The organism is Streptomyces sp. NPDC029122 (genome assembly GCF_055569445.1).
On the sequence record NZ_JBVHWK010000003.1, the window covers coordinates 136,530 to 250,219 of the forward strand.

A 113,690-nucleotide genomic window follows, 5' to 3' on the forward strand; every position below is an offset into this window, starting at 1 on the left:
GAGCCGTCAAGCTGGGCACATGGATGACCGACGCACCGTGAAGGTGTCCAGATACGTCTCGAAACACCTGCGCCACCAGCCGGAACGGATCGGACTGGTGCTCGACCCCCAGGGCTGGGTGGAGATCGACGATCTCCTGCGGGCCGCCGCGGAACACGGATTCCCCTTCAGCAGGGCCGAGCTCGACCACGTCGTCGCCGCCAACGACAAGCAGCGGTTCGCCGTCGACGGCACCCGCATCCGGGCCAGCCAGGGGCACACCGTCGCGGTGGACCTGGGCCTGCCCGAGGCCGAACCGCCCGGGTACCTCTACCACGGCACCGTCGCCGCCGCCCTGGACTCGATCCGCGCCGAGGGCCTGCGCCCCATGGCCCGCCACCACGTGCACCTCTCGCCCGACCGCGAGACGGCGACCCGGGTCGGCGCGCGCCGGGGCCGGCCGGTGGTCCTCGCCGTGGACGCCGGGGCGATGCGGGCGGCCGGGCACGTGTTCCGGATCAGCGCCAACGGGGTGTGGCTGGCGGAGGCCGTCCCGCCGGAATTCCTCCGCTTCCCCTGACGGGCCGGGGGCCACGGGGGAACCACCCGGCCGGAGCGGAATTCACGGAGTGATTGTCGGATCGTCCACCTACTCTGTTCCTCGTTCCGGCATCAGTGAGGGGGGTACCTCGCGATCGCCGACCACCACGCGAGCAAGCGAGCTGATGCCCGATGACATCCGTGTCTCCTTCCCCGTCCGAATTCCCCGCCGGTTCACCGGCCGAGGGCGCCGTCAACAACTTCCAGGTCGACCTGCGCGGCCTGGTCGACCTGCTCTCCCACCACCTCTATTCCAGCCCCCGCGTCTACGTGCGCGAACTCCTCCAGAACGCCGTCGACGCCGTGACCGCCCGTCACGCGCTCGAACCGGGCGCGGAGGTCCGCATCCACCTGTCCGCCACCGCCGGCCGCATCACCATCGAGGACTCCGGCATCGGCCTGACCGCCGCCGAGGCCCACTCCCTCCTCGCCACCATCGGCCGCAGCTCCAAGCGCGGCGGCGACGGTGCCTCCGCCGCCGAACTGCAGGGCCTGGAGACCACCCGCCAGCAGTTCCTGGGCCAGTTCGGCATCGGCCTGCTCGCCTGCTTCGTCGTCGCCCGGCAGATCCGTGTCGTCACCCGGTCCGCCCGCGACCCCCGGGCGGCGCCCGTCGAGTGGCTGGCCACCGACGACGGCTCCTACACCGTGCGCGAACTGCCCCACAACGCCCGCCCCGAGCCCGGCACCACCGTCCACCTGGAAGCCCGCCCGGGTGCCGAGGAGTGGACCGAACCCGCCCGGGTCGAACGGCTCGCCCGCGACTACGGCTCCCTGCTCCCCCACCCGATCACCTTCGACGACGGCACCGGCAGCGCCCCCCGGCCCGTCACCGACCGGCCCCCCGTATGGGACCGCGCCCACCCCACCCCGGCCGCCCGGCGCGTCGCACTCGCCGGGCACTGCGCGCAGCTCTTCGGCTTCACCCCGCTCGACAGCATCGACCTCGACCTGCCGGTGGCCGGAGTACGCGGAGTCGCGTACGTACTGCCCGAACCGACCAGCCCCGCCCACCGGGCCGGCCATCGCGTCCACCTCAAGGGCATGCTGCTCACCGACCAGGCCGACAACCTGCTGCCCGACTGGGCCTTCTTCGTCCGCGCGGTCCTCGACACCGACACCCTGCGTCCCACGGCCTCCCGCGAGAACCTCTACGACGACGAGACCCTCGCCGCCGTGCGCGAAGCCCTCGGCGCCCGCATCCGCTCCTGGCTGGCCGAGCTCGCCGCGACCGAACCGGAGCGTCTGGCCGCCTTCCTGAGCGTCCACCACCTCGGTGTGAAGTCCCTCGCCCGGCACGACGCCGAACTGCTCGGGCTGATGCTGCCGTGGCTGCCGTTCGAGACCAGCGACGGATCGATGAACCTGGAGGAGTTCACGGCGGCCCACTCCGAGATCCACTTCACGCGGACCGTCGAGGAGTTCCGCCAGATCGCCCCGATCGCCGCGGCGCACGGCCTCGGCGTCGTCAACGCCGGCTACACCTACGACGCCGACCTGCTCGCGCTGCTGCCCTCCGTACGCCCCGACCTGAAGGTCACCGAGCTGGACGCGGGGGCCGTCACCGACCGCCTCGACCCGGTCCCCACCGCCGCCGAGCTGTCCCTCGCCTCCTTCCTCTCCACCGCCCGCACCCGCCTGGAACCCCAGAGCTGCGACGTGGTGCTGCGCGCCTTCCAGCCCGTGGCCGTACCCGCCCTCTACCTCGACGACCGCCAGGCGCGTCAGGAACGGGACCGGACCACCGCCCTGGAGTCCGCCGACTCCCTGTGGAGCGGAATCCTCGGCTCGCTGCGCGGCTCCGGCCCGCGCGCCCGCCTCGTCCTGAACCACAACAACCCCCTGGTCCGGCGCATCGCGGGGCTCGCCGACCCCACGCTCGCCGGCACCGCCGTCGAATCGCTGTACGGCCAGGCGCTGCTGATGTCCCAGCGGCCACTGCGCCCGGCCGATTCGGCGCTGCTCAACCGGGCCTTCATCGGGCTCCTGGAATGGGCGACCCACTCCCCCGACACCCCGGCCGGCAAGTCCCAGGAGGACGAGAAGTGAGCACCCTGACCCCTGAGGAGATCCGGCGCGCCCTGCGCGAGAACCGCGGCCTGCCCCACGGCGCCGCGCGCAACGCCCAGGCCGAGGCACTGACCGCTGCCGCCGAGGTGTGCGGTGACACCGAGGTGTTCCGGATCGCGCTGATCAACCAGATCGACTCCTACGAGTACAGCGCCGAGCGGAGCCGGATGGTGGTCCCCTTCGCCCGCCTGCTCCAGGAGTACGACCGCGACCCGTCGGCGTTCACCCCGGACGACGCCCACTCCCTCTTCTGGCGCTTCAAGTGGGTCTCGGGCCAGATCATCAGCTCCCCCGACGTACCGGTCTCCTCCGTCACCGGCTACCTCGACGACATGGAGAAGCGCTACCGGATCGCCGGCTACAGCGAGCGGGCGGTACGCCAGTCCGAGTACTTCCTCGCGGACGCCATCGGCGACGACGAGCGCGCGGAGCGGGCCATGGCCCGGTGGCGGGCGGCCGACCGCGACGCGATGAGCGACTGCCACGCCTGTGAGACGAACTCCCAGGGCGTGTTCTGGGCGACGAAGGGCGAGCACGCCAGGGCGATCGAGGTCTGGGGCCCCGTACTGAACGGCGAGCAGACCTGCATGGAGGAGCCGCACCGGGTCCTCGCCCGGTCGCTGCTGCCCCTGCTGCGCCTCGGCCGCACCGACGAGGCCCGCTCGCACCACCTGCGCGGCTACCGGATGGCACGCGGCAAGGAGAGCCTGCTGCGCGCGATCGGCCAGCACATCGAGTTCTGCGCCCTCACCGGCAACGAGGCACGCGGCGTGGAGATCCTCGCCGAGCACGGCGCGCACCTGCGGCCGCTCGTGGACGTCAGGACGCAGATGGACTTCTACGCCGGAGTCGTCGTCCTCCTGCGGCGGCTCGTCGACCTCGGCCACGCAGCCGACCCGACGGTGCCGTACGAGGGCTCCGCGCGCACCGTCGGCGAGCTGCACGGCATCCTCCGCGAGGAGGCCCTCGGCATCGCCGGGCGGTTCGACGTGCGCAACGGCACCACCCGGGTCTCCGAACGGCTGCTGGAACGGCTCTCGCAGGCACCGCTGGCCGACGTACTGCCCCTGGGCGTGCGCAGTGCCGCGCTGCCGCGGCCGACGGCGGCGACGCCGGCACCGGCCGCCGCGGACGTGCCCGTGAGCACCGCCGAGTTCGCCGGGCTCGTCGAGCGGGCCCGCGACGGCCGCGACGCGGGCCACCCGGACGCGGACCGACTGTGGGCGGAGGTGGCGGTACGGGTCTCCGCGCTGCCGGAACCGGAGGTGGACCCGCTGCTGCGCGCCGAGGTGGCCGACCACCGGGCCCTGACGGCCGCGCGGGCCGGAGCACCCGACGCGGCGGACCTGCTGACGGCCGTCCGCGACGGATACCGGGCGCTGGGGCAGGCCGAACGCGCCGCGGTAGCCGAGTTGCGGCTGGCGAGCGCGGCCGCGCAGGCCGGGGCCGCGCCGGAGGAGGTCCGCGCGCTGCTGGCGGCGGGACTGCGCGCCGCCGAGGCGCTGGACGCGGCGGAACCGCTGCGGGCCCGCAGGATCGCTGTCGCGGAACTGTCCGCGCTGCGGCTGGAGCCGTACCTGCGTTCGGCCGAGGCCGCCCGGGAGCACGCCGATGAGCACGGGGACGACCACGGGCACGACCACGGGGACGGGGACGGTCACGACCACGGCCACGAGCTGCTGACGGCTGAACTCGCCGCCTTCCTCTCCTCCTACGGGCAGGCCCTCCCGGACCTGGCGGCCGAGGCCGAGGAGATGCTGGGCCGTCTGTCCCTCTCCCAGGGCGACACCGACCGGGCCCTGGAGCTGCTGGCCTCCGCCGCGGACCGGTCCGTCGGGGCCGGCCGGCCGTGGCAGGCGGTGGATCCCCTCGTACTGCGGGCCGGGGTGCTGCTCTCGCTGGGACGGCCCGAGGAGGCCGAGGCGGCCGCGCGGTCCGGCCTGGAGCACTCGGCCGAGGAGACCGACCCCGAGCAGCAGGGCCTCGTACGCCTCACCCTCGCGGACGTCCTGCTGCGCGGGCGGGACACGGTGGCGGAGGCCGCCGAGCACGCCCTCGCGGCGGCGCACTGGTTCGACCAGGCCGGTCTGGCCGCCGACGGCGGGGCCCAGGCGCGGCGGATGCTGGCCCAGGCCTACGCCCGGGACGGCCGGACCGCCGACGCGGCGGAGGTGCTCCAGTCGGCGCTGCCCGACCTGCTGGAACACGGCGAGGGACAGGCCGTCTCCGCCCGGGACTTCCTGGGGAACCTGCTGCGCGACCTGCGCGAGTCCCGGGATGCCGCGGAGCAGTTCCTGCAGGCCGCCGAACTGGTTAAGGACTGGGAGGACCCGCGGCCGCAGGCACGGTTCGCTCAGGCGGCCGCCGACTGCCTCTCCGACGCCGGCCTGGACGAGGAGGCCGTCGCCGCGTACCGGCGCGCCCTGGAACTGCGCCGGCTGACCGGGGACGCGGTGGTCTCCGAGGTCCGGATCCTGCGCTCGCTGGCCTGGCTGGGGATGCGCGAGGAGGTCACCGAGGAGACGGCGGCAGCCGCCCGGGCCCTGATGGACGAGGCCGCCGAAATCCTGGAGAAGGCCCTGGCGGCCGATGGCTCCCGGGATCCGGAACTGCTCTCCGAACTCGCGCAGACCTGGCACCAGCTGGCGCAGGTACTGGACCGGCTGGTGAGCGCCCTGCAACCGGAGGCGGCGGGGGAGCCCCCGGCCGGGAACGCCCTGAGCCCGGCGGCTGTCGAAGCCCTGCGGCTGGAGGAGATCCGGTTGTGGGAACGTGCGGCCGAGCTGTACGCGCAGCTCGGGCTGGAGAACCTCCGGGACCGCTTCCAGTGCCTGAACAACGCCGCCTGGACCCATCACGAGCTGGGTCGTCCCGCCGTGGGCGCCGCCCTCATCACGGCCCTGCTGGAGGAGGTCGAAACCCTTCCCGAGGGCATGGCTCCGGAATGGGTGGGCCCCCAGGCCCGGCGGATCATCGCGCAGCTGACGGCCTGAGCCCCTGCCCGGCCCGGCCGGGGCCTGTCGCGCGACGGGGCCCGGCCGGGGCCGGTGGGGTGCCTCAGCCGTCCAGCTGGGCGAGCCCCTCGGTGGCGATCCGCTCGAAGACGGCCTCGTCGGCGGCGAAGTCGGACTCCGGGATCGGCGCGTGGATGACCAGCTCGGTGAAACCCAACGCGCGGTGGCGGCCCGCGAAGTCGACGAACGCGTCCACCGACTCCAGCATGGTGCTGCGCTCCGGGGTGAAGCCGGTCAGCAGCACCTTCTCGATGGAGTCCGAGTCCCGTCCGATCTCCGCCAGGGCCTTCTCAAGACGCCCGTGCTGGACGCGCAGGGCCTCCAGCGACTGGTCGGGCGTGCCCTCGAAGACCTTCGGGTCGCCGGCGGTCACCCAGGCCTGGCCGTGGCTCGCCGCGAGCTTCACACCGCGCGGACCGGTGGCCGCGACGGCGAACGGCAGGCGCGGGCGCTGGACGCACCCGGGAATGTTGCGTGCCTCGTGGGCGGAGTAGAAGGTGCCGTGATGGGTGATCGCCGGCTCGGTCAGCAGCCGGTCGAGCAGCGGTACGAACTCCGCGAAGCGGTCCGCCCGCTCGCGCGGGCTCCACTCCTCCTGTCCCAGCGCGGTCGCGTCGAAGCCGTTGCCGCCCGCGCCGATGCCGAGGGTGATGCGCCCACCCGAGATGTCGTCCAGCGACATCAGGTCCTTGGCCAGGGTGACCGGGTGGCGGAAGTTCGGCGAGGTGACAAGGGTGCCCAGGCGGATCCGCTCGGTGACGGAGGCGGCAGCGGTCAGGGTGGGCACCGCGCCGTACCAGGGGCCGTCGCGGAAGGTCCGCCAGCTGAGGTGGTCATAGGTGTAGGCGGTGTGGAACCCGAGGCTCTCGGCCCGCTCCCACTGGTCTCGGCCTCCCTCGTGCCACGGACGTACCGGCAGGATCACAGTGCTCAGGCGCAGAGTCATGCCTGCGAGCGTACGGTGGTCCGTGGCGCGTACACCAACCACTCCTCGATCATCAGGGGGCCCCGGGCGTTCGTCGCGGACGCCTGTTCCACGTGAAACATCTGCCGGAGCAGCACGAGCCCGGGCATGTTTCACGTGAAACATGTGCTGGAGCCGCCCAGCCCGAGCGTGTTTCACGTGAAACACCTGCGGGCCCCACGGTTTCACCCTCGGTACTCCGCGGTGGAGGCCGGGGGAGCGACCTCTCTTCCCGATCATGGTCCGGCGGCAGGGGCCCATGGGCGAAGATGGAGCGGTGACCTCGGCTTCCCAGCGCCCGGACGGGCCCACCCCCGTACCCCGGCTCATCGCCACCGATCTCGACGGCACCCTGCTGCGCGACGACAAGTCCGTCTCGCTCCGCACGGTCGCCGCGCTCGCCGCTGCCGAGGAGGCCGGGATCGAGGTCTTCTTCGTCACCGGCCGCCCGGCCCGCTGGATGGACGTGGTCAGCGACCACGTCCACGGACACGGCCTGGCGATCTGCGCGAACGGCGCCGCCGTCGTGGACCTCCACGCCGGACGGGAGTTCGTGCAGGTCAGGGCCCTGCCCCGGGCCACCGCCCGCACGGTCGTGACCACCCTTCGGGAGGCTGCTCCCGGCACTTCCTTCGCGGTCGAGATGACCACCGGCATCAACTACGAGCCGGGCTACCCGCCGTTCTTCCAGGACCCCGGGGCCACCGTCGCCACCGCCGAGAAGCTGCTCCACGAGGAGCCGGAGGACCGTGCGGCGCCCGTGCTGAAGCTGCTCGCGCACCACGCGGATCTGGCCCCGGACGAGTTCCTCTCCCTGGCCCGGTCCGCCGCCGGCGCCTACGCCTCGATCACCCGCTCCAGCCCGACCGCCCTGCTGGAGATCAGCGGGCTCGGCGTGTCCAAGGCCAGCACGCTGGAGCTGTGCTGCGCCGAGCGCGGCATTTCCCCCGCCGAGGTCGTCGCCTTCGGGGACATGCCGAACGACGTGGAGATGCTCCGCTGGGCCGGAACCTCGTACGCGATGGGCAACGCCCATCCGGATGTGATCGCGGCCGCGTCCGGCCGTACGGTCGCCAACAACGAGGACGGGGTCGCCGTCGTCATCGAACAGATCCTGGCCGCACAGGCCGCACGCGGCTGAGCCGCCTCGCCCGGCCGCCCGCCAGGGCTCACAGCGGGGCCTCCCACACCAGGGTGGTCCCGCCACCGTCCTCCCCGACGCCCGGTCCGTACCAGCTGGACCCGCCGAGCGACTCCGCCCGGCGGCGCAGGTTCCGCAGCCCGCTGCGGCGGCCGCCCTCCGGCATGCCCACCCCGTCGTCCGCGACCTCCAGCCGTACCCCGGGCCGGCCCTCGGGCAGGCTGACGGTGGAGTCGACCAGCACCTCGATCCGGGACGCGCCCGCGTGCCGGAACGCGTTCGACAGGGCCTCGCGCAGGGCGGCGATCAGGTTCTTGCCGACCAGCTCGCCGACGGCCGTGTCGACCGGGCCGACGAAGCGGTGCGCGGGCTTGAAGCCCAGCGGCACGGCCGCCATGTTGATCTCCCGCAGCACCCGGGTGCGCAGACCCGACGGCGCCTCCGCGGGGCCCTGCTGGAGCGCGAAGATCGCGGTGCGGATCTCCTGGATCGTCACGTCCAGCTCGTCCACGGCCTTGCCCACCCCGTCACGGACCTCCGGGACGACGGAGCGGCGCTGCGCGCCCTCCAGCATCATCCCGGTGGCGAACAGCCGCTGGATGACCAGGTCGTGCAGGTCCCGGGCGATCCGGTCGCGGTCCTCGAACACCGCGAGCCGCTCGCGGTCGCGCTGCGCCTCGGCCATCATCAGCGCCAGGGCCGCCTGGGAGGCGAACTGCGTGGCCAGGGTCCGCTCCGCCTCGGTGAAGGGCCTCTCGCCCCGGGACCGCGGGGTGACCAGCGCACCCAGCACACGCCCGCCACTGTGCAGTGGCAGCATCATGCAGGGTCCGTACTGGCTGGTCAGCCTGCTGACCGTGCGCGGATCGGCGGCGGCGTCCTCCACGAAGACCGGCTCACCCCGCAGCAGCTCCTCCACCACCGGGCTCTCCGCGGGAACGACCACGCCGAGCGAGGTGGCCGGGTCGTCCGCGGAGACCGCGACGATCTCCATGCCGCCCTCCTCGGCCGGCAGCATCACGATCCCCGCGGCGGAGTCGGCCAGACGGCGGGCCTGTTCGGCCACCACCGCGAGGGCGTCGTCGGCGTCCCCGCCGGACAGCAGGGCGGTGGTGACGGCGACCGAGCCGTCGATCCAGCGTTCGCGCTGGGTGGCGGCCTCGTACAGCCGGGCGTTGCCGATGGCAATGCCCGCCTCGGTGGCCAGCACCCGGACCATGTGGACGTCGTAGTCGCTGAACTCGACGCCGCCGTTCTTCTCGGCGAGGTAGAGGTTCCCGAAGATCTCCCCCTGCACCCGGATCGGGACGCCGAGGAAGGTCTTCATGGGCGGATGGTGCGCGGGAAACCCCGCCGACCGGGGGTCCTTCGTCAGATCGGTGAGCAGCACGGTGTCGGAATGGGAGATGAGCGCGCCGAGCAGGCCGCGCCTGCCGTCCGGACGGTGCCCGATCCGGTCTGCCAGCTCCCCGCTGACGCCGAAGGTGACGAAGTCCGAGAGCCCCGGTCCGTCCGTGTCGACGACCCCGATCGCCGCGTAGCGGGCGTCCGCGAGTTCGGCGGCCGTCTCGCAGATGCGGTCGAGGGTGGAGTGCAGTTCGAGGCCGGTACCGACCGAGCGCATGGCCTCCAGCAGCTGCGGGACGCGCGCGGTCAGCTCGGTGGACAGCCCGTGCAGGCTGCGCGTGGCCTGGGCGGCGGCCTCCAGGGGACCCGGTGCGCCCCCACCGGATTCCGGTGATTCCTGCGACTCCTGCACTGACATGCTCTTGACCCTAGTTAGTCCCGTTTAGGAGGGAAAGTCAGCCCCCAGTACGGGCGAGGGACCGATCCGCCTCCCGTTCCCGCTCCAGGAGGCGCCGCAGCGGTCCCTCGACCGCCGCCAGCTCGGCGTAGCCGCCCCGCTGTACGACTTCTCCCCGGTCCAGTACGAGTACCTCGTCCACCGCCGTCAGCCCTGCGAGCCGGTGGGTGATCAGTACGGTGGTCCGGCCCTCGGTGGCCGCCAGCAGATCCGCCGTCAGGGCGTCCGCGGTCGCCAGGTCCAGGTGCTCGGCCGGCTCGTCCAGGACGAGGACGGGGAAGTCCGCGAGCAGTGCCCGCGCCAGGGCCAGCCGCTGGCGCTGCCCGCCGGAGATCCGCTCCCCGTGTTCCCCGACCAAGGTGTCCAGCCCGTCCGGAAGGCCGTCGGCCCACTCCAGCAGCCGGGCCGCGGCGAGCGCCTCGCGCAGCTGCTCCTCGCTCGCGTCCGTACGGGCCAGCCGCAGGTTCTCGCGCACCGAGCTGTCGAAGAGGTGCGCGTCCTGGGCACACAGGCCCACGATCCGGCGTACGTCGTCGCCGTCGAGCGCGCGCACGTCGGTCCCGCCCACCGTGTACGTGCCTTCGCGCGGGTCCAGGAACCGCAGCAGGACCTGCGCCAGCGTGGTCTTGCCCGACCCCGACGGCCCGACGACGGCGATGCGCCGGCCGGCCTCCAGGGTCAGGTCCAGCCCGTGCAGCGCGTCCCGCTCCTGCCCGGCGTGCCGGGCGGCGAGCCCCGTCAGCCGCAGCGGGAACGGTGAGGCCGGCAGCACCCCGGGCTCGGCCGGCTCCGCGACGGGCACCGGAGCGTCGATGACCTCGTACACCCGCTCGGCACTGCGCCGTACCCGCTGGCGGTACTGGACGGCCAGCGGGAGCCCGCTGACGGCCTCGAAGGCGGCGAGCGGGGTCAGCACCACCACCGCCATGGCCACCCCGGACAGCCTGCCGTCCGCGACCGCCTCCGCACCGGCGAGCGCGGCGCACACCACCGTGAGCCCGCACACCAGGGCGGACAACCCGCTCCCCAGCCCGGTGGCCGCGGCCCCGCGCGAGGCGATCCGCGTCAGCACGCCGTCGCTCTCCCGCGCCCGCTCCTTCCGGCCGGTCAACGCCCCCGCCACCGTCAGTTCGGCGGTACCGGTCAGCAGGTCGGTGACCCGGGTGGCGAGTTCCCCGCGAGCGGGAGCCAGCCGCCGCTCGGCACGCCGCGCGCAGGCCCCGCTGAGCAGCGGCACCCCGACCCCGGCCGCGAGGAGCCCCGCCGCGAGCGCGGCCCCCGCCTCCGGCAGCATCCAGGCGGTGAACGCCACCGACCCGGCGCCGACGAGCACCGCGGTGCCGACGGGGAGGAGCCAGCGCAGCCAGTAGTCCTGGAGCGCGTCGGCATCGGCCACCAGCCGCGACAGCAGGTCCCCGCGCCGCTGCTCGCGCAGTCCGGCGGGGGCGATCCGCTCCAGCCGCCGGTACACCGAGACCCTCAGGTCGGCGAGCATCCGCAGGACGGCGTCGTGCGACACGAGCCGCTCGGCGTAGCGGAAGACGGCCCGTCCGATGCCGAAGGCCCGCGTCGCCGTGACGGCCACCATCAGGTACAGCACCGGCGGCTGTTCGGAGGCCCTGGAGATCAGCCACCCGGAGACGGCCATCAGCCCGACGCTGCTGCCCACGGCCAGCGCCCCGAGGAGCAGCCCCAGCCGGAACCGGCCCTGCCAGGCCGCGGCCACGGCCCGCACCCGCCGCAGCGGGTCACCGCCCGAGCCGGCCCCGCCGGCGTTCCCGCCGCCCCGGCCGCCCTCGGTCCCTTCGGGTGCGGCTCCGAGGATCCACTCCCCGGGGCCGGAGTTCGCCGCCGCCCCGCGCGCAGCCGTCCCGGTGGCGGCGTCGTGGGCAGCACCGGTGGCAGCTCCCGCAGCCGAGTCCGCCGCAGGGCCCGCAGCCGCGTCCGCCGCGGCATCCCGGGCCGTCTCCGCCGCGGCGCCGGATGCCGCGACCGGCCGGGCGGGGGCGCCCTCGCCCACCGCCACCACCCGGTCCGCCACCGCCAGGAGCGCCGGCCGGTGCACCACGAGCAGCACGGTCCGCCCGGCCGCGAGTCGGCGTACGGCATCCACGACGGCGGCCTCGGTCTCCCCGTCCAGGGCTGCGGTCGGCTCGTCCAGCAGCAGCACCGGCCGGTCCGCGAGGAACGCCCGGGCCAGGGCGAGGCGCTGGCGCTGCCCGGCGGACAGCCCGGCCCCGCCCTCTCCGAGCAAGGTCCGCGCCCCGGCCGGCAGGGCCGAGACGAACTCCCACGCCCCGGCATCGCGCAGGGCCGTCTCCACCGCTTCGTCAGCGGCCCCGGGCCGGGCCAGGCGGACGTTCTCGGCGATGGTGCCCGCGAACAGGTGCGGCCGCTGCGGCACCCACGCGATCCGCTCCCGCCACTGTCCGAGGGAGAGTTCCGCCAGGTCCGTGTCCCCGACGCGCACCCGCCCGGCCGTCGGGGTGACGAAGCCCAGCAGGACGTTCAGCAGCGTGGACTTGCCCGCTCCGCTCGGCCCGGTGAGTGCCACGCACTCGCCGGGTCCGACGACGAGCGAGACGGGGCCGGGCGAACTCGCGCCCCGTCCCTCGTACCGGACCTCGACCCCGTCGAGCGAGATCCTCAGTCCCGTGGCCGGCACGCCCGCGCCGCCGCCCGGTGCCGGAACGGAGGTCTTCAGGACCTCGAAGATCTCCTCCGCGGCGGCCAGCCCCTCGGCGGCCGCGTGGTACTGCGCCCCGACCTGCCGCAGCGGCAGATAGGCCTCCGGCGCGAGGATCAGGATGACCAGCCCGGTGTAAAGGTCCAGTTCCCCGTGGACGAGCCGCATGCCGATGGTCACCGCGACGAGCGCCACCGACAGCGTGGCGAGCAGTTCCAGCGCGAAGGAGGAGAGGAAGGCGATGCGCAGGGTACGCATCGTGGCCTGGCGGTAGTCGTCGGTGATCTTTCGGATCGACTCCGCCTGCGCCTTGGCCCGTCCGAACACCTTCAGTGTCGGAAGGCCCGCCACCACATCGAGGAAGTGCCCCGACAGCCGCGACAGCAGCCGCCACTGGCGGTCCATCCGGCTCTGAGTGGCCATGCCGATGAGGATCATGAACAGCGGGATCAGCGGCAGGGTGACCACGATGATGGCCGCCGACACCCAGTCCTCGGTGACGATCCGCGCGAGGATCGCCACCGGTACCACCACGGCGAGCCCCAGCTGGGGCAGGTAGCGGGAGAAGTAGTCGTCGAGCGCGTCGACACCGCGGGTGGCCAGGGACACCAGGGATCCCGTGCGCTGTCCGCTGAGCCAGCCGGGCCCCAGTCCGGTGGCCCGGTCCAGCAGCCTGCCCCGCAGCTCGGATTTCACGGCCGCGCTCGCCCGGTGCGCGGCCAGCTCGGTGAGCCAGGCGACCAGCCCGCGCCCCAGCGCCACCGCCGCGAGCAGCAGCAGTGGCGTCCGGAGCGCGGCACCGTCGAGTCCCCGCTCGAAGGCTCCGACCACGATCTCGGCGACGAGCATCGCCTGACCGACGACCAGCCCCGCCCCGGCCAGTCCGAGGGCCACCACCGCCCCCAGGAAGAGGCGGGTGGAACGGGCGTACCGGAGCAGGCGCGGGTCGATCGGTTTCACGTGGAACATCCCCTCGGCAGGGTCGGGCAGGAGTGACGCGCGGGGCTCAGTGCGCGTCGGCGATGTGCTGCGTGCCGATCCGCTTGCGGAACACCCAGTACGTCCAGCCCTGGTAGAGCAGGACCAGGGGCGTGGCCACGGCGGCGCACCAGGTCATGATCTTCAGGGTGTACGGGGTGGACGAGGCGTTGGTGACCGTGAGGCTCCAGGCATCGTCCAGCGAGGACGGCATGACGTTCGGGAACAGCGTCAGGAAGAGCATCGCGACGGCTGCCGCGATCGTGATCCCGGACAGGGCGAACGCCCAGCCCTCCCGGCCCGCAAGGTTGAACCCGAGGGCCGCGACCAGCGCGAGTACGGCGACGGCCATCGCGACCAGGCTCCAGGCGTCCCCGCGCGAGGCCTGCGTCCAGCTGAGGAAGACCAGGGCCAGCACCGCCGTCACCACACCCAGCCGGGTCGCCAGCGCACGTGCCCGCCGGCGGATGTCCCCGACGGTCTTCAGCGCGGCGAAGACGGCGCCGTGGAAGGTGAACAGAGTGAGGGTGACCAGGCCGCCCAGGACCGAGTAGACGTTGAGCAGGTCGAGGACGTTCCCGACGTACTCCATGTCCCGGTCGATCTTCACGCCCCGCGCGATGTTGGCGAAGGCCACGCCCCACAGGAAGGCGGGGATCAGCGAGGTCCAGAAGATCGCGTGCTCCCAGTTGGCCTGCCACCGCTCCTCGGACCGCTTGTGGCGGTACTCGAAGGCGACGCCCCGGACGATGAGGCAGCCCAGGATGAGCAGGAGCGGCAGGTAGAAGCCGGAGAAGAGGGTCGCGTACCACTCCGGGAAGGCGGCGAAGGTGGCACCGCCCGCGGTGAGCAGCCAGACCTCGTTGCCGTCCCAGACGGGGCCGATCGTGTTGATCAGGACCCGCTTCTCCGTGCGGTCCCGGGCGAGGAGCTTGGTCAGGACACCGATGCCGAAGTCGAAGCCCTCCAGGAAGAAGTAGCCGGTCCACAGGACGGCGATCAGTACGAACCAGACGTCGTGAAGTTCCATGGTGCGGTCTCCTCAGCCTCAGTACGAGAAGGCCATCGGCCGGTCGGGGTTCTTGTCGTCCCCGCCGATCCTGGTGGGCGGGTTGAGATCGGCCTCGGTCAGCTCGGGCGGTCCGGCCTTGACGTACTTCACCAGGAGCCGGACCTCGATCACCGCGAGCACCGCGTAGAGCAGCGTGAAGCCGATCATCGACGTGAGCACCTCGCCCTGCGAGACGTTCGGCGAGACCGCGTCCCTGGTGCGCAGCACTCCGTAGACCACCCAGGGCTGGCGGCCCATCTCGGTGAAGATCCAGCCCCACGAGTTGGCGATCAGCGGGAAGAGCATGGTCCAGAGCGCGACGATCCAGTACAGCCGGGAGAACCGGGGACCGAGCGGCTTCTTGAAGAGGACGAGACGGGGGACCTCGTCCTCACCGGTGTGCAGCGCCGGCGGCAGCAGGAACCGCTTGCGGGTCAGCCACAGCCCGAGCATGCCGATCCCCAGCGAGGCCATGCCAAAACCGATCATCCAGCGGAAGCCCCAGTACGCGACGGGAATGTTCGGGCGGTAGTCGCCGGGGCCGAACTTCTCCTGCTCGGCCTTGTTGACGTCGTTGATGCCGGGGACGAAGGAGCTGAAGTCGCCGTTGGCGAGGAAGGACAGCACGCCGGGGATTTCGACGGCCACCTTGTTGTGGCCCTTCTCCACGTCTCCGTAGGCGAAGACGGAGAAGGGAGCCGGGGCCTCGCCGTCCCAGAGGGCCTCGGCGGCGGCCATCTTCATCGGCTGCTGCTTGAACATCACCTTGGCGAGCAGGTCACCGCTGATCGCGGTGCCCATACCGGCGATGATCATGACGACCAGGCCGAGCCGCAGCGAGCTGCGCATCACCGGGACGTGCTTCTTGCGCGCGAGGTGGAAGGCGGCGATGCCGACCATGAACGCGCCGCCGACGAGGAACGCGGCCGTGATGGTGTGGAAGAACTGGGTGAGCGCCGTGTCCTGGGTGAGGACCGCCCAGAAGTCGGTGAGCTCGGCCCGGCCCCGCTCCCCGTTGAGGCGGTACCCCACCGGGTGCTGCATCCAGGAGTTGGCCGCCAGGATGAAGTAGGCGGACAGGACGGTGCCGAGGGAGACCATCCAGATGCAGGCCAGGTGGATCTTCTTCGGCAGCTTGTCCCAGCCGAAGATCCACAGGCCGATGAAGGTCGACTCGAAGAAGAAGGCGATCAAGGCCTCGAACGCCAGCGGGGCGCCGAAGACGTCCCCCACGAATCGTGAGTAGTCGGACCAGTTCATGCCGAACTGGAACTCCTGGACGATGCCGGTGACGACACCCATCGCGATATTGATCAAGAAAAGCTTGCCCCAGAACTTGGTGGCCCTGAGGTATTTCTCCTTCTCGGTCCGGACCCACGCGGTCTGCAGGCCGGCGGTCAGCGCGGCGAGCGAGATCGTGAGCGGCACGAAGAGGAAGTGGTAGACGGTGGTAATGCCGAACTGCCAGCGAGCCAATGTCTCAGGCGCCAAAGCTAGGTCCACGTCGTCTTCTCCTTGTCGTCGCCGTGGTCACAGCGGGCAGTCTGCCTGGCGGGTTCCCTCCCATACCGGGAGGAAGCAGGACACGCTTGTGAACGCGTTCACATTCACAAGCATTATGACGCACCGCCTGCGGCCGGAATCAGCCGGGGTCCCCTACCGGCCACTAGCCAAGGATTTCAACAGATTGTTGAATGTGGCCATGCAGATTCGAATCTCCTGGCCCGCGGGCCTGCTCACCGCGACCCTCGACGACACCCCGACCAGCAAGGCGCTGGCCGCGGCGCTGCCGATCTCCGCCTCCGCCAACACCTGGGGCGAGGAGGTCTACTTCGACACCGGGGTCTCCGTGGCCTTGGAGGACGACGCCCGGCAGGTCGTCGAGCCGGGCACGGTCGCCTTCTGGACCGAGGGCGACGCGCTCGCCCTGCCCTACGGCCCCACGCCCATCTCGCGCGGGGGCGAGAGCCGCCTGGCGAGCCCCTGCAACGTGCTCGGCTCGTTCGACGGCGACCCCCGCCTCCTGGCCACCATCCGCGACGGCGACCCCGTCCGCGTGGAGCTGGTCTGACGACCGGCCCTGACTACAGCTCTTTGAAGAACGCCTCCGCCGCGTGCAGGAAGAGGTCGTTCGCCTCGGTCTCACCGATCGTGACCCGCAGGCCTTCGCCCGCGAAGGGCCGGACCACCACACCGGCCTTCTCGCAGGCCGCCGCGAAGTCGGCGGTCCGCTCCCCCAGCCGCATCCACACGAAGTTGGCCTGGGTGTCCGGAACCGTCCAGCCCTGCGCGAGCAGCGTCTCGTGCACCCGGTTGCGCTCGCACACCAGCGCCCCGACCCGGCCCATCAGCTCGTCCTCGGCCCGCAGCGACGCGACCGCCGCGTCCTGGGCGAGCTGGCTGACGCCGAAGGGCACCGCCGTCTTCCGCAGCGCCGCGGCCACCGGCTCGTGCGCCACCGCGAAACCGACGCGCAGGCCGGCCAGCCCGTACGCCTTGGAGAACGTCCGCAGCACGGCCACGTTGGGGCGGTCGCGGTAGAGCTCGATGCCGTCCGGAACGTCCGTGTCGCGCACGAACTCCCGGTACGCCTCGTCCAGCACCACCAAGACGTCCGACGGCACCCGGTCCAGGAACCGCTCCAGCTCGGCGCGGCGCACGGCGGTGCCGGTCGGGTTGTTGGGGTTGCAAACGAAGATCAGGCGGGTCCGGTCGGTGATCGCGGCCGCCATCGCGTCGAGGTCGTGGACGTCCCCTTCGGTCAGCGGCACCTGCACCGACTTCGCGCCGGAGATCTGCGTGATGATCGGGTAGGCCTCGAAGGACCGCCAGGCGTAGATGACCTCGTCACCCGGGCCGGCCGTCGACTGGATCAGCGACTGGGCAACCCCCACCGAGCCGGTGCCCGTGGCGATGTGCTCGACCGGTACCCCGAAGCGCTCCGCCAGCTCGTTCACGAGACCCGTGCACGCCATGTCGGGGTAGCGGTTGAACCGGCCGGCGGCCGCGACCGCGGTCTCCAGGACCCCGGGCAGCGGCGGATACGGGTTCTCGTTCGAGGACAGCTTGAACGCGACGGCCCCGCCCGCGGCCGCGGGCTTGCCGGGCTTGTAGGTGGGGATGCCGTCCAGCTCGGCGCGCAGCTTCGGGCTCTTCTCGCTCACCGCAGGTCCTCCTCGACCGTCCCGTCGACGTCTCCGTCGACTCAATACTGCTCACCTTATGAGGATTCCGCCGATCCGAGAATGGCGGGCGCCCGGAACACAGGGGGAGCGCACGCATATATGCGCGCGCCGGTGGCCTGCGCCGTGGCGCGCGTCCCTCGTGCAGGTGAGTTGAGAGCGGCCCTGGACGGCTCCGTTTTGGCATGCTCGTACCCGTCCACAAGCCCCACCCTCAGGACAGAGCGGTAAATTCCTTCAATTCCAAGGTCATTGGGGGTGGCGAACCAAGCAGAATCGTGCCTGTCAACGCGTGCATATGCACCTGAACCACCCTGCCCCGCGAGCCCTACTATCGGCTCGCCATGACAGCAGCAGGGAAGCATCAGGTGAGCCGGACCGAGACCACCCGGCGGGTCGGCGGCCGACAGAGCCGGGCCGGAATCAGGGACGTGGCCGCCGCGGCGGGCGTGTCCATCACAACCGTCTCCGACGCGCTCAATGGCAAGGGGAGGTTGCCGGACGCCACCCGCCGCCACGTTCGCGAAGTCGCCGACCGGCTGGGGTACCGCCCCTCCGCCGCGGCACGCACCCTCCGTACCGGCAAGTCGGGCCTCATCGGCCTGACCGTGACCACGTACGGGGATGAACCTTTCACCTTCACCGAATTCGCGTACTTCGCCGAGATGGCGCGGGCCGCCACCTCCGCCGCGCTCGCCCGCGGCTACGCCCTCGTCATCCTGCCCGCCACCTCACGACACGACGTCTGGTCCAACGTGGCCCTCGACGGCACCGTCGTCATCGACCCCTCCGACCACGACCCGGTCGTCAGCGAGCTGGTCCGCCAGGGCCTGCCCGTGGTCTCCGACGGCAGGCCGGCGGGCACCCTCCCCGTCACCGCCTGGGTGGACAACGACCACGAGGCCGCCGTACTGGGCCTCCTCGACCACCTCGCCGCCGCCGGCGCCCGCCGCATCGGGCTGCTGACCGGAACCACCACCGACACCTACACCCGGCTCTCCACGACCGCCTACCTCAACTGGTGCGAACGCGTCGGCCAGGACCCTGTCTACGAGTCCTACCCCGCCCACGACCCGTGCGCCGGCGCCGTCGCCGCCGACCGGCTCCTCGCCCGCCCCGACCGGCCGGACGCCGTCTACGGGCTCTTCGACCCCAACGGCACCGACCTCCTCGCCGCCGCCCGGCGCTACGGGCTGCGGGTCCCCGAAGACCTGCTCCTCGTCTGCTGCAGCGAATCCACCGTCTACGCCAACACCGAACCGCCCATCACCACACTCTCCCTCAAACCCCGCCGCATCGGAACCGCCGTCGTGCAGCTGTTGATCGACGCGATCGAGGGAGTGGACACCGGACGCCCCGTCGAGCAGGTCGTGCCCACCGAGCTGATCATCCGTACCTCCTCGCAGCGCAGAACGCCCCGGACGACCGTCAGCCCGCCGCGCACACCGGCCCAGGACTGACCTCCGCATCCTCACATCGGCGGGGCCGTCGGCCCCGCCGAGGATTTCAACAACACTGAAATCGGGAGAAAAGGGCAGGAAGGAACGGCTCCGGCCAGGATTCACTACCCCTGGTGCGTCACAGAGCGCGAGCCGCATTCCTATGATGGGCGCACGACATCACGGACCCTCCGCCCAGGAGGTGAGGGGGTCCGCAGGTGTACGGCAGCGCGACGGTGGTGGAGGGGTCGATGACTCAGGGGGCCGGTCAGGGACCCGCGATGCGGACGGACACGCTGCGGGACTTCCGGGTGCCGGTCTCCGAACCCGCGCCGTACACCGCGCCGGCCGCGCTGTCCGGCGAGCCCCCCGTGTACGGCGAGTACCCCGCGTACTACGAGGAGAGCGCGCCCCCCGCGCCCCCTCGGCCCGGGTATTCCCCCGCGCGGCCCGCCATGGCTCCCCACGCCCGCCCCGGCACGGACACCGTCCCGCAGCAGCGCGCCGCGGGCGACGTCGAGTACGAGGACGCCGACGGCGCTGACGACGGCTACACGCCCACGCAGCGCGACCTCCCCGTCATCGGCCGCGGCGCGGCGAGCGGGCCCGGCCACACGGTGCAGGTCCAGTACGTCCCCCAGGAGGTCCCGGGCTCCGGTCCCGGCCCCCTCTACGTCGTCGGTGACGTCCACGGATACCTGGACGAGCTGATCAGCGAACTCCAGGCGCAGCACCTCATCGACGCCGAGTGCCGCTGGTCCGCCGGCAACGCCCGGCTCTGGTTCCTCGGCGACTTCACCGACCGGGGCCCCGACGGCATCGGCGTCATCGACCTCGTCATGCGGCTCTCCGCCGAGGCGGCCGCCGCCGGCGGCTACTGCAAGGCCCTGATGGGCAACCACGAGCTGCTCCTCATCGGCGCCAAGCGCTTCGGCGACACCCCCGTGTCCTCCGGCGCCGGCACCGCCACCTTCCAGGCCGCCTGGCTGCTCAACGGCGGCCAGCGCGCCGACATGGAGCGCCTGGAGGACGTCCACCTCCAGTGGATGTCCCGCCTCGACGCGGCCACCCTGCAGGACGGCCACCTGCTCCTGCACTCCGACACCACCGCGTACCTCGACTACGGCGACTCCATCGAGGACGTCAACGACACCATCCACGAGCTGCTCAACCGCAACGACGCCGACATCACCTGGGACCTCTTCCGCAAGTTCACCAAGCGGTTCGCCTTCCGCGACGAGGAGACCGGCCCCCAGGCCGTACGGGAACTCCTGGCCACCTACGGCGGCGGCCGCGTCGTCCATGGCCACAGCCCCATCCCCTACCTGCTCGGCGAGGTCGGCACCGAGGACGGCGACGACTCCCACGGCCCCGAGGCCGTGGACGGGCCGCACGTGTACGCCGACGGGCTGGCCATCGCCATGGACGGCGGCGTGACGATGGCGGGCAAGCTGCTCGTCGTTCAACTACCTCTGCGCGACTGAGCGTTCTCGGAGCGGGGTATTTCAGCAAAGCCCTTGTCACGGCGTGGCAGGGGCGCTCTACCATCGCTCTATCCGTAGCAGGCTCTCCTCCGTTTACGCCGGATCCCCGGATCTACGCGGGCATACCGGCACGTACGGAGCATCGGGGGATGCACATGACCAGCGCTCCGCACCTGCTCACCGAAGACCGACCGGAGTTCGATCGGCTCCTCGACGAGGCGCTGCGCACCGCGGACCAACGGCCCGAACTCGCCACTCTGGGCGAACGGCTGAACGCCGAACAGCTGCGCACCATGGCCCAGGCCGCCACCACACTGCTGACCGCCGCCGCGGCCGCCGAGTACGACCACTACGTGAAAGTGCGGGAGCAACTGCGCGACGCGGTCCTGTCCGCCCCGGGGACGAGCGCCGAGGACGGCGCCGAGGACCAGGACGACGGGGCCGGCGTGAGCGCGGTGGTCGGCGTACTGGCACCGGTGCTGGCGGGCACCGCGATGCTGATCTTCCTGCTGGTGGGCTACGGCCTCAAGATGATCGAGCCCGCTCCGGCCTTCGCCGAGACGATGCTGACGGCGGGCTGGCTCTTCGGCGGGCTCACCGTGGCCGCCCTGCTCTTCGCGGTGATCGCGCTGCTCGTGACGGCCCTGCGCAACAGCTCCACGGAGGTGGCGGCGGAGGAGAGCGTGTCGATACCCGACGAGCTCTCCCGCGCCCGGGAAGCCTGGCGCAACGCGCTGCTGGAGCGCGGCATCGTGCCCTTCCTGCGCGACGCCCTGGCCGACCCGACCGCCGGACCGGGCTACCCCGTGCCGCGCACCCCGGGCGCCGGGCGCATCCCCAGCCTGGGCTACACCCCGCCGGACTTCACCAGTCCCGGCCGGTCCTCCGAGGGACCCCGCCCCGGCTACAGCTCGCCGGATTTCACCAGCCCGGACTTCGGCGGCACGGGCCACGAACGGGAGTGAGGCCGTCCTCCACCGGGAGGCCGGGCCCGTTTCACGTGAAACATCCACCCGTGTTCACCGGTTGTCCCGGCTCGGCGGGGGGCTGACCGACGACTCCCCCCGGAATCCCGTCGGTCAGCCCTTCCCACACGGATCAGTCGGCCAGCGGCAGGTAGACCCGGTTGCCGGAGGCCGCGAACTCGGCGGACTTCTCCGCCATGCCCGCCTCGATCTCATCGGCCTTCAGGTCACCGCCGTGCTCACGGCGGATGTCCTGCGAGATCTTCATCGAACAGAACTTCGGACCGCACATGGAGCAGAAGTGCGCGGTCTTGGCCGGTTCGGCCGGGAGCGTCTCGTCGTGGAACTCACGGGCGGTGTCCGGGTCGAGGGCCAGGTTGAACTGGTCCTCCCACCGGAACTCGAACCGCGCGTCCGACAGGGCGTCGTCCCACTCCTGGGCACCCGGGTGGCCCTTGGCCAGGTCCGCCGCGTGGGCGGCGATCTTGTACGTGATGACCCCGGTCTTCACGTCGTCCCGGTTGGGCAGGCCCAGGTGCTCCTTGGGCGTCACGTAGCAGAGCATCGCGGTGCCCCACCAGGCGATCATCGCGGCGCCGATGCCCGAGGTGATGTGGTCGTACGCGGGCGCCACGTCCGTGGTCAGCGGGCCGAGCGTGTAGAACGGCGCCTCCTCGCAGATCTCCTGCTGGAGGTCGATGTTCTCCTTGATCTTGTGCATCGGGACGTGGCCCGGGCCCTCGATCATCGTCTGGACGTTGTGCCGCTTGGCGATGGTGTTCAGCTCGCCCAGCGTCTTCAGCTCCGCGAACTGCGCGGCGTCGTTGGCGTCCGCGATCGATCCGGGACGCAGGCCGTCACCCAGCGAGTAGGTGACGTCGTACGTCGCGAGGATCTCGCAGAGCTCCTCGAAGTTCGTGTAGAGGAAGTTCTCCTTGTGGTGCGCCAGGCACCACGCGGCCATGATCGAGCCGCCGCGGGAGACGATGCCGGTCTTGCGACGGGCGGTCAGCGGCACGTACGGCAGCAGCACGCCGGCGTGGACCGTCATGTAGTCGACGCCCTGCTCGGCCTGCTCGATGACCGTGTCCTTGTAGATCTCCCAGGTCAGGTCCTCGGCCCTGCCGTCGACCTTCTCCAGTGCCTGGTAGAGCGGCACGGTGCCGATCGGGACGGGAGAGTTGCGCAGCACCCACTCGCGGGTGGTGTGGATGTTGCGGCCGGTGGAGAGGTCCATGACCGTGTCGGCGCCCCAGCGGGTCGCCCAGGTCATCTTCTCCACCTCCTCCTCGATCGAGGAGGTGACGGCGGAGTTGCCGATGTTGGCGTTGACCTTCACCAGGAACCTCTTGCCGATGATCATCGGCTCGATCTCCGGGTGGTTCACGTTGGCCGGAAGCACCGCGCGGCCCGCGGCGATCTCCTCACGGACGACCTCGGGGGAGACGTTCTCGCGGATCGCGACGTACTCCATCTCCGGGGTGACCTCGCCCCGGCGGGCGTACGCGAGCTGCGTGACGGCGGCGCCGCCGCGGCCCCGGCGGGGCTGGCGCGGGCGGCCCGGGAAGACCGCGTCCAGGTTCTTGAGGCCCCCGCGCGGAGAGGTGTGCTTGATGCCGTCGTCCTCGGGACGGACGGGGCGCCCCGCGTACTCCTCCGTGTCGCCCCGGCCGATGATCCAGTGCTCACGCAGCGGGGGCAGGCCCCGGCGCACGTCGGTCTCGATCTGCGGGTCGGTGTACGGCCCGGACGTGTCGTAGAGCGTCACGTCCTTGCCGTTGGTGAGGTGGACCTGGCGGACCGGCACCCGGATGTCCGGGCGGGAGCCCGCCAGGTATCCCTTGTGCCAGCCGGGCTGGCGCTCGGTCTGGCCGTCGGCGTTCTGGCTGACGGCAGGCGTGCGTGCGTCCTGAATGGTCATGAGACCTGATCTCCCTACGCCGGCATTACCCGGTAACAGGTTCGGCGGTCGGCGCAGCCTCCTCCCGTACGCATTCTCATGCGCGTACGGTGATCAGCGCCCTCTCAGCCCGGTGCTCCGAGCTCCCGCGTTGTGCAAAGTAGCCCCCACGTTAGCGTCGTGTGTGGCGTGCTGAACAGTGGGCCCCCTCATCTCTTGCGATGATCTGCCGGTGACGTCCTCGCCGCAGCCCCCCCACGAACCCACAGAGCCCATGGGCCACACCGGCCCCGAGCACGCGTCCCACGGGGATGCGGCCGCGCCCTCCCTCGGGCACTCCTCCGGCCACAGCCACGGGCACGGACACAGCCACGGCCACGGGCCGGCGGCTCCGGTCTCCAAGCACCTGCGCAAGGTGATCGCCGCCGTCCTGATCCCCTTCGCCACCGCCGTCTTCATCGGCATGGCCGTGCTCTGGCCCGGCGGCGCACCCGCGCACGAACGCACCGGTGTGGGCTTCGACCGCCAGACCGAACAGGGCAAGGTCGTCGCTCTCGCGAAGGTGGACTGCAAATCGGTCAACGCCTCGCAGGTCCCTCCCACGGGCGACACCTCCACCCCCGAGGGGCGCGAGGCGCAGGCCGCCAGGACCGGCGAGTGCAAGAAGGCCACCATCGAGGTGACCAGCGGCCCGGAACGGGGCCGGGCGTTCTTCGAGATCGTCCAGCCCGGTGCGCCACGGCAGTTGGAGAAGGGCCAGGAGGTGGTGGTGGCGTACGCGCCGGACGCGCCCCGGGATCTCCAGTACTCGGTGATCGACCTGAACCGGAAGTTCCCGATGGCGCTGCTGGCCGGCATCTTCGCCGTCGCGGTCGTCGTGGTGGGCCGGATGCGCGGCCTGTTCGCCCTCATCGCGCTCGTGGTCAGCTTCGGGGTACTGACGCTCTTCATCCTCCCGGCGATCCTGCAGGGCTCGAACCCGCTGCTCGTCGCGGTCATTGGAGCCAGCGCGATCATGCTGATCGCCCTCTACATGTGCCACGGGCTGACGGCTCGGACCTCGGTAGCCGTCCTCGGCACGCTGGTCTCGCTCCTGCTGATCGGCCTGCTGGGCTCGCTGTTCATCGGCTGGGCGTTCCTGAGCGGCAACACGGACGACAACACCGGGCTGATCCACGGGCTTTACCCGAGCATCGACATGAGCGGCTTGCTGCTCGCGGGCGTGATCATCGGATCGCTCGGTGTGCTCGACGACGTGACCGTCACTCAGACGTCGGCCGTCTGGGAACTCCACCAGGCGGACCCGGCGATGGGCCCGCGGGCCCTGTACCGGGCCGCCATCCGGATCGGCCGCGACCACATCGCGTCGGTGGTGAACACCCTCGTGCTGGCGTACGCCGGCGCCGCGCTGCCGCTCCTGCTGCTGTTCTCGATCGCCAACAGCAGCATGGGGACGGTGGCCAACAGCGAGCTGGTCGCCGAGGAGATCGTACGGACCCTCGTCGGTTCCATCGGGCTCGTGGCCTCGGTGCCCGTGACCACCGCCCTGGCGGCGCTGGTGGTCTCCGCCGACCGGCCGGGGGCCGCGGGCGGCGTGGCCGCGGGACCGGCCGCCGGACCGGCCCGCGGCGGCCGGGGCCGGCGGCGGCGCAAGCGCTGAAGGACTCGACGGGGCGGGACCGTTGCGGCTCCGCCCCTCAGCCGGCCTTCCGCTCGTCCTGCTGCGACTCGGAGAGGATCTTGCCGAGCGCCTGGTCGAGGCTCTCCTCGAAGTCGCCCAGACTGCGCTCCTGACCGAGCGGAACGAGCCGGTCGGTCCGGTCGAGGAAGGCGACGAGGGGCCCCGCGCCCGCGCGGAAGAGGGCCCGGTCGCCGCCGACCTGGAGACGGATGTGGACGTCGGACAGCTCCTCCGGGTCGGTGGGCGCGATGTGCACGTCACCGTCACCGCTCGGCTTGTTGATGCCGTCGAGAAGCAGCTCCCGGCCGAACGCCCAGGTCACGGGCGCGTCTCCGGGAAGGTGGAAGGTGAGGCGTACCGCGTAGGGGTCACGGGCGTCGTACCGCAGCTCCACCGGGATCCGGAACGCGAGTTCCTCGGAAACGAGGAAGCTCATCATGACCTCTGCCTGTACCGAATCGCGCATTGCCTACCCCTGTAGTGGAAGTGGCCAGGAATGATCCCCCAGGGCCTCTTGACAAGGGTGGTGGAAGCGGCAGCAGATCACAAGGAGTGAGTTTTCAGATACTGATAGAGAAGGAGAGGGTGCTGAACAGCGCGCCTACTTCACTCCGTAGTCGATCGACAGCGGAGAGCAACCGGTCTTCTTGGTGCAGGGGGAGAGAAATGGCCACGGTTGCGGCGATATCGCCGACGGTGAGCGGGATCGCCGCGCACACCGTGCCCAGGGCGTACTCCTGACGCTCGATCACGGGCTGCATCCGCTCCCGGGAGCCGATCCGCTGCTCCAGGGCGTGCGCGTCCCGCACGGTGTAGGGCGTGATGCTCTCGACCGGGTGCCGTTCGTAGTAGTCCTTGCGCGTCTTCTCGTCGAGCTGGCCCAACAGGCACTGGCCGATGGCGTGGGCGTGGCCGGTCGCGCGGACGTCGGCCCATTCCTCGCAGACGGGGTTGGCCGGAGTGTCCGAGACACCCACGATCTCGATCTCACCCTCGCGGAACACCGCGAAGTAGACGGGGGCCCCGACCGTGTCGCGGAAGTGCGCGAGCGAGTCGAGGATCATGCTGCGACGTTTCTGCTGAAGCCCGCCACCCGCCAGCCGGCCGGCCGCGTCGCCGAGCACGAACACCCCGCTCTGCCGGCGCAGATAGCCCTCGTGCGTCAGCGTGCGCAGCAGGTGGTACGCGGTGGGGAGCGGGAGCCCGGCCTCGCGCGCCAGCTGTTTCGCCGGGGCTCCCCCGCTATGCGACCCCGCCGCTTCCAGCAGCCGCAACGCCCGCTGCACCGAACCGATCAGGGTCGGCACACCGGGATTGTGAACCGAAGACAAAGCTCACCCCCAGGCGTGGCAGCGGGCCTCGGGGTGGCCCGCCCTGCGGGGGCCGCCCCCGCGTGTGCCGCGGCTCCTGGGGGTCGTGCTCAGTTGTTGCCCCGACGCGACCGCCCGTTCCGAGCGGAGGTATCGGCGCCCAGGGAACGGCACAGATTGCCACTGTATCCACCGGTTCCCGGCGTGTGGGCGGTTTGGCCGGTCCCGTTCCCCCGCCTGGGTTAATCCCCTGACCCGTTGGGGGCGGGGCGGGCCTGGTGCTACCAGTCGCTGGAGGAGGCCTTCGGCCCACTGCCGGTGAACTTCTTGACCACGAACACCAGGCCGCCGACGAGGGCGACGAAGAGCAGCAGCTTGAAGGCGAACGAGATCAGCGTGCCGAGGATGGAGGTGATCACTCCGCCGAAGACGAAGAGTGCCAGCAGCGGAACGGCGACCCACTTCACCCACCAGGGCATACCCGCGAACATCGCTCGGATCCCGTCCATGTTCCTACCTCTTCCTCGTCCGTGACCCGTGACCCGCGGCCCGTGAGTCCGCGGCTTCGTGAGCCGGTGATCTCGTGGGTCCGTCGGTCTCCGCCGGTCCGTTTCTTTCCTCGCTCTCGATGCTAGGAGCCGGCCGCGCCGCACAGGGGTCCACGAGCCCCCGGAACCCCCTGACCCGCCCCCTAGGGGGATCAGGGGCACGACCCTCAGTCCGACGGCCGCCCGACCCGTGCTCAGCCCTCCGGCGGGGAGAAGACCACCATCACCTTCAAGGGCTCGGTGATGTGGTGGAACTTGTGCGGTACCCCCGCGGGGACGTAGACGACGCTGCCGTTCGCCACCACCGTCGTCTCCTCCCCGACCGTGATCGAGGCCCTGCCGCTCACCACGAAGTACACCTCGTCCTGACGGTGCGGCTGCTGCGGGTCGCTCTGCCCGGCATCGAGCGCGTACAGCCCGACCGACATGTTCCGTTCCCGGAGGAACTGCAGATAGGCGCCGTCGTTGGCGGCCCGCTCCGCCTCGAGCTCGTCCAGCCGGAAGGCCTTCATCTTTCGCTGTGCCCCTTGCTCTTGCCCGGTGGTGCCCCGGGATCCGCCGATCTGCCGATGCCCGGCCCGGATCTTCTCTGCCACGATCAGACACATGACGAATTTCGTAGTCAAGACGCTCGCCAACGCGGCGGCTCTGGCCGTCGCCATCTGGCTGCCCGGGATCACCCTCGACGACGGCAGCAGCCTGGGCCGCCGCGCGCTGACTCTGATCCTGGTCGCGCTGGTCTTCGGGCTGGTCAACCTCATCGTCAAGCCGGTGGTGAAGCTGCTCTCGTTCCCGCTGTTCATCCTCACGCTCGGTCTGTTCACCCTGGTCGTGAACGCCCTGATGCTGCTGCTCACCTCCTGGCTGGCCGAGCAGTTCGACCTCAGCTTCCACGTGGACGGCTTCTGGACCGCCGTACTCGGCGGCCTGATCATCTCCGTCGTCTCCTGGGCCGTGAACCTGGCCCTGCCCGACAAGCACTGAACGGGCCCGCCGAGCACCGGTCCGCCGGCCGCCGTACGCACCGCCGTGAAGGAGCACACCACGTGAACGAGCACACCCCCGGCGGGACCGCCGGAGCAGCGGCCGCGCCCGGCCCGTACGGCGACGGCACGCGCGCCGTGCGCGCCGGGCTGCCCGAGCCCGTCAAGAACGAACCGCCGCTGCCCGGCCCGGTGTTCGCCGCCCACTTCCACCTCCCGGGCGAGGTCTCGGGCCCGTACACCTACGGCCGCGACACGAACCCCACCTGGACCCTGCTGGAACGGGCCATCGGGGAACTGGAGGCACCGGACGGGGAAGGGGCGGAGACCGTCGTCTTCGCCTCCGGAATGGCGGCCGTCTCCGCCGTCCTGCTCTCACAGGCCCGCACCGGCGACACCGTCGTCCTGCCCTCCGACGGCTATCAGGCGCTGCCCCTGGTCCGCGAACAGCTCGAGGCGTACGGAGTCCACGTGCGCACCGCGCCGACCGGCCAGGACGCGCAGCTCGCCGCCCTCGACGGGGCCCGGCTGCTGTGGATCGAGACCCCGTCCAACCCGGGCCTCGACGTGTGCGACGTACGCCGCCTCGTGCGGGCCGCGCACACGGCGGGCGCCCTGGTCGCCGTCGACAACACCCTGGCGACCCCGCTCGGACAGCGGCCCCTGGAACTGGGAGCGGACTTCTCCGTCGCCAGCGGCACCAAGGGGCTCACCGGCCACGGGGACCTGCTGCTCGGCTACGTCGTCTGCCGCGACCCGGAACTGGCCGCGGGCATCCGCCGCTGGCGCAAGATCGTCGGAGCGATCCCGGGCCCCATGGAGGCCTGGCTGGCCCATCGCTCCCTGTCCACCCTCCAGCTGCGGGCCGGACGCCAGTGGGGCAACGCGCTGGCAGTGGCCGAGGTGCTGGCCGACCGGCCCGAGGTGAGCGGGGTCCGCTACCCGGGCCTCGCCTCGGACCCCTCCCACAAGACGGCCTCCCGGCAGATGCGCGGCTTCGGCTCGGTGGTCTCGTTCGTCCTCCCGGACCGCGCGCACGCGGAGCGCTTCATGACCGCTCTGCACCTGGTCGAGGACGCCACGAGCTTCGGCGGAGTCCGGTCCACCGCGGAGCGGCGCGGACGCTGGGGCGGCGACGCCGTGCCGGAGGGCTTCATCCGTTTCTCCGCCGGGGCCGAGGACCCCGAGGACCTGGTCGCGGACGTGCTCCGGGCCCTCGACTCGGCGGCCGCCGGGGCCTGAGCGGCGGAGGAAGAAGGAAAGCGGTCCGAGCCTCCCCCCTGGTGGCTCGGACCGCGCCGGGTTCCCCGCGAGAAGAACCACGTTGACAAGGCTAGTTGACTCAGCGTCAGAGTCCAATCACGGTAACGACAGGGGCCTATCGGCATATTTATAGTTGAAGGCCCCCACCGAGAGGGGCCGCCATGGACCTGGCCCTGCTGCGCACCTTCGTCGCCGTGCACCGGGCAGGCTCGTTCACCCGGGCCGCCACGCTCCTCGGGCTGTCACAGCCCGCTGTCACCTCGCAGATCCGCACCCTGGAACGGCAGCTCGGCCGGCCCCTGTTCCACCGGCGTGCCCGGGGCGTCACCCCCACGGCCGTCGGCGACGAGCTGGCCCACAAGGCCGCCCCTCACCTCGACGCGCTGCTCCGGATCGCCGAGACCGAACGGGAGGCCGCCGGAGCCCTGCGGACCCTGCACCTCGCCGGGCCCCCGGAATTCCTCTGCCTGCGCGTACTGCCCGCGCTCGCACCCCTGGTCGGCCAGGGCCAGACCCTGCGCACCGCCCTGGTGCCCGGCGCCGAGGAGAACCTCGCCGGGCTGGCCGCCGGGCAGCACGACCTGGTCGTCACCACCTCCCGTCCACGCGGCGGCCCCTTCACCGCGAGCGTCCTCTGCGACGAGGAACAGGTGCTGGTGGCCGCGCCCTACTGGGCCGCCCTGGCCGACCCCGCCGCACTGAGCGCTTCGGGCCCCGCGGCGCTCGACGGGATCCCGGTCGTCGAGGTCCACGAGAGCCTGCCGCTGGTCACCCGCTACTGGGCCACCGTCTTCGACTCCGCACCCGACACCGCCGCCAGGGTGGTGGCCCCCGACCTGCGGGCGGTCCTGGAATGCGTCCTGGCCGGCGCCGGACTCGCCGTCCTGCCCCGCTACCTGTGCCAGGAGGCCCTCGACCGCGGTGAGGTCGTCTCCCTGCTGGATCCCGCCGTCCCGCCGCTGCGCACCTGGTTCCTCGTCGTCCGGGCGGGCAGCCTGGCGCTCGCCCACCTGGCCCGGGCCCACGATCGGCTGTTGCGCGCCGCCGCGCACTGGTGAGCCCCTCGTTTCCGGCCGCTGACGCGTTTCAGACGGGCGGGCGCGGGCCACTCTTCTCCCATGACCGAACGTCCCGTGGTCAAACGCACCGCCCGCGCGATCCTGCTCGACGGTGACGACCTGATCCTCATCAAGCGCACCAAGCCAGGCGTCGACCCGTACTGGCTCACGCCGGGCGGTGGCGTGGAGGCCTCGGACCACACCGTCGTCGACGCCCTCCACCGAGAGCTCCACGAGGAACTCGGCGCCAAGGTCACCGATGTGGTGCCGTGTTTCGTCGACACCGTCGAGCACATCACCGACGGGGGAGTGACCGGGGTGAAGGTCCAGCACTTCTTCGTCTGCCGTCTCGAATCGATGGACCCCGGCCAGCGGCACGGCCCGGAAGTCGACGATCCCCAGGGCGAGTACGAGATCGTCCGCGTGCCCTTCAGCCGTGTCGGCATCGCCGCCGTCCACCTGGTTCCGCTCTCACTGCGCCACTACCTCGACGGCAACATCGAGGGGGTCCGCGCCATGCACGCCCCCGACCTGGGCTGACGCCTCCGGGGAGCGGGCGGCTCCGTACCGTCTCAGCCGGCCACGCCCGCCAGCTCCTCGAGGGCGTCGTAGCGGATGCGCTCTCCGGGGATCCCGATCCGCTTGAGCGCGTCCACACCGTTGCGGATCATCGCGGGCGGCCCCGAGATGAAGGCGTCGTACGAGCTCCAGGGCCCGTGCTCACCGACCGCCTGCGGCAGCTGTCCGGCCAGCCCCTCGCCGACCACCGGGCGCACCGACAGCCACGGGTGGGAGCGCTGCAACCCGAGCAGGGTGTCCTTGTCGTAGAGGTCGTGATCGCTGCGCGCCCCGAAGAAGACCTCCATCGGGCGCCGCTCACCGTGCTCGGCGACGTCCTCGATCAGTGCCTTGATCGGGGCGATGCCGGTACCGCCGCCCAGGCACAGCATCCCGTTGTCGGTGCTGTGGTCCACCACCATCGAACCGGCCGGCGGGCCCAGCCGCAGGACGTCGCCCGGCCGGGCGTGCCGTACCAGGGCATTGGACACCCAGCCCGCCGGGACCGCCTTCACGTGGAAGGACAGCAGCCCGTCCGCGCGGGGCGCCGAGGCGAAGGAGTAGTGCCGCCAGACCCGCGGCCACCACGGGGTCTCCAGACTGGTGTACTGGCCGGCGAGGAAGGGGTACGGCTGGTCGGGGCGGACCGTCAGCACGGCGATGTCCGAGGTGCGCAGGTCGTGCGAGACCACCTCGGCGTGCCACCAGGCCGGTGCCCTGGCCTCGTCCTCCGCCGCCGCGTCGATCATCGTCTGCGAGATGGCGGTGTACGCGCGCACCCATGCCGCCTCGGTCTCCGGCCCCCAGGTGACCTCCGCGTACCGGGCCAGCGCGCCGAGCAGCGCTTCTCCGACCACCGGGTAGTGGGTGGGCACGGTGCCGTACTTGCGGTGGCCTGCGCCGAGCCGCTGGAGGTACGGGGTCAGTACGGCCGGGTCGTCGATGTGGTCGGCGGCGGTCAGCAGGGCCTTCAGCAGCCGGTCACGCTGGACGTCCATGGCCGCGGGGAACAACTCCCGGACCTCGGGGTGGCGCGTGAAGACCAGCGCATAGAAGTACGAGGTCACCTTGTCCGCGACGGGTGCGATCTCGGCAAGGGTACGGCGGATGAGAACGGCGTCCGGGGAGGGCTCCATCGCACCGCCCCCGGAGGGTATCCAGCCCCTCGGTCTGGCCGGTCTGGTGGGCGGAGCGTCCATGCGGTGCCTCGCTTCGAGCATCTCGGTCGGGTCTCACACGCCACGGCCTCGAATCCGTGGTTCCGGGATTAATAGCGTGCCAGCCGACGGGGAACGCGGCGGGCGAATGGAAAAAACGGTGTTTCGAACCCCCTTTTCCCCTTAAGATGCCTTGACTTCCGGGCGTGCCGTGCCCAGGAGCTGGTATGCCTCCCGGAGGTCACGGCCCTCGTAGACATGGGTGGCCCGCTCCGCCAGGTACGGGCGCGCGTTCACCGCCACCGAGCGCGGCACCACCTCGAAGAGCACCGCGTCGGTCATGGAGTCCCCGTACGCGACACAGTCGGTGCGGCCCACCCCGAACCGCGCGCACAGCTGGTCCGCGACCTCCACCTTGCGCTCCGGCGTCAGGATCCCGGTCACGTCGACGGGCCGGGTGAAGGGCACCTCGGGAAAGACCGAGCCGTGAGCGGCGTGCGCGCCCCACTCCAGCAGCAGTTCCACGAAGAACGAGGGGGACAGCGAGATCACCGCGCAGTAGTCACCGCGGCCCCGGATCTCCGTCCAGACCTCCTGGATCCCCGCCAGCCACGGTGCCCCGTCGAAGGCCGCCCGGACGTGCGCCGGCGTCAGATCCGCCCACAGCTCCCGGGCCGCCACCGAGAAATCGTGCGGGCCGATCTCCCGCGCGCTGAAGGCCCGCTCCAGCGCGGCGATCTCGGTGTCCACCCCGAGCTGCCGGGAGATCTCCACCGGCGCGGCCGAGCCGTACATCAGGGTCCCGTCGAGATCGAACAGGTGCAGCGAAGTCATAACCGCCGAGGCTAGCGGGTCCGTTGCGCCGGGGGCACTCCCCTCGGCGGCAGCCGGCGAAAAGGGCGGCCCCTGGGGCGCGGCCGACGCGGTGACCCAGCCATGTTTCACGTGAAACAGGCCATGTGCGACACGAGCCGAGGCGGGCAACACCCCATGCGCGAGACGGGCCGGGTGTGAAACGAGCCGGTGTTTCACGTGAAACATCGGCTGACGGATCCCCGAATTCCCTGGACTCCTCCCAAGCCGGTGATCCACTCTGGGCCGGTGACACCACCACAGCTCATCGACCTGCCGATCCGCGCACTGACCATGGCAGATCTCCGGCACTGCGCCGACCTGTCCGAGGACCGCGGCTGGCCGCGCGAGGACCACAAGTGGGGGCTGCTCCTCACCGCCGGCGACGGCTACGGCATCGACGCACCCGACGGCCAGGGGCTCGCAGCCGCCTGTGTCGTCACCCGGTACGGAGACACCGGCGCGAAGCCCGACCTCGCCGCCATCGGGATGGTCCTCGTCGCCGACCGGTACGCCCGCAAGGGTCTGGGCCGGCGCCTCATGCGGCACGTGTGCGACGACCTGCTCGCCGGCGTCCCGCTCACCCTGCACTCCACCCCTTACGGGCGCCCGCTCTACGAGGAGCTCGGCTTCGGCGCCACGGGCCGCGCGGAGATGCTCCGGGGCGCCTTCCGCCCCGGACCGGACGGCCCGGCCGACGGCCCTGCCGGCGTCCACGTCCGGCCGGCCGCCGCCGAGGACCTCCAGGGAATCGTCCGGCTGGACACGGAGGTGTTCGGAACCGACCGGACCCACCTCATCACGCGACTGCCGGCATTCACCGACAGGCTGCTCGTCGCCGAGGACCCCTCCGGTGCCCTCATCGGCTACGCCGCGATCTGGCCCAACATGGACACCCATGTCGTCGGCCCCCTGATCGCCCGCGACACCGCCGTCGCCAAGGCCCTGGTCTCCGCATTGGCCGCGGGCACCGAACGGGACCTGCGCACCGATGTGGACGTGCGCCACGAGGAACTCCTCGCGTGGCTCAAGGCGCGCGGCCTGGAGTCCGTGGCCTTCAACGCCGTCATGACCCGAGACATCCCAGGCCTGCCCGGCGACTGGTCCCGCCGCTGGGCGCCGCTCACCGTCGCCGCCGGCTGAAACGAGGACACCCGCCCATGACCGAAGCACCCGAGCCGGCCATCCGCCCGGCCACGGAGGGCGACCTTCCCGAGATCGTCGCCATGCTCGCCGACGACCCGCTCGGCGCCACCCGTGAGTCACCCGACGACCTGACCCCGTACATCGCGGCCCTGAAGCGGCTGGCCGACGACCCCCACCAGCACCTCGTCGTCGCGGTACGCGGCGACCGCGTGGTGGGGACGCTCCAGCTCACGATCGTTCCCGGGCTGTCCCGCAAGGGCGCCACCCGTTCCATCATCGAGGGCGTCCGGGTCCACGCCGAGGAACGCGGCGGCGGCCTGGGGACCCGGTTCATCGAATGGGCCGTCGAGCGGTCCCGGCAGGAGAACTGCCAACTGGTCCAGCTCACCTCGGACGTGACCCGTACCGACGCCCACCGGTTCTACGAGCGGCTCGGTTTCACCGCCTCCCATGTGGGGTTCAAGCTCCAGCTCTGAGCAGCCCCGGCACGGGCCGGGCCGCTGTCCGTGGCCCGGCCTACGATCGGGAGGATGAGCCGCAGCCTCCCCCTCATCACCACCGCCGAGCGTCGCCACCGTTTGGGCCGGCGGCACCGTCTCGCTCCCTCCGCCCGTGCCCGCACCACCAGCCAGGTCGCGGACGCCGTCGTCGCCCTGCACGCCACGGACGCCGCGACCGTCTACCTGTCCGTCCGGGCCCGGCTCGCCGAGGGCGGGCCCGACGCGATCGAGCATGCCCTGTACGAGGACGTCAGCGTGGTCCGCATGCTCAGCATGCGCAACACCCTCTTCGCCGTCTCGGCCGGACTCGCCCCGTACGTGGACGCGTCCACCGCCCGGGGAATCGCGGTGAAGGAACGCAGGACCCTCCTCAAGCACCTGGAAGAGGACGGCCGGGGCCTCGACGCCGACTGGCTGGCGCACGCCGAGGCCGCCGCCCTCGAGGCACTCGACGCCCGGGGCGCTTCGACGGGCAGCCAGCTCTCCGCGGCGGTACCCGCCCTGCGGCAGAAGATCACCATCGCGCGGGGCAAGAAGTACGAGGCGGAGACCGGCGTGGCCACCCGCGTCATCCGCCTCCTGGCCGCCGACGGCCGCATCCGACGGGACCGGCCGCGCGGAACCTGGACCTCCAGCCAGTTCCGCTGGGTCCACACCCAGCCCTGGCCCTCCGTGCCCGCCGCCGAGGCCCGCGCGGAGGTCGCCCGCCGCTGGCTCCACGCCTACGGCCCGGCCACCGAGGCGGACCTCAAGTGGTGGACCGGCTGGAGCCTCACCGACGTACGCGCGGCGCTGGCCGCCGTGGGCCCCGAGCAGGTCCGCCTCGACAACGGCGGAACGGGGCTCGTCTGCCCGGGTGACACCGGGCCCGAGCCGGCCCCTGAACCGTGGGCCGCACTACTGCCCGGCCTCGACCCCAGCGCTATGGGCTGGGCCGACCGGGGCTTCCACCTCGACCCCGCCCACCGTCCCGCCCTGTTCGACTACGCGGGCAACATCGGGCCGACCGTGTGGTGGAACGGCGAGATCGTCGGTGGCTGGGCCCAGCGTCCTGGCGGGGAGATCGTCTGGCGGCTGCTGGGCAACCCCGGCGGGGCCGCCGAGGAGGCGGTCGCGACGGAGGCCGCCCGGCTCGCCGACTGGGTGGGCGACGCCCGTGTCACCCCCCGCTTCCGCACCCCGCTGGAGCGCGAACTGGCCGCCTGAACGCCGCGGCCGAAGGGGCACGGCCCGGGAGGCGTCAGCCGATGCCCCGCCAGCCCCGCGGGTCCACTCCGCCGGGCACCGGGGCGCCGGGGTCGTAGGGCTCGCGGGTGAAGACGAACGAGGCGAGGTCGAGGTGGCTCACGGAGCCGTCCTCACGCCTGACCGCCCGCAGCGTCTCGCCCGCGTAATACCCCGTCAGACCGGTCCAGGTGCCGTCCGGTCCGGCGCGGAAACGGGCAGGCCGGCCGGTGGACCCGACCGGGCTCAGTTCCAGGGACCCGTCCGCGTTCAGCCGGAGGACCTGTGCCGAAGTACCCCAGTACCAGGGGCCGCACAGTTCCAGCGGAACCTGGTCGTCCTCCTTGAACGGACGCCACGGCTCGGGGATGCGCGGCTCCGCCTCCGCGACGATCGCGATCAGATCGGTGGCCACCGCCGAGGCCGGCAGGCCCGACGTGCAGTTCGACAGTACGACCGCGGCCACGTCGTCCGCCTCGCTGAACCAGAGTCCCGCGACGAACCCGGGCAGCGAACCGCCGTGCCCGGCGAGCCGGCGCCCGCCCTGGTCCGCCGTCTGGAGGCCGAGCCCGTATCCGAGTTCGGCCGAGCCGGGCTCCGGAGGAGCCGCAGGGGCGCGCATTTCCCGTGCGCTCTCCGCGCTCAGCACCCGGTCGTCGCCCCGCATCAGCAGCTGCGCGAACCTGGCCAGGTCACCGGTGGTGGACCACAGCTGACCGGCCGCGGCCATCAGCCCCAGGTCCTCGGACGGCTCAGGCATCATCACGTCCGCCCACGGGTGCACCGCCCAGCCGCCCGCGTGCGGGGCCTGCGGCAGCGCGCTCGTACGGTTCAGGCCCAGCGGCTCCAGCACCTCGGCGCGCAGCACCTCCTCCCACGGCTTCCCGCGGAGCGCCTCGACGAGCGAACCGAGCAGGGTGTAACCGGGGTTGGAGTAGTGGTGGCGGGTCCCCGGCACGTGCTTGAACGGCTCGGCCCCGAGCACGTCGGCGAGCTCCGGCCGCAATGCGGCCGACGAGCGCTCCCACCACTCACCCGGAGTCTCCGCCCCGAGACCGGAGGTGTGCGCCAGCAGCTGGCCGATGGTCACCTCGTCCGCACCGCTGCCGGGGAGGTGCTTGCCCAGCGGGTCCGACAGGTCCAGCAGGCCTTCGTCCCGCAGCCGCATCACCAGGACGGCGGTGAAGGTCTTGGTGATCGATCCGATCCGGTACTGCACGTTCCCGTCCGGCCCGTGGCCCTCGACGGAAGTCCGGGAGCCCTCCCAGACCACCTCCCCGCCGCGTACGACGGTCGCCACCAGCGAAGGGGTCCGACCCTCGCGCTGGGCGACGGCGATCCGGTGCCGGAGGGCACGCCGGGTCGCGGGGAGCAGTTCCAGGTCTTCAGAGAGCGCGTCCATGATCGGATGCTACGTGTTGGCCATGTCCACGAACCGCGAATAATGGCCCTGGAAGGCGACCGTGATGGTGGCCGTCGGACCGTTTCGGTGCTTGGCGACGATCAGGTCCGCCTCGCCGGCACGGGGCGATTCCTTCTCGTACGCGTCCTCGCGGTGCAGCAGGATCACCATGTCGGCGTCCTGTTCGATCGAGCCGGATTCACGCAGGTCGGAGACCATCGGCTTCTTGTCGGTGCGCTGCTCGGGACCACGGTTCAGCTGGGAGAGCGCGATCACCGGCACCTCGAGCTCCTTGGCCAGCAGCTTGAGGTTTCGGGACATGTCGGAGACCTCCTGCTGGCGGCTCTCGGGACGGCGCGAGCCGCCCGACTGCATGAGCTGCAGGTAGTCGATGACGACGAGCGAGAGGTCGTTGCGCTGCTTGAGCCGACGGCACTTGGCCCGGATCTCCATCATCGACAGGTTGGGGGAGTCGTCGATGTACAGCGGGGCGGCCGAGACGTCCGGCATCCGGCGGGCGAGCCGCGTCCAGTCGTCGTCGGTCATGGTGCCCGAGCGCATGTGGTGGAGCGCCACCCTGGCCTCCGCCGAGAGCAGACGCATGGCGATCTCGTTGCGGCCCATTTCGAGGGAGAAGATGACGCTCGGCAGGTTGCTCTTGATGGAGCAGGCGCGGGCGAAGTCCAGCGCGAGCGTCGACTTGCCCATGGCGGGTCGGGCGGCGATGACGATCATCTGGCCGGGGTGCAGGCCGTTGGTCAGGGAGTCCAGGTCGGTGAACCCGGTCGGGACGCCCGACATCTGGCCGGAGCGCGAGCCGATCGCCTCGATCTCGTCGAGCGCGCCCTCCATGATGTCGCCGAGCGGCAGGTAGTCCTCGGAGGTCCGCTGCTCGGTGACGGCGTAGATCTCGGCCTGGGCGCTGTTGACGATCTCGTCGACGTCTCCGTCCGCCGCGTAGCCCATCTGAGTGATCTTCGTACCGGCCGCGACGAGGCGGCGCAGGACGGCCCGCTCGTGGACGATCTCCGCGTAGTACTCGGCGTTCGCAGCGGTCGGTACGGACTGCACCAGGGTGTGCAGGTACGAGGCGCCGCCGACCTTGCTGATCTCGCCACGGCGGGTCAGCTCGGCGCCGACCGTGATCGGGTCGGCGGGCTCGCCCTTCGCGTACAGGTCGAGAATGGCCTGGTAGATCGTCTCGTGCGAGGGCCGGTAGAAGTCGTGCCCCTTGAGGACCTCGACCACGTCGGCGATCGCGTCCTTGGACAGCAGCATGCCGCCGAGCACCGACTGCTCGGCGTCCAGGTCCTGCGGCGGGACGCGCTCGAAGCCGCCCCCTCCGCCGTCCCAGGAGCCGCTTTCGCGGCCCCGGTCCTGCTGGTCGTCCCCCCGGCCGCGGCCGTCGCCGCTGCGGCGCGGACGGGCGGGCAGACGGTCACTAGGACCACTGTCGGCCCAGGGGTCGTCCATGGGCTCGGGCATGCTCACCGGGCCGCCTCCTCCGTCCGCGAACGCGGACCTTCGCCGTGGCACTCTTTCTACGCCACGGCTCTGACATTTGGGACACCCGAAGCGGCTCTGGCCGCGTCGGGCAACGCACAACGGTAGGGCCGCGAGCGGCGTCAGCCAATCTTGTTATCCACAGGCTGTGTGGATGAGATGTGGACGACGGAGCCAATGCTGTGGGTAAGTCGCCCGAAGCTGTGCACAGACCGGGGGACGACGCTGTGGACAAAATCACCTGACCTACCCTCGCACCCCGTTTGACCTGCACTTTCCCGGTCGGTAGAGGACGGGAGAGAAAATTCTTGGCCACTGTCTCAAGATCGCCACCAACGGGCCGGAAGGAACGCCCAAGTCAGCGGCTTAGTAAGGGTCCTAGCATCCTTGCATCCATTACCTGTGGAAGATTAGATTGAGCACATGACACAGGCCCCCACCACCACGAAGACGACCAGGAAACGGTACGACCGAGAGATCCTCGCGCTCGCCGTGCCGGCCTTCGGCGCACTCGTGGCCGAGCCGCTCTTCGTGATGGCCGACAGCGCCATCGTGGGGCACCTCGGGACCCCCCAGCTGGCCGGCCTCGGCATCGCGGCGGCACTGCTCACCACCGCCGTGAGCGTCTTCGTCTTCCTCGCCTACGCCACCACCGCCGCCGTGGCCCGGCGCGTCGGCGCGGGCGACCTCCCGGCAGCCATCCGGCAGGGCATGGACGGCATCTGGCTCGCCCTGCTGCTCGGCACCGCCGTCCTCATCGCCGTTCTGCCCACGGCCCACGGTCTGGTCTCCCTCTTCGGGGCTTCGGACACCGCCGCCCCCTACGCCGTCACATACCTGCGGATCTCGGCGCTCGGCATCCCCGCGATGCTCGTGGTCCTGGCCGCCACCGGCGTCATCCGCGGCCTCCAGGACACCCGCACCCCGCTCTACGTGGCCATCGGCGGCTTCGCCCTCAACGGCGCCCTCAACGTGGCCCTGGTCTACGGCGCGGGTTTCGGCATCGCGGGATCCGCCTGGGGCACGGTCATCGCCCAGTGGGCCATGGCCGGCGCGTACCTCTTCGTGGTCGTCCGGGGCGCCCGGCACCACGGCGCCTCCCTGCGGCCCGACGCGGCGGGTATCCGCGCCTGCGCCCAGGCGGGAGTGCCGCTGCTGGTCCGCACCCTGTCCCTGCGCGCCATTCTGATGATCGCGACCGCCGTGGCGGCCCGGCTGGGAGACGCCGACATCGCCGCCCACCAGATCCTGCTGTCCCTCTGGAGCCTGCTCGCCTTCGCTCTGGACGCGATCGCCATCGCCGGCCAGGCCATCATCGGCCGCCACCTGGGTGCCGGTGACACCGAGGGGGCCCGGGCCGTGTGCCGCCGGATGCTGATGTGGGGCGTCGTCACCGGCGTCGTGCTGGGCCTGCTGGTCGTCGTGGCCCGTCCGGTGTTCATCCCGCTGTTCACCAGCGACCCCGTGGTGGAGGACACCCTGCTGCCCGCCCTGCTGGTCGTGGCCCTGAGCCAGCCCGTCTGCGGAGTCGTCTTCGTCCTCGACGGAGTGCTGATGGGGGCCGGTGACGGTCGGTACCTGGCATGGGCGATGCTGCTGACCCTGGCCGTCTTCGCGCCGGCCGCGCTCCTGGTCCCGGCCCTCGGCGGCGGTCTGACCGCGCTCTGGTGGGCGATGACCCTGATGATGCTGGTCCGGATGGTCACCCTCCAGCTCCGTGCGCGTTCGGGCCGCTGGCTGGTCGCGGGAGCGACCCGATGACGGCCGAGGGATGTTTCACGTGAAACAGGGGGCCTTTTCACAGTGGACAGCAGGCCGTTTCACGTGAAACAGCGCTTCCCGGGAACGACGAAGGGCCGCACCCCGGAGGGTGCGGCCCTTCATGCGCTGCCCTTAGGCGGCGACGACCTCGATGCCCACGTTCGCGACGACCTCGGCGTGCAGACGCACGGAGACCTGGTACGAACCGAGGGTCTTGATCGGGGAGCCCAGCTCCACGCGACGCTTGTCGACCTTCGGGCCACCGGACGCCTCGACCGCGGAAGCGATGTCGGCCGGGGTGACGGAACCGAAGAGGCGACCGGCGTCACCCGCGCGGGTGGCCAGACGGACCTTCACGCCCTCGAGCTTGGCCTTGACCTCGTTGGCCTGCTCGATGGTCGCGATCTCGTGGATCTTGCGGGCGCGGCGGATCTGCGCCACGTCCTTCTCGCCACCCTTGGTCCAGCGGATCGCGAAACCACGCGGGACCAGGTAGTTGCGAGCGTAACCGTCCTTGACGTCGACGACATCGCCGGCGGTGCCGAGGCCAGAGACCTCGTGGGTCAGGATGATCTTCATTAGTCGGTCACCCTTTCCTTATCGCGCGGTGGACGTGTAGGGCAGCAGCGCCATCTCACGGCTGTTCTTGACGGCCGTGGCGACGTCACGCTGGTGCTGCGTGCAGTTGCCGGTAACGCGGCGGGCACGGATCTTGCCACGGTCGGAAATGAACTTCCGCAGCATGTTCGTGTCCTTGTAGTCCACGTACGCGGTCTTGTCCTTGCAGAACGCGCAGACCTTCTTCTTAGGCTTGCGCACAGGCGGCTTCGCCATTGTGTCTCTCCTGTGTGATCAAGAAGTTTGGAAGGAGCTGCCCTAGAAGGGCGGCTCGTCCGAGTAGCCACCGCCGGAGCCGCCGGAGCTTCCGCCCCAGCCGCCCCCGCCGCCGCCCTGCTGGCCGCCGGCCGGCGCACTGGACGCCCACGGGTCGTCGGAGGGAGCTCCGCCGCCCTGGGGACCAGCGCTGGGGGCTCCGCCCCAGCTGCCGCCGCCCTGCTGCTGACCGCCGCCGCCGTATCCACCCTGGCCACCGCGACCGGTGGTCTTGGCGACCTTGGCCGTGGCGTTCTTGAGGCTGGGGCCGACTTCCTCGACGTCCAGCTCGTAGACCGTGCGCTTGACACCCTCACGGTCCTCGTAGGACCGCTGCTTCAGCCGGCCCTGCACGATGACGCGCATGCCCCGCTGAAGGGACTCGGCGACGTTCTCCGCCGCCTGACGCCAGACCGAGCAGGTCAGGAACAGGCCTTCGCCGTCCTTCCACTCATTGGTCTGCTTGTCGAAGATGCGGGGAGTGGACGCGACACGGAACTTCGCGACCGCCGCACCCGAGGGGGTGAAGCGCAGCTCGGGGTCGTCGACGAGATTGCCGACGACCGTGATGACGGTCTCGCCTGCCATGGATGGAAACCTCTCGGCGGGGATTGCTGCTGGGCTGCTGTGCTACTCGGCCCGATTACCGCTGAACCTGAGTTCAGTGGGTCTCGGGGCGAAGGACCTTGGTCCGGAGAACCGACTCGTTCAGGTTCATCTGGCGGTCGAGCTCCTTGACGACCGCAGGCTCGGCCTGCAGGTCGATGACCGAGTAGATGCCCTCGGGCTTCTTCTTGATCTCGTAAGCGAGACGACGACGGCCCCAGGTGTCGACCTTCTCGACCTTTCCGTTGCCCTCACGGACGACGGAGAGGAAGTTCTCGATCAGCGGGGAGACAGCGCGCTCCTCGAGATCGGGGTCGAGGATGACCATCACTTCGTAGTGACGCATGTGGAACCCACCTCCTTTGGACTCAGCGGCCACGGTCGTTCCGTGGCAGGAGGGTCGTGATGCGTGCCGCACGGCGTCCGAGAGCAGACACCGCGCAGACCGTACAGACTACCTGCTCGCTTCCTTCCGGTTGAAATCCGGCCGGAGGAGGCCACACTCTGTATGCGTCGGGTGTGCTCGGTGCCACGCCCCCGCCCCAGGTCGGAGGCGCGCCGCGCACCGCTCTGCGTCAGCCAGGAGGTGCCTTCCGATGGCACAGGCCATGCATCGCCAGTCCTCGCCCCCGCCGATCTCGCTCTTCTCCACCGACGGCAAGTCCCATCCGGTCCAGGACACCCTGATGGTGGTCACCCTGGTCCTCGGCGCCGTGGCGTTCGTCACTGCGTTCTTCCACGATCTGCACCTGCTCAGCTCCTGGGCCGGGCTGATCGGGATCGGGACCGGGCTGTACGGACAGTTCATCTCCGCCACCACCCGCGAGCGCTTCGTGCTGATCATCGGCCTAGGCGCGTCTGCCATCGGCTTCATGCTCGGAATGGCGCACGGCGGCCTCTTCGGCGGCTGGCTGGGCTGACCGGGGGACCTCCGCGACGGGGCGCCGTCCTTCCTCCGGCCCAGGCACCGGCCCGTACCGGCCTGTCCCCCAGATGGGTGGCGCCACCGTCGCAGTAGGCTTCGCGCCATAGCAGCGAAGCCGCCGGAGGAGACACCCCGCATGAGCCTGTCCCTGAGCACCATCAGCCGCGAGCAGCATCTGGCGTACCTCCAGAGCCTGCCTTCGGCTAGCCACTGCCAGGTCCCGGCATGGGCCGACGTCAAGAACGAGTGGCGTTCGGAGAACCTCGGCTGGTTCGACAAGAACGGCGAACTCGTCGGCGCCGCGCTCGTGTTGTACCGCCAGCTGCCCAAGGTGAAGCGCTACCTCGCGTACCTCCCCGAGGGCCCCGTCATCAACTGGTACGCCCCCAACCTCGAGGAGTGGCTCCAGCCGATGCTGGCCCACCTCAAGCAGCAGGGCGCCTTCACCGTGAAGATGGGCCCGCCCGTCGTCATCCGCCGCTGGAACTCGGCCGCCATCAAGGCCGGCATCCAGGACCCCGAGGTCAAGCGCCTGCGCGATGTCGAGGCCTCGTACATCGAGCCCCGCGCCTTCGAGGTGTCCGACAAGCTGCGCCGCATGGGCTGGCAGCAGGGCGAGGACGGCGGCGCCGGTTTCGGCGACGTGCAGCCCCGCTACGTGTTCCAGGTCCCGCTGGCCAACCGCTCCCTGGACGACGTCCTCAAGGGCTTCAACCAGCTGTGGCGCCGCAACATCAAGAAGGCCGAGAAGGCCGGCGTCGAGGTCGTCCAGGGCGGCTACGAGGACCTGCCGACCTGGCAGTACCTCTACGAGATCACGGCCGAGCGCGACAAGTTCCGTCCGCGCCCGCTCAGTTACTTCCAGCGCCAGTGGACGGCCCTCAACTCCGAGGACCCCAACCGCATGCGGCTGTACATCGCCAAGCACGAGGGGGAGCCGCTGGCCGCCGCCACGATGCTCACCGTCGGCCAGCACGTCTGGTACTCGTACGGCGCCTCCGCCAACCACAAGCGCGAGGTCCGTCCCTCGAACGCGATGCAGTGGCGCATGCTGCGCGATTCGTACGCGCTGGGTGCCAGCGTCTACGACCTGCGCGGCATCTCTGACACGCTGGACGAGAACGACCACCTGTTCGGCCTGATCCAGTTCAAGGTCGGTACGGGCGGCGAGGCCGTCGAGTACGTCGGCGAGTGGGACTTCCCGCTCAACAAGGTGCTCCACAAGGCGCTCGACATCTACATGTCGCGCCGCTGACCCAGCTGTTTTTCGAGAGAGGTTCCGGACGGGCATGGCGCTCACGCTCTACGTCGACACCGCGCGCTGGCGTGCGCACCAGAAGCAGATCACGGACCAGTTCCCCGGTCTGATCCCGGTCTGCAAGGGCAACGGCTACGGCTTCGGCCACGAGCGGCTGTGTGAGGAGGCGACCCGGATGGGCGCCGACATCCTGGCCGTCGGGACGACGTACGAGGCCGCGAGCATCAAGGACCACTTCGGTGGCGACCTGCTCGTCCTCACCCCCTTCCGGCGGGGTGAGGAGCCGGTGCCGCTTCCGGACCGGGTGATCCGCTCGGTGTCCTCGGTGGACGGGGTCCGCGGACTGGTCGGGGCCCGCGTGGTCATCGAGTGCATGAGCTCGATGCGCCGCCACGGCATCTCCGAGCAGGACCTGGGCCTGCTCCAGTCGGCGATCGAGGACGTCCGGCTGGAGGGCTTCGCCCTGCACCTGCCGCTGGACCGCCCCGACGGCTCGGACGCCGTCGAGGAGGTCATCGGCTGGATGGACCGGCTGCGCGCGGCCCGGCTGCCGCTGCACACCATGTTCGTCAGCCACCTGCGGGCCGAGGAGCTGGCACGGCTCCAGCAGCAGTTCCCGCAGACCCGGTTCCGGGCGCGCATCGGCACCCGGCTGTGGCTGGGCGACCACGACGCCACCCAGTACCGGGGCTCGGTCCTGGACGTCACCCGGGTCGCCAAGGGCGACCGCTTCGGCTACCGCCAGCAGAAGGCCGCCTCCGACGGCTGGCTGGTCGTGGTCGCGGGCGGCACCTCGCACGGAGTGGGCCTGGAGGCCCCCAAGGCCCTCCACGGGGTCATGCCGCGCGCCAAGGGCGTCGCACGGGCCGGTCTGGCCACCGTCAACCGGAACCTGTCGCCCTTCGTCTGGGCCGGCAAGCAGCGCTGGTTCGCGGAGCCGCCGCACATGCAGGTGTCGATCCTGTTCGTGCCCTCGGACGCGACCGAGCCGAGGGTGGGCGACGAGCTGGTGGCCCACCTGCGCCACACCACGACGCAGTTCGACCGGGTGCTCGACGCCTGAGCCGGCGGGGAGTGACCGGGCCGGCGGCCCGGTCACTCCTTGACGTCCACGCCCCAGGCGACCCGCTGTCCTTCCGAAGGCGCCGCGTACCGCGGCGCCTTCGCCTTGTCCGAGAGGGTGAAGACGTCCTCGGCCCCGTCCAGGACACCGCCGGAGGGATCGTCGGAGCCGTCGCGGCGGACGACGTCGCGCTCGGGCAGCAGGACGTCCCGTACGACGACGGCGCAGAGGTACAGGGTGGCCAGCAGGTGGGCGGCGATGGCCAGCTGGTAGCCCTCCACGGGCAGGCCCTGGTGCTTGTCCCCGCTGCTCGTGTAGGCGAGGTAGAACCAGATCCCCAGGAAGTACGCGACCTCGCCCGCCTGCCAGATCAGGAAGTCACGCCAGCGGGGCCGGGCCAGGGCGGCGAGCGGGATGAGCCACAGCACGTACTGGGGTGAGTACACCTTGTTGGCCAGGATGAAGGCGGCGACGACCAGGAAGGCGAGCTGGGCGAAGCGCGGGCGCCTGGGGGCCGTCAGCGTGAGCAGTCCGATGGCGAGGCAGAGCAGCAGGGTCAGCCCGGTCGCGTAGGTGTTGGCCCCTTCGAGGGGATTGCCGGTGCGCTGGGAGATCAGCAGCCAGACGGAGCCGAAGTCGATGGGCCGCTCCTGGCTGAACTGGTAGAACCGCTTCCAGCCGTCCCAGGCGACGTACATGACCGGGCCGTTCACGAGGAGCCAGGAGACGGCCGCGCCGAGGACGGCGGCGCCGTACGCCCGCCACTTCCCGGCCCGCCAGCAGAGCACGAAGAGCACCCCGAGCAGCAGGACCGGGTAGAGCTTGGCCGCGGTCGCCAGGCCGATGAGCACGCCGGCGAGCAGGGGCCGGCTGCGCGACCACATCAGGATCGCCGCGGCGGTGAGGGCCACGGCCGGCAGGTCCCAGTTGATGGTGGCCGTGAGCGCGAAGGCCGGTGCGAGGGCGAGGAGCAGGGCGTCCCACGGCCTGCGGCGATGGGTGCGGGCGACACAGACGGCGATGACGGCGGCGCAGGCCATGAGCATGCCCGCGTTGACCATCCAGTACATCTGCTCGCGGTGCTGGATGGAGCCGGAGGTGGGCGTCATCCAGGACGCGACCTGCATGAAGGCCCCGGTGAGCACCGGGTACTCGAGGTACTGCATGCCGCCGTACTTCGGGTCGGTCACGATGTCGGGGAACTTGTCGCGGTACGGCACCATGCCCTCGGCGAAGCCGCGGGCGGAGTACAGGTGCGGGATGTCGGAGTAGCAGGCGTGGGTGTACTGCGAGGCCGCTCCCCGGAACCAGGCCCAGTCGTAGCAGGGCACCTTCTGCACCATGCCCAGTGCGAACATGCCGAGGGCCACGAGGACCACGACGCGGACCGGGTTCAGCCAGTGCCCGCCCAGCCGGGCGTGGCGGCCGGCCGGTCCCCCGATGAACTCGCTGCCGGCGGTGGCGACCTCGTCCTGCTGCGTGGGCGGTACGGGCCGGTCCTCGTGCACCTTGGTCATGGCGCCCATCCTGCCGTACCGCGCCGCGCACGGGGGAGGGCCGCCGCACGGTGTGCGACGGCCCTCCGGGTGGGACGGCTGCGGGATCAGCCGGAGGCGCCCATGATGCTTCCCCAGTTGCTCGACCCGCCCGGCCGGCCGGGGCGGGGGGTGGTCGGGGACGGCATCGTGCTGGTGCCGCCGTCCGGGAAGCCGCCGGAGGTGGTTCCGCCGTCGGTTCCGGCGTTCTGACCGCCGGTGACCGTCGGGTCGCAGTTCAGGTTCCAGGGCCTCGGCTTGCAGGACGGCTTGCCGTGGCCGGACGGCGACGGGGACACCGACGGAGAGGGGCTGGGCGAGGGCGACACCGAGACGGAGGGCGACGGTACGGCCGAGGGCGTGGGCTGCGGGGCTCCGGCCGCGTCCGCGATGACGCCGGTGTCCTCGGCCTCGGGGAAGTCCTTGACCGGGGTGCCCTTGAGCGCCTCGCGCATGTACTCGGTCCAGATGGCCGCCGGAATGTCACCACCGTGGATGGAGTCGACCCCGCCCACGTGGTTCATGGACATGAGCTCCTTGTTCTTGGAGGTCGGGTCGTTGCGGAAGAGGGTGACCGAGGTGGACAGCTCGGGGGTGTAGCCGACGAACCAGGCCGACTTGTTCTGGTCGGTGGTGCCCGTCTTGCCGGCCGCGGGCCGTCCCAGCTTCTTCGCCTTGGTTCCGGTGCCGTTCTCGACGACGTTGCGCAGCACCTTGGTGATGTTGTCCGCGATGGAGTCGTCCATGGCGCGGGACTCCTTGGGCGGCTCGAAGCCGGGCACCGCCTTGCCGTCCTTGACGACCTTCTTCACGGAGAAGGGCTCGCGGTGGGTGCCGGAGGCGGCGAAGGTGGCGTAGGAGTCGGCCATGCGGATGGCGCTGGGAGTCGAGGTGCCAAGGGCGAAGGAGGCGTTGTTGTTCTTGTCCATCGACTCCTCGAGGATGCCGGTGGACTTGGCGACCTCGCGGACCTTGCCGTGGCCGACGTCGAAGACGAGCTGGGCGAACGGCACGTTGATGGACTTCTCCATCGCCTCGTTGAGGGTCACGTAGCCGTAGGGGTACTCGCTCTCGTTCTTCTGCCGGAACGGCGTCCCGTCGTTGGCGAGCAGCGGCTTGCCTTCCCGGTTGTTGATCACGGTGAGGTCGTTGGCGTTGTACTTGCTGTCGACCGAGATGCCCGAGCCCTTGGAGTTCTGCGTGCCGTACTGCATGGCGGCCGCGAGGACGTACGGCTTCCAGGTCGAGCCGACGGGGACGCCGGAGGTGTTGGCGTTGTTGGCGAAGTACTTGTGGTCCCAGCCGGGGCCGCCGTACAGGGCGACGATCGCGCCGGTCTTCACGTCCACGGAGGCGGCTCCGACCTGCACGAAGGTGTCGTACTGGGGCCGCTTCTTCTCGTCGAGGAAGTCGTTGCGCGTGTCCTCGACCGCCTTGACCAGGGCGTCCACCCTGGGCTTCTCGAACGTGGTGGTGATCGTGTAGCCGCCGAGCGCCATCTTCTCGGCGGTGATGCCGGTGGTCTTCATGACGTACTGCTTGGCCACCTCGACCAGGTAGCCGGTCTGGCCGGACATGCCGCGGGCCTGCTCGGAGTCCACCCGGGCGGGGAACTCCCGGTACTTGTCCCGCTCGGACTGCTCCATGCGCCCCACCGCGACCTCGCGGTCGAGCACCCACGCCCAGCGGAGCCGGGCGCGCTTCTCGTTGGCCTCCGGGGTGGCGGCCGGGCCGATGCCGCCGTCGGGGTTGTAGAGGTTGGGGCCCTTGAGCATGGCGGCGAGGAAGGCGCTCTCGGACGGGTTGAGGTCCTTGGCGTCCTTGCCGAAGTAGGCGCGGGCGGCGGCCTGGATGCCGTAGGCGTCGCGGCCGTAGTAGGCGGTGTTGAGGTAGCCGGCGAGGACGACGTCCTTCTCCTCGGTGACGCCCAGCTTGATCGCGATGAAGAGCTCGGTGATCTTGCGCTTGAGCGTCTGCTCGGAGTCGAGGTACGTGTTCTTGACGTACTGCTGGGTGATGGTCGAGCCGCCCTGGGTGGAACCGCCCGTGGCCATGTTCACCACGGCGCGTGCGATACCCATCGGGTCGACGCCCTTGTCCGTCTCGAACGACTCGTTCTCCGCCGCGATCACCGCATTCCGCATGGATAGGGGAATCTGGTCGATCGGGACGATCTGCCGGTTCGTGGTACCGCCGGTGGCGACCATCTGGGTGCCGTCCGCCCACTGGAAGACGTTGTTCTGCGCCTTCGCGGCCTTGTTCGCGTCCGGGGTGCCCACGCTGGCGATACCGATGCCGGCGCCCGCGAAGATCACTGCGAAGAAGCCCAGGAAGGTCCCGGAGACCAGCTTCCAGGACGGTACGAAACGCTTCCAGCCGACCTTGCCCGCGCGCGGGTAGTCGATGAACCGGCTGCGCCCCTTTCCGCCACTGCCCCCCTTCCCACCTGCGCGTCCGTGTCCGGCGGCGCCCCGCTGGGCGGCTCGGCGGGCATCGGAACGGCCTCCGTGCGCACCGTGCTCCGCGTACGGTCCGCCGGGCGGTGACGCGGGGGCGCCATGACCGGGGCCGGCGCCCCTGCCGGGGCGCTGTGGTGCGGCTCTGCGGGACGCGGCGCGGCCGCCGCCCTGGGGCTGCGGCGGTTTACGGCGGTGCTCGCTCATCGAACGACTACTCCTCGGGCAGGCGAGTGGCCTGGAAGCGGCAGGTGATTCCGGTTCCCCCCGGTGGTCCTCCCGCACAGCCTACGCACGGCCAAAACCCAACCAGTGCCGAAGTTCACCCCAAATCAGGCAACTTGCGTCGTACGAATCAGTGATGTGACGCCGGTCACCACGTCACCGCTTGTCGCTGGGAGCGACCCGTTCTATCGTCTGGATGTATCGAGCCGATACATCAGCTCGACATAAACTCCGGGGCAGAGAGGGGCAGGCGGATGAGCAGGCGCTCAGGCATCCTCGAGTTCGCCGTCCTCGGCCTGCTCCGTGAATCCCCCATGCACGGTTACGAGCTCCGCAAGCGGCTCAACACCTCGCTGGGAGTGTTCAGGGCGTTCAGCTACGGGACTCTCTACCCCTGCCTCAAGACTCTGGTCGCAAACGGCTGGTTGATCGAAGAACCGGGGAACGCCCCGGAAGACGCTCTCGCCGCTTCACTCGCAGGGCGCCGCGCCAAGATCGTCTACCGGTTGACGGCAGCAGGTAAGGAGCGCTTCGAAGAGCTCCTGTCCCACACCGGCCCAGACACCTGGGAGGACGAGTCCTTCGCCGCCCGCTTCGCCTTCTTCGGCCAGACCGAACGAGACGTGCGCATGCGGGTGCTGGAGGGCCGCCGCAGCCGGCTGGAGGAGCGCCTGGAGAAGATGCGCGCCTCGCTCGCCCGTACACGGGAGCGCCTGGACGACTACACGCTCGAACTGCAGCGGCACGGAATGGAATCCGTCGAGCGTGAAGTGCGCTGGCTCAACGAGCTCATCGAGAGCGAGCGGGCGGGACGGGATCGGCGACGATCCGGACCGCCCGACGAAACTGCAAAGTGAGGCCTGTATTTCGCAGGCCTCGTTCCGAGAACAAACAGGGAGCAACCGGAATGGGTTCGGTTCGCGTAGCCATCGTAGGCGTGGGCAACTGCGCCGCCTCGCTGGTGCAGGGCGTCGAGTACTACAAGGACGCCGACCCGGCGTCGAAGGTCCCCGGTCTGATGCACGTCCAGTTCGGCGACTACCACGTGCGTGACATCGAGTTCGTCGCCGCGTTCGACGTCGACGCGAAGAAGGTCGGCCTCGACCTCTCGGACGCCATCGGCGCCAGCGAGAACAACACCATCAAGATCTGCGACGTCCCGAACTCGGGCGTGACCGTCCAGCGCGGCCACACCCTGGACGGCCTGGGCAAGTACTACCGCCAGACCATCGAGGAGTCCGCCGAGGCTCCGGTCGACGTGGTCCAGATCCTCAAGGACCGCCAGGTCGACGTCCTGATCTGCTACCTCCCGGTCGGTTCCGAAGAGGCCGCGAAGTTCTACGCCCAGTGCGCCATCGACGCCAAGGTCGCCTTCGTCAACGCCCTCCCGGTCTTCATCGCCGGTACCAAGGAGTGGGCCGACAAGTTCACCGAGGCCGGTGTCCCGATCGTCGGCGACGACATCAAGTCCCAGGTCGGCGCCACCATCACGCACCGTGTGATGGCGAAGCTGTTCGAGGACCGCGGTGTCCGTCTCGAGCGCACCATGCAGCTCAACGTCGGCGGCAACATGGACTTCAAGAACATGCTCGAGCGTGACCGCCTCGAGTCGAAGAAGATCTCCAAGACGCAGGCCGTCACCTCGCAGATCCCCGACCGTGAGCTCGGCGAGAAGAACGTCCACATCGGCCCGTCCGACTACGTCGCGTGGCTCGACGACCGCAAGTGGGCCTACGTCCGCCTCGAGGGTCGTGCCTTCGGCGACGTCCCGCTGAACCTCGAGTACAAGCTCGAGGTGTGGGACTCCCCGAACTCCGCCGGTGTCATCATCGACGCCCTGCGCGCCGCGAAGATCGCCAAGGACCGCGGCATCGGCGGCCCGATCCTCTCGGCCTCCAGCTACTTCATGAAGTCCCCGCCGGTCCAGTACTTCGACGACGAGGCCTACGCGAACGTCGAGAAGTTCATCAAGGGCGAGGTCGAGCGCTAGTCGCCACAAGGGGTCGCCCCAAGGGTCCTCCGGACACCTGGTCTTCGACCGCTCTTCCACCGAGGGTCCCCGGACGAAGTGTCCGGGGACCCTCGGTGTGTGTGACCCTTGCCCTCATGCCCGTCGTAGGTGATCTGCGCATACTCCTGCGCCTGAGGGACTTCCGGAACCTGCTCGCCGTACGGCTGTTCTCCCAGGCCGCCGACGGCGTCTACCAGGTCGCGCTCGCCACCTACGTGGTCTTCTCCCCCGAGAAGCAGACCTCTCCCGCGGCCATCGCCTCGGCCATGGCGGTACTGCTGCTGCCCTATTCGGCGATCGGACCCTTCGCCGGGGTGCTGCTGGACCGGTGGCGCCGGCGTCAGGTCTTCCTCTACGGCAACCTGCTGCGGGCCCTGCTCGCCGGTGTGACCGCGCTGCTGGTAGTCGTCCAGGTCCCCGAGTGGCTCTTCTACGCCTCGGCCCTGTCCGTGACCGCGGTCAACCGCTTCGTACTGGCCGGGCTCGCCGCGTCCCTGCCCCATGTCGTCCGCGCCGACCAGCTGGTCACCGCCAACGCGCTCTCGCCCACCGCCGGAACGCTCGCGGCGGTCGCCGGCGGGGGCCTGGCCTTCCTCGTCCGGATCCTGGCCTCGGGGTCCAACGCCCTCGTCGTCCTGCTCGGCGCCGCCCTCTACCTGTGCGCGGGCCTGGTCGCGCTGCGCCTGGCCATCGGGCTCCTCGGGCCCGACCACCGGAGCGGGCCCGACCATCCCTCGCTCGCCGAAGGGATCGCCCTGACCGTGCGCGGCATGGCCGAGGGCCTCCGGCACCTGGCCGGCCGCCGGGAAGCCGCGCGGGCGCTGACCGCGATGACCCTGATGCGGTTCTGCTACGGCGCGCTGACGGTGATGCTGCTGATGCTCTGCCGCTATTCCTGGTCGGACAACGAGTCCGACGGGCTGGCCCTCCTCGGAATCGCCGTCGGGGTCTCCGGGGCCGGGTTCTTCGCGGCGGCCGTCGTCACGCCCTGGCTGGTGAACCGGCTCGGACCGCTGGGCTGGATCGTCGTCTGCTCGGCGGCCTCGGCCGTGCTGGTGCCCGCGCTCGGGCTCTTCTTCGCGCCCGAGCCCATGCTCGCCGCCGCCTTCGTCCTCGGACTCGCCACCCAGGGGGCCAAGATCTCCACGGACACCGTCCTGCAGTCCCGGGTGGACGACGATTTCCGGGGCCGGGTCTTCTCCGTCTATGACGTGCTCTTCAACGTCGCCTTCGTCGGGGCGGCCGCGGTGGCGTCCCTCATGCTGCCCGCCGACGGCCGGTCCGTCGCCCTGCTCATCAGCGTGGCCCTGATCTACGCGGCCACGGCCGGAATCCTGCGGCGGGGTGGTGTTTCACGTGAAACGCCACCCCACTGACAGCCATGGGAGAGCCCGCGTCCACGCGAAGCAGCGGTGTTTCACGTGAAACACCGCTGCGGTGGATCACACGTCAGGCCTGCGGAGCCTGATCCGCCCACCATTCCTTGAGGGCCGCGACCGCCTCCTCGCGGTCCATCGGCCCGTTCTCCAGCCTCAGCTCCAGCAGGTGGGCGTACGCCTTGCCGACCATCGGGCCCGGGCCGATCTCCAGGATCTGCTGGATCTCGTTCCCGTTGAGGTCGGGCCGGATCGCGTCCAGCTCCTCCTGCTCCTGGAGCTGAGCGATCCGCTCCTCCAGGCCGTCATAGGTCCGGGAGAGCGCATTGGCCTTGCGCTTGTTGCGCGTGGTGCAGTCCGACCGGGTCAGCTTGTGCAGCCGGTCCAGCAGCGGACCCGCGTCACGGACGTAGCGCCGGACGGCCGAGTCGGTCCACTCCCCGTCGCCGTAGCCGTGGAACCGCAGGTGCAGCTCCACCAGCCGGGACACGTCCCTGACCATGTCGTTGGAGTACTTCAGCGCCGTCATGCGCTTCTTGGTCATCTTCGCGCCCACCACCTCGTGGTGGTGGAAGGAAACGCGGCCGTCGCTCTCGAAGCGCCGGGTGCGGGGCTTGCCGATGTCATGCAGCAGGGCCGCCAGACGCAGCACCAGGTCCGGGCCGTCCTCCTCGAGGTCGATGGCCTGCTCCAGGACGATCAGGGAGTGGTCGTAGACGTCCTTGTGCCGGTGGTGCTCGTCGCGCTCCAGCCGCAGGGCCGGCAGCTCCGGCAGGATCCGGTCGGCGAGGCCGGTGTCCACCAGCAGTCCCAGGCCCTTGCGGGGGTGCGCGGACAGCAGCAGCTTGTTCAGCTCGCCCTGCACGCGCTCGGCCGAGACGATCTCGATCCGGTCGGACATCGCCTTCATGGCCGACACGACCTCGGGAGCGACCTCGAAGTCCAGCTGCGCGGCGAACCGGGCGGCGCGCAGCATGCGCAGCGGATCGTCGGAGAAGGAGTCCTCCGGCGTGCCGGGCGTCCGCAGCACACCGGCGGCCAGGTCCTCCAGGCCGCCGTGCGGGTCGACGAACTCCTGCTCCGGAAGAGCGAGGGCCATGGCGTTGACGGTGAAGTCCCGTCGGACCAGGTCTTCCTCGATCGAGTCGCCGTAGGAGACCTCGGGCTTGCGCGAGGTGCGGTCGTACGCCTCGGAGCGGTAGGTCGTCACCTCGATCTGGAACCCGTCGCGCTGGGCCCCGACGGTGCCGAAGGCGATGCCGACGTCCCAGAGCGAGTCCGCCCAGGGCCGCATGATCTTCAGGACGGCTTCGGGACGCGCGTCGGTGGTGAAGTCGAGGTCGTTGCCGAGACGCCCGAGCAGCGCGTCGCGGACGGACCCGCCGACCAGGGCGAGGCGGAAACCCGCCTCCTGGAACCGGCGGCCGAGCTCGTCGGCGACAGGAGCGACCCGCAGCAGTTCACTGACCGCGCGGCGCTGCACCTGACTCAGGGCACTGGGGTTGTCTTCATTGGCGTTCGGCACAACAGAAAAGGGTACGTGGCCCGCCCGGCGCGGGCTCCCCCGTTTCACCGGCACCCCGCCGAGGGCCGCCCCGAAGCGGAACCGATCATGTGGAGCAAGGCGCGGCACTCGCGCACAGCGCTCCTCGTTACCATGCGTGGACGCAGAACCGACGACCACTGACACTTCGAGGGACGGGCGAACGCGTGGCCGAGGCGGCAGACATCCAGGGGACGGCCTCCGTCCCTGCCCGGCGCCGCTGGCTGCGGCGGGCAGTCGTCCTGCTCAGCGGGACGCCGGTGCTGGCCGCCCTGGTCTACGCCCCCGCACCGCCCGCCCAGGCGGCCGAGGCCTCGGTCGACGTCCAGCTCACGGAGGTGTCGCCGAGCGCTCCGATCAAAAGCGACACGCTCACGATCACCGGCACCGTGGTCAACAACGGCTCGGAGACGATCAAGAACGCCCACGTGGGACTGCGGGTCGGGCCGAGGCTGGGGGACCGGTCGGCGATCGGCGAGGTGGCGGACCGCAAGGGCTTCCGGCCCGGTGTGGACCCCGGGGAGATCGACTCGGCCTTCGCCGTGAAGATCGACTCGCTGACCTCCAAGGTGGGCCGGCAGTTCACGATCAAGGTGCCGGTCAACAAGCTGGACTTGGGCGCGGACGGGGTGTACCAGCTCGGCGTGTCCCTGTCCGGGTCGACCGACGGCCGCCCCTACGAGCAGGTTCTGGGCATCCAGCGGACCTTCCTGCCCTGGCAGCCGGACCCGGCCGCCAAGCGGTCCTCCCTGACCTACGTGTGGCCGCTGATCTCCACCACGCACGTCACGGCGGAGACCGGCTCGGACGAGCTCCAGACCCCCGTCTTCCTCGACGATTCCCTCGCGGACGAGCTGCGGCCGGGCGGCCGGCTGGAGCGGATGGTCGCGCTCGGCAAGGACCTGCCGGTCACCTGGGTCATCGACCCCGATCTGCTCACCGCGGTCGACGCCATGACCAAGGGCTACCGCGTCCGCAGCCCCGACCCGAACGGCAAGCCCGTACAGGGCCGGAACAAGGCCGTCGCCGAGCAGTGGCTGAGCGCCCTCGAGACGGCCGTACAGGGCAAGAAGGTCGTCGCGCTGCCCTTCGCCGACCCCGACATCGCCTCCCTCGCCCACCGCGGCAAGGACGTCTCGGGCACGCTGGGCCAGCTGCGGCCGGCCACGGACAAGGCGAAGCAGGCCGTCGAGACGGTGCTGCACGTCACCCCGTCCACCGACTTCTCCTGGCCGGTGGACGGTGCCATCGACCCGTCGATCGTCAACGTCGCCACCTCGGCCGGCGCGCACCACGTCCTCGCCCGCAGTGACAGCCTCCAAGAGACCGGCGCCCTCGGCTACACCCCGTCGGCCGCCCGTCCCATCGGGGCGGGCACCACCGCCGTGGTGGCCGACGCGGAGCTCTCCACCGCCTTCGAGGGCGATATGGCCACCGCCGGGAACTCCACGCTCGCCGTCCAGCGGTTCCTGGCCCACAGCCTCGCCCTGAACCTGCCGAACAGCGACGAGCAGCGCAGCTACGTGGTCGCGCCCCAGCGCCGGCCGACCGCCAGCCAGGCGGATTCGATGGCCGTCGCCCTGCGCGGGCTCCAGGCGGCCCGCTGGACCCAGCCCTCCGACCTGGAGGCGGCGGCCGCGGCCAAGCCCGACCCGGGCGCCGCGACCCAGGTACCGGGCGCGGGCCAGTACCCGGAAGCCCTGAGCCAGCAGGAGCTTCCGGTGTCCGCCTTCGAGAAGATCCGCACCACGCAGACGACGCTCGACCACTTCAAGGTCATCCTCTCGGCGCCGGACCGCGTCGAGATCCCCTTCGGCAACACCATGAACCGGGAGATGTCCACCTCCTGGCGCGGCCGCCCCGAGGAGGCCGCCGCCTACCGCGAGCAGGTCCAGTCGTACCTGGTCGGGCTGACCGACAAGGTCAAGGTCATCCCCAAGTCCAACGCCACCCTGTCCGGCCACAGCGCGACCATCCCGGTCAGCGTCCAGAACAGCCTCGTCCAGGACGTCCAGAACCTCGTGCTGCGGGTGAAGTCCGCCAACCCCACCCGTCTGATGTTCGGCGACAGTGGCGAAACGGAAGAGGAAGTCACCGTTCAGGGCGGACACAGCCAGACGGTAAAGTTCACCGCCAACGCCACCGCGAGTGGTCCGGTCGAGGTCACAGCACGCCTTTTCACCAAGGACGGCGTGCCGTACGGCAAGGAACGCAAGTTCACGGTCGAGGCCACCGAGATCACTCCCACCGTCATGCTCGTCATCGCCGGCGGTGTGCTCCTCCTCGTTCTGGCGGGCATCAAGATGTACGCCAGCCGCAAGCGCGTCGCCGCGCGCGCGGCCGCGGAGGAGAGCACGCAGCCGAGTGACGAGTCCACGGACACCGGACCGCAAAGCGCTGAGGGGTCCGGCACGGGTGAGACAGTGGACCGTTGAGCGATGCCGTGGCCGGTCGGCCTGGGGACGATGAGGTGGGGTTGCGATGAACGCGCCGTACGACGGTGACCGCGCGCAGGGCACTGGTGGGCCCAGGCCCTCCCAGGGCACTGCCCCGGGCGCTCCGGTGCCCGGACAGGTTCCGGCGCCCGCGCCCGCGCCGGACCACGACCCGTACGTTCAGGACGCCTACGACTACGACCCCTACCGGTCGCAGGACCTGTCGGCCCAGGACCCCGTGGCCGAGGCCCTCTACGACCGGGCCTCGCACCCCCCGCCGCCGCCGGGCACCTACCAGGAGCCCGGTCCGCTCTACGCGGCCCCGCAGGCACCCTCGCACGGCCCCGACCCGCGCGTCTGGGCCCAGACCCCGCCGCCCGAGCCGGACGGCCCCTCCCGCCACCTGCCCTACGGCGACCACGCGACGACGACGCAGTTCGTCGGAGTGGACTCGCTCGTGACCAGCGCGTCGGAGGAGGACCCCGAGACCGACGCCTTCACGCACCTCTACCGGGACCAGCAGGCGGTCCCCGGCGCCACCGTCGAGGAGGCCCCGGTCGCGGCCCCCGCGCCGAGCAAGCCCGCGGGCAAGGCCGCCGGCCTCCTGAAGTCGAGCGCCCTGATGGCGGCCGGCACGATCGTCTCCCGCATCACCGGCTTCGCGCGCACCCTGGTGATCGCCGGCGCCATCGGCGTCGCGTCCCTCAACGACTCCTACCAGGTCGCCAACACCCTGCCGACGATGATCTACGTCCTCGTCGGCGGCGGCGCCCTCAACGCGGTCTTCATCCCTCAGCTCGTCCGGGCCATGAAGAACGACGCCGACGGTGGCGAGGCCTACGCCAACCGCCTGCTGACCCTCGTGGTGGTCCTGCTGGGCGCGGTCACCACCCTCTGCGTGTTCGCGGCCCCGCTCTTCATCGGCATGATGTCGCAGAAGATCGCCGACAACCCGCAGCGCATGGACATCGCGGTGGCCTTCGCGCAGTACTGCCTGCCCACCATGTTCTTCATGGGCGTGCACGTGGTCCTCGGTCAGATCCTCAACGCCCGGGGCCGGTTCGGCGCGATGATGTGGACCCCGGTCCTCAACAACATCGTGGTCATCGCCACCTTCGGCGCCTTCATCTGGGCCTTCGGCGGCTTCACCGCCACCGGGGTCTCCGAGGCGACGATCACCCCCGAGGGCGTCCGCCTGCTGGGCATCGGCACCCTGCTGGGCCTCGTCGTCCAGTCCTTGGCGATGCTGCCCTACCTGCGCGACGCCGGCTTCAAGATGCGGCTGCGCTTCGACTGGAAGGGACACGGCCTGGGCAAGGCCGCGGGTCTGGCCAAGTGGACGTTCTTCTTCGTCCTCGCCAACCAGCTCGGCCTGGTCGTCGTGACCCAGCTCGCCACCTGGGCCGGTGAGATCGCCGACAAGCAGGGCCACGGCGGTACCGGCATCACCGGCTACAACTACGCCCTGCTGCTCTGGCAGATGCCGCAGGCCATCATCACCGTCTCCGTCATGACGGCCGTGCTGCCCCGCATTTCGCGCTCGGCCCACGACGGCGACGCCGCAGCCGTCCGCGACGACATCTCCTACGGCCTGCGCACCTCGGCCGTCGCGATCGTGCCCTGCGCCTTCGCCTTCCTCGCACTCGGCGTGCCGATGGCGACGCTGCTCTACGCCAGCACGGGCGCCGACGACGCCACCAACATCGGTTTCATCCTCATGGCCTTCGGCCTCGGCCTGATCCCGTACTCCGTCCAGTACGTGGTCCTGCGCGGTTTCTACGCCTACGAGGACACCCGGACCCCCTTCTACAACACGGTCATCGTGGCCGCCGTCAACGCGGGCGTCTCCGCCCTGGCCTTCTTCGTCCTGCCGGCGCGCTGGGCCGTCGTCGGCATGGCCGCCGCCTACGGCCTGGGCTATGCCGTCGGTGTCGGCGTGGCCTGGCGCCGCCTGAAGGCCCGCCTCGGCGGAGACCTCGACGGCGCCCACGTGATGCGTACGTACACCCGTCTGATCGGCGCGTGCGTCCCGGCCGCCGCCGTGGCGGGCGCCGCCGCCTACGGGGTCACCCGGTGGCTGGGCAACGGAGCCCTCGGTTCCCTCGCCGCCCTGGTCGCGGGTGTCATCGCCCTCGGCGCCGTGTTCCTCCTCGCCGCCAAGCGGATGCGGATCGAAGAGCTCAACTCCATGGTCGGAATGGTCCGCGGACGTCTGGGGCGCTGATGCGCACAACCGTCACCCCCCTTCGTGTGTCGTGCATAGCGGCGGACTGTGGGCACAATTGGCATGGCTTCGCAGACTGGCCGACAGCGCGCAACGGATGGGGAGGCAGGGACGACGGTGGCGGAACGTAGCACGGCTGCCGTCGACGTGGCCGACAACAGCGGCGAGCAGCCGCTGGCCGCAGATGCGGCCAAGGCCACGGCCGACGGGGTGGACGCCCAGAACGGAAAAGCCTCGGACGGACCCATGCCCGAGAAGGACGGCGAACGCAGAAGCGCGGCGCCCACGGCCGCGCCGGAACTCCACAGCGGGCACAAGCTCGCGCGGCGCTACCGGCTGGAGGAGTGCGTCACCCGTTTGGACGGGTTCAGCAGCTGGCGGGCCATGGACGAGAAGCTGCGCCGCGCGGTGGGCGTCCACCTGCTGCCCGCCGACCACCCCCGGGCCCGCAGCGTCCTGGCCGCCGCCCGCTCCTCCGCCCTGCTCGGTGACCCCCGCTTCGTCCAGGTCCTCGACGCCGTGGAGGAGAACGACCTCGTCTACGTCGTCCACGAGTGGCTGCCCGACGCCACCGAACTGACCTCCGTCCTCGCCGACGGCACCCTCGAACCCCACGAGGCGTACCAGCTGGTCAGCCAGGTCTCCCAGGCCATGGCCGCCGCCCACCGCGAGGGCCTGGCCCACCTGCGCCTGACGCCCAGCGCGATACTGCGCACCTCCTCGGGCCAGTACCGCATCCGCGGCCTCGCCGTGAACGCCGCCCTGCGCGGCATCACGAGCGACACCCCGCAGCGGGCCGACACCGAGGCCATCGGCGCCCTGCTGTACGCCGCCCTCACCCAGCGCTGGCCGTACGAGAACGACGCCTACGGCCTGCGCGGCCTGCCCAAGGGCGTCGGCCTGCTCGCCCCCGACCAGGTCCGGGCCGGCGTTCACCGGGGCCTCGGCGAGCTCGCCATGCGCGCCCTCGCCAACGACGGGGCCACCGCCTCCCGGCAGGAGCCCCCCTGCACCAGCCCGGAGGAGCTGGCCAAGGCCGTCGCCGCGATGCCCCGCATCCGCCCGCCCGAGCCCGTCTTCACCGCGCCCCCGGAGTACCAGCACACCACCTACCAGCAGGGCACCTACGGAAGGCCCGTCTCCGCCGGCCTGCCCTCCACACAGGCGGTCTCCTCCGTCCCCCCGCCGCCGCTGCAGAGCCGCACCGGCCGTGCCCTGAAGTGGGGCGTCGCCGCCCTGCTGATCGTCGCTCTGGGGCTCGGCAGCTGGCAGCTCGCCGACACCCTCCTCCGCGGCAAACCGGACGGCGGTGAGAACACCCAGACCCAGCAGCAGGGCCCCAACGACACGGCGCAGAAGAAGGAGCCCGCTCCGCTCTCCATCAGGGGCGCCAAGGAGTACGCGCCGGACGGCACCCCGCAGAACGCCAACAGCGTCGGCATGACGTACGACGGGGACGGTGCCAGCTACTGGCGGACCAAGAGCTTCTCCGACGGCCCCGAGTTCAAGATCAAGGACGGCGTCGGGATCGTCTACGACCTGGGTTCCGAGCAGGACGTGAGCGAGGCGTCGATAGCGCTGAAGTACCAGGGCGATCGCAACACCCTGGCCCTGTACGCCACCGACGCCCTCAACCCCCAGGGCAAGGTCGGCTCGATGAAGAAGATCGCGGGCACGACCACCAAGAGCAACAACGTGAAGCTGACCGCTGAGAAGCCGGTCAAGACGCGCTACGTCCTCCTGTGGATCACCGCCATGCCCTACGCCCCCGACGAGGACTACAGCAAGGCCGGCTACAAGCAGGGCATCACGGACGTGAAGTTCAAGGGCTGACGCGAGGCAGGGAGGGGGCTCACCGTTGGACGACTCCGCGACCGGCGAGCGCAGCGACCAGGATCTCCTGGCCCTGCACGTCGCGGGCGATCCCGACGCCTTCGGCGAGCTCGTACGGCGCCACCGCGACCGGCTCTGGGCCGTCGCGCTGCGCACGCTCGGCGACCGCGAGGAGGCCGCCGACGCCGTCCAGGACGCCCTGGTCTCCGCCTACCGGGCCGCCCACACCTTCCGGGGCGACTCCGCCGTCACCACCTGGCTGCACCGGATCACCGTCAACGCCTGCCTCGACCGGGCCCGCAAGGCCGCCTCCCGCCGGACCGCGCCCCTCGACGACACGGACCGCCTGGAGCGGCTCCTGGAGCCCCACGAGTCCGCCGAGGCCCCCGCGGAGCGCCAGGACCTCCACCGCCAGCTCCTGGCCGCCCTGGCCACCCTCCCCGCGGAGCAGCGGGCCGCCCTCGTCCTGGTCGACATGCAGGGATACCCCGTCGCCGAAGCCGCCCGCGTCCTCGACGTCCCCACCGGCACCGTGAAGAGCCGGTGCGCCCGCGGCCGGGCCAAACTCCTCCCGATGCTCACTCATCTGCGCGCGAATGCCGGGGATAACAGCACCTCGGAGCGGGGAAGGAACCGGACGCCGGGGACAGCCGTCCCACCTGCGGCAGACCCCAGGAATCCCCAACCGGATCCAGACGCTGTGAAGGGCGGAGGTGGACGACCGTGAGCCCCACGACCGGCACGACCGGCACTGCCGGCACGACCTGGCACCCGGAGGTCTCGGAGATCTCCGACCTCACCGAAGGGCTGCTGCCCCCCTCCCGCACCGCCGAGGTGCGCAGCCATCTCGGCGACTGCGCCCTGTGCGCCGACGTCCTCGCCTCCCTGGAGGAGATCCGGTCCCTCCTCGGCACCCTGCCGGGGCCGCCGCGCATGCCGTCCGCCATCGCCGGCCGGATCGACGCGGCCCTCGCCGCCGAGGCACTCCTCGACTCGACGGCCTCCCGGCCCGAGGCGGCCACCCCCGGCCCGCACCCCGTCGACGATGTTTCACGTGAAACGGCGTCGGCCGCCGCCGGCCGCTCCGGCCGGACCGAGGCGCACCGGCCCACTGGTCACCCGTCCGGCCCAACCGGTCCGGGCCGTCGCCGCGCCCGGCGCCGCATCGCCGTCCTCAGCGGCCTGGCCGGGGCGGCCGCCTGCGCGCTCGGCGTCTTCCTGTTCACCGGCCTGGGCGGTACCGGCTCGCACGACACCGCCACGCGCAACGACACCGCGAGGGCCTCCGCAGGCGCCTCCACTCCCGGTCAGTACACGGCTCAGGGACTCCGCCAGAGCGTTCGGCAGCTTCTCGCCGGGGAAGCCGCGGCAAATGCCCCGAAGACCGCGCCGGGCGAGACCAACAGGTCCCTGGGGATGCAAGACACCTCCCCCGGCCTGGCCCCCGACGACCGGCTGGCCTCGCCGCAGTCCGAGCCGGACCGGACACCGGTCCCGCCCTGCGTCCAGCGGGGAACCGGCCGAACCGATGCCCCGGTCGCCGCTGAACGCGGCAGTTACCAGGGCACTCCCGTCTACCTCGTCGTACTGCCCCACCCGGGCGACCCCGCCCGGGTGGACGCCTACCTCGTGCCCGCGGGCTGCGCGGACAATGCGGCGCCGACCCCGGACAAGCCCCTGCTGACCAGCACCTATCCCCGCAACTGACGGGCTCGCGGGGTGGTGACCCGCGCGTTGGGGGACTGGAGGGGACAAGCGGGGAATGTGCGCGCCGTAGGATCCGTTGGGTGGGGTGAGAGTCCGCACCGGCCCCCGGTAGGCAGCACGAAGTCCGCAGAGACGAGGAAAGAACCCGTGAGCGACGTACGAAACGTGATCATCATCGGCTCCGGGCCGGCCGGTTACACGGCCGCCCTGTACACCGCACGCGCTTCGCTCAACCCCCTGGTCTTCGAAGGTGCCGTCACCGCCGGCGGCGCACTCATGAACACCACCGAGGTCGAGAACTTCCCCGGCTTCCGGGACGGAATCATGGGTCCGGACCTCATGGACAACATGCGCGACCAGGCCGAGCGCTTCGGTGCCGAACTCGTCCCGGACGACGTCGTCGCCGTGGACCTGACCGGTGAGATCAAGACCGTCACGGACACCGCCGGCACGGTGCACCGCGCCAAGGCCGTCATCGTCACCACCGGTTCCCAGCACCGCAAGCTCGGCCTGCCCAATGAGGACGCCCTCTCCGGACGCGGTGTCTCCTGGTGCGCCACCTGCGACGGGTTCTTCTTCAAGGACCAGGACATCGCCGTCGTCGGCGGCGGTGACACCGCGATGGAGGAGGCCACCTTCCTCTCCCGGTTCGCCAAGTCCGTCACGATCGTCCACCGCCGTGACAGCCTGCGCGCCTCCAAGACCATGCAGGACCGTGCCTTCGCCGACCCGAAGATCAGGTTCGCCTGGGACAGCGAGGTCGCCGAGATCCACGGCGAGCAGAAGCTCTCCGGCCTCACCCTGCGCAACACCAAGACCGGTGAGACGTCCGAGCTGCCCGTGACCGGCCTGTTCATCGCTGTCGGACACGACCCGCGCACCGAGCTGTTCACCGGCCAGCTCGACCTGGACGACGAGGGCTACCTCAAGGTCGACGCCCCCTCGACGCGCACCAACATCACCGGAGTCTTCGGCGCCGGCGACGTCGTGGACCACACCTACCGTCAGGCGATCACCGCGGCCGGCACCGGCTGCTCCGCCGCCCTCGACGCGGAGCGCTTCCTCGCTGCCCTCGCGGACGCCGAACCGGCGACCGCGACCGTCTGAGCCCGCTCCGTCCCCACACCCCACACCCCGTAGAAGAGAAGGAGGCCGCTGTGGCCGGCACCCTCAAGAACGTGACCGACGCGGACTTCGACGAAGTCGTCCTGCGCAGCGACAAGCCCGTGCTGGTCGACTTCTGGGCCGAATGGTGCGGCCCGTGCCGCCAGATCGCGCCTTCGCTGGAGGCCATCGCCGCCGAGCACGGCGAGGAGATCGAGATCGTCAAGCTCAACATCGACCAGAACCCGGCCACGGCTGCCCGGTACGGCGTCATGTCCATCCCGACGCTGAACGTCTACAAGGGCGGCGAGGTCGCCAAGACCATCGTCGGCGCCAAGCCCAAGGCCGCCATCCTGCGTGACCTCGCGGACTTCATCCAGGCCTGACGGCCCAGAAGATCGTCGGCGGTAGCTGAGGTTTCACGTGAAACGGGGCCGCTCCTTCAGGGAGCGGCCCCGTTCGCATGTCCGCACCCCGCCTGCTCACAGCGGGCGCAGTGCCGGTTCCTTGCGGGTCCGGGCTCCGCCCAACAGCCGGTCCAGGGCCAACTCCACGTCTTCCTTCCACGACAGGGTCGTGCGCAGCTCCAACCTCAGCCGGGGGTGGGCCGGGTGGGGGCGTACGGTCTTGAATCCCACCGACAGCAGATGGTCGGCCGGCAGCAGACAGGCGGGCCGGTCCCAGCGTGCTTCTCCGAACGCCTCGATCGCCTTGAAGCCCCGCCGCAGCAGATCCTTCGCGACCGTCTGGACCATCACCCGCCCCAGGCCCTGGCCCTGATACCCCGGCATGATCCAGCCTGTGATCAGCTGGACGGCATCCGGGGACACCGGGCTCGTCGGGAAGGACGCGGCCCTCGGCACATAGGCGGGCGGGGCGTACAGCACGAACCCCACCGGGACCTCGTCCACATAGACCACCCGGCCACAGGATCCCCAGTCCAGGAGGACGGCGGAGATCCAGGCCTCCTTCTCCAGCTCCGGAGTGCCCGCCTTCACGGCGGCCTCGCCGGTGACGGGATCCAGCTCCCAGAACACGCAGCTCCGGCAACGCCTGGGCAGGTCCTGGACGTTGTCCAGCGTGAGCGGTACCAGCCGACGACCCATGACCACATCGTAAGCACTGCCCCCTGCTTCTTCGAGTGTGGACATCTCGAAGAAGCAGGGGGCAGCGAGGGGCACGAGCCGGGTACTACTCCCCGGAGAGGCCCTGTTCGAGGACGCGGCCCTCACCCGGTGCCAGGGTTCCCAGGATCCGCTCCAGATCCTCCATCGAGGCGAACTCGACGGTGATCTTGCCCTTCTTCTGGCCGAGGTCCACCTTCACGCGGGTCTCGAACCGGTCTGACAGACGCGTCGCCAGCTCGCTCAGCGCCGGAGACAACCGAGTCCCGGCCCGCGGGCCCTTGGGCTTCACGGCGCTCGACGGCTCCGAACCCATCAGCTGCACGATCTCCTCGACCGAACGCACCGACAGGCCCTCGGCCACGATCCGCTGGGCGAGACGGTCCTGCTCCTCCGAGTCCTCCACCGACAGCAGCGCCCGCGCGTGCCCGGCAGACAGCACACCCACGGCCACCCGGCTCTGCACCTTGGGCGAGAGCTTCAGCAGCCGCAGGGTGTTCGAGACCTGCGGACGCGAACGTCCGATCCGGTCCGCCAGCTGGTCGTGCGTGCAGTTGAACTCCCGGAGGAGCTGGTCGTACGCGGCAGCCTCCTCCAAGGGGTTCAGCTGCACCCGGTGCAGGTTCTCCAGAAGGGCGTCCAGCAGGAGCCTGTCGTCGTCCGTCGCCCGGATGATCGCGGGGATGCGATCCAATCCGGCCTGACCGCATGCCCGGAAACGCCGCTCGCCCATGATCAGCTCATAGCGCCCGGGCTCCGTCTCCCGGACCACCACGGGCTGGAGGAGGCCCACGGTCTGAATGGAGGAGACCATATCCGCCATGGCCTCCTCGTCCAGCTGCTCCATGTTGCGCGGCTGGCACGGGTTCGGCGAGATCGCATCCAGCGGAAGCGCCGCGAACCTCGCCCCCGGCACTCCCTCGACCGTCGGCTGCGGAGCCTCCTCCTCGACCGGGAGCGGTGTTTCACGTGAAACATCCGCCTGCACCAGCGCGGCGAGCTTCGCCGCGGCGATCCCCCGCTCCGACGGCAGCACCGGCACCGCCGACGGAGACGTCGACCCCGCGCCCATCACCGGCTCCTGAGGAGCGGCCGGGATCAGCGCGCCGAGCCCCCGCCCCAGGCCCCTACGTCGCTCGCTCACTGGATCCCCTCCGCCACACTCTGCGTGCTGTTCATGCCCGCGCCCACATGGGCGTGCTGGGCGTCGTAATGGATTCCGGCTCCCCGCAGCGCGATCTCCCGCGCCGCCTCCAGGTAGGAAAGGGCACCGCTGGAACCCGGGTCGTACGTGAGCACCGTCTGCCCGTAGCTCGGAGCCTCCGAGATCCGCACCGACCGCGGGATGCTCGTGCGCAGCACCTCCTTGCCGAAGTGGGTGCGCACCTCGTCCGCCACCTGCGAGGCCAGTCGCGTCCTGCCGTCGTACATCGTCAGCAGGATCGTCGACACGTGCAGGGCCGGGTTCAGGTGGGCCCTCACCAGGTCGACATTGCGCAGCAGCTGTCCCAGGCCCTCCAGCGCGTAGTACTCGCACTGGATCGGGATCAGCACCTCCGCCCCGGCCACCATGGCGTTCACCGTCAGCAGGCCCAGGGAGGGCGGGCAGTCGATGAGGATGTAGTCGAGGGGCTGCTCGTACGCCTGGATCGCCCGCTGGAGCCGGCTCTCACGGGCCACCAGAGACACCAGCTCGATCTCCGCGCCCGCGAGGTCGATCGTGGCGGGGGCACAGAACAGCCCCTCCACGTCCACCACCGGCTGGACGACCTCCAGCAGGGGCCGGCTGTCCACGAGCACGTCGTAGATGGACGGCACCTCCGCGTGGTGGTCGATGCCCAGGGCCGTGGAGGCGTTCCCCTGCGGGTCGAGGTCGATGACCAGGACCCGGGCACCGTGCAGGGCCAGCGAGGCCGCCAGGTTCACGGTCGTCGTGGTCTTGCCGACGCCGCCCTTCTGGTTGGCCACGACCATGATCCGGGTCTGCGCCGGCCGCGGGAGGGCGGCACCGGTGCGCCCGATGGCCTCGATCGCCTGCTGGGCGGCACGGCCGATCGGGGTGTCCTCGATGTCGTCGTTGTCCACGAGGGACGGGGAGGACGTGTCTCCCCCGGCTACCGCTGGGGGTGCTCCCATTGGAACGCCCTCACCGGGCGATTCAGAGCGGGGACCGGGGACCGGATCGGCCATCGGCCCCGCGAGGTTGGCGTCGGACCGCACGGTGTCACTCTCCTCGGCAGCGGGCTCGCGATGAACAGAGCCTGCCATGCCACCCGGGTCGCGAACCAGCGGGGCCCGTTCTCCTGTGGATGAATCCACCGTTGTGGACAACTCCGTCACCCCCGCGTCCTTACGGTCGCGGGGGGCCGCAGCAGCACGGCCGCGGCTGATGATTCCGTGCAGCAGAGAGCGACGTTTCACGTGAAACACGATGCCCGGACGGAGTCTTCAGCCCGCTACGACACTCCGAAATCCATACCTATAGGGCCCAACCCGCCCCGAACGACACCATCGGCGGCGCGGGTCACCGACGCCTGCGCGTCCGCCCCACCCGCGCGGCCTTAGCCCGCTTGGCCGCGAACCTCACTCCTCCGGGGCTTTCTCCGACCTCCACCCGGACCACCGTGGACAGGGGGTCGACGACGCCCTCGCCCACGTGGAGCACCGAGGTCTTCACCACACCGAGCTTGGTCAGCGCGACCTTCGCCGCGACCAGCTCCTCCTCGGCGGTGTCGCCCTTAAGCGCCAGCATCTCCCCGTAGGGACGCAGCAGGGGCACGCCCCATCCCGCGAGCCGGTCCAGCGGGGCCACGGCACGGGCCGTCACCACGTGCACCGGCTGGAGCTTGCCGAGCATTTCCTCGGCCCGGCCGCGCACCACGGTGACGTGATCCAGCCCGAGCAGCTCCACGACCTCCTGGAGGAAGGTCGTCCGGCGCAGCAGGGGTTCCAGCAGAGTGATCTTCAGGTCCCGCCGCACCAGGGCGAGCGGGATACCGGGCAGGCCGGCACCCGAGCCCACGTCGCACACCGTGACGCCCTCGGGCACCACCTCGGACAGCACCGCGCAGTTCAGCAGGTGCCGCTCCCACAGCCGGGGAACCTCACGCGGCCCGATCAGGCCCCGCTTGACCCCCGCGTCCGCCAGCAGCTCCGCGTACCGCACAGCTTCCGGGAAAAACTCACCGAACACCGCGCGCGCCTGTTCGGGCGCCGGGGGCGCCTCTTCAGGCGCTGCGGGAAGCTCCGCTGCCTCCGTCACGGGGACCGTCCTTCCGTACAGAACCGCTCACGCCAGAACCGTGTCGTTCAACCGTGTCGTTCAACTGCCAGGCTTACAAACTTCGGCCCCGCCTGCGACACAGGCGGGGCCGACGCACAACATTCCGGTCAGGCCGGGAGCACAACGACGAAGCGCTGCGGCTCCTCGCCCTCGGACTCGCTCTTCAGACCGGCGGCCGCCACGGCGTCGTGGACGACCTTGCGTTCGAAGGGGGTCATCGGGGCCAGCTTCAGCGGCTCGCCCGAGGCCTTCACGTCCGCGGCGGCCTGGGCGCCCAGCGCCGCCAGCTCCTCGCGCTTCTTCGCCCGGAAGCCCGCGATGTCCAGCATCAGCCGGCTGCGGTCGCCGGTCTCCCGGTGCACGGCGAGGCGGGTCAGCTCCTGGAGGGCCTCCAGGACCTCGCCCTCGCGGCCCACGAGCTTCAGCAGGTCACGGCTGGAGGAGTCGCTGACGATCGACACCGCGGCGCGGTCGGCCTCGACGTCCATGTCGATGTCGCCGTCCAGGTCGGCGATGTCCAGCAGACCCTCAAGGTAGTCGGCCGCGATCTCGCCCTCCTGCTCGAGGCGGGTCAGGGTGTCGCCACTCTCAGCGGCGGCGGTGGTGGTGCCTTCCGTCACGGGAGGGACTCCTTCTACTTCTTGGAGGGCTTGCTGGGGGGCGTCTGACGCTTCGACTTCGACTGCCGCTTCGGCTGCTGCCGCTTGGTGGCGACACCGCCGCTCGCCGCGTCCGAGTCGGCCGTGGCCTCAGAACTCTTGATGACGGAACCGTCCGGCTGCGCGGCCATGCCCTGCTTCGTCAGCGCGGTGATGAACTTCCGCTCGTTGTCGTTGCGGTCCGGTCCCTTGGCCACGATCGCCGCCACGACCTTCTTCTTGCCCCGGCCCTTGACGTTGCCGTGGGTGCTGACGTGCTTCAGCAGACGGGTCAGGTACTGGTCCTGGGCCTTGCTGCCCGGCGTCGGGTTCTGGTTGATCACGTACATCTGCTGGCCCATGGTCCACACGTTGGTGGTCAGCCAGTAGACGAGGACACCGACGGGGAAGTTGATGCCCATCACGGCGAAGATCACCGGGAAGATGTACATGAGCATCTTCTGCTGCTGCATGAAGGGCGTCTTGACCGAGAGGTCGACGTTCTTCTGCATCAGCTGGCGCTGCGTGTAGAACTGCGACAGCGACATCAGGATGATCATGATGGCGGTCACGATGCGCACGTCGGTGATCGAGGCGTCCAGGCCCGCGACCTTGTCGGCGGAGTCCGTGAACTTCGCGGCCAGCGGGGCACCGAAGATGTGGGCCTGCCGCGCGCTCTCCAGCAGCGACTGGTTGATGACACCGACGGTCTTGCCGTTCGCGATGCTCGCGAGCACGTGGTAGAGCGCGAAGAAGAACGGGGACTGCGCCAGGATGGGAAGGCACGAGGAGAGCGGGTTGGTACCCGTCTCCTTGTACAGCTTCATCATCTCTTCGGACTGACGCTGCTTGTCGTTCTTGTAGCGATCCTGGATCGCCTTCATCTTCGGCTGGAGCGCCTGCATGCCACGCGTCGCCTTGATCTGCTTCACGAAGAGCGGGATCAGGCAGATACGGATCAGGACCACCAGGGACACGATGGACAGGCCCCAGGCCCATCCACTGTCCGCACCGAAGACCGCCCCGTACAGCTTGTGGAACTGGACGATGATCCACGACACGGGTGTGGTGATAAAGCTGAACAGACTGGCAATCGTGTCCACTAATCAGGCTCCTTGAGCATTGCGAGATCTACGCAACGCACTGCGCAGCTGCTCGTGCCAACGCGGGCGTTTCCGGGGTGGGACATGATCCACACCGCCCGGGGACCACGGATTGCACCGCAGGATCCGCCAGGCGGTCAGAGCCGTCCCCTTCACCGCACCATGCCGGTCGATGGCCGTGAACCCGTAGTGCGAACACGACGGGTAATAGCGGCACACCGGCCCGAGCAGCGGACTGATCGTCCACTGGTACAGCTTGATCAAAGCGAGCAGCGGGTACTTCATCGAGCCACGCCTCCCAGCAGCCGCGCCAAGGCGGCGTCCAGGTCGCGGGCCAGCTCGTCGACGCCGGCGTCAGCGGCTCCGGGCAGGGCCCGCACCACCACCAGGCTACCGGCGGGCAGCTGAGCCAGCCGATCACGCATGAGATGGCGGAGCCGGCGCTTGACCCGGTTGCGGACGACGGCGATGCCGACAGCCTTGCTGACGACGAAACCCGCACGCGGCGAGGGATCTGCATCCCCCGGCTCGTGCGGGTCCGTGGCACCGCTTGTACGTAGGTGGACGACGAGGAACGGGCGACCGGCCCGGCGTCCTCGACGCACCGCGCTCGCGAAGTCCTCGCGCCGCCTCAGCCGATTTTCGGGAGACAGCACGACGTCACGACCTGCGCGTTGTTACGCGGAAAGGGCGGCGCGGCCCTTGCTGCGACGGTTCGCGAGGATCGCGCGACCGGCACGGGTACGCATCCGCAGGCGGAAGCCGTGGGTCTTGGCACGACGGCGGTTGTTCGGCTGGAAGGTGCGCTTGCTCACTCGGGGGCTCCAGAGAATGAATCGTTGTGGCGGTACATCGCCTGGCTGTCACCGTGCGCCCACGAGGAACTCGCGTGTTCGCCCGAGTGGACACCGCTAAACGATCACAAAGCGTGATCTTCGCCCATCGGTAGGCAGGCGGCAGCAGCCATCGACAACTCGACCTCGTTACGGTACGCGCGGCTACGCCATCCGGTCAAACCGAGCGGCCCTGCCCCACACTGTGCACAGGCTGTGGACAACGACTTGAACCCTAGCCACCGGCCTGACTACCGTTGACTGATCCCGGATTTTTTGTCCCGACCGTCCCAAAGAACCACACATTCGTGGGACGGGACCTGTGAGAGAGCGTGCCCTGTGGCTGACGTACCTGCCGATCTTGCCGCAGTGTGGCCACGCGTGCTCGAGAAGCTGCTCGGGGAGGGCCAGCAGGGGATCGAGCCCAAGGACAAGCAGTGGGTGGAACGATGCCAGCCGCTGGCCCTGGTCGCCGACACCGCCCTGCTCGCCGTCCCCAACGAATGGGGCAAGCGCGTCCTCGAGGGCCGGCTCGCCCCCCTCATCAGCGACGCCCTGAGCCGCGAGTGCGGCCGCCCGATCCGCATCGCCATCACGGTCGACGACTCCGCGGGCGAGCCCGCCCCGCCCGCCTCCTCCCCGCGCGAGGGCTACGAGCCGTACGGCGGCCAGCGCCCCGGCGCCGGCCCCGGCGAGGACCAGCTGCCCGCCGCCCGCCCCGCCTACCCGGACTACCAGCAGCCGCGCCAGGAGCCCGGCTCCTGGCCCCGCGGCGGCCAGGACGAGTACGGCTGGCAGCAGCAGCGCCTGGGCGGCTTCCCCGAGCGCGACCCGTACGCCTCCCCGCAGCCCGGCTACCTCCAGCAGCCCGACCAGGGCGGCTACGACCAGGGCGGCTACGAGGGGCAGAAGTACGAATCACAGAAGTACGAGCCCCAGGGCTACGAGCAGCAGTACGAGCAGTCTCCCCCGCGCTCCGCGCCCGGCCGCCCCACCCCCGCGCCGCCGCCGTCGGCGCCCTCCGGCGGCTCCACCTCGGGCCCGCTGGAGCCGACCGCCCGGCTGAACCCGAAGTACCTCTTCGACACCTTCGTCATCGGCGCCTCCAACCGCTTCGCGCACGCCGCCGCGGTGGCCGTCGCCGAGGCGCCGGCCAAGGCGTACAACCCGCTCTTCATCTACGGGGAGTCGGGCCTCGGCAAGACGCACCTGCTGCACGCCATCGGGCACTACGCGCGGAGCCTCTACCCCGGCACCCGCGTGCGGTACGTGAGTTCGGAGGAGTTCACCAACGAGTTCATCAACTCCATCCGCGACGGCAAGGGCGACGCCTTCCGCAAGCGGTACCGCGAGATGGACATCCTGCTCGTCGACGACATCCAGTTCCTCGCGAGCAAGGAGTCGACCCAGGAGGAGTTCTTCCACACCTTCAACACGCTCCACAACGCCAACAAGCAGATCGTCCTGTCCTCGGACCGGCCGCCCAAGCAGCTCGTCACCCTGGAGGACAGGCTCCGCAACCGCTTCGAGTGGGGCCTGATCACGGACGTCCAGCCGCCCGAGCTGGAGACCCGGATCGCGATCCTGCGCAAGAAGGCCGTCCAGGAGCAGCTCAACGCCCCGCCGGAGGTACTGGAGTTCATCGCCTCCCGCATCTCGCGCAACATCCGCGAGCTGGAGGGGGCGCTGATCCGCGTCACCGCCTTCGCGAGCCTCAACCGGCAGCCGGTGGACCTCGGGCTCACGGAGGACGTCCTCAAGAACCTGATCCCGGGCGGCGAGGACAGCGCACCGGAGATCACCGCCTCCGACATCATGGCGGCCACCGCCGACTACTTCGGGCTGACCGTGGACGACCTGTGCGGGTCCTCGCGCAGCCGCGTCCTGGTCACCGCCCGGCAGATCGCCATGTACCTGTGCAGGGAGCTGACCGACCTGTCGCTGCCCAAGATCGGGGCCCAGTTCGGCGGCAGGGACCACACCACCGTCATGCACGCGGACCGCAAGATCCGCGCCCTGATGGCGGAACGGCGCTCCATCTACAACCAGGTCACGGAGCTCACGAACCGCATCAAGAACGGCTGACGCGGGCCCCCCGGGGGCCTGCTGGCGGCCCCTCACACCTCAAGACAGGGCGCTTCCGGCTCGAACCGGGGCGCCCTTCTTCGTCCGTGCGCCCTTGCTCTGTTCGAATGCGCCCCCAGGAGGGACCGTCATCCACAGATTCCCCGGTTTTCTTCCGTCCACAGCCTGAGGACAGCCACCGTCACCCACAATCTGTCCACAGGGCTGCGGCTTGAGACCCCATCAGGGCAGGTCAGATGCCTGTGGAATTGTGAGCAAGCGTCATCCACAGCCTGTGGACAGAAAAACCGTCCACAGGCTCATCCACTCCTCCGTCCACCGCCGACCCACAGGTTCCCGCATCCTGTGCACAGGTTCCCGGCGGTTCTCCACACCGTTGTCCACTGTTCGGCAACGCCACACCCCAGCTCACCGCCCCGAGTGAAAGCGGTCACACGGATGTCGACGTTTGCTCTGTGGACTTCTGGGGAAAAGCTGGGGACACACCTGTGGAGTAGTGGGGGTCTCCTGGGGACGGCCTGTGCAGAACTTTCTGTTCTCCACAGAGACACCGGGTTGTCCACCGGTCCCACCCACAGGGTGTGGGGATAAAAAACCCGGGTTGACCTGCGAGAACGGGCTTATCCACCGTTTCCACAGGCCCTACTACTACCCCCATGGAGAGTTAGGCCGGTTTCGGTTTTCAAGCAGGGCCTGTGCACAACTCGCCGGTCGGCCGCCCCGCCTCCTCGCTCCCGACTTGACCGCCAGCCGCGACGACTGTCGGCGCCGTACGTCAGACTGGTCCCCGGCATCGGTCGAGGCATCGACGAGCCGACGACGAAGGCCGGCAAGACGAGCGAGCAACAGCAGGAGGCGGTTCCGGTGAAGATCCGGGTGGAGCGCGACGTACTCGCGGAGGCGGTGGCCTGGGCTGCACGCAGCCTCCCGGCCCGGCCGCCGGTGCCCGTACTCGCGGGCCTGCTGCTGAAGGCCGAGGACGGCACCCTGTCCCTCTCCGGCTTCGACTACGAGGTCTCGGCCCGCGTCTCCGTCGAGGCGGACGTGGAGGAGGACGGCACCGTCCTCGTCTCCGGCCGGCTGCTCGCCGACATCTGCCGCGCCCTCCCCAACCGCCCGGTGGAGATTTCCACAGACGGTGTACGGGCGACCGTGGTCTGCGGCTCCTCCCGGTTCACACTCCACACCCTGCCTGTGGAGGAGTACCCGGCGCTGCCGCAGATGCCGACCGCGACCGGCACCGTGCCCGGCGAGGTCTTCGCCTCCGCCGCCGCCCAGGTGGCCATCGCCGCCGGCCGCGACGACACGCTGCCCGTGCTCACCGGTGTCCGCATCGAGATCGAGGGCGACCGCGTCACCCTGGCCTCCACCGACCGCTACCGCTTCGCGGTCCGCGAGTTCCTGTGGAAGCCGGAGAACCCGGACGCCTCGGCCGTGGCCCTGGTCCCCGCCAAGACCCTCCTCGACACCGCCAAGTCCCTCACCAGCGGTGACACCGTCACCCTGGCGCTCTCCGGCTCCGGCCAGGGCGAGGGCCTCATCGGCTTCGAGGGCGCTGGCCGCCGCACCACGACCCGCCTGCTCGAGGGCGACCTGCCGAAGTACCGCACCCTCTTCCCGACGGAGTTCAACTCCGTCGCCGTGATCGAGACCGCGCCCTTCGTCGAGGCCGTCAAGCGCGTGGCCCTGGTCGCCGAGCGCAACACCCCGGTCCGCCTCAGCTTCGAGCAGGGCGTGCTGATCCTGGAGGCCGGTTCCAGCGACGATGCACAGGCTGTGGAGCGCGTCGACGCGAACCTCGAGGGCGACGACATCTCGATCGCCTTCAACCCGACCTTCCTGCTGGACGGCCTGAGCGCGATCGACTCGCCCGCCGCCCAGCTCAGCTTCACCACGTCGACCAAGCCCGCCCTGCTCAGCGGCCGGCCCGCGGTGGACGCGGAGGCCGACGAGGCCTACAAGTACCTGATCATGCCGGTCCGTCTCTCCGGCTGACCGCTCCGCCGTACGCCGGCACCGGGCCCGGTCTCGCAGCCGCGAGTGCCGGGCCCGGTGCCGTCCGGAGCGGCCCGTCGCCACGGCCCGGCGTAGGCTCGGATCCGGCGGGCGGCCCGGAAAGGCCACCGGAGACCACCGGTGCCGGGGAAGCCCCTGTACAGACGGCCCCAACGCTTAAGGAACCCACCTGATGGAGCTCGGTCTCGTCGGTCTCGGCAAGATGGGCGGCAACATGCGCGAGCGCATTCGCCGCGCAGGCCACACCGTCATCGGATACGACCGCAACCCGGACCTCGCCGATGTCCACAGCCTGCGGGAGCTTGTGGACGGCCTGCAGGCCCCCCGCGTCGTGTGGGTGATGGTCCCGGCAGGAGCGGCGACGCAGTCCACCGTCGACGAGCTGGCCGAGCTGCTCTCCCCCGGCGACATCGTCGTGGACGGCGGCAACTCGCGCTGGACCGACGACGAGAAGCACGCCGAGGAGCTGAAGGCCAAGGGCATCGGCTTCGTCGACTGCGGCGTCTCCGGTGGCGTCTGGGGCCTGGAGAACGGCTACGCGCTGATGTACGGCGGCGACGAGAAGCATGTCGCCGCGGTCCAGCCGATCTTCGACGCCCTCAAGCCCGAGGGTGACTTCGGCGCCGTGCACGCCGGCAAGGTCGGCGCCGGCCACTTCGCGAAGATGGTCCACAACGGCATCGAGTACGCCATGATGCAGGCCTACGCCGAGGGCTGGGAGCTCCTGGAGAAGGTCGACTCGGTCACCGACGTCCGCGAGGTGTTCCGGTCCTGGCAGGAGGGCACGGTCATCCGCTCCTGGCTGCTGGACCTCGCCGTCAACGCGCTGGACGAGGACGAGCACCTGGACGGGCTCAAGGGCTTCGCCCAGGACTCGGGCGAGGGCCGCTGGACCGTCGAGGCGGCCATCGACAACGCGGTCCCGCTGCCGGCGATCACCGCCTCGCTGTTCGCCCGGTTCGCGTCCCGCCAGGACGACTCGCCGCAGATGAAGATGATCGCCGCGCTGCGCAACCAGTTCGGCGGCCACGCGGTCGAGAAGAAGTAGCAGCACCCAGCACCACAGAGCACAGCAGCAGGAAGCCGGGGGAGGTCGGCGCCGTATGCATGTTTCGCATCTCTCATTGGCCGACTTCCGCTCGTACGCCCGGGCCGAGGTACCCCTCGCCCCGGGCGTCACGGCTTTCGTGGGCCCCAACGGCCAGGGCAAGACGAACCTGGTCGAGGCCATCGGCTACCTCGCCACCCTGGGCAGCCACCGGGTCTCCTCCGACGCCCCGCTCGTGCGGATGGGCGCCGACCGGGCGATCATCCGGGCCGCCGTCACCCAGGGCGAACGCCAGCAGCTGGTCGAGCTCGAACTGAACCCCGGCCGCGCCAACCGCGCCCGCGTCAACCGCTCCTCGCAGGTCAGGCCCCGCGACGTGCTGGGCATCGTGCGCACCGTGCTGTTCGCCCCGGAGGACCTCGCCCTCGTCAAGGGCGACCCAGGGGAGCGGCGCCGCTTCCTCGACGAGCTCGTGACGGCCCGCTCGCCCCGAATGGCGGCGGTCCGCTCCGACTACGAGCGGGTGCTCAAACAGCGCAACACCCTCCTGAAGTCCGCCGCGATGGCCCGCCGGCACGGCGGCCGCTCCATGGACCTCTCCACCCTCGACGTCTGGGACCAGCACCTCGCACGCGCGGGTGCCGAGCTGCTCGCCCAGCGCCTCGACCTGATCGCCACCCTGCTGCCGCTCGCCGACAAGGCGTACGAGCAGCTCGCGCCCGGCGGCGGCCCGCTCGGGCTCGCGTACAGGTCCTCGGCCGGCGAGCCGGTCGACACCGGCGCGGCGCGGACCCGCGAGGAGCTCTACGAGGTGCTGCTCGGCACCCTGTCCGAGGTCCGCAAGCAGGAGATCGAGCGCGGAGTGACCCTGGCCGGCCCGCACCGCGACGACCTCCTGCTGCGCCTGGGCGAACTGCCCGCGAAGGGGTACGCCAGCCACGGCGAGTCCTGGTCGTACGCCCTGGCCCTGCGCCTGGCCTCGTACGAGCTGCTGCGCTCGGAGGGGGCGGAGCCGGTGCTGATCCTGGACGACGTCTTCGCGGAGCTGGACGCGCGCCGCCGCGAGAGGCTCGCGGAGCTGGTGGCGGGCGGCGAACAGGTGCTGGTGACGGCGGCGGTGGACGATGACGTTCCGGGCGTGCTGACGGGGATGCGCTTCGGGGTGTCCGGCGGTGAGGTGACCCGGCTGTGAACGAGGCGGAGCGGCACGAGCGCAAGAACCCGGAGCCGTCCGGGGTGGACCTGGCCCGCCAGGCCCTCGCGGCCGCGCGCGAGCAGGCCCGCGCGCGGGGCAACGCGGTGAGCGGGCGGGGACGCCGGCAGCAGCCGGGGCTGCGCTCGGGCGCTCGGGCCGACGGCCGGGACCCGATGCCGCTGATGGCGGCGCTGGACCGGCTGCGCACGGAGCGGGGCTGGGAGATGCCCATCGCCGTGGCCGGGGTGATGGAGCGCTGGTCGGAGATCGTCGGCCCGGAGATCGCCGCGCACTGTGAACCGGAGCGCTACGAGGAGCGTGAACTCCTCGTACGGTGCGATTCCTCGGCCTGGGCCGCGCAGCTGAAGCTGCTGGCCCCGCAGCTGGTGGCGCGGCTGAACGCGGACCTCGGCCAGGGGACGGTCCGGCTGATCAAGGTGCAGGGCCCCGGCGGCCGTCCCAAGCGGTACGGGCCGTGGCGCGCCCCGGGCAGCAGCGGGCCGGGCGACACCTACGGCTGAGCGGGCCCGCGCCCTGCCGCCGCCCGTACCGCCCGGCCGCCGCGGCCGGGCGGTACGGGCCCGAGGCGGTTCCGGCCGGCGCCGCCGGGCCCGCGTACGCCCGTACGTCTGGCTTGCCGGGGGCTTGCGCGGGGCCCCGCGCAACCCTCTCGGCGACCTGGCGGAGCCCTGTGCGACGGCCCCGGCGGAGCCTCCCGGCGGGGGCGGCGCGGGTGGTGTCCCTCACGGTAGTGGAAGGTTGACAGCCCGAAGCGCTGGATGCCCGTGTGAGCCTCTTTGAGCCCCTGCCCGGATATGGGGAGTCGGAAGGTGGAGGTTCAGGGCGGCACATGCGGACTCAGGTACCGGCAAACCCCCATTCATGTCAGTGGTACCGGTAGACTGGAGTGAATCCCGCCCGTTCGCGGGATCACGCATACAACGCAGATCGACGCGGCCGCTCCGCCGGTGCACCAGCTGGTCCGGAGTACGGGCTGCGCTGTGCCAGAAAGGGCGCTTCGTGGCCGATTCCGGCGACTCCAACGAGAAGAATTACGACGCCAGTGCGATCCAGGTCCTCGAGGGCCTGGACGCGGTCCGCAAGCGGCCGGGTATGTACATCGGCTCGACCGGTGAGCGCGGTCTGCACCACCTCGTCTACGAGGTCGTCGACAACTCGGTCGACGAGGCGCTGGCAGGCCACGCGGACACCATCGACGTGACGATCCTCGCCGACGGCGGGGTGCGCGTCATCGACAACGGCCGCGGCATCCCGGTCGGCATCGTGCCGTCCGAGGGCAAGCCGGCCGTCGAGGTCGTCCTGACGGTCCTGCACGCGGGCGGCAAGTTCGGCGGCGGCGGCTACGCCGTCTCCGGCGGTCTGCACGGCGTCGGCGTGTCCGTCGTGAACGCCCTGTCGACCAAGGTCGCGGTCGAGGTCAAGACGGACGGCTACCGCTGGACCCAGGACTACAAGCTGGGCGTGCCGACGGCCCCGCTGGCCAGGAACGAGGAGACCGACGAGCACGGCACGTCGGTGACGTTCTGGGCCGACGGCGACATCTTCGAGACCACCGAGTACTCCTTCGAGACGCTGTCGCGGCGCTTCCAGGAGATGGCCTTCCTCAACAAGGGCCTGACCCTGACGCTGACCGACGAGCGCGAGTCGGCGAAGGCGACGGCGGGCGCCGACGACCCGGACGCGGACGCGGCCGAGCCCCAGGCGCGCACGGTGAAGTACCACTACGAGGGCGGCATCGTCGACTTCGTGAAGTACCTCAACTCGCGCAAGGGCGAGCTGATCCACCCGACCGTCATCGACATCGAGGCCGAGGACAAGGAGCGGATGCTCTCGGTCGAGATCGCGATGCAGTGGAACTCGCAGTACACGGAGGGCGTGTACTCCTTCGCGAACACGATCCACACGCACGAGGGCGGTACGCACGAGGAGGGCTTCCGTGCGGCGCTGACGGGCCTGGTCAACCGGTACGCGCGCGACAAGAAGCTGCTGCGCGAGAAGGACGACAACCTCGCCGGCGAGGACATCCGCGAGGGTCTGACGGCGATCATCTCGGTCAAGCTGGGCGAGCCCCAGTTCGAGGGTCAGACGAAGACCAAGCTGGGCAACACGGAGGCCAAGACCTTCGTGCAGAAGGTCGTCCACGAGCACCTGAACGACTGGTTCGACCGCAACCCGGTCGAGGCCGCGGACATCGTCCGCAAGTCGATCCAGGCGGCCACCGCGCGCGTCGCGGCCCGCAAGGCCCGCGATCTGACGCGCCGCAAGGGGCTGCTGGAGAGCGCCTCGCTGCCGGGCAAGCTGTCCGACTGCCAGTCGAACGACCCGACCAAGTGCGAGATCTTCATCGTCGAGGGCGACTCCGCCGGTGGCAGCGCGAAGTCCGGTCGCAACCCGATGTACCAGGCGATCCTGCCCATCCGCGGCAAGATCCTGAACGTCGAGAAGGCCCGGATCGACAAGATCCTCCAGAACACCGAGGTCCAGGCGCTGATCAGTGCCTTCGGCACGGGTGTGCACGAGGACTTCGACATCGAGAAGCTCCGCTATCACAAGATCATTCTGATGGCGGACGCCGACGTCGACGGCCAGCACATCAACACCCTGCTGCTGACCTTCCTGTTCCGCTTCATGCGGCCGCTGGTCGAGGCGGGTCACGTGTACCTGTCCCGTCCGCCGCTGTACAAGATCAAGTGGGGTCGCGACGACTTCGAGTACGCGTACTCGGACCGTGAGCGCGACGCCCTGGTCGAGCTCGGCAAGCAGAACGGCAAGCGGATCCGGGAAGACTCGATCCAGCGCTTCAAGGGTCTGGGCGAGATGAACGCCGAGGAACTGCGCGTCACCACCATGGACGTGGACCACCGCGTGCTCGGCCAGGTCACCCTGGACGACGCGGCGCAGGCCGACGACCTGTTCTCGGTGCTGATGGGTGAGGACGTCGAGGCCCGGCGCTCCTTCATCCAGCGCAACGCCAAGGACGTTCGCTTCCTCGACATCTGAGTCGGCTCAGCTGACCGCCTGAAAGGATTTCTGACCAGCAATGGCCGACGAAACCACCCCCACCGCCGAGAATCCCGCGGAGGAGCAGCCCGTGCTGCGCATCGAGCCCGTCGGGCTCGAGACGGAGATGCAGCGCTCCTACCTCGACTACGCGATGTCCGTCATCGTCTCGCGTGCCCTGCCCGACGTGCGGGACGGCCTCAAGCCGGTGCACCGCCGTGTGCTGTACGCGATGTACGACGGCGGCTACCGGCCCGAGAAGGGCTTCTACAAGTGCGCCCGCGTCGTCGGTGACGTCATGGGCACGTACCACCCGCACGGCGACTCCTCGATCTACGACGCCCTGGTCCGCCTGGCCCAGCCGTGGTCGATGCGCATGCCGCTGGTGGACAGCAACGGCAACTTCGGCTCCCCGGGCAACGACCCGGCGGCCGCGATGCGCTACACCGAGTGCAAGCTGATGCCGCTGGCCATGGAGATGCTCCGGGACATCGACGAGGAGACCGTCGACTTCACGGACAACTACGACGGCCGCAACCAGGAGCCGACGGTCCTGCCGGCGCGCTTCCCGAACCTGCTGGTCAACGGCAGCGCCGGTATCGCGGTCGGCATGGCCACCAACATCCCGCCGCACAACCTGCGCGAGGTCGCGGCCGGCGCGCAGTGGGCGCTGGAGCACCCGGAGGCCACGCACGAGGAGCTGCTCGACGCGCTCCTGGAGCGGATCAAGGGCCCGGACTTCCCCTCCGGTGCGCTGGTCGTGGGCCGCAAGGGCATCGAAGAGGCGTACCGGACCGGTCGCGGTTCCATCACGATGCGCGCGGTGGTCGAGGTCGAGGAGATCCAGAACCGCCAGTGCCTGGTGGTGACGGAGCTGCCGTACCAGACCAACCCCGACAACCTCGCGCAGAAGATCGCGGACCTGGTGAAGGACGGGAAGATCGGCGGCATCGCCGACGTCCGTGACGAGACCTCGTCGCGCACCGGGCAGCGCCTGGTGATCGTCCTCAAGCGCGACGCCGTCGCCAAGGTCGTGCTGAACAACCTGTACAAGCACACCGACCTGCAGACGAACTTCGGCGCGAACATGCTGGCGCTGGTGGACGGGGTGCCGCGCACCCTGTCGATCGACGCGTTCATCCGCCACTGGGTGCAGCACCAGGTCGAGGTCGTCGTCCGGCGCACGCGCTTCCGTCTGCGCAAGGCGGAGGAGCGGGCCCACATCCTGCGCGGCCTGCTCAAGGCGCTGGACGCGATCGACGAGGTCATCGCCCTCATCCGGCGCAGCAACACCGTCGAGATCGCGCGCGAGGGCCTGATGGGCCTCCTGGAGATCGACGAGATCCAGGCCAACGCGATCCTCGAGATGCAGCTGCGCCGCCTGGCGGCCCTGGAGCGGCAGAAGATCGTCGCCGAGCACGACGAGCTCCAGGCGAAGATCAACGAGTACAACGCGATCCTGGCCTCGCCGGAGAAGCAGCGCTCGATCGTGAGCGAGGAGCTCGCGGCGATCGTCGAGAAGTACGGCGACGACCGGCGTTCCAAGCTGGTGCCCTTCGACGGGGACATGTCCATCGAGGACCTGATCGCCGAAGAGGACATCGTCGTCACCATCACGCACGGCGGCTACGTCAAGCGCACCAAGACCGAGGACTACCGCTCGCAGAAGCGCGGCGGCAAGGGCGTGCGCGGCACGAAGCTGAAGCAGGACGACCTGGTCGACCACTTCTTCGTCTCCACCACGCACCACTGGCTGCTGTTCTTCACGAACAAGGGCCGCGTCTACCGGTCCAAGGCGTACGAGCTCCCGGACGCCGGCCGTGACGCCCGCGGGCAGCACGTGGCGAACCTGATGGCCTTCCAGCCGGACGAGAAGATCGCCCAGGTGCTCGCGATCCGCGACTACGAGGCTGCGCCCTACCTGATCCTGGCCACCAAGGGCGGCCTGGTGAAGAAGACGGCGCTCAAGGACTACGACTCCCCCCGCTCGGGCGGCGTCATCGCCATCAACCTCCGGGAGACCGGTGCCGACGGCACCGACGGCACCGCCGACGAGCTGATCGGCGCGGAGCTGGTGTCCGCCGAGGACGACCTGCTGCTCATCAGCAAGAAGGCGCAGTCGATCCGCTTCACCGCGACCGACGAGGCGCTGCGTCCGATGGGCCGCGCCACCTCGGGCGTGAAGGGCATGAGCTTCCGCGAGGGTGACGAACTGCTCTCCATGAGCGTTGTCCGGCCGGGTACGTTCGTCTTCACCGCCACCGACGGCGGCTACGCGAAGCGGACGGCGGTGGACGAGTACCGGGTCCAGGGCCGTGGCGGTCTGGGCATCAAGGCGGCGAAGATCGTCGAGGACCGCGGTTCGCTGGTCGGCGCGCTGGTGGTCGACGAGACGGATGAGATCCTCGCCATCACGCTCGGCGGTGGTGTGATCCGTACGCGCGTCAACGAAGTCAGGGAGACCGGCCGTGACACCATGGGCGTCCAGCTGATCAATCTGGGCAAGCGCGATGCCGTGGTGGGCATCGCCCGCAACGCCGAGGCCGGTCAGGAAGCTGACGAGGTCGACGGGATCGAGTCGGAGACCGAGTCGGAGATCGACGCCGCGGCGGCCGACGCACCGGCCGCCGGGGAGGCCGAGGGCACGGAGCCCTCGGCCGGGGAGCACGAGGAGTAAGTCGTGAGTGGAGCCACGGGCGCCGGACCGGCCAAGACTGGAGCGAACGGTGCCCGTGGCCCCGCCGCGGACTCCCAGGGGGGAACCGTGACGGACACCCGAGAACCGGAACCCAAGCCGAAGGCGCAGGACAAGGCCAAGGACCAAGCCAAGGACCAAGCCAAGGACCAAGCCAAGGACAAGGCTCAGGACCAGGCGAAGCAGCAGCAGCCCCAGAAGGCCCCGCAGGCGTACGCGGCGCCCTCGGGCCCCGGTGCGCAGCGCGGGGCCGCCCAGGCGGTCCGTACGGTCCCCAGGACCCGCAAGGCGCGGCTGCGGGTGGCGAAGGCCGACCCGTGGTCGGTGATGAAGGTCAGCTTCCTGCTCTCCATCGCCCTGGGCCTGTGCACCGTCGTCGCGGCGGCGGTGCTGTGGATGGTCATGGACGCGATGGGCATCTTCTCGACCGTCGGCGGCACCATCAGCGAGGCGACCGGCTCGAACGAGGGCAACGGGTTCGACCTCCAGTCGTTCCTGTCGCTGCCGCGCGTGCTGATCTTCACGTCGGTGATCGCGGTGATCGACGTGGTGCTGATGACGGCGCTCGCGACGCTGGGTTCCTTCATCTACAACCTGTCGGCGGGCTTCGTGGGCGGCGTGGAGCTCACGCTGGCCGAGGACGAATGACCCGCTGACTGACCTGCGGCGAAGGCCGCGGGGAGCGGATTTTGGCTCGACCGCGTCTGTGCGCTAATCTTCAGGAGTCAGCGCGCAGCGCGGATGGGGCTATAGCTCAGTTGGTTAGAGCGCATCCCTGATAAGGATGAGGCCACAGGTTCAAATCCTGTTAGCCCCACAGTGTCGAAGACCCCCAGGCCAAGGCCTGGGGGTCTTCGTCGTTGGGTCGTTCGGGGGAGTCCCAGGTAACCGATCGGTATCGGTCGGTGTGTATTGTTGGCCGCCAGAAGTCCCCAACGTCTACGAAAGACGAGGTCGCGCCGTGAAGAAGCTGCTCCTGGTCGCACTGGCCGCCATCGGCGGGCTCCTCGTGTACCGCCAGATCCAGGCGGACCGCGCCGAGCAGGACCTGTGGACGGAGGCAACTGACTCCGTGCCTTCTGGTTCCGGTGTGTGAGCCCCACGATTGATTCCATGAAGCCCCGGCCGCCGCTGCTGCCGGGGCTTCATGCTGTTCCGGGGGCGTCCTGCGGATCCGCCCCCCGGGAGAAGTTCGATTACGCAAAGATTTGACTTGCTGTAGCAAATTCGGGGTGGGTGTGATGGTTCGGGTACGGCGGACGCGGCGGGCGCCGCTGGCCGGGGCGGCGGCCCTGGGGCTGGCGGCCTGGCTGGTGTGGCTGCCGGGGACGGCGTACGCGGTGCCGGCTGCCGGACCGTCAGGCGGGCCTTCCTCCGGGCCTTCCGGGTCCGGGCGGGCATGGCCGGAGTACCGGTCCGCCGCGGGCGCCAAGCCGGTCCGGGGCACGCCCTCGACGGCGGACGCCCCGCTCCTGGACGGCGGCACGTTCTACGAGGACACCCTCGCCCCGGGCGAGCGCTTCTACCGGCTCGGCCTGGACGACGCCTCCACCGTGTACGTCTCCGCCGTGCTGCGCCCGCCCGTCGGCGCGAAGGCCGGCTACGGCGACGACCTCGAGGTCGAGATCATGACCAGCGCCGGCCGGGCCTGCCCGCCCGGCCCCGGCCGGGCCTCCTTCGGCTACGACGCGGTCCCGCTCGGCGCGGTCGGCCAGCGGCGCCTCGCGGAGGACGCCGAGTGCCAGGGCGCGGGCACGTACTACGCGAAGGTCACCCGGAGCGCGGGCAAGGACTCCGACCGGGCGGGATGGCCGGTGGAGCTCCTCGTCATGCGCGAGCCGGCCCCGGCCGCCGGCACCGCCCCCACCGCCGCGCCCAGCGTCCGGCCCTCGGCCTCCCCTGCCCTGCCGGGCGCGGACCCGGTGCCCCGTACCGGAGGCACCGGCTTCAACGACGCGCGCGCCCTGGACTCCGGGGTCTGGCGCGACGACCTGCGCCCGGGGCAGACCCGGTTCTACCGGGTGCCGCTGGACTGGGGGCAGCAGCTGGGGGTCGGCGCCGAGATCGCCAAGGCGCGGATGACCAAGGACTACGGCTCCGCCTCCAACGGGCTCACCGTCTCGCTGTACAGCCCGTACCGGGGGCTCGTGGAGTCCGGTGACACCTCGTACGACGGCAGGCAGGCGGCCGTGACGCTGCCGAAGACGGCGCCGGTGGCGTACGCCAACCGCTTCTCCGACGTGGCCGCGGTACGGCCCGTGGGGCTCGCCGGGTGGTACTACGTCGCCGTCACCCTGGGCGGGAAGGTCGCGGAGTTCACCGAGGACGCGACCCCGGTGCCGCTCACGCTGCGGCTGGCCGTGACCGGCGGCCCGGCCGAGGCGCCGGCGTACAGGGAGAGCCTGACGGCCGCCGGGTTCGGGGTCGGCCGGGCCGAACGGGCCGCCGCGAAGGAGGGGCTCACCGCCCCCGAGGCGGCCGCCGCGCGGGACACCGCCTCGGCGATGCGGGCCGTGGCCGGGGCCGGTTTCGGCACGGGGACGGTGCTGCTGCTCGTGCTCGGGGGCTGGATCCTGCTGGCCCGGCGCGGCGGAGGCCGCGCCGCCTAAAGCTGCGTCAGCGCCCAGACGCCGACCGCGAAGCACAGCAGGGCCGCCGTGAGGAGACCGGCGGTGACCTTCGCCGGGGGCGGGGCGATCCCGCCGGAGCGGGCCGGGGAGGACGCGGGCGGAGCGGCGGCCGGGGTCGCGGTCGCGGACGGCGGGGGCGCGGTGGCCGGGGTCGCGGCGGGTGGCGCCAGGTGGAAACCGCTCGTACCCTCGGCTCCCTCCGCCCCGTACGCGGCCGGCGGTGGTCCGAAACCCGCCGGGGCCGCGGGAGCGGCCGTTTCGGGCCCCTGGGGGCCGAAACCGGCCGGAAGCGGCCCGAGTTGGTCGAACACCTCCACCGGGTCCTCCTCGGCGGCGGGCTCGGACAGCAGCTGGGCGGCCTCGGCAAGGGCCTTGCGCGCCCCCGTGGCGGTCCGGAAGCGGCTGCCGGGGTCGGGGTGCAGGAGGTTCGAGATCACGCCCCACAGCGGCGCGGGGACGCCTTCGGGGGCGTCGGGGGTGCCGTGCGCCCACCAATGCTCCACCAGCGCCTGCGAGTCGGGCTTGCGGCCCCGCAGCAGGTACAGGGCGACCAGGCCGACGGCGAAGAGGTCGGCGGGGAAATCGGGCTCGGCGCCCCGCAGTTGCTCCGGCGCGAAATAGCCGGGCGTGCCGACGACGTAGTCCGTCTCCGTGAGGCGGGGCTCGCCCTTGCGCATGGCGATGCCGAAGTCGGACAGCCGCAGGTGCGGCCGTCCGGTTCCGGTGGCCTCCATCAGGATGTTGGCCGGTTTGATGTCGCGGTGGACGACGCCCTCCGCGTGCACCGCCGCCAGCCCCGACAGGAGCTGGTCGAGCAGTACGCACACGAATCGCGGCGGCAGCGGCCCGTAGTCCCCGATCACGTGGGCGAGGGAGCCGCCCGCGACGAGGTCCATGGTGAACAGGACCTTGTCGTCGTCCGCCGCCCAGCTGGCCGGGGCGAGGACGTGGGGGTGGTCGATGCGCAGGGCCTGCTCGCGCACGAACCGCAGGAGCATGTGCGCGTCGCCCTGGAGGAGGACCTTGGCGGCGACGTACCGGCGGCGGCGCCGGTCCCAGGCGCGCCAGACGGCGCCCGCGCCGCCGCGCCCGATCGGATCGACCAGCTCGTACCGGCCGGCGAAGACCTCACCCATCGCTGCGCCCGTCCCCCGTCAATCCGCGTGTGTCAGTTCTGGTGGGCCTCGTAGTGGGACACCGCCTCGGAGGTGCGGCCCGCCCCGTAGACCCGGAGGAACTCTGCCAGTTCGGGGTGGGTGGGGGCGAGCGCGTCCGCCGCCTCGATGATGTCGCCGGCCGCAGCGACCGAGCGCAGCAGCGACTGGATCTCGCGGACGACCCGCTTGACGGTGGGGGCCCCCGAACCCGTGCTGGTCTGCCCGCTGTTGCTGAGGACGGAGCCGCCCTGCGTGTGCTTGATCTCGTCCATCCGGTCGGTGGCCTCGGCGGCGCTGACGCTGCCGTCGGCCACCTGGCCCGCGAGGTCCTGGAGGGCCTGGACCCGCTGGACCACGGCCGGGTTGCCGATCTTGGCGCGCTGCCCGCTCATCAGCTGGGACAGCATCGGCGCCGAAAGCCCGAGCACGGCAGCGAGGCGGGCCTGGTTGAGACCGAGGTCATCTATGAGCCGCCGGAACAGCGCGCCGAGCGGCTCCCCGTACCAACTGCGCTGGAGTTCCCGGGCTCTGGCCGTGGCCTCCTGCTGTACTGCGTCCACTCTTCCTACTCCCCTTCGCTGGTGCGAACCTCGCGAGCATCTTACGGAGCGTGGTCGCGGGGCGGGAGTCCCCATCATTTTGCGGGATGCGGGGGTGCACCGGGTACTCTGTCCTGCGGAACGGACACTCTCTTCCCGGGGAGGTCCGCGTCCGGTTGCTCGGGGCCTTAGCTCAGTTGGTAGAGCGCTGCCTTTGCAAGGCAGATGTCAGGAGTTCGAATCTCCTAGGCTCCACTTCAAGAAGACCCCCTGACCAGCGTGAATGCCGGTCAGGGGGTCTTTTGCGTACGCGCGGTCCGGCTCCGGGCGCGATGTCAGCGCGTGCGCGCGGGGCGCGGGAGGGTGGCCGCGAGGGCGGTGGCGGCCAGCAGGAGGGCGGCGCCGACGGCGAAGGCCAGGTGGTAGCCGGAGGTGAGGGCCTCGGGCCGGGCACGGCCGGCGGCCGTCAGGGCCTCGGTGCGCGAGGCGGCGAGGGTGGAGAGGACGGCCACGCCGAGGGCCATGCCGATCTGCTGGGTGGTGTTGAACAGGCCCGAGGCCAGCCCGGCGTCGCGCTCGTCGGCCCCCGACATCCCCAGGCCGGTGAGCGCGGGCAGGGCCAGTCCGAAGCCCGAGGCCAGCAGCATCACGGGCAGCAGGTCGGTGACGTAGTCGGCGCGCACGGGGAGGCGGGTCAGCAGGGCGAGACCGGCGACCAGCAGGGCGAGGCCGGTGAGCAGGACGCCCCGCTCGCCGAAGCGGGCGATCAGCTTCGCCGCCCCGCCGAGGGAGATGCCGCCGATGGCCAGCGCGGCGGGCAGCATCGCGAGGCCGGTCGCCGCCGCGCCGTAGCCCTGGACCTGCTGGAGGTAGAGGGCGACGAGGACCTGGAAGGAGAACAGCGCGGCCACCATCAGCATCTGGACCAGGTTCGCGGCGGCCACGGTGCGCGAGCGGAGGATCCGCAGCGGCATCAGCGGGGTGCGGGCCTTGGTCTGGCGCAGCAGGAAGGCGGCGATCAGGACCAGGGAGAGCGCCCCGAGGCCGAGGGTGTGCGCGGAGGCCCAGCCGTGCTCCTCGACGCGTACGACGGCGTAGATGCCCGTCATGAGGCCGGCGGTGACGAGTACCGCACCCGGTACGTCGGCACCCGCGCGCAGTCCCAGACCCCGGTCGGCGGGGAGCGCGGGCAGGGCGGCCAGCAGGGCGGCGAGCCCGATGGGCAGGTTGATGAAGAAGATCCAGTGCCAGTCGAGGGCATCGGTGAGGACGCCGCCCAGCACCTGTCCGAGGGAGGCTCCGGCGGCTCCGGTGAAGGAGAAGACGGCGATGGCCCTGGCGCGTTCGCGGGGCTGGTCGAAGAGGGTGACCAGGATCCCGAGGCCGACGGCGGAGGCCATGGCGCTGCCCACGCCCTGGAGGAAGCGGGCCGCTATGAGCAGGGCGGGGGAGCCGGCGAATCCGGCGAGCAGCGAGGCGGCCGTGAAGACGGCGGTGCCCGCGAGGAACATCCGCTTGCGGCCGATGAGGTCGCCGAGCCGGCCGGCGAGCAGGAGCAGGCTGCCGAAGGCGATCAGGTAGGCGTTGACGACCCAGCTGAGGCCCGCGGGGGTGAAGCCGAGGTCGTCCTGGATGGCCGGCATGGCCACGGTGACGATGCTGCCGTCGAGGACGGTCATCAGCATGCCGGTGGAGAGCACGGCGAGGGCGGTCCGGCGCGAGCGCGGCCGGCGCGGCCGGCCGTCCCGGGCGGTCGGGGCGGGGGTTTGCGTAACGGCGGTGGTCATGGGTCTCTCCGGTCGTCGGCGGGCCTCGGTGAGCCATCGGCGGGCAACTGGTGTGACCGTAGCAGATAGTTTTGTTGTAGACTATTTTCTTCGGATCGAGTTGTTAGGCTGGTCCCATGACCGCGATGGGATCCACCCGGACCGAGCCCGACCTGTCCTTCCTCCTGGACCGCACCAGCCATGTCCTGCGCACCCGCATGGCCGCCGCCCTCGGCGGGATCGGACTGACCGCCCGGATGCACTGCGTCCTGGTGCACGCGCAGGAGGAGGAGCGCACGCAGGCCCAGCTCGCCGAGATCGGCGACATGGACAAGACGACGATGGTCGTGACGGTCGACGCCCTGGAGAAGGCCGGACTGGCCGAGCGCCGGCCCTCCACCAAGGACCGGCGGGCCCGCGTCATCGCGGTCACCGAGAAGGGGGCCGCCCTCTCCGTGGAGAGCCGGCGGATCGTCGACCAGGTCCACGCCGACGCCCTCGCCGACCTCACGGACGAGGACCGCGCGTGCCTGCTGCGGGTCCTCGGCCGCCTCGCGCAGGGGCCGCTGGGCGTGCCCGCCGAGAGCCCCCGCCCGGCCCGCCGGGCCCGGCAGCGGTAGCCGCCGGGGCGGGGTCCCCCGTACGGACCGGTCGCGGGGCCGAACGGCCGAGGGTGACCGACAGTGGGGTGAGGCCATGAGGCCAGGGGGCAACAGCACGCCGGAGGCGCACGCAATGGGACTCTTCGATTTCCTGAAGTCGGACAAGAAGAAGGAACAAGAGGCCGCCGAGAAGGCGGAACGGCAGACGGAGCGGCAGGGGCCGAAGACCGGCTCCGACGCGGGCTCCAAGTACGCGGACTCCTACGCGGACGCCGCGTCCGCCACCAGGGCGGCCGCCGAGCGGATGGCCGCCGCCGCTCCGCCCAAGACGCCGCCCGCGGCGTCCAAGCCGACGGCGCCCGCCACGCCGAGCCCCGCCTCGGCCGCGCACAAGGCCGTGCCGGTTCCCCCGAAGTCGGTGACGCCGGCGCCGGTGCCGCCGAAGTCCGTGCCCGCCAAGCCCGCTCCGGCCGCCAAGAAGCGCACGTACACCGTCAAGCCGGGCGACTCCCTCTCCGCGATCGCCCGCCACGAGCTCGGCAACGAGGCCCGCTGGCGCGAGCTGTACACCATGAACCGCGGCGTGGTCGGCTCGAACCCGGACCTCATCCGCCCCGGGATGGTGCTGACCCTGCCCGGTTAGGCCGTGGCGTCACAGCGGCCGCCACGAAACGAAGGGGCCCGGATCCGTCGAACGGATCCGGGCCCCTGGCGCGCGGGGGTGGACGTCAGGCGTTCTTGCCGCCGTCCGCCTCGTGCTCCTTCTCCGCCAGCTCCTTCTCCGCCAGCTCCTCGTCGAGGCCGACCGGCGCCGCGTCCTGCGCCGACAGCTCGGTGGCCGCCGGGGGCTCCACCAGCCAGTCCGGGTTCGACTGCTGGTCCCACCACTTCCACGCCGCGTAGGCGCCGCCCGCCAGCAGCCCGACCAGCGCGGCGCCCTTGACCCACCGGCCGCACCGCGCCCGGCGCTCGTGCCGCCGCACCAGGCGCCGCACCTCCTTAGCCGACACCTGCCCGCGCAGCGCCGCCAGCGCCGCCGTCGAGCGGGACGCGGCCTCCTCGGCCACCGGCCGGCTCGCCGCGATGGCGCTCTCGAGCCGGGGACCCGTGTAGTCGGCCGCCTGGCGCGCGGCGCGACGCGTGTGGTGGACGGCCTTCACCGCGGCCCGGTCCACGTTCGGGGGTACGTGCGTGCGCGCCGCCCGCATCCTCGGATGGAGGTGGCTGTCGTACGCCGCGCGCGCGTGCGTCGAGGCCTGGCCGGCCGCGTGCGAGACCTTCGGCGCCAGCCGCTCGTTCGCTTCGTGGGCGTAGTGCGCGGCCGCGTCCATGGCGGTTCCCGCGTACGGCGCCACCACTTCCGCTGCGTGCTTCACGGCGTCCCTGGCGTTCTCGGCGGCCAGGCGCACGCTGTCCTTGCGGGTCACGGGATCCTCCTCCTCGGTGGCGGACACAGTTCACCTTTCCACCCTTTGTCGGATCATGCCTGTCACCGCGCTGCCGACGCGTGCGTGACAGGGCATACGGGTGGAGGATTTCCCTCGCGTTCTGCCCTCCGTGGGAGGATCGGGGCCGACAGTGATGACTAGGGAAGGCAGACCCGTGGCCGAGAAGCTCTACGCCACCCTGAAGACCAACCACGGCGACATCGAGATCGAGCTGCTGGAGAACTTCGCTCCCAAGACGGTCCGGAACTTCGTGGAGCTCGCCACGGGCGCGCGTGAGTGGACCCGTCCCACCGACGGTCAGAAGACCACCGCCCCGCTCTACGACGGCACCGTCTTCCACCGCGTCATCAGCGGCTTCATGATCCAGGGCGGTGACCCGCTCGGCAACGGCACGGGCGGTCCCGGCTACCAGTTCGCCGACGAGTTCCACCCCGACCTGGCCTTCACCAAGCCCTACCTGCTGGCCATGGCCAACGCCGGCCCGGGCACGAACGGCTCGCAGTTCTTCATCACGGTCGCCCCCACGGCCTGGCTGACCCGCAAGCACACCATCTTCGGCGAGGTCACCGACGCGGCCAGCCGCAAGGTCGTGGACGCGATCGCCTCCGGCGCCACCAACCCGCGCACCGAGCGGCCGCTCGACGACGTGATCATCCAGTCGGTCTCCGTCGAGCGCCGCTGACCGCGGGGCGGCGGGGCGGGAACCTTTGGGCCCCGCCCGTCCGTACTCGATGTGTACCGGACCGGCGGGGCGCAGGCCGCCCCGCCCGCCGCCGACCGAGGGGACCGATGGACACCGACCGTCTGCCGGGCTGCTACCGCCACCCGGACCGCGACACGGGCATCAGCTGCGCCCGCTGCGAGCGGCCCATCTGCCCGGAGTGCATGATCAGCGCCTCGGTGGGCTTCCAGTGCCCCGAGTGCGTCAGGGGCGGCTCCGGCACCGGGCACTCCCCCGCGGCCAACGCCCCGCGCACGGTCGCTGGCGGGCTGGTGACCGCCGATCCCCAGCTCGTCACCAAGATCCTCATCGGGATCAACGCGGCGGTGTTCCTCGCCGTCCTGGCGGTGCCGGGGCTGGCCGTGCGGCTGGAGCTGCTCGGCCGTTACGTCGAGTACTTCGGGGCGCCCGTCGAGGGGATCTCCACAGGGCAGTACCACCGGCTGCTGACCTCGGTGTTCCTGCACGTCGAGTGGTGGCACATCTTCGGCAACATGCTCGCCCTGTGGGTGATCGGCGGGCCGCTGGAGGCGGCCCTGGGCCGCGCCCGCTACCTCGCGCTCTACCTGCTGTCGGGGCTGGGCGGCAGCGCCCTCGTCTATCTGCTGACCGCGCCGAACACCCCCACCCTCGGGGCCTCCGGCGCCGTCTGCGGCCTGCTCGGCGCCACCGTGGTGCTCGCCCGCCGGCTCCGCTACGAGCTGCGGCCGGTGCTGGTGACGCTCGGGCTCATGCTGTTCGTGACCTTCGCGCCCATCGGCCTGTCCGTGTCGTGGCAGGCGCACATCGGCGGCCTGGTGACCGGCGCACTGGTCGCCCTGGGGCTGCTCGTGCCCGTCACGGGGCGCGGGCGGGCACTCGTCCAGACGGTGACCTGTGCGGCGGTGTTCCTGCTGGCGGTGGCGCTGGTGTTCGTCCGGACGGCCGCACTCACCTGATCACACCGGCGTCAACTCTCCACAGAGTTATCCACAGATCTTCTGTCTTTTCCTCAGGTGTGGATGACGCTGTGGATAACTCATGGGGAGAGCTTGCGCCGAACGGCTGCGCCGGTATCGTGCGTGGCGCTACTTCCACTGGGTGGAGACACCGAAACCGGCCGCGATGAAACCGAAGCCGACCACGATGTTCCAGTTGCCCAGCGCCTCCACCGGCAGCTGGGTGTCGGTCACGTAGAAGACCACGATCCACGCGAGACCGATGAGGAAGAAGGCCAGCATGACCGGGGCGACCCAGCTGCGGTTGGTCAGCCTGATCGCCTGCGCCTGCTTCGCCGGCGGCGGCGTGTAGTCGTCCTTCTTGCGGATACGTGACTTCGGCACGAGGGGCTCTCCTGTCGATGCGCTGGGGGACCTTGCCTGCCCCGGGCGTCCGTTAGCGTAGTGGACCTCTGGCGTTGAAGGAGAAGGGTACGTTGCGCGATTCCGACGACTCCTCCACGGGTGCCCCCCGCCGCCGGGCCAGGCCCGCCCGGCTGCTGACGGCCGCCGTCTTCGCCCTCGCCGGGCTCATCTTCGTCACCAGCTTCAACACTTCCAAGGGTACGAACATCCGCACGGATGCCTCCCTCCTGAAGCTGTCCGACCTCATCCACGAGCGCAGCGCCAAGAACGCCGAGCTGGAGAAGAGCGCCGCCGGAGCCCGCGCCCAGGTGGACGCCCTCGCCGAGCGCGACAACGGCAGCACCCAGGCCGAGGAGGCCAGGCTCGCCGCCCTGCGCGCCGCCTCGGGCACCGAGGAGCTCACCGGCAAGGGCCTGACCGTCACCCTCAACGACGCGCCGCCCAACGCCACCGCGCGCGTCCCCGGGGTCCCCGAACCGCAGCCCAACGACCTGGTGATCCACCAGCAGGACCTCCAGGCCGTGGTGAACGCCCTGTGGCTGGGCGGCGCCGGCGGCATCGAGGTGATGGGCCAGCGGCTGATCGCCACCAGCGCGGTCCGCTGCGTCGGCAACACCCTGATCCTCCAGGGCCGCGTGTACTCGCCCCCCTACAAGATCTCCGCCGTCGGCGACCCGGGCGCGCTGCGCAAGGCCCTCGCCGCCTCCCCCGCCATCCAGAACTACCAGCTGTACGTCAACGCGTACGGGCTCGGCTGGAAGGTGGACGAGGAGAAGAGGCTGACACTGCCCGGCTACTCGGGCACAGTGGACCTCCACTATGCGAAGCCGCTGGAGTCCGCCGCGTCCTGACGTCGTACTGCGCCTGGTGGTACGGACGTTCAGCGAGGTGTGCCTGACGGCCGGGACGCTGATCGTGCTGTTCGTGGCGTACGTCCTGCTGTGGACCGGCGTCAAGGCCGACCGCGCCGCGGCGGCCGAGCGGGACCGGCTGCACGACCGCTGGGCGGCGTCCGCCCCGGCCGCCGCCCCCGCCCCGGCTCCGGCGGCGGCCCCGGCACGGCAGGAGCCGGCGCCCTACCCGCCCGGGCGCGCCTTCGCCGAGCTGTACGTCCCCCGCTTCGGCAAGGACTGGAGCAGGCCCGTCCTGGAGGGCACGGACCCCGAACCGCTGAAGAAGGGCCTGGGCCACTACACCGGCTCGGCCCGCCCCGGCGGCGACGGCAACTTCGCGGTGGCCGGGCACCGGCGCACCTACGGCGACCCCTTCAAGGACGTCCCCGAGCTGCGCCCCGGGGACACCGTGACCGTCCGGGACGCCACCGGCTGGTACACGTACACCGTCCGGGCCGCACCGCTGCGCGTCCTGCCCACCGAGACCGGGGTGGTCGCCCCGGTGCCGCGCCGCTCCCCCTTCGCCACCCCCGGCAAGTACCTCACCCTGACCACCTGCGAACCCGAGTGGGGCCACAGCCACCGGCTCGTCGTCTGGGCGGAGCTCACCGGTACCCGGCCCGCCGCCCCCGCCGGAAAGGGGTGATTGTCCCGCTGACCCCCGCCGCGGGGCCCCGGGCCCTTAGGCTGTTGCGGTACCGCCCCCGCGGTACGAGGAACCAACGTGGACGACGAAGGAAACAGACGGAATGTACGGCTGGATCTGGCGGCATCTGCCGGGCAACGCGTGGGTGCGCGCGCTGATCTCTCTCGTACTGGTCCTGGCGGTGGTGTTCGTGCTGTTCCAGTACGTGTTCCCGTGGGCCGAGCCGCTCCTTCCGTTCAACGACGTGACGGTGGACGAGGGATCGGGAGCCACTCCGTGAGCGCGCGCATTCTGGTTGTCGACAACTACGACAGCTTTGTCTTCAATCTGGTCCAGTACCTCTACCAGCTCGGCGCCGAATGCGAGGTGCTGCGCAACGACGAGGTGGAGCTCGCGCACGCCCAGGACGGCTTCGACGGCGTCCTCCTCTCGCCCGGGCCGGGTACGCCGGAAGAGGCGGGCGTCTGCGTGGACATGGTCCGGCACTGCGCCGACACGGGCGTCCCCGTCTTCGGCGTCTGCCTCGGCATGCAGTCCATGGCGGTCGCCTACGGGGGCGTGGTGGACCGCGCGCCCGAGCTGCTCCACGGCAAGACCTCGCCCGTGGTCCACGAGGGACTCGGCGTCTTCGCCGGGCTGCCGTCGCCCTTCACCGCGACCCGCTACCACTCCCTCGCGGCCGAGCCGGGGACCCTGCCCGACGTGCTGGAGGTGACGGCGCGCACCGAGGACGGGATCATCATGGGCCTGCGGCACCGGGAGCACGACGTGGAGGGCGTCCAGTTCCACCCCGAGTCGGTGCTGACCGAGTGGGGGCACCGGATGCTCGCGAACTGGCTGGTGCGCTGCGGTGACGCCGGCGCCGTCGAGCGGTCGGTGGGACTGGCCCCGGTGGTGGGCAAGGCCGTCGCGTGACGGCCGTCGCGCCGTCCGTGCCCAACGAGGGCCGGGCCGCGCGGCGCAAGGCAGCGCAGGAGGCCGCGAAGCGCTCGCACGCACGCGCCCGCAGGCGCGGCGGGGGCGGCCGGGGCCGCAGGCGCGCCCGCCCGCGCTCCGGCGGGCCGGTGGTGGTGCTCAGCAGGGCCGCCGGCGAGCTGTTCATCACCGCCGGGGTGGTGATGCTGCTCTTCGTCACCTACCAGCTCTGGTACACGAACGTCCTGGCGGAGCGGGCGGCGGACGGCGCCGCCGGCTCGCTCGAGCAGACCTGGGAGCGCCCGCCCGGGACGGGCGCGCCGCCCCCGGTGACGGCCTTCGAGCCCGGCCAGGGCTTCGCGATCATGCACATCCCGAAGCTGGACCTCAAGGTGCCGGTGGCCGAGGGGATCAGCAAGGCGAAGGTCCTCGACAAGGGGATGGTCGGCCACTACGGCGAGGGTGCGCTGAAGACGGCGATGCCCTCCGACCGGCAGGGCAACTTCGCGGTGGCGGGACACCGCAACACCCACGGGGAGCCGTTCCGCTACATCAACCAGCTGGTTCCGGGGGACGCGATCGTCGTGGAGACCCGGGACGCCTACTACACGTACCAGGTGACCTCCGCGCTGCCGCAGACCTCCCCGGCCAACGTGGCGGTGATCAAGCCGGTGCCGGAGGGCTCCGGATTCACCGAACCCGGCCGGTACATCACGCTGACGACCTGCACCCCGGAGTTCACCAGCACCTACCGGATGATCGTATGGGGCAGGATGGCCGATGAACGCCCCCGAAACCAGGGCGCCCCGCCCGCGCTGACCAGCCCGTAAGGACGAACCCGCAGTGTCTCGTGCCCGTCGCCGCTCCGCAAAGCAGCCCGCCGACCGCAGTGTGGTCGCCGGGGCCCTGAGCCTGCTGGGAGAGCTCCTGATCACGGGAGGCCTGGTCCTGGGCCTGTTCGTGGCGTACTCGCTCTGGTGGACCAACGTCCTCGCCGACCGGCAGGCCTCCGCGCGCGGCGACGAGATCCGACAGCGCTGGCAGAGTCCCGCGCCCTCGGCGAGTGCCCCCGCGCGGCCGGGTGCCCTGGACACCGAGGACGGGGTCGGCTTCCTGCACGTACCGGCGATGAAGAACGGCGAGGTGCTGGTCAAGGAGGGCACGGCGCCGGACGTCCTGAACGACGGCGTGGCCGGGTACTACACGGAGCCGGTGAAGTCCGGACTGCCCTGGGACGCCGAGGGCAATTTCGCGCTGGCCGCGCACCGCGACGGGCACGGGGCGAAGTTCCACAACATCCACAAGGTGAAGAACGGCGACTCGATCGTCTTCGAGACCAAGGACACCTGGTACGTCTACAAGGTCTTCGCCGAGCTGGCCCAGACCTCGAAGTACAACACGGGCGTGATCAACCCGGTCCCGAAGGAGTCGGGCAAGACCTCCCCGGGCCGTTACATCACCCTGACGACCTGCACGCCGGTCTACACCTCGAAGTACCGGTACATCGTCTGGGGCGAATTCGTGCGGGCGGAGAAGGTCGACGAGAAGCGCACCAAGCCGGCCGAACTGCGCTGATCCACCAGGCTGTTTCACGTGAAACAGCCTGTCGCGGTGGCCGGCCGGTAACCGGTGTCCTAGCGGCGGTTGCCGCCGGTCAGGCCTCCGAAGAGGCCTCCGCCGTCCTGCTGGCCGCCGTCCTGCGACTTGGCGGTGCGGACGTTGATCACCGTGCCGCCCGGCACCTGGCTGCCGACGGGCGGGTTGGAGTCGATGACCACCGCGTTGTCGTCGGTCGAGCCCGCCAGGACCGCGCCGAAGACCAGGTTGCTCGCCTGGAGCGTCAGCTTGGCCTGGGCCACCGTCTGCCCCGTGAGCGGGGGCACCACCGTCGGCGCCGCCGAGGCTGCCTTGGAGATGCTGACGTTGACCGGGGTGTCCTTGGCGAGCTCGATGCCGGGCTGGTACTGCTGCGCGACGACCGTCTGGGGCGGGGCTCCCGGGGAGTCCACCTCAGTGGTGCTGCCGAGCTTCAGCTTGGCGTCCGAGAGCGCCTTGGCCGCGGCCGCCTTGTTCATGCCCTTGAGGTCGGGGACGACGCCCTTGGCGACTTCCTTGGCGACCTGGAGGGTGATCACCGAACCCTGCTCCGCCTGGCTGCCGCTCTTGGGGTTCTGCTCCACCACGGTGCCGGGGGAAGCGTTGTCGTTCTCGACGAGCTTCTTCTCGACCTGGAACTTCTTGCCCTTGAGCGTGGACTCGGCATCCTCGAACTTCAGGCGCAGGACGTCGGGGACCGCGACCTTGGGGGCGCCCGTGGACACCTTCACCTTGATCGTGGTGCCCTTGTCGACCTTGGTGTCGGGGGCCGGGCTCTGCGAGCAGACATGGCCCTTGGGCTGGTCCGCGCAGGGCTCCTCGCCCTCCTTCTCCACCGGGAGGCCCATGTTCCTGCCACTGCCCTGCGCCTGCTCGAAGGTCTGGCCGACGAGCTTGGGCACGGCCGGGCGGTTGTCGGCGGTCTCGCTGAAGAGGGTCCGGCCGATCAGGATGGCGCCGACCAGGACGAGCACGGCGGCCACGGCCAGCAGGATCGTCGAGGCGCGGCTCTTCTTCTGCTGACGGCGGCCGTGACCCTGGTCGTAGCCGCCGTGGCCCTGGTTGTCGTACCCGTAGCCGCCGTCGCCGCCCCCGGGGGGCATCGGCGGCATCATCGAGGTCTGGCCGGCGTCCGGGGAACGCAGGGCGGTGGTGGGCTGGTCGTAGCCCTGGTGCCCGTAGCCGCCCTGGTCCGGGTAGCCGTAGCCGGCGGCGCCCATGGCGGCGGTCGCGGCGACGGGCTGGCCCTCGAGGCAGGCCTCGATGTCGGCCCGCATCTCGTCCGCGGACTGGTAACGGTAGTCGGGGTCCTTGACCAGGGCCTTGAGGACGATGGCGTCCATCACCGGCGTGATCTCGGGGTCGAAGTTCGACGGCGGCTGGGGCTCCTCGCGTACGTGCTGGTACGCGACGGCCACCGGGGAGTCGCCGACGAACGGGGGCCGGACGCACAGCAGCTCGTAGAGCAGGCAGCCGGCGGAGTAGAGGTCGGAGCGCGCGTCGACCTGCTCGCCCTTGGCCTGCTCCGGGGAGAGGTACTGGGCGGTGCCGATGACCGCGGCCGTCTGCGTCATGGTCATGCCGGAGTCACCCATGGCCCGGGCGATGCCGAAGTCCATGACCTTGACCTGGCCCGTCCGCGTGAGCATCACGTTGGCGGGCTTGATGTCGCGGTGGACGATGCCGGCGCGGTGCGAGTACTCGAGGGCCTGGAGGATGCCGATGCACATCTCGAGGGTGCGCTCGGGGAGCAGCTTGCGGCCGGAGTGCAGCAGCTCGCGCAGGGTCGAGCCGTCGACGTACTCCATCACGATGTACGGGATGGAGATGTTGTCGACGTAGTCCTCGCCCGTGTCGTAGACGGCGACGATCGCGGGGTGGTTCAGCGACGCGGCCGACTGGGCCTCGCGGCGGAACCGGGCCTGGAAGGACGGGTCGCGGGCGAGGTCGGCACGCAGGGTCTTGACGGCTACGGTACGGCCGAGCCGGGTGTCGTGACCGAGGTAGACCTCGGCCATGCCACCGCGGCCGAGCACGTGGCTCAGCTCGTACCGGCCGCCGAGGCGACGCGGCTCTTCCATAACGTTGCAGCCCTCTCCGTCAGTCCCGACCGCACCGGCGTGTGGTCCGGCGGTGTGCTGTTCGCGGCAAGGCTACCGGCCGATCGTCGGTGATCGGTTCGTGACCACAGGCTGATATCGGACCGGTACCGAGCGCTCGGATCCTGTCTCGGCTTCTCATCCCTTGCTCTTCAGGACGGCTTCCATGACGGCCCTGGCGACCGGCGCGGCCAGGCCGCCGCCGCTGATGTCCTCACGGTCGGCGCTGCTGTCCTCGATCACGACGGCCACGGCCACCGGCGAGGTGCCGTCGGGGAGCTCGGCGTAGGAGATGAACCAGGCGTAGGGGCGCTTGGCGTTCTTCTCTCCGTGCTGGGCGGTACCGGTCTTCCCGCCCACCTTGACGTTCTTGATCTGCGCCTTGGTTCCGGTGCCGTTCTCCACGACGTTGACCATCATCTGCTGGACCTTCTGCGCGGTCGCGGCGCTGAGGGGCCGGCTCATCTCCGACGGCTCGTGCTTCTCGATCGTGTCGAGGTTGGGCGCGGTCAGCTCGTCCACCATGTACGGCTTCATCAGCTTGCCGTCGTTGGCGATCGCGGCGGTGACCATGGCCATCTGGAGCGGGGTGGCCGCGGTGTTGAACTGGCCGATGGAGCTCTGCGCGTTGCCGTCCCGGCCCATGGTCTTGTCGTAGACGCTGGCGAAGGCGCGGACCGGGGTGTCGATCTTGTCGTTGTTGAAGCCGAACTTCTGCGCCGTGTCGACCATCTTGTCGCGGCCGACCTTGTCGCCCAGGTTCGCGAAGACCGAGTTGCAGGAGACCTGGAGGGCGAAGTTCAGCGTCGCCTTCTCGCAGCCGCTCGCGTGGTTGACCATCGGGGTCCGCGTGCCGGGCAGGATGTACGGCTCGGGGGTGTCCGTGGGGGCGTTGATGTCGGTGACCACGCCGTGCTCCAGCGCGGCGGCGGCCGTGACCACCTTGAAGGTGGATCCCGGCGGGTACGTCTCGCGCAGGGCGCGGTTGACGAGCTTCTTGTCCTCGGAGTCCTTCAGCTCGACCCAGGCCTTCTCGTCGGCCTTGGAGTTCCCGGCGAAGCTGGACGGGTCGTACGAGGGGGTGCTGACCAGGGCCAGGATTGCGCCGGTGCGCGGGTCGATGGCGGCGACGGCCCCCTTCTTGCTGCCGAGCTGGTCGAAGGCGGCCTTCTGAGCGGCGGCGTTCAGGGTGGTGATGACGTTGCCGCCCTGCTTCTTCTCACCCGTGAACATGCCGATGGTGCGGTCGAAGAAGAGCCGGTCGTCGTTGCCGGTGAGGATGCCGTCGTCCAGCGACTCCAGCTGCGTGGAGCCGAAGGCCTGCGAGGCGTAGCCGGTGACGGGCGCCCACAGCGGGCCGTCGGTGTAGGTCCGCTTGAACTTGTAGTCGCTGCCGTCGGTGACGGCGGAACCGGTGATCGGCTGGCCCTGGACGATGATGTTGCCGCGTTCGGTGGCGTACTGGGCGATCTGGACCCGGCGGTTCTCCTTGCGCGTGCTGAGTTCCTCGGCCTGGACGTACTGCAGCCAGTTGGTCCGGATCAGCAGCGCGAGGACGAGCAGCCCGCAGAACAGCGAGATGCGGCGCAGGGGCTTGTTCATGACGGGCGGACCACCTGGGTCATCTCGGAGTCGGGGGACGGGGCGGGGGCCGGGGCAGGTCGGCGCGCGGTGTCACTGATCCGGATGAGGATGGCGATGAGCACCCAGTTCGCGAGGACGGAGGAACCGCCGGAGGCGAGGAAGGGCATGGTCATGCCGGTGAGGGGGATGAGGCCCATGACACCGCCCGCGACGACGAAGATCTGGAGGGCGAAGGCACCGGAGAGCCCGATGGCGAACAGCTTGCCGAAGGGGTCGCGGGCGGCGAGGGCGGTGCGCACGCCCCGCTCGATGATCAGGCCGTAGAGCAGGAGGAAGGCCATGACGCCGGTGAGGCCGAGTTCCTCGCCGACGGTCGAGAAGATGAAGTCGGAGTTGGCGGCGAAGCCGATCAGGTCCGAGTTGCCCTGGCCCCAGCCGGTGCCGAGCACCCCGCCGGAACCGAAGCTCATGATCGACTGGCCGACCTGCTCGCAGGCGCCGGACGTGCTGTAGCAGGCGAAGGGGTCCAGCCAGGCGGTGACGCGGGCCTTGACGTGGCTGGCCGTGGCGCCGACGACGGTGGCGCCGCCGACCGACATGAGCAGGCCGATGACGATCCAGCTGGTCCGCTCGGTGGCCACGTACAGCATGATCACGAACATGCCGAAGAAGAGCAGCGAGGTGCCGAGGTCGTTCTCGAAGACGAGGACGAGCAGGCTCATCGCCCAGATCATCAGGATCGGGCCGAGGTCGCGGCCGCGCGGCAGGTAGAGGCCCATGAAGCGGCGGCTGGCCAGGGCCAGGGCGTCGCGCTTGACCATCAGGTAGCCGGCGAAGAAGATCGCGATGACGATCTTGGCGAACTCACCGGGCTGGATCGAGAAACCGCCGACGCTGATCCAGATCTTGGCGCCGAAGACGTCCGCGCCGAGACCCGGGATGACCGGCAGGATCAGCAGGACCAGGGCCCCGGCCATCGAGATGTACGTGAACCGCTGGAGCACGCGGTGGTCCTTGAGGACCAGCAGCACGACGGAGAACAGGGCGATGGCGAGCCCCGTGTACATCATCTGGCGCGGCGCGGACTCCGAGAAGGTGCCGTAGCTGCGCTTGGCGAGGTTCTGCAGCCGCTCCGACTGGTCGAGGCGCCAGATCAGGACGACGCCGAGCCCGTTGAGCAGCGTCGCGATGGGCAGCAGCAGCGGGTCGGCGTACTTGGCGTAGCGGCGTACGACGAGGTGGGAGATCCCGGCGAGGACGGCGAAGCCGAGTCCGTAGAGCAGCATGCCCGGGGGCAGCTCGCCGTGGATCGACAGGCCCACGTTGGCGTAGGCGAAGATCGGGATGACCACGGCGAAGGCGAGCAGCAGGAGCTCGGTGTTCCGTCGGCTCGGCGCCTCGATGGCGCCGATGGTGGTCGTGTTGGTGACAACGCTCATGGTGTGGCAGGCCCCCTGTGCCCGCGTATGTCTACTGCTTTTCGCACTGACCGACGACAGCTTGCTCCGCGGGAGTCAGGCTGGGGCCGGGCGTCTGGTTGCCCTGGGCTTCGGAAGCGCGGCGGGCCTCGTCCTGCTTGCAGGCGGAGACCTGGGTTCCGAGCTCTTCGATCTTCTTGCGCGCGCCCTCGAGGCTGTCCTCGCTGATGGTGGCCTCGACCTGCTTGCGCTTGAAGGGCGGCAGGTACTTCAGTTCGATCTCGGGGTGGTCCGTCTCCACCTGCGAGAGGTGGATCCAGGCGAGATTCTGGCTGATGCCGCGGTACAGCGCGACGTGGTCACCCTTGACGCCGACGTAGTACTGCGTCTGCGTCCAGCGGTGCGCCGCGTACAGGCCGCCGCCGACGACACCGGCCACGAGCAGCAGGATCAGCGTGCGCGTGGTCCACTTGCGCCCTTTGCCGCGCCGCTTGCGCGGGTGGTCGTACGTGTCCTCGTACGAGCCGTCGGCGTCGTAGGCCTCGGCTTCGCCGAAGCTGCCCAGCGCGCCGCCCTGGCTCTGGTCGGGGTATCCGTAGCCGGGGGCTTCGCCGCTGCCGGGAGGGCCGAAGGCACCGGAGGGCGGCGGGGCCTGGCGGCCGAGGCCCGAGGCGCGGCCGGCCGGGGTCTGCATGGCGTTGCCGTCGAAGAGCTGGTGCTGGTTCTCGGCCACCGCGCCGACGACGACCGGGGTGTCGTTGAGCTGGGCGGCCATGGTGTCGCCGCTGTCGGTGTCGAGGACGTCCGCGACGATGCAGGTGATGTTGTCCGGACCGCCGCCGCGCAGGGCGAGCTGGATCAGGGACTGCACGGTCTCCTGCGGGCCGTGGTAGTCGGCGAGGGTCTCTTCCAGGGTCTGGTGGGAGACCACGCCGGACAGGCCGTCGGAGCAGATCAGGTAGCGGTCGCCGGCCCGGACCTCGCGGATGGAGAGGTCGGGCTCCACGACGTCGCCGCTGCCGAGCGCCCGCATCAGCAGGGAGCGCTGCGGGTGGGTGGTCGCCTCCTCCTCGGTGATCCGTCCCTCGTCGACCAGGCGCTGCACCCAGGTGTGGTCCTGGGTGATCTGGGTGAGGACGCCGTCGCGCAGCAGGTAGGCGCGGGAGTCGCCGACGTGGACCAGGCCGAGGCGCTGGCCGGTCCACAGCAGGGCGGTGAGCGTGGTGCCCATGCCCTCCAGCTGGGCGTCGTCCTCGACCATCACGCGCAGCTGGTCGTTGGCGCGCTGCACGGCGATGCCGAGGGCGGTGAGGATGTCGGAGCCCGGGACGTCGTCGTCGAGCTGGACGAGCGAGGAGATGACCTCGGAGCTGGCGACCTCGCCGGCTGCCTGGCCGCCCATGCCGTCGGCGACGGCGAGGAGCCGGGGACCGGCGTAGCCGGAGTCCTCGTTGCCCTCGCGGATCATCCCCTTGTGCGATCCGGCGGCGAACCGCAGGGACAGACTCATGCGCACCTGCCCTGTCGACGCCTCGGGGTACAACCGGTCTCGAGCCACACTGCCCACCCTCCGGTCGGGAGCGCGCTCGGGTCCGTGTCCCCGGTGGGACGGACCGCCGCGGCTCGCTCGCTCCGCTCGCTCATTCTCGTACTACTTCCGCAGCTCGATGACGGTCTTGCCGATGCGGATCGGGGCGCCCGGCGGAATGGGCGTCGGGGTGGTCAGCCGGGTCCGGTCGAGATACGTGCCGTTCGTGGACCCGAGATCCTCGACGATCCACTGGCCGTCACGGTCGGGGTAGATCCTGGCATGCCTGCTGGAGGCGTAGTCGTCGTCCAGCACGATCGTGGAGTCGTGGGCACGGCCCAGCGTGATCGTCTGGCCGGCGAGGGCCACCGTGGTGCCCGTGAGGGTGCCCTCGGACACGACGAGCTTGGTCGGCGCGCCCCTGCGCTGGCGCTGCTGGGGCGGCGCGGACTGCCGCCCCGTCTGCTGCGGTGCGCCCGCGGCGGCCCCGCCGCGGCGGGAGCCGCGCTGGGTGACGCGCGTACCGAAGAGGTCGCTGCGGATGACCTGAACGGCCACGATGACGAACAGCCACAGAACGGCCAGGAAACCCAACCGCATGACCGTCAGGGTCAGCTCTGACATTGCCCCCGCTTCACCCTTCGGCTTGCCGGTAAATGATGGTGGTACTGCCCACGACGATCCGCGAGCCGTCGCGGAGCGTAGCGCGGGTGGTGTGCTGCCCGTCCACCACGATGCCGTTGGTGGACCCGAGATCCTGGATCGTCGGGGGTGTTCCGGTCCGGATCTCACAGTGCCGGCGGGAAACGCCGGGGTCGTCGATCCGCACATCGGCCTCGGTGCTTCGGCCGAGTACGAGCGTGGGGCGCGAGATCTGGTGGCGGGTGCCGTTGATCTCGATCCAGCGGCGTACGGCGCCAGGGGCACCGGGAGCCGCGGGCGCGCCGCCGGTGCGGGCACCGGGGCCGCCCGGGGGCGGGCCCGGAGGCATGGGCGGGGCACCGGCCGGCGGGTAGCCGTACCCGCCCGGCCGGCCCTGGGCGGGCTGCGGGGAGTCCTGGGAGGTGCTGGAGGCGAGGGTACGGCTGCGGACCCGGTAGAGGCCGGTGTCCAGGTCGTCCGCCTTCTCCAGGTGCACCTTGATGGGGCCCATGAAGCTGTAGCGCTGCTGCTTGGCGTAGTCGCGGACGAGGCCCGCGAGTTCGTCGCCGAGCTGGCCGGAGTAGGGGCTCAGGCGCTCGTAGTCGCCGGCGCTGAGCTCCACGATGAAGTCATTGGGTACGACGGTCCGCTCGCGGTTCCAGATGGTGGCGTTGTTGTCGCACTCCCGCTGGAGGGCGCCGGCGATCTCCACCGGCTGGACCTCGGACTTGAACACCTTGGCGAAGGTGCCGTTCACCAGACCTTCGAGTCGCTGCTCGAAACGCTTCAGGACTCCCATGGGGCACCTCCTCCGTCGTTGTCGCCCTGTACTGCTTACTGATCGTATCCACGCGTGGCGGATTCGGGTGGTTCCCCTTCGGTCCTGCGCGCAGGAGTGTTGGTGCTCACAAGGGATCGTAGGGGTGCTCCGGGGACAGTGTCCCGCACCGGGAGCGGACAGCGGGAGTGGCCGTCCCGGTCGTCGTGCGGAGGGGCGGGGAAAGCGATTTCAATCCGCCCCGTCTGACGTGCTAATGTTTCGACGTCGCCAGGGGAACGGCCCGAAAGGGAAGAACCACTGGGGCGCCGCTCGGGCGAGTGGCGGAACGGCAGACGCGCTGGCTTCAGGTGCCAGTGTCCTTCGGGACGTGGGGGTTCAAATCCCCCCTCGCCCACATCGGGGAAGCCCCGATCCGGAATCCGGATCGGGGCTTCTCGCATGTCCGGCTCCATCGTCCGGCCTCCCCCGCGACTTTCGTCGTGCCGCGCGCGACGAAAGAAGGCGGCCAGCGGCGAGGGCCGCTGTCTAGGGTCGGGCGTGTGGATGCCAAGGCGAGGACACGTGCGGGCCGGGACTGGCTGAAGGGGCCGGAGCCCTGGACCCGGCGCACGCTGGCCGCGGACCTCACGATCGCCGCCGTGATGGCGCTGCTCGGCATCGGTGTCGACGAACTCAGCAACAGCTCGGGACTGAAGACGGTCCTCGGCGTCGTGACCGTGGTGTCGCTGACGCTGCTGCGGCGGCGGCTGCCGGCGGTCACGCTGGTGGTGGGCTCCGCCGCGAGCGGGCTGCTGCCCGGGGTGTTCCTCGTGACGGTGCTGCTGGGCTGGTCCGCGGGCCGGCGCATCATCGGCGTGGGCCGGGCGCTCGGCGCGTTCCTGCTGGCCTTCCTCGCCGCGGTCTGCCTGACCCTCGTGGACCAGGGGGTGCATACGCAGCCGTTGCTGGTGGTCGTCTTCTCCACCCTGCTGTTCCTCGCGGCGACGGTCATGCCGGGTCTGGCCAGCCGTTACTGGCACCAGCGCCGGACCCTGCTGAGCGCGCTCCAGGAGCGCAACGACCAGCTGCTGCGCGAGCGGACCATGGTCGCCGGGCAGGCCAGGCTGCGGGAGCGGCAGCGGATCGCCCAGGACATGCACGACAGCCTGGGCCACCAGCTGGCGCTGATCTCGGTGCACACCGGGGCGCTGGAGGTGGACCCCGCGCTCACCGACCGCCAGCGCGAGGCGGTGGGAGTGCTGCGGCAGGCCTCGGTGGCGGCCATGCACGAGCTGCGGGAGGTCGTGGGGATCCTGCGTGACGGCGTGGAGGCGCCGGCGCCGGTGGAGGAGGCGCAGCCGGCCGCACGGGGGGTGGCCGGCATCGCGGGCATCGTGGAGGCGGCGCGGGCCGCTGGGACCGACGTACGGCTGGGCACGGCGGGGAAGCCCCGGCCGCTGGTCGCGGCCTGCGACCACGCGGCGTACCGGATCGTGCAGGAGGCGCTGACCAACGCCTACAAGCACGCTCCGGGGTCGGCGATCACCGTGGAACTCCGGTACGAGGACGACTCGCTGGTGGTGGAGATCGCCAACGGTCCGGCGGCCGGCCGGGGTTCGGGCGGCGAGGTCGTCTCGGGCGGACAGGGGCTGACGGGGCTGCGGGAGCGGGCCCGGCTGGTCGGCGGCATGGTGCACGCGGGGGCGACCGACGGCGGCGGGTTCCGGGTGGCGGGAGTGCTGCCGTACGGGACGGAGCCGGCCGGGCTCGTCGAGGACGTGGCCGACGACTTCGGCCAGCGGTCGCAGGCCCGGGCGCTGGCGCTGAAGGACGCGCCGCCGATGGACTGGGCCGCGCTGGACCGCGAGCTGACGGTGCCGGTGCGGACCCGGGCCGGCGGGGTGGCGATGGGCTGCGGGATCGCCGTGGCGGCCGTGGTGCTGCTGATCATCGTGATGGGGGCCGCGGTGGTGATGCTGGTGGGTTCGGCGGACAAGGCGATGATCAGCGGTGAGGAGTATGACGCGGTCCACGTGGGCGAGTCCGAGCAGGCGGTGCGGTCGCGGCTGCCGGACGGGGACAGCGTGCTGACGTCGGGGATGGACCGCAAGGGTCCGCCGCGGCCGGAGGGGGCGGACTGCCTGGCGCTGCTCTCCAGCGATTCCTCGAAGCTGACCGAGGACACCGTTTTCCGGTTCTGCTTCCGGGACGGCAAGCTCGTGGACAAGCAGACGTACGACGTCAAGCAGTAGGAGCGCGCGGGTGACAGCCAAGGTGATCAGAGTGGTGATCGCTGACGACGAGCCGCTGATCCGGGCCGGGATCAGGATGATCCTGACCTCGGCTCCGGACATCGAGGTGGTCGCCGAGGGGTCCAACGGCCGGGAGGCGGTCGAGCTGGCGCTGTCCCATGCCCCGGACGTGCTGCTGCTGGACATCCAGATGCCGGTGTTGGACGGGCTGACGGCGCTGGCCGAGGTGGTGCGGGCCGCCCCGGCGGTACGGGTGCTGGTCCTGACCACCTTCGGGGAGAAGGAGAACGTCCTGCGGGCGCTGAGCCAGGGCGGTGCCGGGTTCCTGCTGAAGGACTCGGCGCCGGGTGAGCTGATCGGCGCGGTGCGGGCGGCCGCGGCCGGGGACGCGTACCTCTCGCCCGGCGCGACCCGGCACGTGGTGGACCAGCTGGCGGCCGGTCCGGCCGCGGGACGCGGCGAGGAGGCCCGGCGGCGGGTCGCGGAGCTGAGCGAGCGGGAGCGCGGCGTGCTGGCGCTGCTGGGGGAAGGCCTGTCCAACGCGGACGCCGGGCGCAGGCTCCATATGAGCGAGGCGACGGTGAAGACGTACGTGAGCCGCATCCTGGCGAAGCTGGCGTGCGAGAACCGGGTTCAGGCCGCCCTGCTGGCCAGGGACGCCGGGCTGTAGGTACGGTCTGCCCGGACTTGATCGGCCACGCGGTGGCCGGCGTGGCGCGAACAGGGCGGGGCAGCGCGGATGGTGGCGGTACCGGGGCAGTACGCGGCGGCTGAAGCGGCGGGCGCGGAGGCGGGTGGTCCGGCGGGCCTGGAGGCCGGGCGGTCCGGCGGGCGGATCCCGCGCGTCGAGGGCTTCGCGCCGCGGAGCGTGGCGGGCTCGCCCAAGGAGGCCGGGAGGGCGCTGCGGCTGCGCGTACCGCGCGCGGCGCACGCGCGGTTCGAGCCCCCCGCCGGGCGCCCGGACGCCGTGCGCGCGGTGGAGGAGTCCAACGTGGGGCGGGTCGCCGAGCTGACCCCGATACGGGTGGGCCGGATGGCCGCGAACCCCTTCGCCTTCCTGCGCGGGGCGGCCGGCCTGATGGCGTTCGACCTGTCCGGCGGCCCGGTGACGGGGGTGGGCGCGCAGATCTGCGGCGACGCCCACGGGGCCAACTTCGGCCTGTACGGGGACGCGCGCGGCCGGCTCGTGATCGACCTGAACGACTTCGACGAGACCGTCTTCGGCCCGTGGGAGTGGGACGTGAAGCGGCTGGCGACCTCCCTCGTGCTGGCCGGGCGCGTGGCGGGGGCCGACGAGGACACCTGCCTGGCGGCGGCGCGGGACGCGGTGGGCGCGTACCGGCGCACCATGCGGCTGCTGGCGAAGCTGCCGGCGCTCGACGCGTGGAACGCCATCGCCGACGAGGAGCTGGTCTCGCACACCGACGCCCGGGACCTCGTGGGCACGCTGGAGCGGGTCTCGGAGAAGGCCCGCAACAACACCTCCGCCCGGTTCGCGGCGCGGTCGACGGAGGTCCTGGCCGACGGCGGGCGACGCTTCGTGGACGCGCTGCCGGTGCTGCGCCGGGTCGGGGACGAGGAGGCCGCCGCGGTGGCCGCCTCGCTGGGCCCGTACCTGGCGACCCTGTCGGGGGACCGGCTGCCGCTGCTGGCCCGGTACGCGATCCACGACGTGGCCTTCCGGGTGGTCGGCACGGGCAGTGTGGGCACCCGCTCGTACGTGGTGCTGCTGCTGGACCACCGGGGCGAGCCGCTGGTCCTCCAGGTGAAGGAGGCGCGGCCCTCGGTGCTGCTGCCGTACCTGCCCGGGCTCGGCTTCCACGCGGCGCCGGAGGAGCACGAGGGCCGTCGGGTGGTGGCCGGGCAGCGGCGGATGCAGGTGGTCTCCGACATCCTGCTGGGCTGGACCACCGTCCAGGGGCGTCCGTACCAGGTCCGGCAGTTCCGCAACCGCAAGGGCAGCGTGGATCCGGCGGCGCTGGCCGTGGACCAGTTCGACGACTACGGCAGGATGACCGGTGCCCTGCTGGCCCGGGCGCACGCGCACAGCGCCGATCCGCGGCTGCTGGCGGGGTACTGCGGCAAGAACGAGGAGCTGGACGAGGCGATCGCCGGCTTCGCCGTGGCCTACGCCGACCGGAGCGAGGCCGACCACGCGCACCTGGTGGCGGCGGTGCGCTCGGGACGGATCGCGGCGGAGTTCGGGGTCTGAACCGTCCGCTCCGGCGGGGCGGCGGTGGGTGCTGTGGCGGGCGGGGCGGCGGTCCGGGGTGTGTTTCACGTGAAACACGCGCCGGGGCGGGCCGTAGGCTGGCCGGGTGAGCGAGCAGACCGAACACACCGCGCCCGAAGAGCCCGCCGTCCCCGCTGACGAGCGGCCCGAGGCGCGGCTGGAACGCGCCGTGCGCGCCGCCGAGCAGGCACTGATCGAGTTCGAGATCGCGGTGGAGACCTTCCGGGTGGAGGTCGAGAACTTCTCCCGGCTGCACCACCAGAAGCTCGGGCCGATGTACTCGCGCCTCGACGAGCTGGACGCGCTGATCGCGGAGGCGAAGGCGGCCCGCAGCGGCGATCCCGAGGACCTGCGGCGGGCCCAGGAGGCCCGCTCGCTGGTCATGCCGATGCCGGGGGTGGAGGAGCTGTTCCACGACTGGCTGGGCTCGGACGGGCTCTCCGACGACGCTGCCGCGATGCTCACCGACCGGCCGGTGCGGCCGCCGCAGCGGGTACGGCCCACCGAGGAGGTGCGCCGCCTGTACCGGGAGCTGGTCCGCAGGGCCCACCCGGACCTGGCGCAGGACGAGGCCGAGCGGACCCGCCGTGACGCGTTCATCGCCCGGGTCAACGCCGCCTACGGGCGCGGTGAGGAGCGGCTGCTGCGCGAGCTGGCCGAGGAGTGGGAGGCCGGCCCGGCGCCCGAGGAGGCCCGCCCGGGCGAGAGCGAGGAGCTCTACGCCCGGCTGGAGTGGCTGGCCCAGCGCAAGGAGCTGCTCTCGCTGGTGGCCAAGGAGCTGGAGGACAGCGCGATCGGCGCCATGCTGCGGATGGCTCCGGACGACCCGGACCGGCTGCTGGAGGAGATCGCGGAGCAGCTGCTGGCGCAGGTCTCGGAGCGCGAGGCGGAGCTGGCGTCGTACAGCGCCGGATGAGCCCGGCCCGGCCGGGGCGTCGGATAGGTTGGCAGACCAGATCCGTGAAGAGAGAAGGCGACTGTTATGAACCTCGGACCGCTTCCCTCGGTGGACGCCGCGTCGGTGCCCGCCGATGGCTTCGTCCTCGACGTCCGTGAGGACGACGAATGGGCGGCCGGGCACGTCGAGGGTGCGCTCCACGTCCCGATGAGCGACTTCGTGGCGCGCTTCGGCGAGGTCACGGAGGCGGTCGCGGACGGCCGCACGGCGTACGTGATGTGCCGGGTGGGCGGCCGTAGCGCCCAGGTCACCCAGTACCTGGTGCGCCAGGGCATCGAGGCCGTGAACGTGGACGGCGGGATGCAGGCGTGGGAGCGCGCCGGGCGCCCGATGGTGGCGGACGGCGGGAACCCGGCCTTCGTGCTCTGACCGCCCTCCGTGTCCTGAGGGGTGTCAGCCGAGGGGGTGGGCGGCCAGCAGGTCGCCCAGGGCCTCCTCGTGCGCGGCGGCCGGGCCGAGCTGGAGCTCCAGCTGCTTGGCCCAGGCGTGGTAGCGGTGCAGCGGGTAGTCGGTGTCGGCGCCGAAGCCGCCGTGCAGGTGCTGGGCGGTCTGCACGACCCGGCGTACGCCCTCGGAGGCCCAGATCTTGGCGACGGCGACGTCCCCGGCGCTGGGCAGCGGCCCGCCCGCCCCTCCGGTCGCGGCGTCGAGCCGCCAGGCGGCCTGCCAGAGGGTGGCTTCCATGGCGCGCAGGTCGATGTAGCGGTCGGCGGCCTGTACCGCGACGGTCTGGAAAGTGGCGATGGGGAAGCCGAACTGCTCCCGCTTGCCGGTGTACTGGCTGGTCATGGTGAGGACGGCCTCGCCGAGGCCCAGGGCGAGGGCGCAGGTGCCGGTGGCCAGGAGCTGGTGGAGCCGGTCCCAGGCACCCGGGGCGTCGATCACGTGGGCGGCCGGTGCCCGGACCCCGTCCAGGGTGAGTTCGGCGAGCCGCTCGCCGCTGGTGGAGTACTGGTCGGCGAGCGTGAGCCCCGGGGTGACGCGGGGCAGGAGGGCGAGGACGGCCTCGCCCCCGCCGCTGTGGGCGGGTACGGCGATCCAGTCGCAGCCGTGGGCCCAGGCCACGGCGGTCTGTACTCCGTCCAGGAGCCAGTCGGGGCCCTCGCGGCGCGCGGTGACGGCGAGCTCGGCGGGGTCGTGGCCGGTGCGGCCGTGCGCGGCGGCGGTGAGGACGAGGGTGCCGCTTCCGGCGCCGGGCAGCAGGGCGGCCGCCAGCTCGGGGCTGCCATGGGCCTGGACGGCCATGGCGGTGGCGCAGTGCTCCAGCAGCGGTACCCGGGCCAGCACCTTCGCGGCTTCGCGCAGTACGAGGCACAGGGCGATGGTGTCGAGGCCCGCACCGCCGTGTTCCTCCGCGAGGACGAGGCTCAGCAGATCGGAGGCGGCGAGCCTGTTCCACAGCGGCCGGTCGAACTCGTCCGCGACGGCGCCGGACGTGAGGGCCGGGCTGGGGACGCCGTCGGGGGCGACGTCGGCGAAGACGGCCCTGGCGGCCTCGACGGCGGCCTGCTGTTCCTCGGTGAAGGCGAAGTCCACTGCCTGTCCTCCTGCGTGCGCCCGCTGCTCATCTGACGGGGCGTCAAGATAGAGCAGAGGGCGGCAATTGGACAGGCCCACGGCGCCCTGGGGGGTGCCGCGGGGCAGGGGCCTACCGGTCGAAGTCGATCTCCACTTCCTCCGTCATGGCGTGGGACTGGCAGGCCAGCACGAACCCCGCCTCGGTCTCCTCCGCCTCCAGCGCGAAGTTGCGGTCCATCCGCACCTCACCGGAGACCACGAAGGCCCGGCAGGTGCCGCAGACCCCGCCCTTGCAGGCGTACGGGGCGTCCGCGCGGTTGCGCAGCACGGTGTCCAGCAGGGACTCGCCGTCCTGGACGGGCCAGGTGCCCGAGCGGCCGTCGAGCCGGGCGGTGACCCGGCCGTGGGCCGGAGCCGCGACGGTGCGGGCGGGGACCTGCGGGGCGGTGTCCTCGACGTGGAAGATCTCCTCGTGCACCCGCGTCCGTACGACGCCCAGCGCGCCCAGGGCCCGCTCCGCGCCGGTCACCAGTCCGTAGGGCCCGCACAGGAACCAGCCCGTCACCTCCGCGACCGGCAGCAGCGCGGGCAGCAGGGACACCAGCCGGGCCTCGTCGAGCCGCCCCGAGGGCAGTCCGGCCTCCTGCTCCTCGCGGGACAGGACGGTGACCAGCTGGAAACGGTCGGGGTAGCGGTCCTTGAGGTCGGCCACCTCCTCCAGGAACATCGTCGAGGCCGCCGTGCGGTCGCTGCGCACCAGGCAGAACCGGGCGTCGGGCCGGGCCGCCAGCAGCGAGGCGGCGATCGACAGCACCGGGGTGATGCCGCTGCCGCCGACGATCGCCGCGTAGCGCGCGGCCGGCGGGGCGGCGGCCGGCTCCAGCACGAACCGCCCGGCCGGGACCATCACGTCCAGCACGTCCCCGGCGGCGACCTCCTTGTGCGCGAACGTGGAGAACTCGCCGCCCTCCACCAGGCGCACGCCGACCCGCAGCCGGTCCGGTCCGGGGCCGTCGGGGGCCGGGGCGGCGGAGCAGATCGAGTAGGTGCGGCGGACCTCGGTGCCCTCGGCGGCGCGGCGGCGCAGTGTCACGTGCTGCCCGGGGAGGTGGCGGTAGTCCTCGCGCAGTTCCCCGGGGACGCGGAGGGTCAGTGCCACCGAGTCGTCGGTGAGCCGGTCGACTTCCGCCACCGTCAGCGGGTGGAACGCGCCGTGGCGGGGTGCGGCCATCTACAGCTCCTTGAAGTGGTCGAACGGTTCGCGGCAGGCGACGCAGCGGCGCAGCGCCTTGCACGCGGTGGAGGAGAAGCGGCTGAGCAGCTCGGTGTCCGTCGAGCCGCAGTGGGGGCAGCGGACCGACAGCGTGAGCGGCACCGGTCCGTCGGCGGAGTGCGGGCGGGGCGGGGCGATGCCGAACTCGGCCAGCTTGCGGCGGCCTTCCGCGCTGATGTCGTCGGTGGACCAGGCGGGGGCCAGGACCGTGGTGACCCGCACCTCGGGTATGCCGTGGGCGGTGAGGGCCCGCTCGATGTCGGCGGACATCGCCTCGATGGCCGGGCAGCCGGTGTAGGTGGGGGTGAGGATCACCTCGGCGTGGCCGTCCTCGTGCATCCGCACTCCGCGCAGGACGCCCAGCTCGGCCAGGGTCAGCACGGGCAGTTCGGGGTCGGGGACGGAACCCGCCAGCTCGGCCAGCTCCGCCTCCAGGCGGGTGGTTCCGGCCCCGGCGCTCACCACGACGCTCCGGGGTGGCTGCGGTGCAGGTGCTGCATCTCGGCGAGCAGCCGCCCGAACGGCTCCGTGTGCAGCCCCTCGCGGCCGGCTCCGGCCGCCCAGGCGCCCGTACGCGGCCCCTCGGGCCGCGTCAGCCCCGCGCGGTCCAGTACGTCGCCCAGCGCGGCCAGCCAGCGGGCCTCCAGGGCCTCCATGGCGGCCCGGTCCAGGCCGAGACCTTCGACCGGCTGGAACATCTCCCCGGTGAACTTCCACAGGGCGTCGAGCGCCGTGCGCATCCGGGTCCGGC

General features: G+C 71.0%; 100 protein-coding genes, 3 tRNA genes and 1 pseudogene (1 of these 104 only partly in view). 58 read left to right on the forward strand and 46 right to left on the reverse strand.

Features of this window, described 5'->3' with window-relative positions; all coding sequences use genetic code 11:
* Positions 1-19 precede the first annotated feature (19 nt).
* From ACZ4WZ_RS05235 to ACZ4WZ_RS05245, 3 genes are all read left to right on the forward strand, one after another.
* The gene (locus ACZ4WZ_RS05235) at positions 20-559 is read left to right on the forward strand and encodes an RNA 2'-phosphotransferase (RefSeq protein WP_467885273.1); all 540 of its coding nucleotides are present in this window, start codon (positions 20-22) and stop codon (positions 557-559) included.
* Positions 560-711: 152 nt separating this feature from the next.
* A complete protein-coding gene (locus ACZ4WZ_RS05240) occupies positions 712-2,628 on the forward strand; it encodes an HSP90 family protein (protein WP_467885276.1) in 1,917 nt (638 codons plus the stop codon).
* Positions 2,625-5,642: a tetratricopeptide repeat protein gene (locus ACZ4WZ_RS05245; protein WP_467885279.1), complete on the forward strand. Its 3,018-nt coding sequence runs from the start codon at positions 2,625-2,627 to the stop codon at positions 5,640-5,642. The genes ACZ4WZ_RS05240 and ACZ4WZ_RS05245 overlap by 4 nt, the downstream gene beginning before the upstream one ends.
* Positions 5,643-5,706: 64 nt before the next feature.
* Here ACZ4WZ_RS05245 and ACZ4WZ_RS05250 read toward each other — a convergent pair whose 3' ends face one another.
* Positions 5,707-6,609 (reverse strand): LLM class flavin-dependent oxidoreductase, encoded by a 903-nt coding sequence (locus ACZ4WZ_RS05250; RefSeq protein ID WP_467885281.1) that lies wholly within the window; start codon positions 6,607-6,609, stop codon positions 5,707-5,709.
* Positions 6,610-6,886: 277 nt separating this feature from the next.
* Here ACZ4WZ_RS05250 and ACZ4WZ_RS05255 point away from each other — a divergent pair, with 277 nt between their 5' ends.
* The gene (locus ACZ4WZ_RS05255) at positions 6,887-7,768 is read left to right on the forward strand and encodes a Cof-type HAD-IIB family hydrolase (protein WP_467885284.1); all 882 of its coding nucleotides are present in this window, start codon (positions 6,887-6,889) and stop codon (positions 7,766-7,768) included.
* A 28-nt stretch (positions 7,769-7,796) separates the two neighbouring features.
* Here the strand turns inward: ACZ4WZ_RS05255 and ACZ4WZ_RS05260 are convergent, their stop codons facing one another.
* The 4 genes from ACZ4WZ_RS05260 to ACZ4WZ_RS05275 are packed head-to-tail and all read right to left on the reverse strand — an operon-like array spanning position 7,797 to position 15,790.
* Entirely contained in the window at positions 7,797-9,533 is a 1,737-nt protein-coding gene (locus ACZ4WZ_RS05260) for a sensor histidine kinase (protein ID WP_467885286.1), read from the reverse strand.
* Positions 9,534-9,570: 37 nt separating this feature from the next.
* Positions 9,571-13,218, reverse strand: coding sequence for a thiol reductant ABC exporter subunit CydD (gene cydD / locus ACZ4WZ_RS05265; protein ID WP_467885289.1), 3,648 nt, complete (start codon positions 13,216-13,218; stop codon positions 9,571-9,573).
* 46 nt (positions 13,219-13,264) lie between these two features.
* Positions 13,265-14,266 carry a cytochrome d ubiquinol oxidase subunit II gene (gene cydB, locus ACZ4WZ_RS05270; protein ID WP_467885291.1) on the reverse strand — a complete coding sequence of 334 codons (1,002 nt, stop codon included), beginning with the start codon at positions 14,264-14,266 and terminating at the stop codon, positions 13,265-13,267.
* Positions 14,267-14,284: 18 nt separating this feature from the next.
* Entirely contained in the window at positions 14,285-15,790 is a 1,506-nt protein-coding gene (locus tag ACZ4WZ_RS05275) for a cytochrome ubiquinol oxidase subunit I (RefSeq protein WP_467885294.1), read from the reverse strand.
* A 199-nt stretch (positions 15,791-15,989) separates the two neighbouring features.
* Here ACZ4WZ_RS05275 and ACZ4WZ_RS05280 point away from each other — a divergent pair, with 199 nt between their 5' ends.
* A complete protein-coding gene (locus tag ACZ4WZ_RS05280; RefSeq protein WP_467885296.1) occupies positions 15,990-16,358 on the forward strand; it encodes a cyclophilin-like fold protein in 369 nt (122 codons plus the stop codon).
* A 13-nt stretch (positions 16,359-16,371) separates the two neighbouring features.
* Here ACZ4WZ_RS05280 and hisC read toward each other — a convergent pair whose 3' ends face one another.
* The gene (gene hisC / locus ACZ4WZ_RS05285) at positions 16,372-17,451 is read right to left on the reverse strand and encodes a histidinol-phosphate transaminase (RefSeq protein WP_467885299.1); all 1,080 of its coding nucleotides are present in this window, start codon (positions 17,449-17,451) and stop codon (positions 16,372-16,374) included.
* 362 nt (positions 17,452-17,813) lie between these two features.
* Between hisC and ACZ4WZ_RS05290 the strand changes: the two genes are divergently transcribed.
* The 3 genes from ACZ4WZ_RS05290 to ACZ4WZ_RS05300 all read left to right on the forward strand — a co-directional run bounded on the left by ACZ4WZ_RS05290 (position 17,814) and on the right by ACZ4WZ_RS05300 (position 21,357).
* On the forward strand, positions 17,814-18,929 hold the full coding sequence (locus ACZ4WZ_RS05290; RefSeq protein ID WP_467885302.1) for a LacI family DNA-binding transcriptional regulator: 1,116 nt from the start codon (positions 17,814-17,816) through the stop codon (positions 18,927-18,929).
* A 215-nt stretch (positions 18,930-19,144) separates the two neighbouring features.
* On the forward strand, positions 19,145-20,392 hold the full coding sequence (locus tag ACZ4WZ_RS05295; protein WP_467885906.1) for a metallophosphoesterase: 1,248 nt from the start codon (positions 19,145-19,147) through the stop codon (positions 20,390-20,392).
* A 149-nt stretch (positions 20,393-20,541) separates the two neighbouring features.
* Positions 20,542-21,357 carry a hypothetical protein gene (locus ACZ4WZ_RS05300; protein ID WP_467885305.1) on the forward strand — a complete coding sequence of 272 codons (816 nt, stop codon included), beginning with the start codon at positions 20,542-20,544 and terminating at the stop codon, positions 21,355-21,357.
* Positions 21,358-21,490: 133 nt separating this feature from the next.
* On the opposite strand, the gene thiC is transcribed toward ACZ4WZ_RS05300, so the two are convergent.
* Positions 21,491-23,278 (reverse strand): phosphomethylpyrimidine synthase ThiC, encoded by a 1,788-nt coding sequence (gene thiC, locus ACZ4WZ_RS05305; RefSeq protein WP_467885308.1) that lies wholly within the window; start codon positions 23,276-23,278, stop codon positions 21,491-21,493.
* Positions 23,279-23,456: 178 nt separating this feature from the next.
* Between thiC and ACZ4WZ_RS05310 the strand changes: the two genes are divergently transcribed.
* Entirely contained in the window at positions 23,457-24,917 is a 1,461-nt protein-coding gene (locus ACZ4WZ_RS05310; RefSeq protein ID WP_467885311.1) for a YibE/F family protein, read from the forward strand.
* Between the two features lie 37 nt (positions 24,918-24,954).
* On the opposite strand, the gene ACZ4WZ_RS05315 is transcribed toward ACZ4WZ_RS05310, so the two are convergent.
* From ACZ4WZ_RS05315 to ACZ4WZ_RS05330, 4 genes are all read right to left on the reverse strand, one after another.
* Entirely contained in the window at positions 24,955-25,404 is a 450-nt protein-coding gene (locus ACZ4WZ_RS05315; RefSeq protein WP_467885314.1) for an SsgA family sporulation/cell division regulator, read from the reverse strand.
* A 94-nt stretch (positions 25,405-25,498) separates the two neighbouring features.
* Entirely contained in the window at positions 25,499-26,245 is a 747-nt protein-coding gene (locus tag ACZ4WZ_RS05320) for an IclR family transcriptional regulator (protein WP_467885317.1), read from the reverse strand.
* Between the two features lie 284 nt (positions 26,246-26,529).
* Positions 26,530-26,757, reverse strand: coding sequence for a DUF5326 family protein (locus tag ACZ4WZ_RS05325; RefSeq protein WP_467885319.1), 228 nt, complete (start codon positions 26,755-26,757; stop codon positions 26,530-26,532).
* A 233-nt stretch (positions 26,758-26,990) separates the two neighbouring features.
* The gene (locus ACZ4WZ_RS05330) at positions 26,991-27,308 is read right to left on the reverse strand and encodes a cupin domain-containing protein (RefSeq protein ID WP_388932715.1); all 318 of its coding nucleotides are present in this window, start codon (positions 27,306-27,308) and stop codon (positions 26,991-26,993) included.
* A gap of 94 nt (positions 27,309-27,402) precedes the next feature.
* Between ACZ4WZ_RS05330 and ACZ4WZ_RS05335 the strand changes: the two genes are divergently transcribed.
* The 4 genes from ACZ4WZ_RS05335 (at position 27,403) to ACZ4WZ_RS05350 (ending at position 30,640) form a co-directional block, all read left to right on the forward strand.
* The gene (locus ACZ4WZ_RS05335; protein WP_467885323.1) at positions 27,403-27,780 is read left to right on the forward strand and encodes a phage holin family protein; all 378 of its coding nucleotides are present in this window, start codon (positions 27,403-27,405) and stop codon (positions 27,778-27,780) included.
* Positions 27,781-27,842: 62 nt separating this feature from the next.
* Positions 27,843-29,021: a cystathionine gamma-lyase gene (locus tag ACZ4WZ_RS05340; protein WP_467885326.1), complete on the forward strand. Its 1,179-nt coding sequence runs from the start codon at positions 27,843-27,845 to the stop codon at positions 29,019-29,021.
* Between the two features lie 182 nt (positions 29,022-29,203).
* The gene (locus ACZ4WZ_RS05345; RefSeq protein WP_467885328.1) at positions 29,204-30,100 is read left to right on the forward strand and encodes a LysR family transcriptional regulator; all 897 of its coding nucleotides are present in this window, start codon (positions 29,204-29,206) and stop codon (positions 30,098-30,100) included.
* A 60-nt stretch (positions 30,101-30,160) separates the two neighbouring features.
* A complete protein-coding gene (locus ACZ4WZ_RS05350) occupies positions 30,161-30,640 on the forward strand; it encodes an NUDIX domain-containing protein (RefSeq protein WP_467885330.1) in 480 nt (159 codons plus the stop codon).
* Between the two features lie 32 nt (positions 30,641-30,672).
* Here the strand turns inward: ACZ4WZ_RS05350 and ACZ4WZ_RS05355 are convergent, their stop codons facing one another.
* On the reverse strand, positions 30,673-31,794 hold the full coding sequence (locus tag ACZ4WZ_RS05355) for a globin domain-containing protein (protein WP_467885332.1): 1,122 nt from the start codon (positions 31,792-31,794) through the stop codon (positions 30,673-30,675).
* Positions 31,795-31,998: 204 nt separating this feature from the next.
* Positions 31,999-32,649 carry an HAD family hydrolase gene (locus tag ACZ4WZ_RS05360; RefSeq protein ID WP_467885335.1) on the reverse strand — a complete coding sequence of 217 codons (651 nt, stop codon included), beginning with the start codon at positions 32,647-32,649 and terminating at the stop codon, positions 31,999-32,001.
* A gap of 312 nt (positions 32,650-32,961) precedes the next feature.
* Between ACZ4WZ_RS05360 and ACZ4WZ_RS05365 the strand changes: the two genes are divergently transcribed.
* From ACZ4WZ_RS05365 to ACZ4WZ_RS05375, 3 genes are read left to right on the forward strand one after another with little or no spacing between them, the layout of a single operon-like run.
* Positions 32,962-33,810, forward strand: a complete 849-nt coding sequence (locus ACZ4WZ_RS05365; RefSeq protein WP_467885909.1) for a GNAT family N-acetyltransferase — start codon at positions 32,962-32,964, stop codon at positions 33,808-33,810.
* A gap of 17 nt (positions 33,811-33,827) precedes the next feature.
* Positions 33,828-34,289: a GNAT family N-acetyltransferase gene (locus ACZ4WZ_RS05370; protein ID WP_467885338.1), complete on the forward strand. Its 462-nt coding sequence runs from the start codon at positions 33,828-33,830 to the stop codon at positions 34,287-34,289.
* A 54-nt stretch (positions 34,290-34,343) separates the two neighbouring features.
* Complete coding sequence (locus tag ACZ4WZ_RS05375; RefSeq protein WP_467885341.1) at positions 34,344-35,519, forward strand: winged helix DNA-binding domain-containing protein; 1,176 nt, start codon at positions 34,344-34,346, stop codon at positions 35,517-35,519.
* A gap of 34 nt (positions 35,520-35,553) precedes the next feature.
* Here the strand turns inward: ACZ4WZ_RS05375 and ACZ4WZ_RS05380 are convergent, their stop codons facing one another.
* Positions 35,554-36,939, reverse strand: a complete 1,386-nt coding sequence (locus tag ACZ4WZ_RS05380; RefSeq protein WP_467885343.1) for a serine hydrolase domain-containing protein — start codon at positions 36,937-36,939, stop codon at positions 35,554-35,556.
* A 9-nt stretch (positions 36,940-36,948) separates the two neighbouring features.
* Positions 36,949-38,412, reverse strand: a complete 1,464-nt coding sequence (dnaB, locus tag ACZ4WZ_RS05385; RefSeq protein WP_467885911.1) for a replicative DNA helicase — start codon at positions 38,410-38,412, stop codon at positions 36,949-36,951.
* Positions 38,413-38,865: 453 nt separating this feature from the next.
* Here dnaB and ACZ4WZ_RS05390 point away from each other — a divergent pair, with 453 nt between their 5' ends.
* A complete protein-coding gene (locus tag ACZ4WZ_RS05390) occupies positions 38,866-40,203 on the forward strand; it encodes an MATE family efflux transporter (RefSeq protein WP_467885345.1) in 1,338 nt (445 codons plus the stop codon).
* A gap of 132 nt (positions 40,204-40,335) precedes the next feature.
* On the opposite strand, the gene rplI is transcribed toward ACZ4WZ_RS05390, so the two are convergent.
* From rplI to rpsF, 4 genes are all read right to left on the reverse strand, one after another.
* Entirely contained in the window at positions 40,336-40,782 is a 447-nt protein-coding gene (rplI, locus tag ACZ4WZ_RS05395; RefSeq protein WP_125594108.1) for a 50S ribosomal protein L9, read from the reverse strand.
* 18 nt (positions 40,783-40,800) lie between these two features.
* Positions 40,801-41,037, reverse strand: a complete 237-nt coding sequence (gene rpsR / locus ACZ4WZ_RS05400) for a 30S ribosomal protein S18 (protein ID WP_005315025.1) — start codon at positions 41,035-41,037, stop codon at positions 40,801-40,803.
* 42 nt (positions 41,038-41,079) lie between these two features.
* A complete protein-coding gene (locus ACZ4WZ_RS05405; protein WP_467885349.1) occupies positions 41,080-41,664 on the reverse strand; it encodes a single-stranded DNA-binding protein in 585 nt (194 codons plus the stop codon).
* 73 nt (positions 41,665-41,737) lie between these two features.
* Complete coding sequence (gene rpsF, locus ACZ4WZ_RS05410) at positions 41,738-42,028, reverse strand: 30S ribosomal protein S6 (protein ID WP_004950685.1); 291 nt, start codon at positions 42,026-42,028, stop codon at positions 41,738-41,740.
* A 250-nt stretch (positions 42,029-42,278) separates the two neighbouring features.
* Here rpsF and ACZ4WZ_RS05415 point away from each other — a divergent pair, with 250 nt between their 5' ends.
* The 3 genes from ACZ4WZ_RS05415 to ACZ4WZ_RS05425 all read left to right on the forward strand — a co-directional run bounded on the left by ACZ4WZ_RS05415 (position 42,279) and on the right by ACZ4WZ_RS05425 (position 44,928).
* Complete coding sequence (locus tag ACZ4WZ_RS05415; RefSeq protein ID WP_467885352.1) at positions 42,279-42,602, forward strand: hypothetical protein; 324 nt, start codon at positions 42,279-42,281, stop codon at positions 42,600-42,602.
* Positions 42,603-42,743: 141 nt separating this feature from the next.
* Positions 42,744-43,862: a lipid II:glycine glycyltransferase FemX gene (locus ACZ4WZ_RS05420; protein WP_388932752.1), complete on the forward strand. Its 1,119-nt coding sequence runs from the start codon at positions 42,744-42,746 to the stop codon at positions 43,860-43,862.
* Between the two features lie 34 nt (positions 43,863-43,896).
* On the forward strand, positions 43,897-44,928 hold the full coding sequence (locus ACZ4WZ_RS05425; RefSeq protein WP_467885355.1) for an alanine racemase: 1,032 nt from the start codon (positions 43,897-43,899) through the stop codon (positions 44,926-44,928).
* Between the two features lie 32 nt (positions 44,929-44,960).
* Here the strand turns inward: ACZ4WZ_RS05425 and ACZ4WZ_RS05430 are convergent, their stop codons facing one another.
* Entirely contained in the window at positions 44,961-46,445 is a 1,485-nt protein-coding gene (locus ACZ4WZ_RS05430) for a glycosyltransferase family 87 protein (RefSeq protein WP_467885356.1), read from the reverse strand.
* Between the two features lie 86 nt (positions 46,446-46,531).
* Positions 46,532-49,126: a transglycosylase domain-containing protein gene (locus ACZ4WZ_RS05435; protein ID WP_467885359.1), complete on the reverse strand. Its 2,595-nt coding sequence runs from the start codon at positions 49,124-49,126 to the stop codon at positions 46,532-46,534.
* A gap of 272 nt (positions 49,127-49,398) precedes the next feature.
* On the opposite strand from ACZ4WZ_RS05435, the gene ACZ4WZ_RS05440 reads away from it, so the two are divergent.
* The 3 genes from ACZ4WZ_RS05440 to ACZ4WZ_RS05450 all read left to right on the forward strand — a co-directional run bounded on the left by ACZ4WZ_RS05440 (position 49,399) and on the right by ACZ4WZ_RS05450 (position 52,531).
* Positions 49,399-50,001 carry a PadR family transcriptional regulator gene (locus ACZ4WZ_RS05440; protein WP_467885362.1) on the forward strand — a complete coding sequence of 201 codons (603 nt, stop codon included), beginning with the start codon at positions 49,399-49,401 and terminating at the stop codon, positions 49,999-50,001.
* A gap of 50 nt (positions 50,002-50,051) precedes the next feature.
* Entirely contained in the window at positions 50,052-51,134 is a 1,083-nt protein-coding gene (locus ACZ4WZ_RS05445) for an inositol-3-phosphate synthase (protein WP_467885365.1), read from the forward strand.
* 116 nt (positions 51,135-51,250) lie between these two features.
* Positions 51,251-52,531 carry an MFS transporter gene (locus ACZ4WZ_RS05450; protein ID WP_467885368.1) on the forward strand — a complete coding sequence of 427 codons (1,281 nt, stop codon included), beginning with the start codon at positions 51,251-51,253 and terminating at the stop codon, positions 52,529-52,531.
* A gap of 73 nt (positions 52,532-52,604) precedes the next feature.
* On the opposite strand, the gene ACZ4WZ_RS05455 is transcribed toward ACZ4WZ_RS05450, so the two are convergent.
* Positions 52,605-54,056: a CCA tRNA nucleotidyltransferase gene (locus tag ACZ4WZ_RS05455; RefSeq protein WP_467885370.1), complete on the reverse strand. Its 1,452-nt coding sequence runs from the start codon at positions 54,054-54,056 to the stop codon at positions 52,605-52,607.
* A 185-nt stretch (positions 54,057-54,241) separates the two neighbouring features.
* Here ACZ4WZ_RS05455 and ACZ4WZ_RS05460 point away from each other — a divergent pair, with 185 nt between their 5' ends.
* The 7 genes from ACZ4WZ_RS05460 to trxA all read left to right on the forward strand — a co-directional run bounded on the left by ACZ4WZ_RS05460 (position 54,242) and on the right by trxA (position 63,763).
* The gene (locus ACZ4WZ_RS05460; protein ID WP_467885372.1) at positions 54,242-56,509 is read left to right on the forward strand and encodes a DUF6049 family protein; all 2,268 of its coding nucleotides are present in this window, start codon (positions 54,242-54,244) and stop codon (positions 56,507-56,509) included.
* 46 nt (positions 56,510-56,555) lie between these two features.
* Positions 56,556-58,733, forward strand: coding sequence for a murein biosynthesis integral membrane protein MurJ (murJ, locus tag ACZ4WZ_RS05465; protein ID WP_467885375.1), 2,178 nt, complete (start codon positions 56,556-56,558; stop codon positions 58,731-58,733).
* A gap of 117 nt (positions 58,734-58,850) precedes the next feature.
* Complete coding sequence (locus tag ACZ4WZ_RS05470; protein WP_467885378.1) at positions 58,851-60,566, forward strand: protein kinase family protein; 1,716 nt, start codon at positions 58,851-58,853, stop codon at positions 60,564-60,566.
* 25 nt (positions 60,567-60,591) lie between these two features.
* A complete protein-coding gene (gene sigM, locus ACZ4WZ_RS05475) occupies positions 60,592-61,293 on the forward strand; it encodes an RNA polymerase sigma factor SigM (protein ID WP_467885380.1) in 702 nt (233 codons plus the stop codon).
* The gene (locus tag ACZ4WZ_RS05480) at positions 61,290-62,273 is read left to right on the forward strand and encodes an anti-sigma factor family protein (protein WP_467885382.1); all 984 of its coding nucleotides are present in this window, start codon (positions 61,290-61,292) and stop codon (positions 62,271-62,273) included. The genes sigM and ACZ4WZ_RS05480 overlap by 4 nt, the downstream gene beginning before the upstream one ends.
* 147 nt (positions 62,274-62,420) lie before the next feature.
* On the forward strand, positions 62,421-63,380 hold the full coding sequence (trxB, locus tag ACZ4WZ_RS05485) for a thioredoxin-disulfide reductase (protein WP_467885385.1): 960 nt from the start codon (positions 62,421-62,423) through the stop codon (positions 63,378-63,380).
* 50 nt (positions 63,381-63,430) lie between these two features.
* Positions 63,431-63,763 (forward strand): thioredoxin, encoded by a 333-nt coding sequence (gene trxA / locus ACZ4WZ_RS05490; RefSeq protein WP_467885386.1) that lies wholly within the window; start codon positions 63,431-63,433, stop codon positions 63,761-63,763.
* 96 nt (positions 63,764-63,859) lie between these two features.
* Here trxA and ACZ4WZ_RS05495 read toward each other — a convergent pair whose 3' ends face one another.
* From ACZ4WZ_RS05495 to rpmH, 9 genes are all read right to left on the reverse strand, one after another.
* Complete coding sequence (locus tag ACZ4WZ_RS05495; protein WP_467885389.1) at positions 63,860-64,483, reverse strand: GNAT family N-acetyltransferase; 624 nt, start codon at positions 64,481-64,483, stop codon at positions 63,860-63,862.
* A gap of 85 nt (positions 64,484-64,568) precedes the next feature.
* Positions 64,569-65,645, reverse strand: a complete 1,077-nt coding sequence (locus ACZ4WZ_RS05500; RefSeq protein WP_467885392.1) for a ParB/RepB/Spo0J family partition protein — start codon at positions 65,643-65,645, stop codon at positions 64,569-64,571.
* Positions 65,642-66,769: a ParA family protein gene (locus ACZ4WZ_RS05505; RefSeq protein ID WP_467885395.1), complete on the reverse strand. Its 1,128-nt coding sequence runs from the start codon at positions 66,767-66,769 to the stop codon at positions 65,642-65,644. Before ACZ4WZ_RS05505 ends, ACZ4WZ_RS05500 begins: the two co-directional genes overlap by 4 nt.
* Positions 66,770-67,025: 256 nt before the next feature.
* A complete protein-coding gene (gene rsmG, locus ACZ4WZ_RS05510; protein WP_467885398.1) occupies positions 67,026-67,763 on the reverse strand; it encodes a 16S rRNA (guanine(527)-N(7))-methyltransferase RsmG in 738 nt (245 codons plus the stop codon).
* Between the two features lie 128 nt (positions 67,764-67,891).
* Positions 67,892-68,404 carry a Jag family protein gene (locus tag ACZ4WZ_RS05515; protein WP_467885401.1) on the reverse strand — a complete coding sequence of 171 codons (513 nt, stop codon included), beginning with the start codon at positions 68,402-68,404 and terminating at the stop codon, positions 67,892-67,894.
* Positions 68,405-68,418: 14 nt separating this feature from the next.
* Positions 68,419-69,525, reverse strand: a complete 1,107-nt coding sequence (gene yidC, locus ACZ4WZ_RS05520; protein WP_467885403.1) for a membrane protein insertase YidC — start codon at positions 69,523-69,525, stop codon at positions 68,419-68,421.
* 3 nt (positions 69,526-69,528) lie between these two features.
* Positions 69,529-69,810, reverse strand: coding sequence for a membrane protein insertion efficiency factor YidD (gene yidD / locus ACZ4WZ_RS05525; RefSeq protein WP_007265231.1), 282 nt, complete (start codon positions 69,808-69,810; stop codon positions 69,529-69,531).
* The gene (rnpA, locus tag ACZ4WZ_RS05530; protein WP_467885406.1) at positions 69,807-70,181 is read right to left on the reverse strand and encodes a ribonuclease P protein component; all 375 of its coding nucleotides are present in this window, start codon (positions 70,179-70,181) and stop codon (positions 69,807-69,809) included. Before rnpA ends, yidD begins: the two co-directional genes overlap by 4 nt.
* 21 nt (positions 70,182-70,202) lie before the next feature.
* Complete coding sequence (rpmH, locus tag ACZ4WZ_RS05535; RefSeq protein ID WP_018547628.1) at positions 70,203-70,340, reverse strand: 50S ribosomal protein L34; 138 nt, start codon at positions 70,338-70,340, stop codon at positions 70,203-70,205.
* A 357-nt stretch (positions 70,341-70,697) separates the two neighbouring features.
* On the opposite strand from rpmH, the gene dnaA reads away from it, so the two are divergent.
* The 11 genes from dnaA to ACZ4WZ_RS05590 all read left to right on the forward strand — a co-directional run bounded on the left by dnaA (position 70,698) and on the right by ACZ4WZ_RS05590 (position 85,027).
* Entirely contained in the window at positions 70,698-72,443 is a 1,746-nt protein-coding gene (gene dnaA, locus ACZ4WZ_RS05540; RefSeq protein ID WP_467885410.1) for a chromosomal replication initiator protein DnaA, read from the forward strand.
* Positions 72,444-73,307: 864 nt separating this feature from the next.
* On the forward strand, positions 73,308-74,438 hold the full coding sequence (gene dnaN, locus ACZ4WZ_RS05545) for a DNA polymerase III subunit beta (protein WP_388932817.1): 1,131 nt from the start codon (positions 73,308-73,310) through the stop codon (positions 74,436-74,438).
* A gap of 193 nt (positions 74,439-74,631) precedes the next feature.
* Positions 74,632-75,507 (forward strand): phosphogluconate dehydrogenase (NAD(+)-dependent, decarboxylating), encoded by an 876-nt coding sequence (gnd, locus tag ACZ4WZ_RS05550; protein ID WP_388932821.1) that lies wholly within the window; start codon positions 74,632-74,634, stop codon positions 75,505-75,507.
* A gap of 55 nt (positions 75,508-75,562) precedes the next feature.
* Positions 75,563-76,699 (forward strand): DNA replication/repair protein RecF, encoded by a 1,137-nt coding sequence (gene recF / locus ACZ4WZ_RS05555; protein WP_467885413.1) that lies wholly within the window; start codon positions 75,563-75,565, stop codon positions 76,697-76,699.
* Positions 76,696-77,223, forward strand: coding sequence for a DciA family protein (locus ACZ4WZ_RS05560; protein ID WP_467885415.1), 528 nt, complete (start codon positions 76,696-76,698; stop codon positions 77,221-77,223). Before recF ends, ACZ4WZ_RS05560 begins: the two co-directional genes overlap by 4 nt.
* A gap of 478 nt (positions 77,224-77,701) precedes the next feature.
* Positions 77,702-79,723, forward strand: coding sequence for a DNA topoisomerase (ATP-hydrolyzing) subunit B (gyrB, locus tag ACZ4WZ_RS05565; protein ID WP_467885914.1), 2,022 nt, complete (start codon positions 77,702-77,704; stop codon positions 79,721-79,723).
* Positions 79,724-79,763: 40 nt separating this feature from the next.
* Positions 79,764-82,400, forward strand: a complete 2,637-nt coding sequence (gene gyrA / locus ACZ4WZ_RS05570) for a DNA gyrase subunit A (protein ID WP_467885417.1) — start codon at positions 79,764-79,766, stop codon at positions 82,398-82,400.
* Between the two features lie 3 nt (positions 82,401-82,403).
* Positions 82,404-83,066: a DUF3566 domain-containing protein gene (locus ACZ4WZ_RS05575; RefSeq protein WP_467885420.1), complete on the forward strand. Its 663-nt coding sequence runs from the start codon at positions 82,404-82,406 to the stop codon at positions 83,064-83,066.
* A gap of 95 nt (positions 83,067-83,161) precedes the next feature.
* Positions 83,162-83,235: transfer RNA gene (locus tag ACZ4WZ_RS05580), tRNA-Ile, on the forward strand.
* Between the two features lie 144 nt (positions 83,236-83,379).
* The gene (locus ACZ4WZ_RS05585; protein WP_208809277.1) at positions 83,380-83,514 is read left to right on the forward strand and encodes a DLW-39 family protein; all 135 of its coding nucleotides are present in this window, start codon (positions 83,380-83,382) and stop codon (positions 83,512-83,514) included.
* A gap of 145 nt (positions 83,515-83,659) precedes the next feature.
* The gene (locus ACZ4WZ_RS05590; RefSeq protein WP_467885423.1) at positions 83,660-85,027 is read left to right on the forward strand and encodes a hypothetical protein; all 1,368 of its coding nucleotides are present in this window, start codon (positions 83,660-83,662) and stop codon (positions 85,025-85,027) included.
* Here the strand turns inward: ACZ4WZ_RS05590 and ACZ4WZ_RS05595 are convergent.
* Positions 85,024-86,184, reverse strand: a complete 1,161-nt coding sequence (locus tag ACZ4WZ_RS05595; RefSeq protein ID WP_467885426.1) for a serine/threonine-protein kinase — start codon at positions 86,182-86,184, stop codon at positions 85,024-85,026. The two genes, ACZ4WZ_RS05590 and ACZ4WZ_RS05595, sit on opposite strands and share 4 nt — an antisense overlap.
* A 32-nt stretch (positions 86,185-86,216) precedes the next feature.
* Entirely contained in the window at positions 86,217-86,765 is a 549-nt protein-coding gene (locus tag ACZ4WZ_RS05600; RefSeq protein ID WP_467885428.1) for a helix-turn-helix domain-containing protein, read from the reverse strand.
* Between the two features lie 161 nt (positions 86,766-86,926).
* Here ACZ4WZ_RS05600 and ACZ4WZ_RS05605 point away from each other — a divergent pair.
* A tRNA-Ala gene (locus tag ACZ4WZ_RS05605) sits at positions 86,927-86,999 on the forward strand.
* A gap of 80 nt (positions 87,000-87,079) precedes the next feature.
* On the opposite strand, the gene ACZ4WZ_RS05610 is transcribed toward ACZ4WZ_RS05605, so the two are convergent.
* A complete protein-coding gene (locus tag ACZ4WZ_RS05610) occupies positions 87,080-88,531 on the reverse strand; it encodes an MFS transporter (RefSeq protein WP_467885430.1) in 1,452 nt (483 codons plus the stop codon).
* Between the two features lie 116 nt (positions 88,532-88,647).
* Here ACZ4WZ_RS05610 and ACZ4WZ_RS05615 point away from each other — a divergent pair, with 116 nt between their 5' ends.
* Both ACZ4WZ_RS05615 and ACZ4WZ_RS05620 read left to right on the forward strand, forming a co-directional pair.
* Entirely contained in the window at positions 88,648-89,130 is a 483-nt protein-coding gene (locus ACZ4WZ_RS05615) for a MarR family winged helix-turn-helix transcriptional regulator (RefSeq protein WP_467885433.1), read from the forward strand.
* A gap of 115 nt (positions 89,131-89,245) precedes the next feature.
* Positions 89,246-89,755, forward strand: coding sequence for a LysM peptidoglycan-binding domain-containing protein (locus tag ACZ4WZ_RS05620; RefSeq protein ID WP_467885436.1), 510 nt, complete (start codon positions 89,246-89,248; stop codon positions 89,753-89,755).
* Between the two features lie 85 nt (positions 89,756-89,840).
* Here the strand turns inward: ACZ4WZ_RS05620 and ACZ4WZ_RS05625 are convergent, their stop codons facing one another.
* Positions 89,841-90,539, reverse strand: coding sequence for a DUF5324 family protein (locus ACZ4WZ_RS05625; protein WP_467885439.1), 699 nt, complete (start codon positions 90,537-90,539; stop codon positions 89,841-89,843).
* Between the two features lie 175 nt (positions 90,540-90,714).
* Between ACZ4WZ_RS05625 and ACZ4WZ_RS05630 the strand changes: the two genes are divergently transcribed.
* On the forward strand, positions 90,715-91,242 hold the full coding sequence (locus tag ACZ4WZ_RS05630; protein WP_467885441.1) for a peptidylprolyl isomerase: 528 nt from the start codon (positions 90,715-90,717) through the stop codon (positions 91,240-91,242).
* 107 nt (positions 91,243-91,349) lie between these two features.
* Positions 91,350-92,219 (forward strand): rhomboid family intramembrane serine protease, encoded by an 870-nt coding sequence (locus ACZ4WZ_RS05635; protein ID WP_467885444.1) that lies wholly within the window; start codon positions 91,350-91,352, stop codon positions 92,217-92,219.
* A 129-nt stretch (positions 92,220-92,348) separates the two neighbouring features.
* On the opposite strand, the gene crgA is transcribed toward ACZ4WZ_RS05635, so the two are convergent.
* The gene (gene crgA / locus ACZ4WZ_RS05640; protein WP_388932855.1) at positions 92,349-92,603 is read right to left on the reverse strand and encodes a cell division protein CrgA; all 255 of its coding nucleotides are present in this window, start codon (positions 92,601-92,603) and stop codon (positions 92,349-92,351) included.
* A gap of 92 nt (positions 92,604-92,695) precedes the next feature.
* Between crgA and ACZ4WZ_RS05645 the strand changes: the two genes are divergently transcribed.
* The 6 genes and pseudogenes from ACZ4WZ_RS05645 to ACZ4WZ_RS05670 all read left to right on the forward strand — a co-directional run bounded on the left by ACZ4WZ_RS05645 (position 92,696) and on the right by ACZ4WZ_RS05670 (position 96,653).
* Positions 92,696-93,475 carry a DUF881 domain-containing protein gene (locus ACZ4WZ_RS05645; protein WP_467885446.1) on the forward strand — a complete coding sequence of 260 codons (780 nt, stop codon included), beginning with the start codon at positions 92,696-92,698 and terminating at the stop codon, positions 93,473-93,475.
* On the forward strand, positions 93,444-94,163 hold the full coding sequence (locus ACZ4WZ_RS05650; protein WP_467885449.1) for a class E sortase: 720 nt from the start codon (positions 93,444-93,446) through the stop codon (positions 94,161-94,163). Before ACZ4WZ_RS05645 ends, ACZ4WZ_RS05650 begins: the two co-directional genes overlap by 32 nt.
* Before the next feature lie 103 nt (positions 94,164-94,266).
* Positions 94,267-94,443 (forward strand): hypothetical protein, encoded by a 177-nt coding sequence (locus ACZ4WZ_RS05655; RefSeq protein WP_030011120.1) that lies wholly within the window; start codon positions 94,267-94,269, stop codon positions 94,441-94,443.
* Positions 94,440-95,078: an aminodeoxychorismate/anthranilate synthase component II gene (locus ACZ4WZ_RS05660; RefSeq protein ID WP_388932862.1), complete on the forward strand. Its 639-nt coding sequence runs from the start codon at positions 94,440-94,442 to the stop codon at positions 95,076-95,078. The genes ACZ4WZ_RS05655 and ACZ4WZ_RS05660 overlap by 4 nt, the downstream gene beginning before the upstream one ends.
* 29 nt (positions 95,079-95,107) lie before the next feature.
* Positions 95,108-95,908: pseudogene (locus tag ACZ4WZ_RS05665) on the forward strand (class E sortase); the annotation flags it as partial.
* Positions 95,909-95,921: 13 nt separating this feature from the next.
* Positions 95,922-96,653, forward strand: coding sequence for a class E sortase (locus ACZ4WZ_RS05670; protein ID WP_467885453.1), 732 nt, complete (start codon positions 95,922-95,924; stop codon positions 96,651-96,653).
* A gap of 59 nt (positions 96,654-96,712) precedes the next feature.
* On the opposite strand, the gene pknB is transcribed toward ACZ4WZ_RS05670, so the two are convergent.
* The 6 genes from pknB to ACZ4WZ_RS05700 all read right to left on the reverse strand — a co-directional run bounded on the left by pknB (position 96,713) and on the right by ACZ4WZ_RS05700 (position 104,744).
* Complete coding sequence (pknB, locus tag ACZ4WZ_RS05675) at positions 96,713-98,755, reverse strand: Stk1 family PASTA domain-containing Ser/Thr kinase (protein ID WP_467885456.1); 2,043 nt, start codon at positions 98,753-98,755, stop codon at positions 96,713-96,715.
* 156 nt (positions 98,756-98,911) lie between these two features.
* Positions 98,912-100,375: a peptidoglycan D,D-transpeptidase FtsI family protein gene (locus ACZ4WZ_RS05680; protein WP_467885459.1), complete on the reverse strand. Its 1,464-nt coding sequence runs from the start codon at positions 100,373-100,375 to the stop codon at positions 98,912-98,914.
* A complete protein-coding gene (locus ACZ4WZ_RS05685; RefSeq protein ID WP_467885463.1) occupies positions 100,372-101,796 on the reverse strand; it encodes an FtsW/RodA/SpoVE family cell cycle protein in 1,425 nt (474 codons plus the stop codon). Before ACZ4WZ_RS05685 ends, ACZ4WZ_RS05680 begins: the two co-directional genes overlap by 4 nt.
* A gap of 31 nt (positions 101,797-101,827) precedes the next feature.
* Positions 101,828-103,285 (reverse strand): PP2C family protein-serine/threonine phosphatase, encoded by a 1,458-nt coding sequence (locus ACZ4WZ_RS05690; RefSeq protein ID WP_467885466.1) that lies wholly within the window; start codon positions 103,283-103,285, stop codon positions 101,828-101,830.
* Positions 103,286-103,426: 141 nt separating this feature from the next.
* Positions 103,427-103,927 (reverse strand): FHA domain-containing protein FhaB/FipA, encoded by a 501-nt coding sequence (locus tag ACZ4WZ_RS05695; RefSeq protein WP_388932877.1) that lies wholly within the window; start codon positions 103,925-103,927, stop codon positions 103,427-103,429.
* 10 nt (positions 103,928-103,937) lie between these two features.
* Positions 103,938-104,744, reverse strand: coding sequence for an FhaA domain-containing protein (locus ACZ4WZ_RS05700; protein WP_467885469.1), 807 nt, complete (start codon positions 104,742-104,744; stop codon positions 103,938-103,940).
* A gap of 293 nt (positions 104,745-105,037) precedes the next feature.
* Here ACZ4WZ_RS05700 and ACZ4WZ_RS05705 point away from each other — a divergent pair.
* The 6 genes from ACZ4WZ_RS05705 to ACZ4WZ_RS05730 all read left to right on the forward strand — a co-directional run bounded on the left by ACZ4WZ_RS05705 (position 105,038) and on the right by ACZ4WZ_RS05730 (position 110,517).
* Positions 105,038-105,120 (forward strand) — tRNA-Leu (locus ACZ4WZ_RS05705).
* A 145-nt stretch (positions 105,121-105,265) separates the two neighbouring features.
* Positions 105,266-106,957 (forward strand): sensor histidine kinase, encoded by a 1,692-nt coding sequence (locus ACZ4WZ_RS05710; protein ID WP_467885472.1) that lies wholly within the window; start codon positions 105,266-105,268, stop codon positions 106,955-106,957.
* Positions 106,958-106,967: 10 nt separating this feature from the next.
* Complete coding sequence (locus ACZ4WZ_RS05715) at positions 106,968-107,627, forward strand: response regulator transcription factor (protein WP_467885475.1); 660 nt, start codon at positions 106,968-106,970, stop codon at positions 107,625-107,627.
* Between the two features lie 69 nt (positions 107,628-107,696).
* Complete coding sequence (locus ACZ4WZ_RS05720; protein WP_467885478.1) at positions 107,697-109,169, forward strand: DUF2252 domain-containing protein; 1,473 nt, start codon at positions 107,697-107,699, stop codon at positions 109,167-109,169.
* A gap of 106 nt (positions 109,170-109,275) precedes the next feature.
* Positions 109,276-110,106, forward strand: a complete 831-nt coding sequence (locus ACZ4WZ_RS05725; RefSeq protein ID WP_467885481.1) for a J domain-containing protein — start codon at positions 109,276-109,278, stop codon at positions 110,104-110,106.
* A gap of 66 nt (positions 110,107-110,172) precedes the next feature.
* Positions 110,173-110,517 (forward strand): rhodanese-like domain-containing protein, encoded by a 345-nt coding sequence (locus tag ACZ4WZ_RS05730; RefSeq protein WP_467885484.1) that lies wholly within the window; start codon positions 110,173-110,175, stop codon positions 110,515-110,517.
* Positions 110,518-110,541: 24 nt separating this feature from the next.
* Here the strand turns inward: ACZ4WZ_RS05730 and ACZ4WZ_RS05735 are convergent, their stop codons facing one another.
* The 4 genes from ACZ4WZ_RS05735 to paaC all read right to left on the reverse strand — a co-directional run.
* Positions 110,542-111,684 (reverse strand): acyl-CoA dehydrogenase family protein, encoded by a 1,143-nt coding sequence (locus tag ACZ4WZ_RS05735; protein WP_467885487.1) that lies wholly within the window; start codon positions 111,682-111,684, stop codon positions 110,542-110,544.
* A 112-nt stretch (positions 111,685-111,796) separates the two neighbouring features.
* Entirely contained in the window at positions 111,797-112,897 is a 1,101-nt protein-coding gene (locus ACZ4WZ_RS05740; protein WP_467885489.1) for a 2Fe-2S iron-sulfur cluster-binding protein, read from the reverse strand.
* On the reverse strand, positions 112,898-113,404 hold the full coding sequence (gene paaD / locus ACZ4WZ_RS05745; RefSeq protein ID WP_467885493.1) for a 1,2-phenylacetyl-CoA epoxidase subunit PaaD: 507 nt from the start codon (positions 113,402-113,404) through the stop codon (positions 112,898-112,900). It abuts the gene before it with no gap.
* On the reverse strand, positions 113,398-113,690 hold the 3' portion of the coding sequence (paaC, locus tag ACZ4WZ_RS05750; protein ID WP_467885496.1) for a 1,2-phenylacetyl-CoA epoxidase subunit PaaC. The gene runs 442 nt beyond the window's last position; the window shows 293 of its 735 coding nt (coding positions 443-735); its start codon lies beyond the right edge, outside the window; the stop codon is at positions 113,398-113,400. The genes paaD and paaC overlap by 7 nt, the downstream gene beginning before the upstream one ends.

Coding starts and splice junctions, on each gene's coding strand:
- murJ (WP_467885375.1), top strand. CDS start 56,556: ATGAACGCGCCGTACGACGGTGACCGCGCGCAGGGCACTGGTGGGCCC.
- ACZ4WZ_RS05595 (WP_467885426.1), bottom strand. CDS start 86,184: ATGGGTGAGGTCTTCGCCGGCCGGTACGAGCTGGTCGATCCGATCGGG.
- pknB (WP_467885456.1), bottom strand. CDS start 98,755: ATGGAAGAGCCGCGTCGCCTCGGCGGCCGGTACGAGCTGAGCCACGTG.
- yidD (WP_007265231.1), bottom strand. CDS start 69,810: ATGAAGTACCCGCTGCTCGCTTTGATCAAGCTGTACCAGTGGACGATC.
- ACZ4WZ_RS05690 (WP_467885466.1), bottom strand. CDS start 103,285: ATGAGTCTGTCCCTGCGGTTCGCCGCCGGATCGCACAAGGGGATGATC.
- ACZ4WZ_RS05700 (WP_467885469.1), bottom strand. CDS start 104,744: ATGGGAGTCCTGAAGCGTTTCGAGCAGCGACTCGAAGGTCTGGTGAAC.
- ACZ4WZ_RS05240 (WP_467885276.1), top strand. CDS start 712: ATGACATCCGTGTCTCCTTCCCCGTCCGAATTCCCCGCCGGTTCACCG.
- ACZ4WZ_RS05405 (WP_467885349.1), bottom strand. CDS start 41,664: ATGGCAGGCGAGACCGTCATCACGGTCGTCGGCAATCTCGTCGACGAC.
- ACZ4WZ_RS05680 (WP_467885459.1), bottom strand. CDS start 100,375: ATGAACAAGCCCCTGCGCCGCATCTCGCTGTTCTGCGGGCTGCTCGTC.
- rpsF (WP_004950685.1), bottom strand. CDS start 42,028: ATGCGTCACTACGAAGTGATGGTCATCCTCGACCCCGATCTCGAGGAG.
- ACZ4WZ_RS05300 (WP_467885305.1), top strand. CDS start 20,542: ATGCACATGACCAGCGCTCCGCACCTGCTCACCGAAGACCGACCGGAG.
- ACZ4WZ_RS05505 (WP_467885395.1), bottom strand. CDS start 66,769: ATGGCAGGCTCTGTTCATCGCGAGCCCGCTGCCGAGGAGAGTGACACC.
- ACZ4WZ_RS05390 (WP_467885345.1), top strand. CDS start 38,866: ATGACACAGGCCCCCACCACCACGAAGACGACCAGGAAACGGTACGAC.
- ACZ4WZ_RS05610 (WP_467885430.1), bottom strand. CDS start 88,531: ATGACCACCGCCGTTACGCAAACCCCCGCCCCGACCGCCCGGGACGGC.
- rplI (WP_125594108.1), bottom strand. CDS start 40,782: ATGAAGATCATCCTGACCCACGAGGTCTCTGGCCTCGGCACCGCCGGC.
- ACZ4WZ_RS05635 (WP_467885444.1), top strand. CDS start 91,350: ATGGACACCGACCGTCTGCCGGGCTGCTACCGCCACCCGGACCGCGAC.
- ACZ4WZ_RS05615 (WP_467885433.1), top strand. CDS start 88,648: ATGACCGCGATGGGATCCACCCGGACCGAGCCCGACCTGTCCTTCCTC.
- ACZ4WZ_RS05695 (WP_388932877.1), bottom strand. CDS start 103,927: ATGTCAGAGCTGACCCTGACGGTCATGCGGTTGGGTTTCCTGGCCGTT.
- ACZ4WZ_RS05655 (WP_030011120.1), top strand. CDS start 94,267: ATGTACGGCTGGATCTGGCGGCATCTGCCGGGCAACGCGTGGGTGCGC.
- ACZ4WZ_RS05315 (WP_467885314.1), bottom strand. CDS start 25,404: ATGCGCGATTCGGTACAGGCAGAGGTCATGATGAGCTTCCTCGTTTCC.
- gyrA (WP_467885417.1), top strand. CDS start 79,764: ATGGCCGACGAAACCACCCCCACCGCCGAGAATCCCGCGGAGGAGCAG.
- ACZ4WZ_RS05280 (WP_467885296.1), top strand. CDS start 15,990: ATGCAGATTCGAATCTCCTGGCCCGCGGGCCTGCTCACCGCGACCCTC.
- ACZ4WZ_RS05380 (WP_467885343.1), bottom strand. CDS start 36,939: ATGGACGCGCTCTCTGAAGACCTGGAACTGCTCCCCGCGACCCGGCGT.
- cydB (WP_467885291.1), bottom strand. CDS start 14,266: ATGGAACTTCACGACGTCTGGTTCGTACTGATCGCCGTCCTGTGGACC.
- ACZ4WZ_RS05435 (WP_467885359.1), bottom strand. CDS start 49,126: ATGAGCGAGCACCGCCGTAAACCGCCGCAGCCCCAGGGCGGCGGCCGC.
- ACZ4WZ_RS05620 (WP_467885436.1), top strand. CDS start 89,246: ATGGGACTCTTCGATTTCCTGAAGTCGGACAAGAAGAAGGAACAAGAG.
- ACZ4WZ_RS05255 (WP_467885284.1), top strand. CDS start 6,887: ATGGGCGAAGATGGAGCGGTGACCTCGGCTTCCCAGCGCCCGGACGGG.
- ACZ4WZ_RS05720 (WP_467885478.1), top strand. CDS start 107,697: ATGGTGGCGGTACCGGGGCAGTACGCGGCGGCTGAAGCGGCGGGCGCG.
- ACZ4WZ_RS05235 (WP_467885273.1), top strand. CDS start 20: ATGGATGACCGACGCACCGTGAAGGTGTCCAGATACGTCTCGAAACAC.
- gnd (WP_388932821.1), top strand. CDS start 74,632: ATGGAGCTCGGTCTCGTCGGTCTCGGCAAGATGGGCGGCAACATGCGC.
- ACZ4WZ_RS05440 (WP_467885362.1), top strand. CDS start 49,399: ATGAGCAGGCGCTCAGGCATCCTCGAGTTCGCCGTCCTCGGCCTGCTC.
- ACZ4WZ_RS05370 (WP_467885338.1), top strand. CDS start 33,828: ATGACCGAAGCACCCGAGCCGGCCATCCGCCCGGCCACGGAGGGCGAC.
- ACZ4WZ_RS05430 (WP_467885356.1), bottom strand. CDS start 46,445: ATGACCAAGGTGCACGAGGACCGGCCCGTACCGCCCACGCAGCAGGAC.
- ACZ4WZ_RS05325 (WP_467885319.1), bottom strand. CDS start 26,757: ATGGACGGGATCCGAGCGATGTTCGCGGGTATGCCCTGGTGGGTGAAG.
- ACZ4WZ_RS05420 (WP_388932752.1), top strand. CDS start 42,744: ATGAGCCTGTCCCTGAGCACCATCAGCCGCGAGCAGCATCTGGCGTAC.
- thiC (WP_467885308.1), bottom strand. CDS start 23,278: ATGACCATTCAGGACGCACGCACGCCTGCCGTCAGCCAGAACGCCGAC.
- ACZ4WZ_RS05650 (WP_467885449.1), top strand. CDS start 93,444: ATGCGAAGCCGCTGGAGTCCGCCGCGTCCTGACGTCGTACTGCGCCTG.
- ACZ4WZ_RS05740 (WP_467885489.1), bottom strand. CDS start 112,897: ATGGCCGCACCCCGCCACGGCGCGTTCCACCCGCTGACGGTGGCGGAA.
- ACZ4WZ_RS05445 (WP_467885365.1), top strand. CDS start 50,052: ATGGGTTCGGTTCGCGTAGCCATCGTAGGCGTGGGCAACTGCGCCGCC.
- ACZ4WZ_RS05360 (WP_467885335.1), bottom strand. CDS start 32,649: ATGACTTCGCTGCACCTGTTCGATCTCGACGGGACCCTGATGTACGGC.
- ACZ4WZ_RS05350 (WP_467885330.1), top strand. CDS start 30,161: ATGACCGAACGTCCCGTGGTCAAACGCACCGCCCGCGCGATCCTGCTC.
- ACZ4WZ_RS05375 (WP_467885341.1), top strand. CDS start 34,344: ATGAGCCGCAGCCTCCCCCTCATCACCACCGCCGAGCGTCGCCACCGT.
- ACZ4WZ_RS05425 (WP_467885355.1), top strand. CDS start 43,897: ATGGCGCTCACGCTCTACGTCGACACCGCGCGCTGGCGTGCGCACCAG.
- ACZ4WZ_RS05355 (WP_467885332.1), bottom strand. CDS start 31,794: ATGGAGCCCTCCCCGGACGCCGTTCTCATCCGCCGTACCCTTGCCGAG.
- ACZ4WZ_RS05495 (WP_467885389.1), bottom strand. CDS start 64,483: ATGGGTCGTCGGCTGGTACCGCTCACGCTGGACAACGTCCAGGACCTG.
- ACZ4WZ_RS05330 (WP_388932715.1), bottom strand. CDS start 27,308: ATGAAGGCCTTCCGGCTGGACGAGCTCGAGGCGGAGCGGGCCGCCAAC.
- recF (WP_467885413.1), top strand. CDS start 75,563: ATGCATGTTTCGCATCTCTCATTGGCCGACTTCCGCTCGTACGCCCGG.
- ACZ4WZ_RS05730 (WP_467885484.1), top strand. CDS start 110,173: ATGAACCTCGGACCGCTTCCCTCGGTGGACGCCGCGTCGGTGCCCGCC.
- rpsR (WP_005315025.1), bottom strand. CDS start 41,037: ATGGCGAAGCCGCCTGTGCGCAAGCCTAAGAAGAAGGTCTGCGCGTTC.
- ACZ4WZ_RS05335 (WP_467885323.1), top strand. CDS start 27,403: ATGACGAATTTCGTAGTCAAGACGCTCGCCAACGCGGCGGCTCTGGCC.
- ACZ4WZ_RS05415 (WP_467885352.1), top strand. CDS start 42,279: ATGGCACAGGCCATGCATCGCCAGTCCTCGCCCCCGCCGATCTCGCTC.
- ACZ4WZ_RS05260 (WP_467885286.1), bottom strand. CDS start 9,533: ATGTCAGTGCAGGAGTCGCAGGAATCACCGGAATCCGGTGGGGGCGCA.
- ACZ4WZ_RS05450 (WP_467885368.1), top strand. CDS start 51,251: ATGCCCGTCGTAGGTGATCTGCGCATACTCCTGCGCCTGAGGGACTTC.
- dnaB (WP_467885911.1), bottom strand. CDS start 38,412: ATGGACGACCCCTGGGCCGACAGTGGTCCTAGTGACCGTCTGCCCGCC.
- ACZ4WZ_RS05590 (WP_467885423.1), top strand. CDS start 83,660: ATGGTTCGGGTACGGCGGACGCGGCGGGCGCCGCTGGCCGGGGCGGCG.
- ACZ4WZ_RS05250 (WP_467885281.1), bottom strand. CDS start 6,609: ATGACTCTGCGCCTGAGCACTGTGATCCTGCCGGTACGTCCGTGGCAC.
- ACZ4WZ_RS05365 (WP_467885909.1), top strand. CDS start 32,962: ATGGCAGATCTCCGGCACTGCGCCGACCTGTCCGAGGACCGCGGCTGG.
- ACZ4WZ_RS05290 (WP_467885302.1), top strand. CDS start 17,814: ATGACAGCAGCAGGGAAGCATCAGGTGAGCCGGACCGAGACCACCCGG.
- ACZ4WZ_RS05345 (WP_467885328.1), top strand. CDS start 29,204: ATGGACCTGGCCCTGCTGCGCACCTTCGTCGCCGTGCACCGGGCAGGC.
- ACZ4WZ_RS05685 (WP_467885463.1), bottom strand. CDS start 101,796: ATGAGCGTTGTCACCAACACGACCACCATCGGCGCCATCGAGGCGCCG.